Below are 115,343 nucleotides of genomic sequence, written 5' to 3'. Positions count from 1 at the left end.
GGTCGCTCGCGATCGCGATCACATAGTCGCCGAGCCGTCCGTTCCGCTCGAGAACTGCCACGACGTTACCCAGCAGCATGTCGGCGAACTGCATCGACCAGATCGCAGTAGGGCTGTCGTAGCCGAGATCATGCTGGAATGCATCCGGCATCTCGATCTCCGTCAGCACGAGATCCGGCGGCCGGTCGGAGCCGAGCAGAGCCACTACGGCGCGATTAAGAAACTGATCGAGTGCGAGGCCGGCCAGCAGGTGCGGCACGCCGTCATCAACTGCCTTTCTGAACCAATCCATTTCGGTCAGGCCGGCGCGCGCGAGCCGATCTTCGGGATCGTGGATAGTGCGCGAGGCCGCCAATGCTTCGGGAGTGGTCATCTTGCCGAAGCGATGACCGGTCACGAAACTGCGCAGCCACCAGGGCGGAATATAGATGGAAGTGTCGTCCAGAGCGATCAACGCATGGCCGATCGCCGCGACATCCAGGCCGGCGGCCTTGGCATGGGTGGCAAGTGTCGGTGCCCGCAAATCCTCAGCCAGCGGCGCCATGAAGATGTCACCGCGGAAGATATGATTGCCGTAGACACCGTGTACTTCAGGTCCGACGCCCGTCAACATCGTTGCGCGGCCGGGGACGGAGGTGGCTGGCACGGCCGATTTCAGCCGGCGAACGCGCAGGCCGCAAGCCGCAAGCCGGCTCATGTTCGGCAGGTGGTGCGCATAGGCCTCGAATGTGTCGGCGCTGACGCCGTCGACGAGCATGGAGATCAGCTTTCTTTGCATGAAGGCTCCGTCATTTTAGGGTTGGGTCGAGCTGATCGCGCAACCAGTCGCCGAGGACGCTCACCGCGACGGCGGTCAGCACGATGACGAGGCTGGGAGCTAGCAGCATCCATGGGGCGCGGGTGATATACTCGCGGCCGGCGGCGACCATCACGCCCAGGCTGCTCATGGGCGGCTGGACGCCAAGGCCGAGAAAGGACAACCCGCTTTCGACCAGAACGATTTCGGGAAATGTCACTGTTGCCGCGACCAGAAGCGTTGCCGCACTGTTGGGCAGGATATGCCGAACATAGACGCGCAACGGATGGGCGCCGAGCTGGCGGGTTGCACTCGCATAGCCTTGCGCACCGGCGGCCATCGCCAGGCCCCGCGCCAGCCGCGCATTCCGCTCCCAGCCGTACAGCCCCATCAGGGCGACGAACAGCGACAGCGAATTGCCCAAAAAGGCAAGCATCGCCAGCGCCACGATTAGAAATGGTAATGAAGCCTGAACGTCGATCATTAGGAGCAGAACGTGCTCGACCAGCCGGCGGAAATAAGCGGCGATGAAGCCGATCGCCGTACCGACGAACACGCTGATCGCGGTCGCGCCGAAGGCGACCAGCAAACTGGTGCGGATCGAGTAGATAAGGCGCGAGGCAACGTCACGGCCGAGGTCGTCAGTTCCAAGGAGATGCAGCATCGTCCCGCCGAACCCCACAGGCGGCGCCAGACGATGGCGCAGGTCGATGGCGGTAACCTCGTAGGGGGCAATGTGCGCTGCCACGAGTGCCGCCACAACCATGAGCAGAACCCAGCCCGCTGCGAGGCGTATCGGCAAGTCCATCCGGTATGTCGTCTGAGGGCTGGGCAGCATGACCGGCGTTTCTTAATGCGATCCAGCGCTCGAGGCCCGCAAGCGCGGATCGAACACGCCATAAAGCAGGTCCATCAGCAGGTTGGCCGATGTCATTGTGAGCGTCACAAGCAGAAGGATGACCTGAACCACGGCGAGGTCGCGGTTAGCGACCGAGACCACCAGCAACTGGCCGATGCCGGGCCAGCCGAATACATTCTCCACCAGGACGGCGCCTGCAACTTGTCCGCCGAGCATCAAGCCGAACAGCGTCAGCACAGGAATGATCGCGTTCGGGAGGGCATGATGGTGAACCACCTCCCGCCAGGTCACGCCCTTGGCGCTGGCCGCGACGACGTATAGCTGTGAAAGAACTTCGATCATGGCACTGCGCGTGAAACGCGCGATGATGGCCGCCCCGCCAATGCCGAGCGTCAGAACCGGCAGTACGAAGCCGGCAGCCCGGTCAGCGCCGCCTGACGGGAGCAGGCCGAGAGTGACCGAAAAGACCAGTATCAGGAGCAGCCCGAGCACGAAGCTCGGTACGGTGAAGCCGAGAACGGTCAGCATCATAACCGATCGGTCGACCCAGCTGTCGCGATGCATGGCGGCATAGGCGCCGACGGGTATCCCGATCAGCATTGTGAGCATCAGCGAGGGGATCATCAGCGCCAATGTCAACGGCACTCGCTCGAGCACAGCATCCAAGGCCGGCTTTCCGCCTAGCATGGAATTGCCGAAGTCGCCATGAAACGCCGCCCGGATGTAGCGCAGATATTGTAAAGAAAGCGGCTGATCGAGACCCCAATGCCGGCGAAAGGCGTCAAGGTCGGCGGCACGAGCGCTGGGACCGAGAATTTGCAAGGCTGGGTCCCCGGACGCGCGTAACACCAGGAAGGTAAGGGTCACCACAACAAGGATCGAAAGTGCGGCACGAAAGACTTTGGGGCCAATGAAACGAAGGATTGTTACGGTCATCGATCCCTCACACGATGGCAGGCGACCTCCCGTTCCGATCCCAATGGCAGGAGTTCGGGCAGGCTTTGTCGGCAGATGTCCTGCGCCAGAGGGCAGCGCGAATGGAACGGACACCCGGAAGGCCGATCGGTGGCGCTCGGCGGCTCGCCCGAGAGCGGCACATACTGATCGAAGCCGCCTGGCAGTCTCGGCATGGCCGATACGAGCGCCTGCGTATAGGGATGTGCAGGGTGGTCGATGATGACGTCGGCGCGCCCCTGCTCGACGACGCGGCCTAGATACATAACGGCGATGCGATCGCTGACATGACGCACGATCCGCAAGTCATGGCTGATGAACAATATGCCAAGCCCAAGCTCCTGCTGAAGATCCACCAGCAGGTTGACGATTTGTGCCTGTACAGAGACGTCGAGCGCTGAGACCGGTTCGTCGCAAACCAGAAGCGACGGTTTCGGTGCTAGCGCACGCGCCAGTACGATGCGCTGGCGCTGGCCGCCGGAAAGCTGATGCGGGTAGAGCATGTGGTGGTCTTCGCCAAGTCCCACGGCGTGGAGCAGCTCCCTTACCCGCTGCCGCCGACTTGCGGCATCGCCAACTCTGTGAATCTCCAGCGGCTCGGCGATCAGGGCGCCAACTGTCATGCGGCGGTCGAGCGCCCCCAGCGTGTCCTGGAAGACCAGCTGCATCTGCCGCCGCTGTGAGCGCCACTCCTTGGTGCCGATCCGCGGCAGCAAGGAATTTTGAAACAGCACCCGGCCGCTGTCTGGCGAGTCCAAGCCGAGCGCGATCCGGCCGGTGGTGGATTTGCCGCAACCGGATTCCCCAACAATGCCGGTCGTTTGCCCCGCCTCGACGTTCAGCGACACACCATCGACGGCAGCGAGATATTTCAGCGACCTGAGAATCGCCGAGCCGACTGGGAAGCTCCGGGAAATGCCTTCGAGACGCAGCAAGGTCATCGCTCGGCTGCAGCTTTCAGGCAATGCACGGAATGCCCGGCAGAAACCTGCCGCACTTGCGGTCGGACCATGCGGCATGCGGCGACAGCGTCCCTGCAGCGCGGCACGTACGCACAACCGGGTGGCAGGTTTCGCTGCGGTGGCGCACCCGCTATGGCGGTCAACCGTATGCGCGGTCCAAACGATGGCGGAATGGCACCGATGAGGTCGCGCGTGTAGGGGTGCTCCGGCGCGGTCAAAAGCGTGTGTGTCGATCCGGCCTCGACGATCCGTCCGGCATACATGACGCAAACCCGATCACAGATGGCCGCTACTGCCGCTAGATCGTGGCTTATCATCACCAAGGCCATGCCGGAGTCGTGCTGGATCTTCTTGAGCAGCAACAGGATCTGTGCCTGCACAGTGGCATCGAGCGCAGTCGTCGGCTCATCGGCAACCAGCAGTTCAGGCCGGCCTGCAAGCGCAATGGCGATCATTACGCGTTGGTTCTGGCCGCCCGACAACTCGTGCGGATAGGCATTGAGCCTATTTGCAGCATCAGCGATGCCGACTTGGTCGAGCAGCCGACGGGTCTCAGCCCGAGCGGCGGGACCGGTCAGGCCGCCATGCAGGCGAAGTGCTTCAGCAATCTGCGCCCCTATGCGATGCACCGGATTCAGGGCGCCGGCCGGGTCCTGGAAGATCATGGCAATACGCCGGCCACGTACGCGATCCAAATCTGATGGCCGGGCGCCGACCAGATCGAGGTCGCCAAGCCAGGCTTCGCCCGAAACCTCGGCGGATCGCGGCAATAGATCCAGCACCGCCCGCCAGGTCACGGACTTGCCACAGCCGGATTCGCCTACAATACCAACGGCCTCGCCTTTGCCCACAATGAGATCGACCCCGTGCAGTACAGGCACACCCCCGAAAGCGACCGCCAGGTCAGCAATCTTGATGGCAGGGTTGGCAGAGGATGGCGTGACGCCATGAGCCGGCAACAGCGCGAGCCTCGCGCTGTTCTGGTAAGACTTGTTGAGCATGGAGCTCAGGCCACCGGCTCGGGCGATATCTTCGGGCCAAGATACATTTGCGGCAACGGGCTCGGCTGCCAGCTGACATCTGCCTTCTGCCCATAGAGAAAGGGCATGGAGTGCAGTGGTGTGATACAGGGGTCCTCAATCTCGACAATGTCCTGCATCCGTTTGAAGGCCGCCCGGCGCCTAGCGAGATCGGTCGTCGTTTCAAGCTCATGGCCGAGCCTGTTGAATTCGGCATTGGTCCAGCCGCCGCCCGCCTGCAGGTCATTGGTCGGCCCGATAATCTGCCAAAGCATGGAGACGGGATCGGCGTAGAAGGCACCGCCGGACGTATCCGCGATGCCGCCGAGATTGTCGACCTGCGTCCAGTTCTCGCACATGATCAGCTTGACGTTGAGGCCAACGGCTTTCCACATTTCGACCAGTGCCTGGTTGTCGGCAAGCTGCATCGGATAGTAGGTGCCGACGGAAGGGTAGGGGATTTCCTCGCCTTTGTACGATGACGTGGCGAGAAGTTCCTTCACCAGCGCCGGATCGTAAGACACGCCTTTGCGCCCGGGATCGTTGATTGCGCCGAAAATCGGCAATTGCCAGCCATTGAGCGCCTTCGCCCGACCGTTCCACAGGCCGTCTGCCAATGCATCTCGATCAATGGCGCAAGCAAGCGCGCGACGTAGATTGACATCCTTCAAAACGGGCGTCTTGAGTGGTGAGAACGTGAGGAAGCGGAACCACATCGTTTCGACCCCAGCGACCGAAAGGCCTTTAACGCCTTCGATCTCCGCAATGTGGTCCGGGGTGATGTCGGTGACGATGTCGTAATCGCCCGCCTGCAGCCCGGCGATGCGCGCGGCGATCTCCGGCACCCGCTTGAAACGGATCGAGGCAAATGGCGGTTGGCCGCCCCAATAGTCATCATGCGCGACCAGCGTGATCTCGTCGCCGCTACGCACGTCGCCAATCTTGTAGGGACCGGTGCCGATCGGCTTTGCAGCCCATGCATCGTAATTCTTTGCAGCGTGCCATGCCTTGGCACTGATGATTTGAGTGCCCCATGCTCCAAGCCGGTTGATGAAAACCGGATCCTCTGTCGTGGTGAACAAGCGGACAGTGCGGTCATCGACCTTCTGCACATCGGCAAGCGAGGAGAGGAAATTGGCAAGCACAGCCGCACCAGGTGCCTTTTCGCCGCGCAGCCGATCCGGCCCGAGCGACAAGACAACATCATCCGCGCTCATTGTGGAGCCGTCATGAAACTTCACATTGTCCCGCAAGCCGATCTCATACGTTTTCACGTCGATCTGCTTCAAGGATTTTGCGAGGGCGAAATTGAGACGGAAGTTGTCGTTGTAATCTGTCCGCAGAAGCTGGTCGAAAATGCTGTACTGCACCCGCCACGAAACATTGGCGATGGAAGCGCCATCCACCGGCTCCAGAATGGTGCGCAGATCCTGGACGGCGATCTTGAGGCTCGGCCGCTGGCCGCCTGCGGCCATGATGTTCGGCGGCAACGCCATCGCGCCAGCCGCAAGGGCCGTCATGCCGAGAAATGTGCGACGTGTCGTTTGCATATCAAAACCTCTCCTTTGTCGGGACGGCAAGCCGGCCGAACTCCGCTTCCTTCCCCAGACGGGCTGAGACATAGCGCAGTTATGTGAAGGTTTTATGTGGCTTTAAGACGGATTATGCAGGATTTGTAATTGGGACGTATAGGCATTTCACAAACAGTCGTGAAACAATGGCATCCCTGCGAGGCATATGCCGCAGCAGGTTGAAAAGGCCATTCATGCCGGGTTATGACGGCTTTTGCTGCGGATACAGGACTTGGGCGCCAGCGGCTTCGATCTGCTTCATCACGTCCAGTGCCGGTTTCCCGTCGGTGACGATCGAGGTAATAGCTGAATGGGGCAGAATCCGGTGACGGGCGGACAAGCCGAATTTGGTATGATCGGCGAGAACGACGATTTTTCGCGCTTGTTCGGAAAGTGTGGCGGCGAGATCCTGCCCGACCTGTTCATGGTCGAAGACGCCTAGTGTGGGATGCACGGCGTTGACCCCGATGAAAGCGACATCGATCTGCTGCTCGCGAAGCATACGCAGACCAACGAATCCTGTCACGGTCCGGAAGTCGGGACTAAATTCACCCCCCAGCATGATGACGCGATGCCGACGGCCGTCGGCAGCTGCGATCGCTACATCGACCATGTTGGTGACGATGCGCATCTCCGGCAACGCGGAAATGCGGCGAGCCAATGACAGCACCGTACTGCCGCCGCCCAAGAAGAGGTTCTGCCCGGGCTTGAGAAGACCGAGCGCTATCTCGGCAATAGCGTTCTTTTCCGCACGATGAGAAATCACGCGCGATGAGACGGCCACCAGCTTAGGCTGCTGCGTGGCGACGGCCCCGCCATGGACGCGCACGACCAAGCCGTCCTGCTCGAGCTGTTTGATATCCCGCCGCGCGGTCTCCTCGGAAATGTTGAATTGCACTATCACATCTCGGATACGCACTTCGCCATCCGTTTGGATCATTTCGAGGAGCTTCTTCTGGCGATTGTGACTAAGTGACATTCTTCCCTCTCACGGTATTTGCGCGAAACTAGCGAGCTCGAAGCGCGAACGCCATCTTGGAGAGCAGGTTGGCCTGAGTGGAGGTAACGTCATTTCGCAAGACATAACGCTCGGGCCGCGGATTAAGATGATCCCGCCGCTCTTGGAAAACGTTCATCGAGGCGGTTTGCATGCCGACCGAGAAAGCGCTTCGTGGGGTGCTCCCCAGACTTCTTTCGTAAGGGACAAGGCTATTGTGTAGACGATCGGTAGAATCGCAGAAGTCAGCCCCGCCGCCATAGGCTAAATCACGGTGGGGCGGATTATTGCTCCAGGACTTGCCAACTCACGGAGGTCCGCAACTGGGCGGGATTCACCTTCGTGCCCTGTGCCAGGATGAGAAATCCGCGTCCCCTCGGCGAGGACGCTGGCCGGCGCTCGAAACAGGAACCGAACATGTCCCTCGCAGAAGCCAACCCCTTCGCCATCAGCCACGCATCCAGCCCTGATGGTCAGCATCGTCATCTCCCGCCCCGGCGGTGGCGCCCTCGCGGTGATGCTGGCGGAGGAGTACGACCGGAACGCCTTTTAGATCGTCCATAAAATTGACAAGCCCGCGTGCGGCCTCGCCGACGAACGCTGGGTTCATGATGGCCCTGAGTTCACCGTCGAGCTTCAGCACAACACATCTGGTATTTAGCGAACGATTGATGTATTTTGTTCCAACTGTTCTGTCCGCTGGGGATTTAGAATTACGGCGATGGAAGCATTAAAAATATGCGCCGACTAAGGTGTTGAGTAAGATAAGTTTTCTTGAATTGGCTTATGTATCTGGGTGGGAGGGAAAGCGATGACGGTCGCCGATTCGCAACGACTGCGCAGTATAGCGCAGCAAATTTCCGACGCAAGCGCGCCGGAGGTGCTTGCAAATATAAATCAAATACAGAAGGAGGGTCAGCATACCCAATGGGTGGCTGAGGCAACCAAAGCAATAAACGCGCGCTTTGGCGGTATCTCGCAGACAATGCGCCAACCTGTCGAGGAAGGGGTAGAAGCGGCTGGCGAAGCATTGCCAACCGGCGGACCTCCCGAAGCCGTTGGGCCGTCCGGGCCCGGCGGACCGCCGCCTTTGGGCGCAGGCGGGCCGGCCCAGCCTCCTCCACCGGTTACCAACGACGAGACGATCGTGTTCGCCGTGGGGACGCCGGTTTTCCTGGTCCAGAACAGCGCTATCGATATCAACAGCGCTCGCGCCGAAGCGACCGCCTGGCGACAGATCCTGTCGGCAAAGGCGCCGCTGCTCAATCGCAGCATGGCCTCGATCGGCCGTGTCGACGTGAGCAACTTCGATAATCCGTTCGTCGGGACGGCCTGGGTGATCGACGACGGACTTGTGGTGACGAATCGGCATGTGGCCAATCTTTTTGCGCAAACCAGCGGGGCAGGGTTCACCTTCAAGCTGGGCTTCGACGCGCGCACGCCGATCGGCGCCGATATCGACTTCCTGCAGGAATACGGCAACGCGGCCACCGACCCCGTGACGGTCGAGCGAGTCGTCTGGATTGCGCCAGACGGTCTGCCTGACATCGCTTTCCTCAAGCTCGCGCAAAGCCCATCGGCCGTCGGCCGCGTGACATTGCAGCTCGCCAACGACCCGCCTCCCGCGAAGTTGCCGGTAGCTGTGGTCGGATATCCGGCGAGTGACATCCGGTTCTCGGACCAGCAACTCGCCAACAAGATTTTCGGAGGCATTTACGACAAGAAGCGGGTGGCGGTGGGTAACCTGCTCGGGATTGGCGACGATAACATTACCCATTCTTGCGCCACCTTGGGCGGCAACTCTGGATCACCACTCATCGACATTGGCACCGGACAGGTCGTGGCTCTGCATTACCGCGGAGTTGAATTCGTCGAGAATGACGCAATCCCAATCGAACAGCTAAAACGGTGCCTTGCGCGTGCTCGCGGGTTGCTGGAAAACACTGGAGGAACGACAATGGCCGACAATAGCGGCGGGGGCGGCAATCAAAACTCCGGGCGAAGCGGGATCACGTTCACCGTGCCGCTGAAGATTACCGTCGAAATCGACGGTTCAGCGATGCCGACGTTTACCGCGACGCCGACTGGTGGCCCGGGACCGACTCCTGCCTTCGGGTGGAGCCAGGGCAGCGCGCAGCAGGCGGGTTCCGGCTCAGGCCCCAACACTTCGGCTCCGCCAGCGGGGAGCCCTTCCCCCGACAAGGAAATGACGCTCGCTGCCGTACGCGCCGCCCGCGCGCTTCTTGCAAACCGCGAAGACGTGGTCGCCGTCAAGCCAGGCTACAGGTTCGAAAACGGCGCGATCACCGATCAGCGGGCGGTTGTGATAGCGGTCAAGCGCAAGGTTGACCTCGGCGCGCTCGAGTCGCGAGGCGTCATGCCGCTTCCCTCCTACGTCAATGGGGTACGCACCGACATTACAGTTGCCTCGACCGCTGATCTCATGGGACTTAGTCTCGACGACGAAGCGCCCGCGACCTGGCATACGAATTACAAGAAGCGGCCCGACCTTCCCCTCTCGAGGCGCACCACATCGACGACGTTCACCTTGCACACAGGGCCGGACGCAAGCTGGCCGGTCCTGGGGCCATTTCTTGCAGGGACCACGAAGTCGCTGGTCGTGGCGATGTACGATTTCGGAGCCGTCAACGTCCTTAATGGCGTGTTGGACGCTGTCAAGAATAAAGCCGAAACAATCTCGCTTGTGCTGCAGATGGGCGGCAAGGTTCATGCGGGCGATGTTACCGACTACGAAGCGGTCGACAAGATACGTGAGGAGAAGGGAAGCAAGTTCAGCTTTGCGCCGGCGAGCGTGGGTAAGGGCGGCATTTTCAATTCCGACTACCACATCAAGGTTGCCGTTCGCGACCGCTCGGCGATGTGGCTGTCGAGTGGCAATTGGCAAAGTTCGAACCAGCCCGACGTCGCACCCCTTAGCAACCCGGCGGACGCGAACGCGCTCCGGCTATATAACCGCGAGTGGCACGTGGTGCTTGAGGACAAGGATCTGAGCCAACTCTTCGAAGCCCACATTCTACGCGACCTCGAGGAGGCGAAGGCTGCGCCCGAGGCAATCTCTGGAGAGCCACTGGTGTGGGTACCTGTTGACCTGTCGGCCGATGAAGCCGTTGCGAGGCCGCGCTACTTCCAGCCGGTCACAGACACTCGTGCCATAGACGTGCAGCCGGTCCTTACGCCCGACAATTATATCGATACGGTGCTGCCATTCATTCAGTCCGCAAAGAGCACGATCTATTTCCAGAACCAGAGCTTCAACACCAAGACGGTCGGCGACGATTACCGAAAGCTTCTCGATGCCCTCCTGGCGCAGCAGAGGGCCGGCCGTGAAGTTCGAATTATCTTCCGTTCGTTCGGGCCGGATGACCGCGATACGATCAGCAATGCCAAAGACTACGGTTTCGATACCGCGAAGATCCGCAAACAAAACAACTGCCATACCAAAGGCATCATTATCGACGGCGAAGCGGTGTTAATTGGAAGCCACAACTGGACTACCGCGGGAACGGGCTTTAATCGAGACGCCAGCCTGATCTTCTACGACCGTGACATAGCGAAGTTCTATCAGGACATCTTCCTGTACGACTGGGACCGGATCGGCCCGACGAAGATTGACGAGTCGCTGCCAATGCCAATCATCGTGTCCGCCGCCAACGACACGACACCGCATCCCGGCTACGTCGCGGTTCCGCTTTCTCAAATCCTGGGACGTTGATTAGGGAGGCGGGTATGCGATCGCTGGCGGCTTTGGCAATGCTAGTCGCGGCCATTCTTGCTGGAGCACTATGGATCTGGCACGAAAATTCTGGCGTCCGATATACGCGCGACCGAATCAAGCTCGAGTGGCAGGCAGCCAAACTCGCAGAACGTGTTCTGACCGTGGGCGCCGTTCCGGACAAATGGGCAGCAGGCTTCTTTCTATCGAATAAATCCTTGTCTGCGCTCACAAGCGGCTTGAAGGGCACCAAGGTCTCCTCCCAGAAGGACGACATCACGATCACCTTCGACGATCTGACGATTCAATCGCAATCGACCTTCGTGGAGGTTGCCGTTGCGTTGTCGGCGTCATCGCCGAGCCGTAATGTTACGTTGAAAGCCCAGGCCGTTGCTGAACTCGTTTATGCAGGGACAAAGCAGGCTGATCCGCAGACCGCTTCACTTCAATTCCGGCTTGTTCCAGTTGAGATCGTGCCGGAGATCGGCTGGTACCGACTAGACTGGAGAGGTGGCAGGTTCGCTTCCGACCTTATCTCCAGCAACCTGCTTGCAGGCATGATCGATAGCACACTGATAATGCTGCCCATCCAGAATGGTATGTCAGTCGATCTTGGCGAAGAGCGTACCGGGACGATGCCTATCAACAAGGATCTTGGATCCAAGCTCACCTATGCGCTCACTATTCCGAACATCAAACTAGCTGGCTCGCTCCCAGCGATGTTGCCTCTATTCCTCAAGAACGGGTTGTGGCTCCTGACCTCCGATACCCCAGTCGAAGGTAGCGATGCGCCGCCGGATCCGGACGGCATTCCAGCAGAAGATTTGGTGCGTCAGACGAACGAAATTCGGGCAAGGATCGACACTGTTTCAACCCCCGAGAGTGATGCGGCTGTGTGGGTCAGTTCACAGCTCTTACTGTCCGCGCTTGGTCGCATCACCGCGCTGCCGCCAGCCGAGCGCCGCCTGTCCTTCAGATCAACGAAGATCGACGGAAAGATCGCAAACAAGGATTGGAGCGATGACATTCTTGGAAAGGGTGGCGTGTTCGCCGAGTTTGTCGACGACAATTCGCTGACAGGTGGGGCTTTCTTAGCCGGGCTTGTACCGATTTGGGAGCCAGGAAAGGGCATTCACGTCGAGACGAGCATCGACGTCGAGGCCGACGCGAAGGTACATGTCCACGTTGACCCGTTAATTGGAGGGGGTGTCGGTACCACAATGGCTTCGGCGAATCTGAGTGCTGGCCTCACTTTTACCGTCGACAACGTTGATAACACGCACGTGCTGGTCGCGCGACCTGTGGGGAGCTGCGGATCGGTAAAGATTGACCTGAGGACCGATGGCACTGCCAAGACGGATTTCGGCTGGACAAAGGTTCCGAGCGTCGGAATTGTCCGCGAGCAGCCCGTCGATCTAGGCATCATAGCGCCCGTCCCGATCTTCGACGACTTGCCGCGCACCATCGATAGTCACGACAAGGATGGCAAGCCTTTAACCGTTGCCACGAAGGATCGAGTGCTTACGGTCGAACCCGCCTGGCGCTACCTGAACGCCACTATCGAAGTCACCAAGGCAGACGCTACCACCGCAGGCTGGTTACTGACCGCCAATTCGTCCCTTGCCCAAGCTAGCGAGCCGATGGACACGGTCGACCTGGCAAAACAGCGATCGAAAATCAAGGATGCCGTCTCAAAACCTGGGAAGAGCACTTGCACGGATGAGGGATCAACCGCGGTGACCCTGGGCAATCTCGAGTTTGGCCCCAACAACGAGCTTGTGAAATTCTTTGTTTCGATCGGCAAATTTACCCAACAGATGGCTGATCGGATCGGCCGCGAGGTAAACACGCAAAAGCTGAAGGAGTGGGTCGATGACCCCGCCGGGTCGTTTGCGCGCAGCGATCCGGGTAAAATCACCAAGCCGGTTGAGGATTTCTGCGCTCACAATCCCTGCCCGAAAATCGAGTTGCCGAAAATCTCACCGCCAAAGATTAGCTTGCCTAAGTTCTAGCACTCTGACACCAGCACCGGGATCAGCGGGTCAACTTCTGGCGGAGAGGGGCGCGGACCTGATCCCGGGGAGGGCTGGCTGCGTTGAATGTCGATATCTGATTCCCGAGAGCCCACCCTTCGTTTTCAGATGGATTGTCTTGGGCCTATCGGAGCGAAAACAGGTCGGCCTCGAAGTAGCGTCCTTGGTGAAGCCGGCTCTTGGCTGGGCTGTCGTAGACGACAAGCAGCCGTGGCTCTGTCTGGTCGGAAGCACGAAACAGGGCAATACCTTCGGCATGGTCGGTGCGATAGCCCCACGGGATATCGAAGAGAACTTCCAAAGTGTTCCCGTCCACACGCTGATCGCTTGTCAGCTTCAGCGCGTTGCGCCAACGGAACAACCGGATCGGTCCGTCCAGATCCATGGTTGGTCCGGCAAGCACCAGCAAATCATCATTCAAGACGCAAAGGTCGCGGACGCCGAGCCCATCCAGATTGATCAGATGGCGCAGGTAGCGACGACCTTTCTGGGTTAGTGGTTGCGGCTCGAGCACTCCCTTCTGCGTCTGCTCGACGCTGAGCTGCAGGACGATCGCCCAACCGCGCAGAACCGGTCCGCGCAGGCCAAGAAAGACCATGTCGCCATCGACCGCCAGGCCCTCGATATCCAGCCCATTTTCCTTGGCGGGAATTGCGAGGAACGGGCCGATAAGCAGATCGTTGGCCAGCATCTCACCAAGCCGGCTTCTGTCCGCGTCGAAGGGCAACGCTCGGCCGCTGCCCGGCACCAGTTCGACGATGCTATTCGCATTGACATTGAACCCTACGCTACCAAGGAGAAATCGGTTGGGTTGCCGGTTGATGGTGCGAAGCGCGTGCGCGGCCTCGCGCCCATCCTCGCCGATTTTCGGCACTTTGCGCCGCAGGCTGTTCGAGCCGTTGAACCAGAGGCGTTTTCCAACTCGGTCCACGCCCAGTCCTTCAAGGTCCACCTCGCCGTCCGATCCGCCCGGCAGGTTGAAGAATTCGCTCAATGCATAGGCAGTATGATGGTCGTAATTCGTGTTGTCGGTAGTGGACAGCCGATCGAGATACGAACCCTCATCCGCGCCTAACCACAACGTCGTGCCGATCTGCTCAACCGCCGAAAGGTTGCGTGGACCCTTGGCGTGGCTGTCCTCGTCGAAGTGAAGTCGCAGATGTCCCGCCGGTTGGGCTGTAGCTCCATCCTGTGGCAAAGCTGCCTCCCTTCAAGTCAAACTCTGTTTGGCTCAGGCAACCTTGATCCAGCCGCGCCGAGCGCCTGCGGATGCCGGGTAGGTGGCGCCGTCAACCTTGAGACCCTGGCCATCGAGCAGCGTCAAACTCCCGCCGCCCTTGCGGAAAAAGCTGGCAGGCACCTGTACGTCCAGCGTCGCACCGATCGCCAGACCGCCGTCCAGTGCCACCTTGTCCTGCTTGGACGTGGCGACTGACCACTTGGAAAGGTCGACAACTTCACTGCTGGTATTGAGCAGCATCACGGCCGTGCCTTGCCCGCCGCCTTGCTTCAACCGCACGGCAACGATCTCGGCTTCTGCCGCAGCTTGCTGTTGATCGGGCAAGCGGCGATGTTGGTCGTCAAACTGGTTGGCCTCGGCTCCGGTGCTGCCCGCAATTGGCATTCCGTTCCTGTCATCCGTGTGCCAGGACTGACTCTGGAAAGCGAGGAAGATCGCCACCCAGCGGTCCGAACTGGGAAACCACATCAGAACGCCGCCGTCTTGCCACACACCATTGTCGCCGGCGTGGCCGCCAGCAACCGGATTGCCCTGGTTCATGTGAATGTCGTGCACCCCTTGGTTGGGCTTGAACTTGAACGTCTTGTCAGGCTTATTCTCAGGACCCCAGGGCTGGCCAAAGGAAAAGATCACGGCGTCCTGCTCCGACTTCGCGCGCTGAACATGAGAGTCCAGGACGGTGTTCAGGTCATTGCCATCCGATGAATCCGGGGGCAGCAGGCGCATGTCGGACGGGTCGAACAGGTTGCCGCGAATGTAGTCGAGCGCCCCGCCGTCGGGACCGGCCGGAAGGGCTGTGAAACCGTCCGCGAACTTCTTCACCGTCTCGAGCGCGGGGTGTCGAAAGTCCTCATCAATCTTGTAAAGGACGATCGACTTGTCAGCTCCGCCAGAAGTATCCGTGGATTGGATATTGACCGCGATCCGCCAAGGGGTGCCGTTCGCCATTATCATGACCTGGTAGTGCGGCGATGATTGGTCGTGCTCTTCGGCGGTGGCGACTACCTTTCCTCGCAAGACGCCGTATTTGCGCTTCGCCATCTACTTGTCTCCCCCACGAATTTATTGCTGCTGGAAATATGTGACAATAGAATGAACCACCCAGACCTTGCGAGTCTTGTTTCGTTGTCGACGATATCGAAGTGATCACGTTACTGCGAGGGGTTGTGTTCGCTCTCCGTGTCCAAACGCGCTCGGGTTCTCGCAAAGCCAATTGGTGAAGTCGACAATGCCGGAAGCGCTCCGTGGGAACCCGATACGGCTTGTCGGTCGGTGGCCCTGATTCATATGGCAAACAGAACGAGACCAGCGATCAAGCAGGTTGATCGCTTCTCGAAGCGTCTGAAGTCTCGAAGCAGGTTGATCCGGCGCCCAATATCGGGTGTGCGTGAACCGCCGCGATAGCCGATCGCTCTTTGAAATATCGACATCGAGAATGGCGGTTCCGAGCTTACCGGCAACTTGACCACCGATCATGTCGCCCTGCGCCACCCCGTGCGCGGGGTCATAGACATTGGTCCAGCGCACAGCGGCGAACGGCGCTGCAAAATGAAGCGCCCATGTTTCGGGCGTTTCGCGGAGCTGATACGAGACCAGCCGGGTTTCGCCTGCCGGCAACAATCCCGAAACTTTCGCCGCGGATATTAAGGACAGATCGAGCTCGTCCCGAAATGGCGGGCACGTCGGCAGTTCGCGCGCGCGGCAGCGCGCTTCCAGATCGTCGAGGCCGTCGGCCAGAAGGAATCCGGCGTGCGCGAGTGGACTGCCAAGCGTGACGAGATCGCTGATGAGGCAGCGCGCCGTGGTCTCCGCGGCGCATGATTCCTGCCGCAGGATGCGCCCTAGCTGGCCCTGTGCAAGCCGAAAAGCCGCGACTTTGTCGGCTGAGGCATCCTGATTGAGAGCGGCAGCCGCTGCTTCCAGAACCACGACCGCTTTGCCCTTCTCCGATGCGGGTGCGAATGCTTGCGCGCCCAGTTGCTCAGCCCAGAAATAGCTGAGCAGGTCATGGGCCAGCATGCTCCCCAGACTATGACCGACAACGACGACCCGGTCATATGAGCTTCGGTACCTGGGCTGCCATGAAGTTCACGCAAAAGCTTGAGACCGCGCTCGCGCACTGCCTTTCGGGCGGCAATGTTGTCTGGATCGGAACGCGTATATTTGACCACGCGTCCAAAACTCGCTGTGGCCTGGTGATGCATGACCGCCAGAAGCGCCGCTGCGATCGCGGCAACAACCTTCTGCGATAACCAGGCTGGGGCATGCGCCGCCCACAAGGCCTCTGGGATCAGCACGATTAAACCCAGGCCGGTGACAATCATCGCGCTTGCCCAGAGACAGAGCCAGGCCCCCCGAACATCCACCGGCACCTTCGACCACGGTCGAAATAGCAGGTATCGCACCCACGCAGTGAACTGATCCCATGTCGAACCGGAGATAAGGTCCGCCCAGTACAGTTCGTAGAAGTCAGTCCGCACGCCCTCGGGAAAGCAATCGCTGGCGCGGCTCTTGCGTGTCGTGATCCGTCGCAGCTCAAGCGAGCCGGTGCGATTGTCAGGCCGGCTCCACATCTGCCCGGCGTGTGGCATGCCGTGCACCTGCACGTCGCGATCGAGCGACCAGATGGTCTGGGCAAATCCCTTGACGGTATCCATGGGCCGCTGCTCTCCCATTCCGTGGATCAGCACATATGCCTGTCGTGCAATTTCTGCTCCGGCCCCGCGTTTTGCCGTTGCAACTCCCTCACTATCCGCCACCATTTATCCCTCCCTCAGGCCCTAGGTGTCGTTAGGCGGCGCGGCGCGGCCAAACGAGCAGCGACCCAACTCTGTCTAACGCTCCTCGAGAAACATCTTTGCGGTCTGGAACAGTAACGAGCCACTTGTGGCAACCACGTGGCCACCAGTTCTGGGGAGCGGGGGAAGTAGAAGGACGCCAAATTGCATCGACCTGCTTCCGAAGGCGCTCTTCTTCGGCGGAGGGGCTGGCGACATCCCATCCCATTTGCCACCAATCCTGGTGCTTCTCTGTTGCCCTGGCGAGGAACATTGGAAAAAGCTTCCCTGCCAGCCTCGATCTTCCGACAAGCAAGGCAAGCAGCATCATGGGGAGTTGGAAGTCGCCGGGCGCTCCGCCGGTTCCTTCGAACCTTGCCAGATCACCGCTCGCAAGCGATGCCTTGAGCAGCCGGTAGATGTCCGTAAAGCGTTTCGCGCTCCGCGGCGTCGGCAGCAGTGTGTAGAGACTCTCAGCAAACTTGGTCTCGGCCGGCGAGATCCTCAAGACTTCGGCCAGCGCAGCGACGTCGTGCGCGGTGGGCTCGGCGATAGGGATTTCGGCGTGCGGCTCTTGCGAGCTAGTGAAGCGCGCTGCGCACCTCCTCGCGATCGAAGACCGTAAGGACGCGAGCAAACGGTCGAGATTGGCGTGGAACTGCGACACTCACCAACGATCAGCTGTGCTATCCTGGTGAGCCCGAGCTGATCGAGGATGAACGGCCGCGCCGCCATCGCCATGACGGGGTTGCAAGAGCAAATAATGCGTCGTAGGTAAGCGTCATGCCCTCGGCCGAACGCTCCAGTTGAGCGACCACGTCTTCGGCGAGCGATGGCAGGGAGACGACACGCAGGATCCGAAGGACATGCCATGCGAGCTCGAAGCTGTGGGAGTTGAGTGCCGATCGGAATGCTTGGAGGGTAAGGTCATTGCCGGGATCAGCAACGATCGCGGCCAGGCCTGACACTTCACGAGCGGGATCGTCCTTGGCCAGGTTGATCGCGGTGTTGACGTAGGGAAGTTCGGCCGCGATTGTTCCAGCCAGCGCCCAAAATCGCACGGCTCGGTCTGGTTCGGAACTGGACTGCACATGCTCAAGGATCAATTCCGAGCTAGCAGAACTGCGTGGCTCGACCCAGATAAGGGCGCTGAGCATCCATGATCGCGTCGAGGCGAGCCGTTTGGGGTCCCTTACGGCGATCGCGAACTAGTTCTCCTTCGCCGGTGAGAAATCCTCCTTGATGCTGAAACGCAGCCGGCGGGCAAGCCTCGCTGGATTTGCGATCTCGCCGCGCTGCAACCGGGTCAGTAGAGCGAACCGGTCGGTGTCACCGCCGTCGACAAGAGTTTTGATGACCTCGTCATAGCGCAGCCCCTCCGGGGCCCGGATGCATCACGCTCCTTGTCCAGCGTCCCTTCCAAGACGTTCATAAGCAGCGGGAAATCGGCGGCGTCCGGGAGGATGAGATCAAACAGCCGACCCCGTTCGAATATTCCCTCAGCCCCTTGCAATGCAGACGCCGGCGGCTGTCCGACCAACGCCGCAACAACGGATTTCCCCAGGCCTTCGGCGCGCAAAGCGATATCTTGCTGCCTCGCCCCCCCAGCCATATCTGCCGAGTAGCACGACAACGACGCCGGCAGCCTCCAGTATTTCCAGCTCATTTGTTGGGGCTTGGTGGGATTCCAGATTTTCTGCCTGACTGGTTGATACCTCGCTTGCCGTCGAGAATCTGGATCTGAATAGATAGACGGAAAAACCACGCGCCTCAGCTAAACTTTCCAGCCTCTCTTCTTCTTCATTGCCCAGCAAGAAGATGTCAACTTCCCGCTCATTGGCAGCCATATATCCCCCAACAGCATCGTCATGCCTGCTACTCTTCATAACACGTTCAAGGCGCGTTGCGAGCCGGATTGAGGACTTGGAATCGATCCGGCTGAACATCCAGCACTCGAGGGCGACGCCGACCTTCGGTGAGCACCATGCCGGCATTGTGGAGCAAGTGCCACAAACCGGCGGCTCGTCGCTGACCGTGCAGCCGAGAGAGCACACTGCCGGCATTTCCAGACTGCAGATGCACGTCAGAAAGGCACCTTCGAGCGGCATTTCGAGGAAGATTTTGCTGTCCGATGTATTTTGATCGTTTCGAAAGCCGAAGTATTAGCGAATTTAGCTTATTATAATATTGCCAGGAGACGTATTTCCTATATCCTCAAAGGGCACTGCCGAGGCGCTTCTGGGTTCGGAGGGTTCGAAATGCTTGGTCGTTCTCTCTGGGACCGGGTTCCTGGCAATCTGCGGCTCGGATTGGTGCCCGTTCTCACCACCGCGCTGCTGGTCCAGTCTGGCGCCCAGACGGCGACCGTCCTTTCTTGCCTCTCGCACGGGGCCTTGTTTTGCAAGAGGCCCAATGACGATCTCTCTGTCCCCGACATCCAGGGCGTTTTGATCTTGGTAAACTTCGCGGTTGTTTTCTGGTTTGCATACCGCGCTTTGGGGGAGACCGTGGCCAAGGCAGGCCAGATCAGCCTAGACGTCAAGGTCATCGGCCTGGGAACCGCGTTCCTGAGCAGCTTCGAAATCTACGGATATGTCCTCAAAAACGCAGTCCCCGAGCGGCTTGTTTTTGTGCTCCCGATTGTCTTCTTCATCTTCATTGTGCCGTTCGTGCTGCTCCGCAAGGCGGGGTCTGACGAACCTTCTGACGACGACCGTGATGTGACCAGGCAGGCCTACTCAGCGCTGAGGGTGGTCGTTGCGGCGCTCGTCGTGTGTGTTGCAGTGACGCTCGCGGGATCGATCTATTACGTGCTGCTGAATGAGGGGCTGCATTTCGGGACGGCTGTCATCTTCAAGCCGCTGGTGATGCGCGATGATGGGTCTTCAACCCGGCGATACTTGGATTGGGCTGGCTGGCAGCGCTTTGCATCAGCCTCAGATCGGACGGCTCCAGGACGGACGTGATGCCACTTGCGGCGACGCCCGCAGGCTTGACGACATTGTTGATCGTTCCGTTGCTGATCAATGCCGCGATTGCGGTTGTTATGATCAACGACAGCAGCATCGTAAGCCTGACCGCGCCGACATCTCAGGCTTGGCAGTTGAGCCTCGCAAAGGCAGGTCTTGGATTGGTTCTAACGCTGGTATTCATGATCGCATTCTTCACAAGCAGGTGGGCCGGTTTCGGGACGGTAAGGGGAATGCTGGCCGGAGCAGTCTTCTTCTCGGTTGCCGGCACCCTTAGCGGTCTGGCAACTGCCAGTGTCCGAGCCGCCTTTGGCAATACCAGTGCTGTTGGCGTTTCGGTCGTAATGCATACCGGAGGGTTCGTGATTGCCTACTTCGTCGGTCTTTTGGCATGGCGGTCTGTACGGAGATCCTTCCCCGACCTGACCGTAGACCACGCGATCGAGTTTCGGCCTTCGACCCTGACGGAGAGCTGCATGAATTCAATCCAGACTGGCTTGCTTGGCATTGTTATCGCCGTCACCTTCACCGGCGGTCCGGTCGCCGCGCAGGAATGTGACGCCTTCGTTGGTCGCCTCGTATCGAGCGCCATCGCTCCGGAAATAGAGAAGCTGAAATGCGAGGGTATCAGCAAGGCCGGTCTGGACAAGCCGGCACACCACCTGAACAGCGTCTGTTACACTTCAAACGGCCCAACATCCGAGCTTGAGATTATTGCTGACCTGACCTGCAAGACCAGCGACAAGGCGGTGTTCAAAAGTCAAATATCGGAAACCGTTAAAGCGAAAGCCCAGGTGAATGGCGTCGACTGCAAGATAACCAACTTCAAGATCGAGACGAGCGGCGCCCTGGCGCAACTGCTGCTTGGAGCATTCAAGGCAGATGCAATTGGCCGCACAAAGCTCCAGGAGGCGCTTGATAAGGTCTGTAAGTAGCCATGTGGACGGCACTAAATCCGCGACTGAAAGGAACTGTTTCATCCAAGCCTGATCCCCCGCGATTCGCAAATAGCTCAAGAAGAAAAGGCTTTGGACAAATAGCTAGAGCCAGTAATCAAACATTCATCAAGCCGAATTAGTGAAAAACACGCCCCCCACCAAGAAATGAATTTTTTACACTTTTCCACCGTTTCATTGCCTGCGACGCTGATATGATTGCTTTCGTCCTGGCGTTACTGCAGAGAACCTTAGTGGCGGTGCCGCTGTTGCGACCCAAGCGGCGCGAAGTGTACGGCGAGCGATATTCTACGAGCGGGCCGGACTTTTTCTTTTCAGCACTCTGCTTCTTTGCTCACGCGTCAACCGGCTTTCTACTGACCCTCGGCAGGTGGCGCGCTGTCTTCCCGTCTCCAAAGGCGCTCAGCGAAAGTCTTAGGCTGGTCCTCTGGCCGTCGATAGCGTTCCTCTTGGACGGAAATTCCGAGGTGGCGATGGAAAAGGGCGATATAGTCAAGGCTATTTAAGAGATCGTCGGGCAGTCGGCCGAGCCGCTTTCCAACTTCCAGAGTTGCTCCGCCGGTGGAAATGACAGGTACCATCCGCGCCTTTGGGTGCATGTCCCGGATTAGCTCGAACTCGTCAACGATGCCCCTCATTCCACCTATGAAAACGGCCGCCGACAAATTGTAGTCCGAGAACATTCGTCTTCGCATGGCAAGAAGGCTTCGGTCACGGTGGTTGTCTACGATTTCCGTATATGTGACATTCTGAAATCGTTTGTTATCCTCAGGAAACTCATCCTCGAAATACCTGCTCTGATACAGCTTTACCCATGCTCCGTATTCGAGACCGAGGCTGTCCGATATCTCCCATATCATTGGGGTGATTGCGGGATGTCCGCCCCAAACGAGCAATCTCCTCCCGAGTGTAACATGGATCAGAGAAGACACCGCTGCAGTGATGGCCACGGTGTCGGCGGTCTTTGCATATTCAGGTCCGCGCCTCGGGTCGGGAATGCTTGCTGACAGGAAGATGGCGTTGTTGTCGCTCAAGGCCTTGCCTCCCAGGCCGCGAAGGTCCAACCCGCTTCGACAACTTTTATAGCGCGTACGCTACTGATATTCTCGTCTAGCCACTTCAAGTGGGCCATCCAGATGTCCCGAATACCCACATGGTCATAGACAAGGACTGGCATCCCGCCATGCTCGTATCGGCGAGCTTTGTCTGCCACATCGTTCAATAGCTCTGCGGTCGGTATCCCAACAATAGGGTAAGCCCACAGTTTGGTGTCATCGGGCAATCGCACCGCAACAGCGCGATGGGCGCCAACGCCTTCAATGCTACCGCCGATCTTGGTCACTTCAGCCCAAAGCTTGCCGGTAATGGACATGTAACGAGAAGCTATGCTCCTACTCCGCAGCGCCTCAACCGCGAGCGCAATCTGGTTAGCAACGCCTTCAATGATGGGCCCATCGCCGCCACTCAACTCCGCCCTATCCAAATAGATTGTTTCGGCGAAGTCCATTTGTTTGTCCGGCGTATGTTCCGGCCATACGACCCGGAGCACGTGTATCTCCTTCGCCCGGGCTCGTCCCAACTCCTGACGCGTCCATTTGCTTTCAAAGTATGTGGGCGTATCCAGCATGACCAACACATCTGAATCGCACAAGCGATGCCATAATACGTCCTGGAATGGTTCGCCCGGACGGATGTCGTGAGTGTCTAGGAAAACGTCAAAACCTCTTTCGCTGAGCAAATCGTGAAGTTGGACTGCCGCGCTTCGAGCTTCGATACGCCGGTAGCTCACGAAAACTCTACGTTGCCGCCGTAGCAATCCAATGCATTCAAGCAAAGCGACGGCCAACTCGTCCATATGACGATCATCGTTTCTACGGCGCAATCCATTAGCGCCCCTTAAGAATTCGGGGACGAGCGTTGCGAAATCGCCTTTCGCCGGAATGGTAGGAATGATGGGCACATTATCCGCGATTGCGCGGCGGACGACATCTTGTCCGACCAGGTCCGGATTTCCAAAGTATGCCGCTGCGCTAGCCGCGTTACGTTCCCGCTCATCAAAGCCGCTGCCCAAGCGTACGGCAACACCTCGGCCAACGCTTAAGCCGAAATCACCAATGAGTGCCGTTATGGTATCGACGAGAGATTTATATTCGCCCTCGGAAATGTCGCCCAACAAGCCTATTTCGTACAGGTTTGGGGCCGATACGGTCGTTGGCAAAGTGTCCGCCATCAGTTGTTTGCTCGAACCCGAATAGCTTCCTCAATCCACTCCTCGATATTGTCCGCGATGGACGCATAGACCGCTTTGCTGTCCGCTCCCGAGGGCGTTTTCAGCGGAGCGATTCCCGCTAACGTTTTCTGAGAACCCGCAAAGTTTACTTTCTCGAATGGACTCTCGCCGGCAAGCGACGAGTTGCCGTCCACGTCAAGCAGGCGGTTGATGCGGATGCCTAAAACGCCACGCTTGTCATTCCACGCCTTCGCTATTTCATGGATGACCCACGGGCGTTTGTAAGTTTCCGCACCAATCAAAACTATAGCGCATGTCTTTCCATGCATCTGATCGGCAATCCATTTCTCAATGGCTGCGTCACCCTTTCGCTTTACGGCCTCCCAATCGTTGGCGGAATATAGCGATTGACCTTGCAGCGCGTTGATATTTCGAACTTGTTGGGTTCTCCAAAAATCATTGTCGAAATGAAAGCTAAAGAAAACGTGGCGTGCCAAATATCCCTCCTAAAAGCAGCGCAAGAAGTCTGAAAGATAGCTCTCCCTTATGTAGATGGTCGAGCTCATTCTGTTGCGATCATTGAATTCGCTGTGGACAGATCGCGGTCATGTTGGAGAGCATACATCGATGCGACAGGCGCGATACGCGAAGGCCGTGTGCCCGTCGCATCTTGAAGAAGGCGGACCGACACCTTGTTAGAAGCAGCGGAAAGAAGACAATGCAGGTGAAGTTCGTTACTCCTTTCACAATCGCCCGCCGGCAAGTTCGTCACTCTCAGGCAATCCAATTCCAGACGTCCGTTCACCGAGCAATTGTTGGCGGCTTCGCATGCGATGGGCTTCTCGGCTAAAAAGCAGCAGCTGATCGGTGACTGCATCGTTACCTCCCCAAAGGGTATCGTTGCGCGGTTACGGAGCGCCTTAACTCCGCTGTTTCGCCGGACGCGGGAGGAAAAGGCCGCCTGTCCAAGGTGAGTCAGCCGGCCTTGCTGGCGTGGAGATGGAGAATGAAGCGGGTTAGGTCACCGAACGCTTCGCCACGCCATCCTTGATGGCCCATATCTACTGTCTGATACGGCTGAAGCTCCAATGGAAGGGATGCGTGGTTCCCTTGTATGACGATTGGTACAATCTGGCAGCCTGTCGCCATGCGTGCCAAGATTTTTTGTTTCTCCTTTCCAACCCAGTCTCGACCGTCGCGCCACTTCTCGATGTAGAGTGGAGTGCATAGGGGAACTACAACGTCGGCTCGCTCAATCTCCAGATTGATTTCGGTTGGAACGTGTCCGCCTTTAAGGCGATCCCTGTCAAACCAGACGTCAAAGCCATGCGCTCTGAGCTGGAGAACGAGTTGCTCAATCCACGGCTTATGTTCGCTTTCAGCGGCATAGGCGATAAAAACGCGAACTGGGCGGTCGGTCTCGGAGAGGTTTGCCCTTGCTATCCCAGAATTTGTCTGGCGAATACGAAGATGCGTATGGGTCGATACATGATATAAGAATGTACCTAGCAAGGCTCGAGCGGAACCCACCTGGAACCGCCGAGGCTGCCAGATTTGAATTCTGGTGTAATAATTCTGATCGGAGCTAAGCCGTTTCGGTATTTCGGGAACCTGGAAGGAAAATGAGAAGTCCTGATATGATCCAGCGACCACATTTTGAACAATCAGCGTGTGGTTTTTATTTATTCGATGTTTCGCATCGCTGTCAAATAAAACCCGATATGGTGAAATTTTGACCTGAGACCCTGAAGCTCCTCCAGTTTTTGGTAGAGTCCGTCCCGACCAAGGAGACGGACGAATGAAGCGTTCACGGTTCACGGAAGAACAGGTCATCGCGATTTTGAAGGAGCAGGAGGCGGGAATGAAGACCGCCGATGTCTGCCGCAAGCACGGGATCTCGGAAGCGACTTTCTACAAATACAAGGCCAAGTTCGGGGGTATGGATGTTTCCGACGCCCGCAAGCTGAAGGCTTTGGAGGAGGAGAACGCCAAGCTGAAGAAACTGCTGGCCGAGCAGATGCTGGACAATGCCATCCTGAAGGATGTCGCTGCAAAAAAATGGTGACGCCCGATGCCAAGCGATGCGCTGTGGCCCACGCCTGCGAGCAGCATGGGGTGAGCCAGCGTCGGGCGTGCAAGGCTCTTTTCGTCGATCGCTCGAGCGTTCGCTACATAAGCATCCGGCCGGATGATGACGTCTCTCGAGCTGCGATGAAGGCGGTGGCAGCCGAACGACGCCGCTTCGGCTACCGGCGCATCCACATCATGCTTGAACGGCAAGGGATCGTGATGAACCAGAAGAAGCTGCGGCGGCTTTACCGGGAGGAGAAGCTCCAGGTCCGCAAGCGTGGCGGCCGCAAGCGGGCCTTGGGAACGAGAAGGCCGATGATCGCGCCGGGCCGGATGAACGAGCGCTGGAGCCTGGACTTCGTTAGCGACGCCTTCACGGATGGCCGGCGGTTCCGGGTTCTGGCTGTCGTCGACGACTTCACGCGGGAATGCCTGGCTCTGGTCGCGGATACGTCGCTGTCGGGCACCCGCGTCGTCCGGGAACTGGACGCCGTCATCGCCCGCCGCGGCAGGCCTTGCACGATCGTTTCGGACAACGGCACCGAACTCACATCGATGGCCATCCTCAAATGGTGCCAGGAGAGCGGCGTCGAATGGCATTACATAGCGCCCGGCAAGCCGATGCAGAACGGATTCGTGGAGAGCTTCAACGGCCGGTTTCGCGACGAATGCTTGAACGAAACGCTGTTCTCCACCCTCACGCAAGCGCGGACAGCAATCGATCTATGGAAGGAGGACTACAACCGGAGCAGACCACATTCAGCCCTGGGCAACATCACGCCCATCGAATTCGCCATGAAAATGGCGCTGGAAAAACAGGCCGCATGAGGCCAGAAATGAAACTCCGGACTCTCCATTGAACTGGAGGGGACAAGGGTCTCAGGTCAATTTCCTTAAAATCATCTAGAGCAAAATCTGATCGGTTTGCAACGGGATCATAGATCTGGAACGTCACGTACACAGATCCTTGCCGAGAGCTCTTGTTTAGGATTCTCCCATTCGCCGAGACGAAGTCACCTACCGAAACTTCGCGCACATTGTAGTCGAAGTCGACAAGTTCGAAACGATAGCGCCAGGCAAGAAGGCTTTGGCGGCTAAGCGTTAACATTCCGATTAGGGGTAGCGGACCACGCGCCCAGCGTCTTATCGACGGAGACCCAAGTTTAAGGACTCTCGGCCTTTCTTGTGCCGACGCAATTGCCGTTTGGTGATATCTGATCTTGCTCATGACGATTTTTGCATTCTCACTCTCAACATCTGTTCCTAGTCTGGTACTGAGTAAGGCTGTCTGACCGTCAAGCTGCCTTCGTTGATATTTCGAGGCCCGCCGTGACCGGAATGGCACTGAATAGGCTTTGCAAGCATCATTGCCAATACATCTGGCTGATCCTCTGATCAAAGCCTCGATATCCGTCATCTATTACAAACAGATGTCACCAAGGGGGCCGTCTGGGGCGGGCCTTGGAGTGCGCTGGCCACCTTACACCAGCGTCGGTCTGCAGGAGCGTTTTGACTTCCTCGTGCGCGTTGAGCATTCCGAGTTCCTCCGCGATCGCAGCGCTCGGTAGGTCGCCTACCAGAAGCGCAGTCGAAGTTAAGCAGGGGCGACTGTAAGTTCGGTTTAAGCAATGCTAGTCTCTAACTGCCGAGAACGCGAAGCCGCCCAAATCCAGACTGGCCGCGATATGCCACGAATGCATTCTTGCTCTTACGATGTGCGCAGCCCTGGCATCTTGTATTGCTGTCGAGCTTAAAGCCTTGCGGAGTGGACACTAACTCAGGCATCTCGACGTTTGATGATAAGACGTACCCGTCATATTCGCCGCAGCAATCCCATACGGCGCTTCTCGCCGGGGGCCGTCGGTCCCGCGTCCCGCCTTTGGCGGCGCTATGCTGACATGGGGTAATTGCGGCGATGCTAGATTCTTCGCCGTCAGTGATTCTCATGGAGGCCAACATGGACCAATTTGTTGGGTTAGACGTCTCGCAGGAGATGACCCACCTGTGCGTTATCGGCAGCGACAGTAAGCTTGTCTGGCAAGGAAAGTGCCTATCGACGCCAGAAGACATAGCCGGAAACATCAGATCCAAAGCACCCGATGTTCTACGCATTGGGCTCGAAAGCGGTCCCCTGTCCACCTGGCACTGGCACGCGTTGAAGGCGATGGGGCTACCGGTGCTGTGTCTTGATTCCCGCCATGCGCAGGCGACCATGAGTGGCCAGATAAACAAGACCGACAAGAATGATGCATATGGATTGGCCCAGATCGTCAAGGCGGGCTGGTATCGGGAGGTCGGGGTAAAGAGTCTCGACGGCCACGCGGTCCGCTCGATGCTTGGAGCGCGAGCTCAACTTGTAGGAATGCGGGTAGAGGTCACCAACCAGATCAGGGGCATCCTCAAAACTTTTGGCGTCGTTCTGTCAAGACGAACGGGCGAGCCGTTCGAACGGCTCGTGGATGAGGCGTGCGACAATAGCGACCCCATGCTCAATCAAACCGTGCGGTCGATGCTGTGCGTCCATTCCGGCCTGAAGGAGCAGATTCGGCAGCTTGACCGCCAACTGATGAGCCGTGCTCGAGGGAGTGCTGTGTGCCGGCAGCTTATGGCCATTCCTGGCGTGGGCGTCCTCACGGCCCTTGCGTTCGTGACAGCGGTCGATGATCCGTCCAAGTTTGCGAAATCCAGAAGCGTTGGCGCGTACTTCGGCCTGACACCGCGGTGTTATCAGTCGGGTGAAATCGATCGCAACAGGGCATCTCAAAATGCGGAGACGGTCTTGTCCGTACCTATTTATTTGAGGCCGCCGGCACACTCCTGACAAGGGTCGAGAAGTGGTCGGCGCTCAAAGCCTGGGGCCTCCGGATCGCCAAGCGGAGCGGCTTGAAGAAGGCAAAGATCGCCGTGGCACGAAAGCTAGCAGTAGTCATGCACCGCATGTGGGTGGATGGCGTATCCTTCCGATGGTCGGCCGCTGGTCGGAGGCGGTCGCATGAAGATGGAGGTGAACCCGAAGAAATCCGTCGCTCGACGGTAATCTTGTCCCTTGATGCGTCCGAGTGCCAATGGGCTGCCTGAACGGGCAAGATTCATCAGCTCCAATCTGCCGTTCATCCGGACATGGGCAGTCATGCAAATGGAGAACATCGGCTTCGCCCGCATGAATTGGAGGACGCTCTTCTACGACAGTTCGGAGGGCTTCGATGTTGTCGGCCGTTCCATCGACCTTGTGAGAAGCCGCGGCATCGACGCCTGGCTCTATAATTTCCCGCTGTGCACCGTCCCGGAGCCATACCGCCATCTGGCACCGGCCACGATCTCTGACTGGAAGCGTGCCTACCGGGACGAGTGCTACGGATGCTCGTTGAGAACTCGGTGCGGGGGATTTTTCGAGTGGCATCCAGCGAACCACGGATACGGGAATTTGGGGGCTATCCAATGAAGAAGCGACTTTTTGCCATACCGTCGCTGCTGGCGGCGGGATTCTTACCAGCCAATGCACAGGCGCTGCCGGCCAAACCAACGTTGGACTGCGATCTCGGCAAGACGAAATCTCTCTTCGATATCTTCAAGCTCGATCATTTGTATACGCTGGCTGGGCATCGGAGCCACAGCAGCCATAGTTCTCACTCGAGCCATAGGTCAGCGACAGGCGGCTATTCCTATATCCCACCAGCACCGAGCGAACCCGCTCCACTGTATAGCGCGCCCTCCACGTCCGCGCCGACCTACCAGGCGCCCGCTGTGGCGCCGGCTCCGGCACCGCTGAAGACACTTCCAGGCAACGCCTACAAATTTAGGGAGATCGTCCAGGAGGTTCAGTTTGCCTTGCTCGCGTTCGGTTATTACAGCGGCGATATAGACGGCGAGATGAATCCTGAGCTGAGAGCCGGGCTACTGCGCATGCAGGCTGACTACTCTCTGAAGGTAACCGGGACGATCACTCCCGAGACGCTAACGGCGCTGAGGATTGAAGCCAGATAGGGGCTCCTATCGCGTAGGGGCAAAGCACGACTGTGCAGGAGCGTTGCTTGGTGCCTCGGCCGCCCGGCCGAAGCATCGCCCATTCGGCCTTGCCGTATGCTACCCCGACTTGAGTCGAGTAGGAGTAGAGGGTATCGGACACTCAAAAGTGGCCGATCTTGTCGCTAACAGACTGCAGTAAAAGCAAATCTGACGCTTCCCCTAATTTCGCAAATGTCAGCTTTTTGGCGCAACTATCTGGACGGCCGACAAATAGGATGAGCGAGATTGCATACGGTTTTAATGCTGACAGAGGGGTTGTGCTATGTTCTCTTTGTGTTCTTATGTCGCGGCTTGGCGCTGATGAGTCGCCGTTCGGCTGGAGTTGACGCAATGAAGCACGTCGAAGGCCGTTAACTTCCGACGATTACAATGCGCTGCCCATGGAACGTTGTGGATCGAACAGAGCCTGGAGATTTTCTTCGATACAGGTCTGAATGACGACGTTAATGTTGAAGATGCCGACCGCGGGGTCGCGCCGAAGGGAGAATATGACCACTGCTCGCCACATCGTTGCGCTGCTGCGGAGCCATATCGACGGAGATGAAGAACGCTTCCTCTCGGTGGCGACGCAGCTTGCTGCCCATGAGGCGCGGCAGGGGCACGGGAAGCTCGCGCAAGAACTTCGTGAGCTGATCGACGCGGCAAAGGGTAAGGGCGCCAACGTTGCGCGTCGGGGTGCTGGTCCTGTTCCACTCGCGCAGCCCAAGGGCGAACTCAGTAGCCTGCTGGCAGCGCGGTATTCGGATATTCGCCTCTCCAGCATGGTGCTTGGACCAGACCTTCGAGAACGCCTTGCACGAGTCACAACGGAGCAGCGCCAGCAAGAGCGTTTGCGGGCGCGGGGCCTCGCGCCGCGTCGAAAGCTGCTCCTTGTAGGCCCGCCTGGTTCGGGAAAGACCATGACGGCCAGTGCTCTCGCAGGGGAGCTGAAGCTGCCGCTTTTTACGGTCCTGTACGACGGTCTCATCGGCAAGTTGATGGGCGAGACTGCGACGCGGCTACGTCTCGTGTTCGATGCAATCGCGGTCCTGCGAGGCGTGTACTTCTTCGACGAGTTTGATGCGATCGGATCGCAGCGCTCTGGGCCGAATGACGTCGGCGAGATTCGTCGTGTTCTGAACTCGTTTCTGCAGTTCCTCGAAAATGATGACGGTCCGGGCTTGATCATTGCCGCAACCAACCACCCCGAGCTGCTCGACAAGGCGGTGTTCCGGCGTTTCGACGACGTGATCGCGTACGATTTTCCGAGCCCCGACATTGCGCGGGGAATTCTTGAGTCTCATCTGACCGGATTTGAGCTCAGGGATTTAGAGTGGGCGCCGATTTCGGATGCGGCATCCGGATTGAGTCAGGCCGAAGTGTCACGCGCTGCCGATGAGGCGGCGAAGGTCGCGGTGCTCGCTGAATCGAATGAGATCAACACATCGACGCTGCTCTCGAGTCTGGCGGAGCGCAGAGCCGCCACAAGTTGAGGTAGTTTCCGCGAAATGGCCCGAGCACCACGCAATAGGCCGCACTTTCATGTCGAGGGCGGCGGCCAGGCAGAACCCTACACGTCACCGCGACTGGTCATTACCGGACTGCCGCCTGCGCGCGTGAGAGCAACGCACGCGCAGAAGCTGGAAAGGGCGATCGGAGCCGCCGTCGGTGACGCCCGCCGCAAGCTTGCAGCGCGTGATGAGGCGATCGCCGAGGGAGAAAAGGGTTTCTACCTGGAATTCGAGATTCCGGCGGCAGAACGAGCGGCCGTTGAAGGGCTTGAGAACCGGCCCGCTGCGATCGAGTTGGTGGCTGTCCGACCGGTTGCCGATGGCGATGAGACGGTTTCGGCGACCGTGTTCGTGCCGGAGCGCTCTGCTGAGTTTTTCTCGCGCAAGATCACGGCGTACCGCGATGAGAACACCAAGACGGGCAAGCCCAAGAACGAAGCGCTCGTCGCCCGCATAGTGGACATCCGGCTTGCGGTGGTCCGTTCGCTTTTTACTGATGACGTCGCGTTGTTTCCTCAAGCCGGTCGCCAAGCCTGGTGGGAGGTGTGGGTTCGCGACGGTCGTCTCGAGACGCTTCGGCGTGTAGCCCAGCGGCTCGACATCGCTTTGAAGGCTCACGCGATCAGCTTCCCGGAGCGCGATGTCGTCCTGGCGCTCGCGACCGAGGAAATGATGGCACGTCTGGTGGAGAATTCAGACGCCGTCGCGGAGCTTCGCTTGGCGATGGATACGCCCACGCTGTTCCTGGAAATGCGACCTGTCGAGCAGGCGGATTGGGCAGGCGAACTCGTCGACCGCGTCGACGGTCCCGATGCGCTGGCGCCGGCCGTTTGTCTTCTCGACAGTGGCGCAACCCGGGCTCATCCATTGATCGAGCCCGGCTTGGACGCTGCCGATCAACACGCGTATGAGGACGCGTGGGGCGTGGGTGATAGCGCATTCTGGAATGGGCACGGCACGGCGATGGCTGGCGTCGCGCTATACGGCGATTTGGAGGCAGCGCTTAGCCGCGGCGATGAGATCGATCTGCGGCATCGGCTCGAAACTGTGAAGATCCTGCCGCCTGTGGGTCAGAATGATCCCGAGCTTTACGGCGCAATCACTGGAGTTGGTATCGGAAAAGCTGAGGCGAGGGCTCCGCGGCGGCGGCGTGTCTTTTGTCTTGCCGTAACGAGCGAAGTGGGCCTTGGGCGCGGTCGGCCGTCGTCGTGGTCGTCGGCCATCGATCAGCTCTGCTACGGCGGTGGTGATCGCCGACGGCTGATGGTGCTTGCAACTGGAAATCTACGCGGGGACATCGTTCCCGAGGCCTATCTTGATCGGAACGATCTGGAAGAGGTCGAGAGCCCTGCGCAAGCTTGGAACCCGTTGGTCGTGGGGGCCTACACCGACAAGATCGCGATAACGCATCCCGACTATAGCGGGTGGGAGGCGGTCGCTCCCGCGGGAGACTTATCGCCGGCCAGCCGCACGTCGGGTATTTGGGAGCGGCAGTGGCCGATCAGGCCAGACGTTGTCTTCGAGGGCGGCAACTTTGCCCATGATGGCGCAAATCCGGCGTCGGCGATCGATGACCTTCAACTGATCACCACGCATTATCGGCCGCAGATGCGTCTGTTCGAGACGTTCGGGGATACGAGCGCTGCGGCGGCGCTCGGCTCTAATCTTGCGGCTGGCGTGCTGGGCGCTCGCCCCGAACTTTGGCCAGAGACGGTGCGCGGGCTCCTCGTTCATTCCGCTGAATGGACGCCAGCAATGCGCGCGCGCTTCGACGCCGCCGCATCTCAAATTCAGAAGATGGCGATGCTGCGCCGCTATGGTTGGGGCGTACCTGATCTCGGTCGCGCATTGTGGAGCGCGACGGACGACGCGACCTTGATGGTCGAGGACGCGTTGCTGCCATTCCGGCGCGACGGCTCCGTCGTCAAAACGCGCAACATGAATTTGCATCAGTTGCCATGGCCTCGCGACGAGTTGCTGGCGCTGGGCGATCAAGACGTCGAGTTGAGGCTGACCCTGTCTTATTTTGTCGAGCCCAATCCTGGCGAAAGAGGTTGGACACGCAGGCATCGATACGCTTCGCACTCGCTGCGATTTGCTGTCAAACGTTCGCTGGAAAGCCTCCAGCAGTTCCGGCAGCGGATCAACAAGGCAGCAGAGGCAGAGGAAGCTGGGCAGGCTGGTGTCGCCGCAGGGGGCGATGATTGGGTTCTCGGGCCGATCCGAGACCGCGGTTCGATTCACTCAGACGTCTGGCGCGGAAGTGCTGCCGAGCTCGCTGATCGCGATGCGATCGGTGTTTTCCCCGTGAGCGGATGGTGGAAGGAAAAGCCGGCGTTGCAACGGTGGGATCGGTCCGCGCGATATTCGCTTTTGGTTTCGGTTCGTGCTCCCGGTGCGAACATCGATATCTACACACCGATCGCCAATCAGCTCGCCATCCCGATTCCCGCCGGATAGCAAAGGCGGTGCTGTGACAACGGCGACAGATTTGCGCGCTAAAATTTCTGGCATTCTTCATCCAATGACTCACGCCCTGCTCGATGTAGAGCCGAAGCGCATTGGAGGGCTGGAGATTCCCCGGGGGGAGGGACTTTCGAAAAATCAGCGGATCGATGCTGCGCTCGACCAGCTCTCCGAAAGGGAGATGGCGCAGTTTGCGCTGAAGCTTGCTGAGGAACGCGGGGACGTCGGCCTGGACGAGGCTGGTCGCAAGGTTCTGGAGACCAGCGAGCGACCGTTGACCCGCATCACGCGTCGTGATGTGGCGCGCGTGTTTGGAGATGATTTGTCTGGCGAGGCCGACCTGCTCGAGTTGGTGGGTCGATACTTCGTTATTGTCGACCCTTGGGAGGAAGCGTTTGGGGGCTCTGGGAAGAGCCTTCGGGACAAAATCGACCGTCACATGGTGAGAAACCCCGGTGACTGGTCGGTAGAACTTCTCTTCGGGGAGATTGGCGCCTTTGACTGCTCTCGGGCACGGTTCGCTGCCCTGCTTCAGGAAGCCGTGCACCCGCTGGCTCGCTCAGGAGAGGAGCAATTAAAAACCGTTGCCGCGCTAAATAAAGTGTTGGCGCGGGACGGCTACGAGCTGGCGGCAGATGGCGAGGAGTCGGGGCACCCGATCTATGCGTTCCGGCCAATCGTCCGTGGCGTAGAGGGACGCCCTAAGAATTTGATCTTTGCGTCGCGCGGGCCGAAGCCGGAACTTGGTTTTGCGGACGCCATCAACAACGACATCGTCATCCTCTCTGGGGAGGAAAGCTGCCTGGTTTACGACCGGCCGATCGGCAACAACGGGGTATTGTGGTCCGACTTGGTGACGTGGTGGTCTGAAAAGCAAGTAGGCAGCGACGCCGTCGGTCTCGGAAAGCGTCTGCAAGAGTCTCTCGCGTCCGCGGCCGAGAAGAAGCTGTTCGCGACTTATTTCAAAGCTTATCGAACCGCTCTAGGCGACGCTCTGCCCGCGCTGCTGCCGCAGGTCTATCTCCACTACGATCCGGCTGTCGTGAAAACGCTACGGCACCGTCTTCCTCTGCCACGCCAGCGCATGGATTTTCTTCTCCTGCTTCCTGGCCGTCAGAGGATCGTGATTGAAGTGGATGGCAAGCACCATTTCTCTGAGGGCGAGATGCCGTCCCTGAAGGTGTACAGCGAGATGGTGTCGGCCGACCGCGAGTTGCGGCTGGCCGGGTACGAGGTTTACCGATTTGGCGCCAATGAATTGGTCGGTGACGGAGCCGAAAAGGTGATCCAGGACTTGTTCGACAAGCTGTTTCGCTTGCATCGAGTGAATGCGGGCTAGGTGGATGGTGATGGTTTCAATGGCGTCCGATTTGCCCGCGTTCTCGCCCGATCCGCTCCGCGGTGACCGGACGAGGGGTGGTCGAATATGGCCTCACGGCATCCTCCTCCTGCAAGGCCATGAACTCAGCAGTCCCGTTGCCGGATTTGCAGCATGGAGGGAGGGATTCGAAGACGCCTTATGCGTCTGCAAGTTGGACCAAGGCGCCCAAATGCTCATCTATTTCTGTGGGGATATCTGTGGGGTAGGCATCTTACAGATTGCCTAACCCATTGTTTTTTCTGGTCGGAGTGGCAGGATTTGAACCTGCGACCCCCTCGTCCCGAACGAGGTGCGCTACCAGACTGCGCTACACTCCGTGACCAGTCGGCGGGCTTATAGCCGCCACACTTCATTCCTGCAAGCGGCAATGGCAGCACTTCTGTCGCATTTCGTCAGCTTTCCTCACGGGTATGGCTGGCATCGCGGCGCACACCCGATCGGACTAACACCGTCTAGGGCTTGTGTGCTAGCAACCGGCCACCACAGCCTTCTGCACGCGAGTCCCCAATGAGCCAGCGCATCGTCAGTTTTGTCATGAGCGGCGGCGTCGGCTCGCGGCTCTGGCCGTTGTCGCGTGAGGACAATCCGAAGCAGTTTCACGATTTTTCGGGCGATGGCTCCATGCTGGCCAAGACCTTGCGCCGCCTGGCGGCAAGGCCCGACGGTCAAACTCCGATCTTCCTGATCGCCTCGGAGCGCCACGCCGAACGCGTCCATGCCGATCTCGCCGGCCTCGATCTTGCCGGCGGCGGTCCGCTGTTCGAGCCCACAGGGCGCAACACCGCCGCTGCAGTGGCCCTTGCAACGCTGCGCACTCTGTCCGAATTCGGCGATAGCCTGGTGCTGGTGGTGCCCTCGGACCACGAAATATCGACGGCAGGGCAATTCTGGCAAAGCGTCGAGGCAGGCGCCGAGGCGGCGCGCGCCGGCCGGCTCGTGGTGTTCGGCATCAAGCCGACACAACCCGAAACCGGCTATGGCTATATCGAGGTCTCCGCCGAGAAGGGCGGGGTATCAGACGTTTCGCGCTTCGTCGAAAAGCCGGACTTGGCGACCGCGCAGGGTTATCTCGAAGCCGGAAACTTCTATTGGAACACTGGCATCTTTCTGTTTCGCGCCGCTGCCATGCGCGACGCTTTCGCTGTGTTCCAGCCGGACATCTGGCAGGCGACAGAAGCGGCCTACAAGGCGGCGACATCGGATCTGTCCGGCCTCTATATGCCGCTTGAGCTCTACGCGGCCATCCCGTCCAATTCGATCGACTATGCCATCATGGAGCGGGCGAGGGACATCGCGATGGTGCCGGCCGGCTTTCGCTGGAACGATCTCGGTTCCTGGCAGTCGCTGCTCGATGTCGGCCCTGCCGATGCCCAGGGTAATGTCATTGTCGGCGATGTCGTCGCCATCGATTGCGAGAACTCCTACATCCGCAGCGACGGCCGCCTGCTGTCGGCGATCGGCATGAAGGACGTCGCCATCGTCTCGACCGCCGATGCCACTTTCGTCGCCCCGGTCAGCCACAGCCAACATGTCAAGAAGGTGGTCGAGCAGCTCGAGAAATCGGGCCGGCTGGAAACCCGGTTCACCCCAGCGCATGACCGCGTCATCGAAAGCGGCGCCTGGCGGCGGCGCGTGCACCACTGGCTGTTCCAGGAAACCTTGCCGCTGTGGTCGACATCGGGCGTCGACGAGCGCCATGGCGGCTTCCATGAAGCGCTTGGCTTCGACGGCGCCCCGCTGATGAAGCCGAAGCGCATGCGCACGCAGGCCCGTCAGGTCTATGCCTTCGCGGTTGCCAAGGAGCGCGGCTGGACTGGCCCGGCCGAGCGGCTGATCGCGCATGGCATCGACTTCATGGCAGGGAAGGGCCGCACCGAACGCGGCGGTTGGGTGCGCACGCTGAATGTCGACGGCGCTGTCGCCGACGCCACCGAAGACGCCTACGATCATTCCTGTGTGCTCTTGGCGCTGGCGCATGCGCATATGTCAGGCAATTCCGATGCCTTGCGGCTCGGCGAGGAAACCTTCGCCTTCCTCGACGCCCATCTCGAGGATCATCGCATGACCGGCTTCCTCGAGACATCGGCCGGAGAGGGTGAGCGGCGCTCAAATCCGCACATGCATTTGCTGGAGGCCTTCCTCGCTTGGTATCAGGCGACCGGCGAGCGCGCCCATCTGCGCCGCGCGGCTCGCATCATCGACCTCTTCCGCAGCCATTTCTTCGACGCCGAGAGCTGGACGCTCGGCGAATATTTCGACGCCGAATGGAAGCCGTCGGCCGGCGAGAAAGGGGGCTGGACCGAGCCCGGCCATCATTTTGAATGGGCGTCGCTCCTGGTCGATTTCGCCGAACGCAGCGGCCAGGCCGAACTGAGCGGCTTCGCCAGGAAACTTTACGCGTCGGCCACCGCCAACGGCCTGAACCGGGCTACCGGCCTTGCCTATGGCGCCGTCTCCAGGCAGGGCCTGCCGCTCGACCTGATATCGCGCAGCTGGCCGCAGGCCGAAGCCATCAAGGCGGCGATCGCGCTGGACGGCTCGGGCGGTCCTGACCTGAAGCCCGAGATCGAAGCCCGTGTCGGCCGGCTGTTCCGCTGGCACATCGATCCCGCGCCGCTCGGCCTGTGGATCGACCGTATCGACGAACGCGGCCGCTCACTGGCGACCGACGTGCCGGCCAGCATCTTTTATCACCTCGTCTGCGCACTGACGCAGTATCTGGATGGGACGGGCAAAGAAGGAGGCTTAAGCTCGGCTCAATAAGGACTCGGCACGTCCCCGGTCTCGACATAGATCGACTTGAGCTGCGAATAGAGTGCCAGTGCCGCCAGCGAATTCTCGCGGCCAATGCCGGACTGCTTGAAGCCGCCGAAGGGGATTTCCACCGGGGTCAGATTATAGGCATTGATCCAGCAGGTGCCGGCCTGCAGTTCGGCGATGACGCGGTGGGCACGCGGCAGGTCACGGGTAAAGACACCGGCGGCGAGGCCGAATTCGGTGTCGTTGGCGCGGTCGATCACCTCGTCCTCGCCGTCGAATTTCAGCACGCTCATGACAGGTCCGAAAATCTCTTCGCGGGCGATGCGCATCGTGTCGGTGACGCCGGTGAACACCGTCGGCTCGACGAAGAAGCCGCCGTCAAAACCTTGCAGCGACGGCACATTGCCACCGCAGGCCAGAACAGCGCCGTCCTGCTTGCCGATCCCGATATAGCCGACCACCTTCTCATGCTGTGCCTTGGAGACCAGTGGCCCCATCTGCGTCTCGGGATCGAGCGGATCGCCGATGCGGATTTTCTTCGTCCGCTCGACAAGCCGCTCGATGAAGCGGTCATGAATGCCGCTCTGCACGAAGACCCGCGTCCCGTTCGAGCAGATCTGGCCGGTGGAGTAAAAATTGCCGAGCATGGCGCCGCCAATGGCGTTCTCGATGTCGGCATCGTCGAAGACGATCAGCGGCGACTTGCCGCCGAGCTCCATCGTCGCGTGCTTCATCTTCGAGCCGGCAAGCGACAGCACCTTGCGCCCGGTCGGCACCGAGCCGGTGATCGAAACTTTTGCGACGACGTCGTGGCCGACGAGGCCCGCGCCAACATCGCCATAGCCCTGCACGACGTTGAACAGGCCGTCGGACAGGCCGGCCTCGCTGTAGATTTCGGCCAGCGCCAGCGCTGACAGCGGCGTGTTTTCCGATGGCTTGAAGACCATGGCGTTGCCCATGGCGAGCGCAGGGGCGGATTTCCAGCCGGCGATCTGGATCGGGTAGTTCCAGGCGCCGATGCCGACGCAGACGCCAAGCGCCTCGCGCCGTGTGTAGGCGAAGGGACCGCCGAGATCGACGGCCTCGCCATTGTAGGCGGCGACCGCGCCGCCGAAATATTCGAGGCAGTCCGCGGCCGATGGTGCGTCCGCCACCAGCGTCTCCTGGATCGCCTTGCCGGTGTCGAGCGTCTCGATGCGGGCGAGGTCGGCGTTGCGGGCGCGCAGAATGTCGGCGGCGCGGCGCAGGATTCGCCCGCGCTCGACCGGCTTCAGCCGCGCCCACGCCGGCTGCGCGGCCCGCGCGGCCTCGATGGCGAGTTCCAGCACATTCGGCGTCGCCGAGCGCAGCATGGCGATGGTCTCGCCGGTTGCCGGATAGATGACCGGCAGCGGCGCCCCTTGCTCATCGTCGATATAGCGTCCGTTGACATAGTGCGATGCCGTGGGCTGGGCGCGCATGGTGGTCTCCGAATGTCTGCGCCCCAAAAATGGGCGGCTCAATCTAGGGACGGCTCAATCTGTCGGGTGGATCATGCTCTATCTGTCCGACGCCTGCCAGCGCGGATTGATCCATGGCTCCTGGTTGGACGGCGCCAGCGGCGTGCGGCCAAGAATGTGGTCGGACGCCTTCTCGCCGGTCATGATCGACGGCGCATTGAGATTGCCGTTGGTGACACGCGGGAAGATCGAGGAATCGGCGACCCGCAGCCCGTCGACGCCGATGACACGGCATTCCGGATCGACAACGCTCGTCACATCATCGGCGCGGCCCATCTTGCAAGTGCCACAGGGGTGGTAGGCGCTTTCGGCATGGTCGCGGATGAAGACGTCGAGATCATCATCCGACTGCACATGGCTGCCCGGCGAGATTTCCTGGCCGCGAAAAGCTTCGAAGGCCGACTGGCCGAAGATTTCGCGGGTCAGCCGGATGCAGTGGCGGAACTCAGTCCAGTCGTCCGGATGCGACATGTAGTTGAAGCGGATCACGGGCTTTGCTTTCGGGTCCGGCGAACGCAGCGTCACCGAGCCGCGCGACTTTGATCGCATCGGCCCGACATGTGCCTGGAAGCCGTGCGACTTCGCTGCCGCCTTGCCGTCATAGCGCACAGCCGCCGGGATGAAATGGTACTGAATGTCTGGATAATCGACACCGGCGCGCGAGCGCACGAAGGCGGCGGCCTCGAAATGGTTGGTGGCGCCGAGGCCGGACTTGAAGAACAGCCACTGTGCGCCGATCAGCGCTTTCGAGAATGGATTGAGCACCGAATTCAGCGTGATCGGCTTGGTCGATTCCTGCTGGATATAAAGCTCCATATGATCCTGCAGATTGCGGCCGACGCCGGGCCGGTCGGCCGCCACGGCGATGCCGTTTTCGCGCAAATGCTCCGCCGGGCCGATGCCGGACAGCATCAGGATCTTCGGCGAATTGATCGACGAGGCGGCGACAATCACCTCACGTCGGGCCTTAACGACCTGAATCTGTTTGTGAGCCTCGATTTCGACGCCGATGGCGCGTTGATTCTCGATGATCACCCGACGGGCAAAGCCCTTGACCAGACTCACGTTTTTCCGCTTGAGCGCCGGCTTCAGATAGGCTGACGCAGCCGACCAGCGGCGGCCACCGCGGATGGTCTGTTCCATCGACCCGAAACCTTCCTGCTTGGAGCCGTTGTAGTCGTCGGTCAGCTCGAACCCGGCCTGGCGGCCAGCTTCGACGAAGGCGCCGTAGAGCGGATTTTTGCGCGAGCCACGCTGCACATGCAGCGGCCCGCCATGTCCGCGCCAGCCGTCCTCGCCGCCGTCATTGTCCTCCATGCGCTTGAAATAGGGGAGCACGTCGGCGAAGCCCCAGCCGGTCGCGCCCTCTTCGGCCCAGTGGTCGAAGTCGCGGGCATGGCCGCGCACATAGACCATGCCGTTGATCGAGGACGAACCGCCGATCACCTTGCCGCGCGGCGTCGCCAGCACACGGCCGCCGAGATGCGGCTCCGGCTCGCTGGCGAAACCCCAGTCGTAGAGGCTCATATTGAGCGGGATCGACAACGCCGACGGCATCTGGATCAGCGGCCCGATATCGCTGCCGCCGAATTCGATGACGATGACCGAATGCTTGCCGTCTTCCGACAGGCGATAGGCCATGGCCGAGCCGGCCGAGCCGGAGCCGATGATAACGAAATCCGCTTCAAGCATGGTTCATATGCGCCATAAAATCGGCGAGCGAGACATTGCCGCCGGTAGCCACAACAAGGACAGTTTTACCCGCCACATCCACCTTGCCGCCGAGTAGCGCCGCCAGCGACGCAGCCCCGGACGGCTCCAGCACCAGCTTCATCCGCTCGAAGGCGATCCGCATGGCACGTCGCACCGATTGATCGTCGACAGTGATGCCGCGAACACCGGCGGTCTTGACCGCCGCGAACGGCGCGTCACCGGGCCGTCGCGACATCAGCCCGTCGCAAATCGATTTCGGCCCGATCGGCATGGACTCGATGCTGCCATGCGCCAGCGACGAGCCCATGCCATTAAAACCTTCCGGCTCGACGCCGATGATCTCTGTCGCCGGCGACAGATAGTGGAAGGCGAGCGAAACGCCGCCGATCAGCCCACCGCCGCCGACCGAGCAGAACAACAGGTCGGCACTGGCGTCCTTGGCCTCAAGCTGGTCGAGCGCTTCGAGACCAGCGCCAGCCTGGCCAGCGACGATCTCCGGATCGTCGAACGGATGCAGCAGGGCCAGACCTTCCGTCTCGGAGATCTCGCGCGCCTTGGCGGCGGCGACCTCTTCTCGCGCGCGCTCGCCGTGGTCTGTCAGCACCACACGCGCGCCATAGCCCGCCGTCGCGTCACGCTTGGCGGCCGGCGCATCGATCGGCATGACGATGGTGACGGGAATGCCGAGCGCCTGGCCGGCGGCCGCCAGCCCTTGCGCGAAATTGCCGGAGGAATAGGCGACGACGCCTTTCCTCCCCTCGTCGGCCGAAAGCCGCTTCAGCCGCCAATAGGCGCCGCGTATCTTGAAGGATCCGGCCCATTGCAGCGATTCCGGCTTGATGAACACGCGGGCAGCACCGGTCTCCCTGGCGAGTGCTGTCGACTCCAGCAGCGGCGTGATCTGCGTCGCCCTGGAGGTGACGGCATAGGCCTGCTTGAGATGGGCCAGCGAAGGGACGAGAAGGTCTGCCATCATTCACCTCGCGGAAAGCGTTTCTGCTCTTCGAGCACGTTGAGATCCATGTGGTTGCGCATGTAGCGTTCCGAGGCCTTTTGCAGCGGCTGGAACTCCCAGGGGTAGTGCGTGCCGTTGCGCAGCGCCGGATAGACCACCCAGCGCCGGGCCTGGCTGGCGCGCACGGCGGCATCGAAGGCCGCCATGTCCCAGCGTGCGCGCACCTTTTCCAGGAAAGCCGCCACCCGATCCGCATGCGCCGGATCTGTGGCGAGATTGCTCAGTTCATGTGGGTCGGCTTCGATATCATAGAGTTGCGGCGGATCGATCTCGCAGTGGACGAACTTGTAGCGGCCTTCGCGGATCGCCACCAACGGTGCGTTGGAGCCCTCGGCCGCATATTCCATCAGCACCGGCGCGGTGCGTGACCTCCCATCGAGCAGCGGCAGCAGCGACTGGCCGTCGGTCCATGGCGCGATCGCGCTCATGTCGATGTCGGCGAGGTCGCACAGCGTCGGCGTCACGTCGAGATTGGACACCGGCGCTTCGACAAGCCCGGCGGGAATGTCCTTGCCGGCGATCATCAGCGGCACCCGCGCCGAGCCCTCGAAGAAGCACATCTTGAACCACAGGCCGCGCTCGCCAAGCATGTCGCCGTGGTCGGAGCAGAACAGGATGATCGTGTCGTCGAGCATGCGTGTGCGTTCCAGCACCGACAGCAACTCGCCGACCTTGTCGTCGAGATAGGAGATGTTGGCGAAATAGCCGCGCCGCGAGCGGCGGATCTGTTCTGCCGTGATGTCGAAACTGTCGTAGTCGGAAGCCTTGTAGAGCCGTTGCGAATGCGGGTCCTGGCTGTCGTAGGGGATGAAGCCCACTTCAGGTTCGAGCGCTGGGCAATCCTCATAGATATCCCAGTACTGCCGCCGCGCCACGTAGGGATCGTGCGGATGGGTGAAGGAAACCGTCAGGCACCAAGGCCGGTGCGCGGCATCGTCGGAGACGCGGGCGAAGTCGTAGAGCTTCTGCACGGCATGGAAGGCGACCTCGTCGTCATATTCCATCTGGTTTGAGATCTCGGCGACGCCGGCGCCGGTCACCGAGCCCAGATTGTGATACCACCAGTCGATGCGCTCGCCGGGCTTGCGGTAGTCCGGCGTCCAGCCGAAATCGGCGGGATAGATGTCCGTGGTCAGCCGCTCCTCGAAGCCGTGCAACTGGTCTGGCCCGACGAAATGCATCTTGCCCGACAGCACTGTGAGATAGCCGTTGACGCGCAAATGATGGGCAAAGGTCGGGATCGACGAGGCGAATTCGGCGGCATTGTCATAGACCTCGGTGCGCGACGGCAACTGGCCGCTCATGAACGAGGCGCGGCCCGGCGCGCAGAGCGGCGAGGCGGTGTAGTTGTTCCTGAATCGGGCCGAACGCGCCGCGAGTGCCTTCAGATGCGGCGCATGCAGGAAATCCGCAGGCCCATCGGGAAAAAAAGTCCCGTTGAGCTGATCGACCATCACGATCAGGAAATTGGGTCGCTTCGCTGTCACCGCTTTTGCCGCTCGCCGAGTTTGGTTTCGAGATAGTCCTCGACCAGCGCGATCGCGGTCGCGGCGTTGGGCACGCCGTCCTTCAGCGCACGCCTGATGTAGAGCCCGTCAATCATCGCCGCTGTCGCTTCGGCGGCGCGGTCGGCCTCGGCCCTGGGCAGGATGCCGGTCAGCCCGCTCATCAGGTTGGAATGCAGCCGCCGCGCATAGACCTTGAGCAGCCGGCGCAGGGCCGATGATTTCTGCGCCTCGACATAGAAGGCGAGCCAGGCGGCGATGGTTTCGGCCTGGAACTGCATGTCGGAGAAGTTGACGGCGACCACGGCGGAGACGCGTTCGCGCGGGGACCTGGTGGACTGCAGGGCTCGGCGCATGTCGGTGGTCAGTTCGGCGAGAATGTGCCGCATCGTCGCGAACAGCAGTTCGTCCTTGGCGCCGAAATAGTGATGGGCAAGGGCGGAGGACACGCCGGCGCGCCCGGCGATCTCGGACATGGTCACGTCAAGCGAGCCACGCTCGCCGATCGCCGAGATCGTCGCGTCGATGAGCGCCTTGCGGCGCAGTGGCTCCATTCCGACTTTCGGCATCTCGCTGGGGTCCTTTGAGACAGGATTATTTTTTATTGACGGGTCAATCAACAAAAAAATCGAGGCTGCTCCGCCTGTACCAAGCGATTGTCTGCTTCCGGCTCTTCCCGGACCGGGTAGGATTGTTTATATTTGAACAATAAGGCGAAGTGCGCCACGAGCCCACATGATAAGCTTGGCGCCAAGGATGGAGACCGCCATGACCGCATGCATCGTCGGCTGGGCGCATTCGCGCTTCGGCAAGCTTGAGGGCGAGACGCTCGAAAACCTGATCGTCAAGGTGGCGACGGATGCGCTCGACCATGCCGGTATCGGCCCGGACGAGGTCGACGAGATCGTGCTCGGCCATTTCAACGCCGGCTTTTCGGCGCAGGATTTCACCGCGAGCCTGGTGCTGCAGGCCGACGACCGGCTGCGCTTCAAGCCGGCAACGCGTGTCGAGAACGCCTGCGCGACGGGATCGGCGGCGGTCCGGCAAGGCATCCGTGCCATCGACGCCAACGCTGCCCGCATCGTGCTGGTGGTCGGCGCCGAGCAGATGACGACGACGCCCGGACCGGAGATCGGCAAGAATCTGCTGAAGGCTTCCTATCTGCCGGAGGATGGCGAGACACCCGCGGGCTTCGCCGGCGTCTTCGGCAAGATCGCGCAGGCCTATTTCCAGCGCTATGGCGACCAGTCGGACGCGCTGGCGATGATCGCCGCCAAGAACCACAAGAACGGCGTCGACAATCCCTATGCGCAGATGCGCAAGGATTTCGGCTACGAATTCTGCCGCCAGGAGAGCGAGAAGAACCCCTTCGTCGCCGGTCCCTTGAAGCGCACGGACTGCTCGCTGGTCTCCGACGGCGCTGCTGCCCTTGTCCTTGCCGACACGGCGACCGCGCTGAAGATGCGCCGCGCCGTCGCCTTCCGCGCCAACGAGCATGTGCAGGATTTCCTGCCCATGTCGAAGCGCGATATTCTCGCGTTTGAAGGCTGTGAGCAAGCTTGGACCCGGGCGCTGAAGAACGCCGGCGTGACGCTCGACGATCTGTCCTTCGTCGAGACGCATGACTGCTTCACCATCGCCGAACTGATCGAATATGAGGCGATGGGCCTGGCCAAGCCCGGCGAGGGCGCGAAGCTGGCGCTGGATGGCACGACGGCCAAGGACGGCCGCCTGCCGGTCAACCCTTCCGGCGGGCTCAAGGCAAAGGGCCATCCGATCGGCGCCACCGGTGTCTCCATGCATGTCTTGACCGCCATGCAGCTTGTCGGTGAAGCCGGCGGCATCCAGGTGCCGGGCGCGAAGCTTGGCGGCATCTTCAACATGGGTGGCGCGGCGGTCGCCAACTACGTTTCCATTCTCGACCGGATCAGGTAAACCGCCCCAGCATTACAGCGCGCGCGCCTTTTGGGGCGCGCAAAGGACGCTGTAGCGCTTTGACTTTGCGCTTGACCTCGAGAACCGATTTCGATTTTCGAGGTGATGCGCTGCGGGAGGTGGCATGGCAAATCCGGTTCTGATCGAGGTTCTGCGCGGCGCGATCGTCGAGAGCGCGCATCGCGGCGCCGTCGCGGTTTTCGACGCCGACGGCAAACCGGTCCTGGAGATCGGCGACACCTCGAAGCCGGTGTTTCCGCGCTCGGCAGTCAAGGCAATCCAGGCGTTGCCGCTGGTCGAAAGCGGCGCTGCCGATGCCTTTGGCTTCGGCAGCCGCGAGCTGGCGCTGGCCTGCGCGTCGCATTCGGGCGAACCGGAGCATGTCGAACTGGCGCGGTCCATGCTGGCCAATGCCGGGCTGGACGGGTCCGCACTTGAATGCGGCGCACATTGGCCCTCGAACCATGCTGCGGAGATCGCACTCGCGAGTGCCGGCGGTTCTCCGAATGCGCTGCACAACAACTGTTCGGGAAAACATTCCGGCTTCCTCTGCACCTGCGTGCATTCCGGCATTGCGCACCGTGGCTACGTCAAGGCGGGGCACGCACTGCAGGAGATGGTACGCGACGCGATGCAGTCGGTCACAGGTGCCGTCCATGGCGCCGATGAGCGGGCCACAGACGGCTGCTCGATCCCGACCTATGCGGCGCCGCTGAGGAGCTTCGCGCTCGGCTTTGCCCGAATGGCCACGACAAATGGTTTCGGCCCCGAACGGGCCAAGGCGGCAAAACGGCTGCTGGCTGCCTGCATGGCGGAGCCCTTCTTTGTCGCCGGCACCGGCCGCGAGGACGTCGCGCTGATGGAAGCAGCACCGGGCCGGATCTTTGCGAAAGGCGGCGCCGAAGGTGTCCACTGCGCCGCAATTCCGGAGCTTGGCCTCGGTATCGCGCTCAAATGCGATGATGGCGCCCACCGCGCCAGCGAAGCCATGGTCGCCACCGTGCTCGCCAAGCTGCTGCGTGCGGACGAGGCCCTGGCGGCGAAGCTCATTGAACTGGCAAACGCGCCGATCCAAAGCCGGATCGGAGCCAAGGTAGGCTCGGTGAGGCCGACTGCCGCCCTCAGCTGACCCGATTGCGCTCGACGGTCAGATGGGCAAAGCCACTGTTGCTTAACTGGGTGAGGTCGGCTGTCACAGGCTCGGCCCATCGCTGCCCGATGACGGCGCCCTTCGAGGTGCCGTCGATGACATTGTCCGAGATGACGGCCGTGCCCGCACCCTCGACCACGCTGACGACGATGCCGGTGCCAGCCTTGCGGATGATGTTGCCGGTGGCGACCACATTGCGCAGATACGGCCCCCAGCCGATCGACATGCCGTAAAGCGGCGCGTTCTCGATGACGTTGTTGGAAGCGATTGTGTCTGCCTCGACGCCAATGCCGACGCCGAAGCCGGGCGAATCGGCGGTGTAGGGTCCGCTGGTCGACAGATTGCGCACGATGTTGCCGGAGCAGACACCCATGCGGCCGCCCTCGTTGAAGTTGACGATCGAGATGCCGTTGGCCGCGCCATCGACGATGTTGTTGCTGATGACCGCACCCTCGAACGAGAATTCGGAATAGACCGCGGTCTCGCCCGAGCGCGAGCAGGTATTGCTGGAAATCTGCAAATTGCTGGAACTGTTGGCGCGGATCGCCGAGAAAGCGCAATCCGAGACGACATTGCCCGAAATGATGACGTTGCCGGCACGGAAGGCGTTGATGCCATTGCCGTTCTGGCCGGTCCCGCCGCTGCGCGCGCCGATGCGTTCGACACGGTTGCCGGTCACCATGGTGCCGTCTTCGGCCGCCTGCCAGCGATGCACCAGGATGCCGCCATTGGCGCAGTCGGAGACCGTGTTGCCTGATATTGCCAGTCCAGCCGCCTCGACCGAATAGATGCCGGCGTCCGCCGCGCCCGATATGTCGGATCGTTCGATGCGGCCTGTCGCATGTTCCAGCGCCAGCCCGTTCTTGCCGCTGCCGGTTATCTGGCAATTGTCGACGACGAGGTGGCCGACCCGGCGCAGGTCGAGCAGCCCTTGCGCATAGTCGCCCATCGAGCGGTTCGAACCGTCGAAGACCAGCCCGCTCAGTTCGATATGGTCGGCCTGTTCGGCCATGAAGAGGTGGCCGTCGCCACCATAGACGATCCGCGTCGCGCCCGGCACGCCGGAAAGACGCACGCGGCTGGGCAGCGAGAGATTGGACACCACATAGGTGCCCGCCGGCAGGAACACCGGCATGTCCCGGCTGTTCGCGTCTCGCAGCAGCTTGGCGAAGGCCTTGCTCTGGTCGTCGAATGTGCCGGGCTGCACGCCGAGTTCGGTGGCATTGATGGAACCGCGCATCGAGGCTTTTTCGATACCGGTCAGGCCGGCTGCCGCCGCTTTGTCGAGCGCAAGGCCCACGACGGCAAAGCCGGCGGTTCCGGTTAGCAGCGTTCGTCTGTTCAACATCGGCACAAAATCCCAGCGTTCACCCCTGATGTCGCAGGAATCGTGCCAAACGTTCCGTTCCTTTTCACAACGACTTGTCGAGCAGTCGCTCGAGGCTTAGGTTCAGGCAATGAGCAGAGCTTTTACGCGCGAAGAAGACAGCGAGAATGCCATTGCCGGCGTCGGCGAGCGGCCGATCAGCCCGCACCGCAATCTGGTGACGGACCGCGGCCTGGCGCAGATCGAGGAGCATCTGGCCGATCTGCGCGACGTTCTGGCGAAAGCCGAGAGGAAGGCAGACCGCGAGCGCATCGCGGTGGTGTCACGCGACTTGCGCTACTGGACGGCCCGGCGCGAAAACGCCGAGCTTTCCGTGCCGGAGCCCGGCAGCGACGTCGTCCGCTTCGGCATGGGCGTCACGCTGGAAGGCGACGACGGCAAGAAGGTGCATTGGAAGATCGTCGGCGAGGACGAGGCCGATCCCACCAAGGGAAGCATTTCGCATGTTTCGCCGATGGCCGTCGCCCTGTTCGGCAAGAAGGTCGGCGACGTGGCCGCGGTCAACGGCAAGGAATGGGAAATCGTCAAGCTCTCGGACAGTTGACGCCAGCTCGCTTCGTCTACTTGGCCAGCCTTTGCAATGCGACCTCATACTTGTCCATGATATCACGAGCAGCGCGCATCTGCCGTTCCACGTCGTCACTCTCCACTGGCCTTAGAAGGGCGCCGTCACCGGTTTCAATAATCTGGAGTTGATCGCCCATTTGCAGCTTCAGGCTGTCGAGCATTTCCCGTGGCAAGATCACGGCGCCTGATCCATCATCGAGCTTGCAGATGATAGTCTTCACGGCTGTTGCCTCTGGTTGCATCCTTCATTGTGGCACAACCTTTTCCGGCGATACAGGAATATTTGCGCTCAGCCCGCCAGCAGCCGATCCATCAGCCGATCCGCCGCTTTCGGAATAACAGTACCCGGCGGGAAGATTTCCGCCGCACCGGCCTGCAGCACCGCGTCGTAGTCCTGCGGCGGGATGACGCCGCCGGCCACGATCAGCATGTCGCCCCGGCCGAGCTTTTTCAGCGCGTCGCGCAATTCGGGGATTAGCGTCAGATGTCCCGCCGCCAGTGATGAGGCGCCGATGACGTGGACGTCATGCTGGACCGCCAGTTTCGCGATCTCTTCCGGCGTCTGGAACATCGCGCCGACAGTGACGTCGAAGCCGAGATCGGCGAAGGCGGTGGCGATCACCTTCTGCCCACGGTCGTGGCCGTCCTGTCCCATCTTGGCAACGAGGATGCGCGGCTTGCCGCCGTTTTTCTTCTCGAAAGCTGCGAGCTTGTCCTGCAGCCCGTCGACCACGGGACTGTCGCCAAGCGCCTTGCGATAGACACCTGAAATGGTCTGCACCGTCGCGACGTGCCGGCCAAAGGCTCTTTCGAGCGCAAACGAGATCTCGCCGACCGTGGCATTGGCGCGCGCGGCGCGGACGGCGAACTCCAGAAGGTTCTCATTGCCTTGCGCGGCGCGGGTCAGCGCATCGAGCGCGCTTTCCACCGCCGCGACATCGCGCGTGCCCTTCAGCCGCTGCAGCTTGGACAATTGCCGGGCTCTGACCTCGGCATTGTCGATCTTCAGCACATCGACCTCGATGTCGTTCTCGGGGCGATGCGCGTTGACGCCGACCAGCATCTGCTCGCCTGAATCGATGCGCGCCTGCGTGCGCGCCGCCGCTTCTTCGATGCGCAGCTTCGGAATGCCTTGTTCGGTCGCGGCGGCCATGCCACCCAGAGCCTCGACCTCCTCGATATGGCTCAGCGCGCGCGCCGCGAGATCATGGGTCAGCCGTTCGAGGTAGGCCGAACCGCCCCACGGATCGATGATGCGCGTGGTGCCGGATTCCTTCTGCAGGACGAGCTGCGTATTGCGGGCGATGCGCGCCGAATGATCGGTCGGCAGCGCCATCGCCTCGTCGAAGGAGTTGGTGTGCAGCGACTGGGTATGCCCTTGTGTCGCCGCCATCGCCTCGATCATGGTGCGGATGATGTTGTTGTAGGGATCCTGCGCGGTCAGCGACCAGCCGGACGTCTGGCAATGGGTGCGCAGCGACAGCGAACGTTCGTCCTTCGGCGCAAAATTCTTCTTCATCAGGGTGGCCCACAGCAGGCGCGCTGCCCTGAGCTTGGCCACTTCCATGAAGAAGTTCATGCCGATCGCCCAGAAGAAGGACAGGCGTGGCGCGAAGCGGTCGATGTCGAGGCCCGCCGCGACGCCGGCGCGGGCATATTCGATGCCATCGGCGATCGTATAAGCGAGCTCCAGGTCAGCCGTCGCACCGGCTTCCTGCATGTGGTAGCCGGAGATCGATATCGAATTGAACTTCGGCATGTTCTTCGACGTGTAGGAGAAGATGTCCGACACGATCCGCATCGAGGGTTTTGGCGGATAGATATAGGTGTTGCGGACCATGAACTCCTTCAGAATGTCGTTCTGAATGGTGCCTGCCAGATCCTTCTGCGCAACGCCCTGTTCTTCCGCCGCGACAATGTAAAGCGCCATGATAGGCAGCACCGCGCCGTTCATCGTCATCGACACGGTCATGTCGCCGAGCGGAATGCCGTCGAACAGCTGCCGCATGTCGAGAATGGAATCGATGGCGACGCCCGCCATGCCGACATCGCCGGCAACACGTGGGTGGTCGCTGTCATAGCCACGATGCGTGGCGAGATCGAAGGCGACCGACAGGCCTTTCTGGCCGGCGGCAAGATTGCGCCGGTAAAAGGCGTTGGATTCCTCGGCCGTGGAGAAGCCGGCATATTGTCGGATCGTCCAGGGCTGCTGGACGTACATGGTCGGGTAGGGGCCGCGCACGAAGGGCGGCAAGCCTGGATAGGTGTCGAGATGCGGCAGGCCCTTGAGGTCGCCCTGATTGTACAGATGCTTGACGACAAGCCCTTCCGGCGTCACCCGCTGGCCCTTGACCTCGACCGGCGCGCGGCGCGGCGGCGCCCAGCCGACCTGACTGAAATCCGGGATCAAGAGGCAGCCTCGATGGATTGGTCGATGCGGGACGGGAACAGCGCTTCGCACAGCACGACGCCTTCGGTGAAGGCAGGCCGCTGTTCCGCATCCAGCGTCTCGACCGGGCGTTCGCCCTTTTGTGGATAGAGTGTGGTGCCGATGATGGCCCGCTCACCGGCCTTGAAGGCTGCGTCGCGCCGGGCGGCGGCAGTGCGAACGCGCTGTTGGATATGTCCGTCCCGAAGGCTCGACAATACGCCACCTTCGGCCTCGATCGCCTGCAACTCCGCCCAGGCGGCTTCGCAAAGGTCCGCCGTCAGTGCTTCGACCGCGCCGGACCCATAGGCGGGATCGGCGACATGATCGACATGGCTTTCATTGGCCATGATCAGCTGCGCGTTGCGCGCGACGCGGCGGGCAAAAGGCGCCGGCAGGCCGTGCGCGATCGTGTGCGGCAGGATGGAGATCGAATCGGCTCCCCCCGCCGCCGCGGCGAAGCAACTGATCGTCGTGCGCAGGATGTTGGTTTCGGGATCCAGCGCCGTCATCATGCGGAATGATGTTTCGGCATGGATGTTGGCGGTGGAGTTGGGGATCGAGCAGGTTTCCTGCACGCGTGCCCACAGCCTGCGCAAGGCCCGCACCTTGGCCATGGAGAGGAACTGGTCCTGGTCGACGCTGAGCGCGAAGCCGATATGCGGCGCGGCATAGACCAACGGCTGCCGCGCCTTCTCGAACATCCTCAGATACGAGACCGCCGAAGCCAGCATAATGCCGAGTTCCTGCGCTTCCGTGGCGCCGGCATTGTGGAAGACGCGACCATCCGCCTCCAGAAGCACGCCGGGAACGCCCATCGAGAAGAAATGCGCCAGCGACTGGGGCATCGATTCCTGCAGCGCCTCGATCGACATGCGCAGCCGGCCGGTGCCGGCAAGGATCGCCGCCGGGTCGATGCCGAAGGACAGGTTGAGTTTTGCCGGATCGGAGCGGCGCTTGCTCAGGAACGCCACCAGCCAGTCGGCCATGGGGCGGCTCCACGGGTGGGTGTCGATGCGGATCTGGACCCGGTTGAGGGGCACGCCCTCCAGCACCGTTTCCAGCGCCTGAGCGGTTCTCGGCAGGCCGTAGCCGAAAGCGTTCGGTGCGCCTTCGAAGACGAGCGACAGTCCTGTCGCGCCCTGCGCGATATCGTCCAGAACCTGGGCCTTGGCGCGATTGACATTGGGGTCGTCGACGCGCTGGCTGACGATCCAGGGCGATCGGGGATTCGCGCGCACGAGTGGTTCGGCCCCGCTCACCCGGTCATAGAGTGGCTCGATGCGGATGGCGTCGTCGGTGTGCGAAACCAGCTTTTCCTCGAAGGATGCGCCAGCCAGTGCCTTTTCCGCCAGGGCCAGCCATCGCTGGCGCTCGGCGCCCGCTGGTTCAACATCCTTGGTCAAGGCTCCGGCGCCCATCCATCTTCCTCGTTCATATGGCCGCACCAGCCGGGCGGTTCAGTCTACGGTTCCCGGTCGGTTATCGCAATGCGCTTCCCGGGTCTGAATTCGATCCATCAGATATAGGTCGGCTTGCATGGACGAACCATGAACGATTGCCAAACACCGGCAAAATCCGCAAGTTCCAAAATCCGATTTCGACGATAGGCCTCATTGGGACGATTGGCCCCTCTGGACGATTGGCATTGTCGCTGTGCGACAGCCTCACTATACCTTCGGGCAAAGGCTGGCTTTTGACACATCAGTTTGCGGAGACCTACATATGGCTGACGATACCAGTATTTTCATCGGCGCCAGCCGCAAGCCCGACGACAGCTATCAGCGCCCGGAGCAATTGCTGCTGCAATATGGAAATCGCCATGGCCTGGTGACGGGTGCCACCGGCACCGGCAAGACCGTCACCTTGCAGATCCTGGCCGAGGGGTTTTCGAATGCCGGCGTGCCGGTGTTCTGCGCCGACATCAAGGGCGACCTGTCTGGCATCGCCATGATGGGCTCGGCGCAGGATTTCCTGGTCAAGCGGGCCGCGCAGGTCAAGCTTGCCCCCTACGACTTCCAGGAATTCCCTGTCATCTTCTGGGACCTGTTCGGCGAGCAGGGCCACCCCATCCGCGCCACCATTTCGGAAATGGGACCGCTGCTCCTGTCGCGGCTGATGAACCTGACCGACGCGCAGGAGGGCATCATGAACATTGCCTTCCGCATTGCCGATGAGGAGGGTCTGCTGCTGCTCGATCTCAAGGATTTGCAGGCGTTGCTTGCCAACCTCGCCGAGCGCGCCGAGGAGATCAGCGCGCGCTACGGCAATGTCACCAAGCCGTCGGTGGGCGCCATCCAGCGCACGCTGCTGGTGCTGGAGCAACAGGGCGCAGCCAACTTCTTCGGCGAGCCAGCTCTGCGCATCTCCGACATCATGCGCACCACGCGTGACGGTCGGGGCGCCGTCAGCGTCCTGGCCGCCGACAAGCTGATGATGAACCCGCGCCTCTACGCGACCTTCCTGCTCTGGCTGATGTCGGAACTGTTCGAGGAACTGCCCGAGGTCGGCGATCCCGACCAGCCGAAGCTGGTGTTCTTCTTCGACGAGGCGCATCTTTTGTTCGACGAGGCGCCAAAGGTGCTGATCGACCGCGTCGAGCAGGTGGTCCGCCTGATCCGCTCGAAAGGCGTCGGCGTCTATTTCGTCACCCAGAACCCCCTGGATATTCCCGAAAAGGTGCTGGCCCAGCTCGGCAATCGCGTCCAGCACGCGCTGCGCGCCTATACGCCGCGTGAGCAGCAGGCGGTTCGGACGGCGGCGGAAACCTTCAGACCCAACCCTGATTTCGACTGTGCCACCGCCATCACCCAGCTCGCCACCGGCGAGGCGCTGGTTTCGACGCTTGAAGCCAAGGGCGTGCCGTCCATGGTGCAGCGCACGCTGATCCGCCCACCATCCTCGCGGCTTGGACCCATAACCCCCGCCGAGCGGCAAAAGCTGATCGCCGAAAGCCCGGTCATCGGCCAGTATGACCAGGTCATCGACCGCGAATCGGCCTTCGAGATCCTGCAGAAAAAGGCCAAGGACGCGCAGGACGCGGAAGCGCAGGCCCAGCAGGCGGGCACAGGCGGTTCGCGCTGGACCATTCCGGGCTTCGGCGATGACGATCCCGCACCGCAGTCCGGTGGCCGTCGCGCGCCAGCGCCGCGCCCTTCCAATCGCCAGACGGTGGCCGAGGCCGCGATCAAGTCCGTGGTGCGCTCGGTCGGCTCGTCGGTCGGACGCGCCATTGTGCGCGGGATCCTGGGGAGCCTGTCAAGAGGCCGCTGAGCCGCCCACTGATCCAATGCAGGCTTGTCGCCGCGCGTTCCCTTGAATGCGGGGGCGCTAAGCATTTGTATAGGTGCTGTCAGATCAGAAGATCGCGTTCGTCACAGCCTTGACCGGGCCGAGCAGCACCGACCCGTCCGGCACGCCGGCGTCGATCGGGATGGCCTTGTGGTCGGCCGTCGCTGCCGCCGCCATCGGCTGGCTGGCGTCGCTGGTCACGATGACGGGGGTTTTCGACGGCACCCGGTCGTAGAGGTCGATGATGTCCTGGTTCATCAGGCGCACGCAGCCCGACGACACCGATTTGCCGATCGATTTCCATTCCGGCGAGCCGTGCAGGCGATAGAGCGTGTCCACATTGCCCTGGAAGAGATAGAGCGCGCGGGCGCCGAGCGGGTTCTTCAGCCCGCCGGGCATGCCGCCATTGTCGGCGCTGTATGGCTTCAATTCCGGCTGTCGGGCGATCATTTCATCCGGCGGCGTCCATTTCGGCCATTTCTGCTTCCACTGCACGACGGCGTCACCCGACCATTCGAAGCCGGCGCGGCCGAGACCGACGCCGTAGCGGATGGCCTGGCCGCCCGGACGAACCAGATAGAGGAAATGGCCCGTCGTATCGACGATGACGGTTCCAGGCTTCTGCCCGGTCGGGTCGGGAACGATCTGGCGCAGGAACTGTGGATCGATCCTGTCGAAGGGGATGGCAGGCAGGTCGAAGCCGCCATCGCTGACGGCCGCATACATCGACGCATAGTCGGCGAGCGGCGGCTCGACATAGGTTGGCGGCGGCGGCGGCTCGACCGAGCCTGGCCCGGTGGTGGCGCATGCGGAAACCGCGATCGATGCGGCGCCCAATGCTGCGGCGTTGAGAAAGCCGCGACGGCTTAGGCGATAGAATTCGATTTCGGCTATGGACATGGCTGCCTTCTTTAGGTCTCAAATCGCAACAAAGCGTCAATACGCCGACGACCGTTGCAGGTGCCTGACAACACCTGGGGCGATAGGCGGTTCCGATTCTGGCCCGAACGTGGACAAACAAAGGCGAAGCTGTGACTGCGCCGCCACTGTGGCGGCAGGGCCACAGCCCTAGTTGCCGGGCACGAGCGCTTCGAGTGTCGGCAGGATCAGGGCCGGCGAAAAGTCCGCGTACTCCTCGGGCTGGTTGGAGCGGTTGATCCACACCGTGCGGAAGCCGAATTTGGTGGCGCCGGCAATGTCCCAGCGATTGGAGGACTGGAAGGACACCGCGCCCGGATAGAGGCGCCAGCCGGTGGCGACCATGTCATAGACCGCCGGATCGGTCTTGAAGCGTCGTACCGTATCGACCGAATAGATATCGTCCAGAACCTGGTCGAGCGCGGCGGACTTGACCGCCGCTTCCAGCATTTCGGGCGAGCCGTTGGAGAGGATCGCCAGCCTGGCCCCAGAGGCCTTGAGCGCCTTCAGCACGGCCGGTACCTCCGGGTAGCAGTCCAGCCGCCAGTAGGCTTCCAACAGCTTCGTCCTGAGGCCGGGATCGGCGGAGGGGACCTTGCGCAAGGCAAAGTCGAGCGCCTGTTCGGTCAACTGCCAGAAATCGGCATAGGCGCCCATCAGTGAGCGTACCCAGGAATATTCGAGCTGCTTGGCGCGCCAGATTTCAGACAGCAACTGGCCATCCGGTCCGATCCGGTCGGCATGGCGGCGCACGGCGGCATGCACGTCGAACAGCGTGCCATAGGCGTCGAAAACATAGGCGGCGTATTGCATGGCGACAGTTTTGGGGCGAGGCGGGGCAAGGTGCAAGCCTTGATTGCATCGCGCCGCCGCTGGCCTCAACAAAACTCCCCAATGCCCGTTGACGGCTGCGGCCAAAGCGTCATCCAATGTTGTCACACAAGATTGATCGGAACGGGACAACACGATGACATTGGCGGCAGCGGCGCAATCCGCGACATGGACTTTCGTCGACGGCGACTGGTACGAGGGCAATGTCGCCATTCTGGGCCCGCGCAGCCACGCCATGTGGCTTGGCACCAGCGTGTTCGATGGCGCACGCTGGTTCGAGGGTGTGGCGCCCGACCTCGACCTGCATGCCAGGCGGGTGAACGCCTCGGCGATCGCGCTCGGCCTCAAGCCGAACATGTCGCCCGAACAGATCGTCGGGCTGACCTGGGACGGATTGAAGAAGTTCGACGGCAAGACGGCGGTCTATGTCAGGCCGATGTACTGGGCCGAGCATGGCGGCTACATGGGCGTGCCGGCCGATCCCGCTTCGACCCGTTTTTGCCTCTGCCTTTATGAATCGCCGATGATCTCGCCGACCGGGTTTTCGGTGACCGTGTCGCCGTTCCGGCGCCCGACGATCGAGACCATGCCGACCAACGCCAAGGCCGGGTGCCTCTATCCCAACAATGGCCGCGCCATCCTCGAAGCCAAGATGCGCGGCTTCGACAATGCGCTGGTGCTGGACATGCTAGGCAACGTCGCCGAGACCGGAAGTTCCAACATCTTCCTGGTCAAGGATGGCCACGTGCTGACGCCGGCGCCGAACGGCACCTTCCTGTCCGGCATCACACGCTCGCGCACGATGACGCTGCTGGGCGAGTACGGATTCAAGACGACGGAAAAGACGCTGTCGGTGCGCGATTTCCTCGAGGCGGACGAAATATTCTCGACCGGCAACCATTCCAAGGTGGTGCCGATCACCCGCATCGAGGATCGCAATCTGCAACCCGGCCCGGTGGCCAAAAAGGCGCGCGAGCTCTACTGGGATTGGGCGCATTCGAAATCGGCCGGCTGACGCGCCGGTTCGGCCTTTTTGGTGCTGCGCGCTTCGCCGCAGGAAAACCGTGTGACAGTTTTCCGGAACCCGCTTAGAAAGGGAACCGGCGCTTCACTTCCGGAGTTGTCCCAGCTCAATCCAGACCTATCTTGATCCGGTATCCACACCGGATTTTTCCACGAGGGAGTACTACCCATGGCTTTTGAATTGCCCGCTCTGCCCTACGACTATGAGGCCTTGCAGCCTTATATGTCGAAAGAGACGCTGGAGTATCACCACGACAAGCATCACAAGGCCTATGTCGACAATGGCAACAAGCTGGCTGCCGAGGCCGGGATGGGTGATCTGTCTGTCGAAGAGGTGGTCAAGCAGTCGTTCGGCAAGAATGCCGGTCTCTTCAACAATGCCGCGCAGCACTACAATCACATCCATTTCTGGAAGTGGATGAAGAAGGGCGGCGGCGGCAACAAGCTGCCGGGCGCGCTGCAGAAGGCTTTCGACAGCGATCTCGGCGGCTACGACAAGTTCAAGGCTGATTTTGTCGCCGCCGGCACGACGCAGTTCGGTTCGGGCTGGGCCTGGGTGTCCGTCAAGGACGGCAAGCTGGCGATCTCGAAGACCCCGAACGGCGAAAACCCGCTCGTTCATGGCGCCTCGCCGATCCTCGGCGTCGACGTCTGGGAGCACTCCTATTACATCGACTACCGCAACGCCCGCCCGAAATATCTCGAGGCCTTCGTCGACAGCCTGATCAACTGGGATCATGTGCTGGAGCTCTACGAAAAGGCGAAGTAATCGATAATCAGAAAGGCCCCGGCAGTCCCGGGGCTTTTCTTTTTCCGTATCGATATCGGTGGCTGCGAAGGTCCGGAAAAAACCATCCGAGGACTGGGAATATTCCGTCCGCCGCATCCGTTAACGTCGTGTCCCAAATACCTTCATCACGGAGCCAAATGAATGAGAAAGCTTGTCATCGCCATCTCAATGCTCGCCTTCGCCGGTTCGGCGGCCTTTGCCGATCCGATCATCGACCGGCAGGCTCTGATGAAGGAACGCGGAAAGATCGTCGGCGGCTTGGCGAAAGTCGCCAAGGGTGAGGACTCCTTTGATGCCGCTGCCGTGCTGACGCAACTGCAGGCGCTGCAGGTGAATGCCGAGAAGTTCGACGTCGATGCCTTGTTCCCGAAAGGCAGCGATGCCGGCGACACCACGGCGGGGCCGAAAATCTGGGAAGACACGGCAGGCTTCAAGGCCGCCGAGGAGAAGTATCTCGCCAACGTCAAGGCCGCGGTCGCGGCGGCTCCCGCCGATGTCGACACGCTGAAAGCGCAAGTCGGCGCCATCGGTTCGGATTGCGGCACCTGCCATCAGGGCTACAGGATCAAGAAGGGCTGATTGCCTGATATGGCATGGCTGAAGAAGCTGGTCGGCGCGGCCCTCATTCTGGGAGGCGTCGGCGCGGCCGGTGGTTGGCTGCTGTCGGCCCCGGTCAAGCTGGACGCGGCGGCCCTGGCGCAACTCGGGCCGGGCGACGCGACTAAAGGCAAGCGCATTTTCTATGCCGGCGGCTGCACCTCCTGCCATGCGAAGCCGGGCTCGCAGGGTGATGCGCGGCTTCAGCTGGTTGGTGGCCTCCAACTCAAGACGCCGTTCGGCACCTTTGTTCCGCCCAACATTTCGCAAGACCCAAAGGACGGCATCGGTGCGTGGTCGGTCGACGATCTCGCCAACGCCATGCTCAAGGGCGTTTCACCGTCCGGCGAGCATTTCTATCCGGCCTTTCCCTACGCGTCCTATACCCGCATGAAGCCATCGGACATTGCCGATCTCTATGCCTTCCTGAAGACGCTGCCCGCTGTCGCCGGCAAGGCGCCGGGCAATTCGCTGGCGTTCCCGTTCAACGTCAGGCGTGGCATCGGCCTGTGGAAGCGCCTCTATCTCAGCGACCAGCCTGTTGTTACCCTGGCCGACGGCGCGCCTGATCGGGTCGTGGCCGGCCGCTATCTGGTCGAGGGGCCGGGCCATTGTGGCGAATGCCACACGCCGCGTGACTTCGCAGGGGGAACGAAGAAAGGCGAATGGCTGGCGGGTGCCGTGGCGGCCGAGGGCAGTGGAATTGTGCCCAACATCACATCGGGCAAGGGCGGCCTCGCCAACTGGTCGGAAGCTGACATAGCCAACTACCTCGAAACCGGCTTCACGCCCAATTTCGATTCCGTCGGCGGCGCGATGGTCGACGTCCAGCGCAACATGGCCGAACTGACAGCAGGGGACCGGGCTGCGATCGCCGCCTATCTCAAAGCTGTGCCGCCGCACCCGAACGGCTATCCCGCCCGCAAGCCGGCAAGCTGATTATCGACTAGAGTAATTCCAGGAAAAGTGTGAAGCGGTTTGCCCGGGAAAGCGCCGTCGCGGTTCCCTTGGGAGTTGCGTCAAAACAATGAGTTAGAGGTGCCGATCGCCGAGGAAATCGAAGCCCGTCTCGAAGAAATGATTGTAGTTGCAGGTCAGTTCCTCGCCGGGCGCGATGTCGCGCAAGGCATAGGTTTCCTCTGGCGAGGAGACATCGCAATTCGGCTCGTCGTCATGGTTCATGTAGCGAGCGTCGTCGGCTTCGAAGACGATATAGGCCGGATCGCGCCGGTCCGGGTAGGAATAGCGGTCGAGATAGTTCTTCACCGGCCCGCTCTCGCCCTCATAGGTCTCGACGTCGATGATCCGGTCGAAGCGGGGGTCGAGCTTCCAGATCAGCGTGCCCATGGGGATGTGGTGCTTGGCAAAGACGCCAATGCCCTGGATCGGCGATTTGTCGAGATAGACGTCGACGAGCAGCATAATGGACCCTTGTGCGAGTGCGGGCTTCATCGCCCGGGAAAGTCGTGCAGGGGTAACGCGCGACGACAGCAATTGCGAGGGAAAATGAGCAATACGGAATTCAAAAAGTCATGATCGCCGAACCCAAAAGTGAACGTGCTGTCTGGAACCTCAGCGTTGCTGCAAGGCCAGGCGCACGCCCAGGGCACAGTAGATGCCGCCGACAACCTTGCCCTGCCATTTCAGCACAGTCGGATTTCGGCGCAGGAAACTGCCGAGGCGACCCGCGCTCACGGCAAAGACGACCGTGCTGAAAAGACCGAGCACGACAAAAACAATTCCCAGTACGGCCAATTGAAGCATCACCGTGCCGTTTTCGGGCCGCACGAACTGAGGCAGGAATGCCAGGAAAAACAGCGCGGTCTTGGGGTTGAGCACTTCGGTCAGGACGGCCTGCCGAAACGCCTTGCCGGCGGAGATCGCGAGCGCGCCGGCAGAGGGATCGGTCGGCGTTTTCTCGATGATGGCGCGAATGCCGAGGTAAACGAGGTAAGCCGCGCCGATATATTTTACGATGCTGAACAGCGTCGCCGACGTGGCGATGATCGCCGAGATGCCGACCATCGCCATGACAGTGTGAAATATATCCCCGGCCGCGATCCCGGCGCCGGTAGCGATCCCGACCTTCGTTCCCGAACTCGTTGCCCGGGCGATCGTCAACAGCGTGGCCGGACCCGGAATAAAGACAAAGCCGAGCACGACGGCGATATAGGCAATCAACGTCGACGGATCGATCATTTGAGCGTCTCCTCGGCAAGCTGGGCCTTTCCCGTCACCTTCAGCGCGAAGGAATAGGTATAGGCGATCTCCTCCAGCCTTGAAAACCGGCCGGAGGCCCCGGCATGGCCGGAATCCATGTTGATCTTGAACAGCACCGGATTGTCGCCGCTCTTGCGATCGCGCAGCCGCGCCACCCATTTGGCCGGTTCCCAGTAGGTGACGCGCGGATCGGTGAGGCCGGCAAGCGCCAGGATGGGCGGATAGTCGAGGGCCGCGACATTGTCGTAGGGCGAATAGGCGGCGATGGTGCGGTAGTCATCTGCGGACGCGATGGGATTGCCCCATTCCGGCCATTCCGGCGGTGTCAGCGGCAAGGTCGCGTCGAGCATGGTGGTGAGCACATCGACGAAGGGAACCTCGGCGACGATGCCGCCAAAACAGTCCGGCGCCATATTGGCGATGGCGCCCATCAGCATCCCGCCGGCCGAGCCGCCTTGCGCGACCATGCGGTCATGCGCGGTATAGCGCTCGGCAACGAGATGGCGCGCACAGGCGATGAAATCCGTAAACGTGTTCATCTTGTGCGCCCGCTTGCCGTCATCGTACCAGCCATAGCCCTTGTCCTTGCCGCCACGCACATGAGCGATGGCGTAGACGAAGCCGCGGTCGACAAGCGACAGGCAATTGGTGTTGAACGCCGCCGGCACTGTGATGCCGTAGGAGCCGTAGCCGTAGAGCAGGCAAGGGGCTGATCCGTCCAGCGGCGTGTCACGGTGGTGCAGAAGCGAGATCGGCACCAACTCGCCATCGGCGGCGGGCGCCATCAACCGCCTGGTGACATAATGGTCCGCATCATGGCCGGATGGCACTTCCTGGGTCTTGAGCAAGACCCGCTCGCGGGTGCGCATATTGTAGTCGAACACCTGCGCCGGCGTCGTCATCGACGAATAGGAAAAGCGCATGATCTCGGTGTCGTATTCATAGGAGCCCGACAGGCCGAGCGAGAAAGCCTCTTCATCGAGAGACAGAAGATGCTCTTCGCCACTGATCCGGTCGCGCACGACGATGCGCGGCAGGCCCTCCTTGCGCTCGAGCCGGACCATATGGTCCTTGAAGCCGATCACCGACAGGATCAGCCGGCCCGGTTCATGCGCTACCAGCTCCTGCCAGTTGGCGCGGACCGGATCGCTTGCCGGCGCCGTCATGATCTTGAAGTCCTTGGCGCCGTCCGCATTGGTCAGGATGAAGAATATGTCGCCGCCTTCCTCCAACTCATATTGAAGGCCGGTCTCGCGCGCTGAAACCAGTCTGGGTTCGGCAAACGGATCGCTGGCGCTCAACAGCCGATATTCCGAGGTCTCGTGATCGTTGATGCCGATCATGATCCATTGGTTGTCGCGGGTGCCGTCGACATTCATGAAGAAGCCGGGATCGGTTTCCTCATAGATCAGGCGGTCGGTTTCAGGGTCTTGTCCAAGCGCGTGGAACAGCACCTTCGAGGGCCGGTGGTTGGGGTCGAGACGCGTATAGAAGAACCCGTCATTGCCCGCGTCCCACACGCCCGAGCCGCCTGTGGCCGGAATCTGGTCCGGCAGTTCCTTGCCATCGGCAAGGTCGCGCACGCGCAGCGTGTAGAACTCGGACCCCTTGTCGTCGAATGCCCACAACAGCTTGCGGTGATCAGCCGAATGGTCGACGCCGCCGAGCCTGAAATAGGCCTTGCCTTCCGCCTCGAGGTCGCCGTCGAGCAGGATCTGCTCGCTGCCGCCCTCGCGCGGCATGCGGAAATAGCGAGGCTGCTCGCCGCCAAGCTTGAAGGAAGACCCATAGGCATAGAGCCCGTCTTTCATAGGAACGGAAGAATCGTCTTCCTTGATGCGGCCCTTCATCTCCTTGAAAAGCCGCTTCCGCAGGTCTGAAGTGTCAGCCATCAGCTTCGACTGGTAGGCATTCTCGGCGTCGAGTTCGGCGCGGATGCCCGCATCGAGCAGGGAGGGGTCCCGAAACATCTCCTGCCAGTTGTCGGCCCGCAGCCAGGCATATTCGTCGGTTCGCGTGATGCCGTGATGCGTGTCGTAAACCGGCCGCTTCGGCGGTGTCGGCGGGCTGACGATCGGAAATCGGGAAGTCTTGGTCATTGCGTCTCGCTTGGGAAAAATTTTGAATGATGAATGATCACGCCGGTCAGGGTGGGTTCAAGGGCCGTAATCTGGAGGTGGTGTCGGCTCCATGAGGTGGGCCGGGAGGAAAGATGATGACTATTCGATCTCGGCTCGCTGCGACTTTCGCCGTTGCTTCGTTGACTCTGGTCTTTGCCGGCCAGTCTCATGCGACCGTATTCGCGGCTTGGCAAGTGGCCAATGGGCCGTTCGGCGATACGCTCAACGTGCGCAAATATCCGCCCGGCACCTCCCAGAGGCAGGCTCGACATCGCCAATCGGCCGCATGGCAGCAACGGCAGCTATCGCTGGTGCGAAGTCTGGCACGACCCTGACAAGAACGGCGCTTTCGCCACCGGCCGGGCCTTGGCAAGTACATCACCCCGTATTCATCGACAGTCGTCGATTGATCGCGATGCGGCCGGCGGGACATACCGCTTGGTTGCCTGCGAAAAAGGTGAGCGGCAACCTATGGTTTTGTGGACAGATATGAACAACCAAGATTGACAGCGCTTTGGCAAAAGCAAACCAGAGCATTGAAAGTTGCTTTGTGAGTTATCGCGAATGTAACGATCAGCTGACGTAACGTCAGGCAATGGCGGTTTGGCGAGCGAAATATCGAAAAATTACATGATGCACGAAAGATTGAAGCTGATTGGCGAATAGTTGATCATATTTCGTAAATATAATGCAGAGGGTGAATTGACTTACTTGCTCTATGGTCGCATTGATGTGCCCGCGACACGAATCGTAGAAACTCTACCTGCTCAAAATTCGTGCGATGCCCTGCCTGTAAAAAAGGGCGCATATCGACGTAACTCTTGTTGGGGCCTGAAGACCATGGATATTGTCGAAACACCTTCCAGAAACAACGATGCGCTGATCGAGCTGACCGCTGATGTGGTGGCCGCCTATGTCAGCAACAACCCCGTGCCGGTCAGCGAATTGCCGAACCTCATATCCGATGTCCATGCCGCTCTCGGGCGTGTGGGCGGAACCGCCGAACAGCCTGCTGCCGACAAGCAGAAGCCGGCTGTCAACCCGAAGCGCTCGGTTCATGACGACTACATTGTCTGTCTTGAAGACGGCAAGAAGTTCAAGTCGCTCAAGCGTCATCTGATGACCCACTATGATCTGACGCCGGACCAGTATCGCGAAAAGTGGAATCTCGACCCGAGCTATCCGATGGTTGCTCCGAACTATGCGGCAGCCCGTTCGCAGCTCGCCAAGAAGATGGGCCTTGGCCGCAAGCGCAAGGCGCGGTAATCGCTGTTCCATCAGGTCGAACCGACATCGACGGCGCCTTCGGGCGCCGTTTGATTTTGGAGAACAGGATTGCCGGCTGGCCGGAGGGCGTCAGGCGGTCTGCTTGAGTGCCATCTCGGCATCGCGCTTGATGCGCTTGACCATCGAGCGAAGGCCATTGGCGCGCTGCGGCGACAGGTGCTCGTCCAGGCCGAGTGCCTTCAGCGTCGCTTCCGCATCGGTTTTCTGGATTTCGCTGGCGGTCCGTCCGGAAAACAGCGCCAGCATGATGGCGACCAGACCGCGCACGATATGGGCGTCCGAATCCCCGGTGAAGGTGATGACCGGATCGCTGCCCGGTCCCCGCTCGGTGGTCAGCCAGACCTGGCTGACGCAACCCTGCACTTTGTTGGCGGCGTTGCGCTCCTCATCGGGAAAGGGAGGCAGCGCCTCGCCGAGCTCGATGACATAGCGATAGCGGTCCTCCCATTCGTCAAGGAAGGAGAAGTCGTCGCGGATCGTCTGCATCATGGTCGTCATGACCCGGATATAGTCACGCGGCGGCCCCGCGTCACGGAAAAAACAAGGACACCGCAGGCGTCGAGAGGGCAGACGGCCCGCGGTGCGCCGTCGAGACGGCTTAATTCTTGACCGGCAGGTTGACGGTCTCGGGCAGGACGATCTCTTCCGCCACGCTGCCCGTCATTGTCGAGGTATCGGGGCCGGTGGACTTGTCGTCCAGCATGGCGGCCGCGATCTTGGCGGTTTCCTTGGCGCGCGCGGTGATGGTGTGCATCGCCGACTTGCCGGTTTCACAGACATCGGGCTTGCGCTCGCAGATGCCGGCAATGTCGCCCACCGCGTCGCGCGCCGCGAACAGGGCCTGGATTGGCCCGACGCTTTCCTGCCCCGGCTCGTCGGAACCGACACCCAGCGGCAGCGCCAAAAGCACCAGTGAAAACCAGAAAGCCATTCTTATCAGGAAGAACATGCCTTGCCTCTCGTCGTGACCGGATCATGCATCATATGGCATGACCTCTTTTATGGGCAGGATGTTGGCACACAGGCACAAAGGACGGCTTGCACGCACAGCGACAATTTTCCTCAAATTTTAGGCAAATTCGAAACGAAGCGTTTTGCCTTGGATTTGTTTCATATCGGGACGATTTTCGTCACCTCTCGATAACCATCTATCCTGTTGTTTCCAATGGGATTATCTGGAATTCGGACGCTTCTCTCCCCGTCCACGATCCGCCAACGGCAGGCGTTCGCAGATAACCCTCCATTTACTATGGCGGCATTTGCCCGCGTTTTCGACCGCCGCGATCCCGATATTTGCCACGGGCCCGGCTTTGGTCGGCCCTGCCTTATCCATTCCTTAAACGCTGGATGAGAGTTTCGGAGCCAATCAAAACAATCTGCAAAAGCAGAGCTGTTTACGACGAGTGCGAGTGCGTTGAGTTGATGCCGATCAAGGCCAGATACGCTGAATTGCCTGGCGCGATTGCCGCCGGTTGCGAACGTATGGTCCATCCCTCCATTCTCGGGCAGAGCGGCCGCGAGCGCCAACGCCGTTTCATCGGCGTCATGCTGGCAGCGCCATTCTTCGCCGCTGGTGCCGCGGTCACGCTGGTGACATCAGGCATGGGCGCCGCGGTGACCATGGCCGCCATTTTCGCCGCCTTCGGTCTGTGCTGGTTCGTCGCTTTGCTGGTGGCGGCTACCGGCAAGATGGCCGCCGCGGCGCCGGTTGCCCTGGCGATGGCGGCCGTTGCGCTTGGCGGTCTGATCGCCGCCGCCGGCGGGTTGAGTTCTCCTGTCGCCGTGCTTGCCGTGGCGCTGCCCTTCGAAGCCTGGTGGATCGGCGCCTCGCGGCGCGCGGCCCTGTGGGGAGCAATCTCTGCCATTGCCGCCATTGCCCTTCAGCCTCTGGCCACGGCCTTCTTGCCCTTCGCGGGCGCGCAGATCGCGGCCTGGCATTGGCTGGTGCCGCTGGCCTGGGCGCTAACGCTGATCCCGCGCCTGTCGGCGTTTGGCGATAGCACCGGTGCGATCGATACGCTCGATACCGGCGACCGGCTAGAAGACATCATCGACGCGGTGATCCTGCGGGTCGCCCGTCATGGCGAGGTGCTCGATGCGTCCGCCAAGGCACGCACGCTTTTGAAATTGCCGCCGGAACTGCTTTCCGGAACCGGCCTCTTCGACCGTGTCCACCTGTCGGACCGTGTCTCCTATCTCAGCGCGCTGGCGGACATGCGCGATGGTGCTGCCTCGCGCCGCCTGGAATTGCGCGTCAGGCTGCCCCAGAACGGCAATGGCCAGAATGACACGCGCTCGATGGCCGACAATTACCGGCCATTCCTGCTCGAACTGCTGCGTGGCGAGGAGCAGAGCGACGTCTTCACGCTGGTGCTGCGCGAGAATGACGAGACTGCCCGGCTGCGTGAGGAACTGGCGCAGGCCAATGAGACGGCGGCAGCCGCGGAAGTGGCCAAGGGGCGGTTCCTGGCGGTGGTCAGTCATGAACTGCGCACGCCGCTGAATGCCATCATCGGCTTCTCGGACATGCTGCTGCACGAAATGTTCGGCGCCTTCAAGGATCCGCGCCAGAAGGAATATGTCACCCTGGTGCGGGATTCGGGCCAGCATCTTCTGGCCGTCGTGACATCCATACTCGACGTATCGAGGATCGAATCGGGCGCCTACACGGCGGACCCGGAGCCGTTCCGGTTCATGGAAGCCGTCGACATGTGCCAGTCGATGATGCGGCTGCAGGCGCAGGCCAAGAACATCGATTTGCAGACGCAGATCGCTCCCGACGCCGGCGACATCAATGCCGATCGCCGCGCCGTGCAGCAGATGCTGATCAATCTCGTCTCCAATGCGATCAAGTTCACGCCCGACGGCGGCGACGTCGTCGTTGGCGCCAAGCGGATCGGTTCGCGCCTGCATTTCTGGGTCAGGGACACTGGAATCGGCATTGCCGAGGAGGATTTCGCCAATCTCGGCAAGCCCTTCACGCAGATCCAGAACGACTATACGCGCCGTTTCGAGGGGACCGGTCTTGGCCTGTCACTGGTGAAGGGGTTGGTGGCGCTGCATGAAGGCACCATGTCGATCGAAAGCATGCCGGGTGAGGGCACCACGGTGACCATCAGCCTGCCGGTCAACGGGCCGAAGGGGCGCCCGGCGAACGAGGCAGGGGTGCTGACGATGCCGGTGACGAGGGCGAAAGGGGACAGAAATGGCTCGCTCCGCAAAACAGCCTAAGGCGGTCAAACGCCGCGGCAACGCCTTCCAGGATGGCGCCATGGCCGTCGGCGGGATGATCTCGCGCAACCCCGTCCTGGTGGGCGGATCGACGGCATTCCTGGTGACGCTGTTCTATGTCTCGGCGAATGCGCTGTGGTATCAGCCTTTCCCGCATGCCGGGGCGTTCTTCGCCACCCGCAATTTCCAGGGTTTTCCGCACACTGCCTTCGACGAGCCGGAGACGACGATCAACATCGTGCGGCCGAATGCGGCCCCCGCACCGATGAAGGGCGATCCGGTGGTCGAGCAGGTGCAAGGCATATTGAAGGACCTCGACTTCTATTCCGGCACGGTCGACGGCATTTCCGGCCCCAACACGCGCAAGGCCATACAGGCCTACCAGCAGAAGGTCGGTCTCAACGCTTCCGGCGAGATCGATGCGCTGTTGCTCGATCAGCTTGGTGCAACGCCGAAGACTGCCTCCGTGCCCAAGCCGCAGCCGCGCCCGGATACGCAGGCCGCCGTTCCGGTGTCCCTGCAGACAAATCCCGGGCAGACAAATTCTGGGCAGACGGATGCCGCCCCGACCCAGGGACCCGATCCCCGCATCGTCAAAATCCAGGCCGGGCTCAAGGCGTTCGGCAATGACGACATGCGGCTGGATGGCGTCGTCGGCGCGCGCACCAAGGCGGCGATCAAGGAATTCCAGTCGCTGTTCGGCCTGCCGCAGACCGGCGAGCCCGACGAGATCGTCTACGTCAAGATGCGCGAGATCGGTCTGACCAATTGAGGTCCGACCAACGAGGCGGAAACGACGTCTCGCCGAGCGTCGGAATTGCCGCTAGATAGCCCGCAGGCTTTCGGAGCTCTCTTATGCGCGTCACATCGGATCTGTGGGTTTCCGCCTTGGTGCGCCGCGTTTTCAGCGCCGGCGGATTTGCCGCCGTGGTCAACCGTGGCGCGACCGAGGCCGGCGCTGTTTTCGTGCTGACGCGAGGCAGGCTGGGTGATGTCGCCCTTTACGGGCCGGCGCCGCAGACAAGCTATGACTCGGCCAAGCCCGACGACCGTTTCTTCAGCCTTCTCGCCGCCGGCGATGATCCGGCCGTGCTCGATGCCCGTCTCGAAAGGGAAAAGAAATTCGATCCCGACATCTGGGTGGTCGAGATCGAGGCCGGCACCGTTCCCGTCGAGGAGCTTATTTCCGTGAAGACGCCCTGAGGGTGGGAGCCGCGGCTTCGTCGCTGTTCGAGGCCATTCGGCTGTCGCTGTTTGCGGGCGAGGCTTCACGAACCATCCTGGAGAGGGCTTCGGCCTTCCACTCCCGGACCCTGTCAAGCGCCACATCGCGATGCAGCAGACGGTAGCGGTCGAGATAGGTGCGGATGGCCTGGGGATGCGGGAACAGGCTGGGGTAGATGGCGACCGTGATCAGGAAGGCCCGGTCCTCGCTGAAGTCGAGTGAGCGCAGCGCCGCAAGCAGTGAGGCGTAGTTCTGGCTGGCAGTCAGCGAGCGCGCGGTCGAGAAATCAATGTCGAGCGCGTCCGCCAGCGCGGTCTGGAAGAAGGCCGCGTTTCCCGTCAGCGCCGTCTCGCGCAGTTTGGCATAGGTTTCCGAGCCGGGAAACGCATCGACCTTCGCCGCCGATGCTTCGTCGCCGGTGCGCATCATGGAGCGCAGCCTGCGTCGCGCATTCTCGGCGGCAATGCCTGGAGATTGCTGCTCCGTCGCGCTGTGTTCGGCCGCCTCCGCAGTAACGACTGCATCGGCTGGTGCCGCGGGGACTTGCACGTCCGGTTCCCGCACCCGCACCAGTGTCGGCCGTTCGAGCGCGCGGATCAGATCGGCAATGGTCGGGTTCAGGTCCTTGCGGCGCGCTATGGCGCGCGCATGCGGCAGGCCGTGCCGGCCAATCAGCGCGATCAGGTCGATATCGCTCACGGCGCGCGAGCGGATCAGCAGCGGCGCGGCAATGTCGACCGGCTCCTCGCACAGGCGGCGCACGAGTGCCGCGGGGGCATATTCGCATTCGGAAAGGGCGGCGGCCACGTAGCGCCGCGATTCGACGGACACATCGTCGAACAAAGGCAGGGTCAGGTCTTCGAGCTGGCCGATCTCGCGGCGCGAGGGGCGGGTCAGCGAACAGAACGCCGACACCGCGGCGCGGAACAGCCTTTCGGCCTTGCCCGATTCCGTCCGTATCGCGATTTGCCTGAAGTCCGAAGATGACACGAAGGATACCCGACACTCGATACACAGCCTTGACCACGCTCAACCGGGACTGTGTCGGTTAAGCGATTGCCCCGGTCAGAACCTGCTGACCTCAAGACAAAGATCAAGTTAGCGGTGATCCGTTAGCGCTCCGTTAACCTAAGCCATTGTTTTCACAAGGGTCAGGAGGTCAGGGCTGTAGAGAAAATATTCCTATGGACCGAGGGATCGCAGAAGGCCATCATGTGGGATCAGCAATGAAGGGGACCGAATGAGCAATCTGCGTCACAACGAACGCGTCAAACTGAACGCAAATTTCTTGAACAGCGTTGCCGTGGTTTGTCTGTCCACCGGCGTAATCGTCCCGACAATATCGTTGAGCATAGCCGGAAAGCCGGCGGAGCTTACGACATTCTTGCCTTTAATTTCGGCGTGATCTTATGTCTGATCGGACTTGTCGGTGCCCGGTACATACTGGCGGGTCTCAAGGAGTAGGGTCGTCAGCCGGTATGGTCTTTTCGTCGGGAAGAATTTCAATCCTGAACGGCAACCGACCGGAACGTGACTTAGCCAACGCCTGCCCGACCATATCATCTCCCGCTGGCCAGAATGCCGAGAACACTTCAGCTATCGTGGTCGTCGGGGTAATCGCAGTCGTCTTGAGAATGTTGGGTTTCGCTTCACCACCTGAAAAGTGAGCGACCGCGATATATACACCAGCCCGATTTCCTCATGCCGAATCATTGAATCCGAAAACCCAATCACGACATGAGTGTCGGGTAAATCGGGGTGTTGAATGAGCCAGCTCACAAGCCTGTGGCATTATCTTAGTTCAGGGCCGAATTTCGTGCCTGCGGTCGTCGGCATCGCTGCGTCATTTGCTGGTGCCTGGGGTGCACAAGTTGCTATTCTCAGGCGTGACCAAAGGCGAGAGCTATTAGCCAGTTTGAGATCGGTAAACGAGGCGCTCGCCCTATCCTTCTCGATCAGCAACAATTTCCTGTCGTTGAAAAATCAGCACGTGATGGGAATGTTAGAGCGATTTCATGAAACCGAAACTAACGTAAAAGCTCACCTTCTACGGTTGTTTCAAGCTGCACCAGGCGATGTCATCGAACCTGTTGACTGCGCAATGGAACTACAAACGTTGCCGATCTCCAAAGTGCCAATAGATCGGTTGGAGACAGTAGTCTTTGAAAAACTCAGCGTTGATTCCAAGACCCTCAATCTGACAATCGAGATTAACAAATCGATCGATGCATTGAATTCATCCTTGTCAGCCCGGAATGACCTCATTCAAAAATGGAAGGATGAAGGTCCTGCGGTGAGCAATAACACAAAAACGATCCGCTACCTTGGACTCCCGACGCAACATGGGGCGGACGAAACGTATAAGCAGACGCTCGTCGCCATTGGAAAATATTGTGACGATTGCATCTATTTCACCATGCTTCTTACAAAAGCACTAAATGAGCACGGCAACCGGGTTCGCAGAAATCGATATCGTCCTTTCAGACTGTCGCCGAAAATCGCGGAAGCTGACTATTCATCTGAACGAGCCAAGCGACTGATGCCTGATCCCAAGGAATATGCGGATTGGGAAAGTGGGTTTGTGTCTCGACCGACGCTCCTGGAGAAACTGAAGAAGCTTGTTAGCCGCGAAGAGAAGAAGCTCACTCCTCCTGGAAATTCTGAAGCGTAGCGTGACGAAAACGGGACTCAAGCCGGTCGCGTCTCATAGGTTCGCAGACTGCGATTAAAGTTTATCGACGGCTAAATACAAAGAAGGGCTCGGCTGATACCTGACCAACTGAGCCTTTCAACGCGTTTTAGGTTTGGGCTAAAAACGTTTAGCCGTTTGGCGCGAAAAAAAGCTGAAAAATCAGCGAATTACTTTAACGCTCCGTTAACCCTCTGCCTGCCTTAATGATATTTGGAGGCGTTGCGTTGTGCTCCGGGAAAACCGAGAGGAATGCGCGAATCATGGGCATGGTACTGTCTTTCGTGCCGCGTGCGGCACCGACCAATCGAGCCAAGCAAACCACCGAAATCCCGGCGGCGGTGATCATCTTTCCCGGCATCCGCTATGAGCGGTCCAGCACCGGCGAAGCGCGGCCAGCCGGGCCCGACAAGCCGGGAACGCCGCGGACGCCGGTGCCGCATCACTGAGCCTTGCTGAAGCCTCCGCCTGGTCCATCAGGCCGTCAGCTCAGGAGCTCTGAGCTAGAAATCCTGCAGCTCGCAGGAACTCTGATCGAGAAAGCGTGACACGATCGGCTTCCAGCTGTCGTCCGGCACGAAGCTGCGGATGACGAAGATGCCCTCGTCGATCGGCGCCTCGACGAAGATCGCTCCCTGCAGGTCCTCGGGCAAGTCCTTGCGCACGTCGATCATCTGCGCCGGTGTCAGCACCACGGCATCAAGCTTGCCGCCAGTCGCCGTATGGTCGTTGAAGGAATAGATGTTGTGGCCGTTGCGGTCATAGACCGACACAGACCAGAAGGGGACATTTCCCGGCGCCTTGATGCGGACCATGCCTTCCTCGAGATCGAACCGGCAGGCCGTGGCATAAAACAGCGGGTCGACCGATTTCACCACCGGCGCGCCGCCCGCCTCGGCATCGAGCCGGTTCATCCGGTAGAGATCGGACGCCATGGACAATCGCGACCAGGCGTCGCGTTCGGAAAACTCCGGCACCAGGAGCAGCACCACGATGTGCACGATGCCGGCGCCGACCAGGCCGAGCAGCACGGCGTGGAAAAGACGGCGCAGCGCGGCCAGGACATTACGCATCGCAGCCGGCCTTCACGATCCTGGGCAGCGAGACATCCGACAGGCCGGTGCTGCTGGCGATCGGCGTGTCGTAGAAGGTCAGGACGAAATACATCCGCCCAGAACCGTCGGTCAGCAGCCAGTTGCCGGGCATGGGGTGATGGCCGACCGATATGGTCACCGAATTATCGGCCCGGCGCAGAACCTCGTAGGACTGAAGTGCTGCAAGCCGCGACTTGCCGGTTTCGACGACGCCGAGCGATTGGTCCGCGGCATAGAGCGTCCAGAAGCGGGCGGTCGGGAATCCGCCCTCTATCCTGTAGCTGCATTCCCGCTTGAGCTGGTCGCCGGCAGCGTCATTTTCCGCGACGAAGGACAGGCCTTCGGCGCGGCCGAGCGCAAGCACGCCCTCGCGCGCCACGCGAGCCTTCGAGTAGGGGTCGGCGGCCGGGGTGCCGATATCGGGGAAGGCGGTCCATTGGCCGATCCTGATCGCGCTGACGCCATCCTGGATCTTCAGCGCATACCAGACGCTGGCGCCGCCGCCGCCAATGGCTATGGCAAGCGAAAGCAGCATCAGGAAGGCGTTCTTGAGCATGAAGGGCCGCGTGCGCGAAGGATTGCCGTTCGGGGATATCGCGGCGTGGGGCCTTGTGGCAAGCGCAGGCTTCCGATTTGGGGGTAAGAGCTGTGGTTAGGACTTTCCCTTCTCCCACAGGGAGAGAAGAAAGAAGTGCTAAAGTCACAGCGCCGAAAGCGTTTCGGGCGAGGCGGCGGCGCCGAGTTTGGGGGCGGACTGGAACAGCTGCGTCATGTCCCTCAGTGTCTGCGTGGTCCGGCTGGACAGAACCGCCGGGCGTTCGGCCGCCGCGTCGGCCGCGGCCTGTTCCTCGCTCTTCTTCTGCGCTTCCGCGGCCTTGGCCGCGATATCTTCGTCGACGAAAGGTTTGTCGATGCCGGGGATCGGCTTCAGGTCGATGTTCTGGTGCGCGTAGACCATCAGGCGCTGCCACACCATCGCCGGCAGCGAGCCACCCGTCATGTTCTTGGTCGGGGTGAAATCATCGTTGCCCAGCCAAACGGCCGCCGTGTAGTTGCCGGTGAAGCCGACGAACCAGGCATCGCGGTAGGATTGCGTCGTGCCGGTCTTGCCGGCGACGACGATGTTGGGAATTTGCGCGCGCCGCGCCGTGCCCATCACCGGCACGGCCGCCAGCATCGTGTTCATGGATTTCAGCGCCTGCTCGGACAGCACCCGGTGCGGCGGCGTCGCGTCCTTGGTCCAGTCATACACCACATCGCCGGTGCGGGTGACGAGCTGGGTGATGCCGTGCCGAGAGCCGACGAAGCCGTTCTGGGCGAACACGCTGTAGCCCGTCGCCTGGTCCATCACTGTCATGCCGGAAGTGCCAAGCACCATGGTCTTGTGCGCCTCGAGCGGCGATTCCACGCCCATCGCCTCGGCCATCGCCTTGATCGGCGCGATGCCGAGATGGTCCTTGGCCAGCCGCACCGGCACGGTGTTGATCGACTTGGCCATCGCCATGATCAGTGTGATGTTGCCAGCCGACTCGCCGCTGTAATTGTGCGGCGACCAGTTGCCCCAGCTGATCGGACCACCTGAAATGATCGAATTGGGCGTAAAGCCGTGTTCCATCGCCGTGGCGTAGACATAGGGCTTGAAGGAGGAACCGGTCTGGCGCAGCGCCTTGGTGGCGCGGTTGAACTGGCTGGCGCCGTAGTCGCGGCCGCCGACGATCGCCCGCACCGCGCCATTGGTCTCGATGACCACCACGGCACCTTCGGTGACGTTGTACTCCTTGCCGAACTGGCGCAGGTGGAACTCGACGGACTCTTCCGCCGCCTTCTGGATATTGGCGTCGAAGGTGGTGTGTGCAACCAGCGAATGCTGGCCGGGCTTGGCGATCTTCTTGACCTCGTCGAAGGCCCAGTCGAGGAAATAGTCGGGGCTTTTCTGTTCGCCGCGGTCGACGACGTCGGCCGGATGCAGCCTTGCCTGCAGCACCTGGCCTTCGGTCATGAAGCCGGAATCGACGAGGTTCGACAGCACCACATTGGCGCGTGCGCGCGCTGCCGGCAGGTTGATATGCGGCGCGTATTTGGTCGGCGCCTTGAACAGCCCGGCCAGCATCGCCGCCTCGGCGAGGTTGAGGTCCTTGACGCTCTTGCCGAAATAGAAGTCCGCCGCCGCCTCGATGCCGAACGTGCCGCCGCCCATATAGGCGCGGTCGAGATAGAGCTGCAGGATTTCCTTCTTCGACAGATTGGCTTCGAGCCACAGTGACAGGAAGGCTTCCTTGATCTTGCGCTCGAAGGTCCGCTCATTGGTCAGGAACAGGTTCTTGGCCAATTGCTGGGTGATGCTCGAGCCGCCCTGGACGACCGAGTTCGCCCGCACATTCTCGAAGATCGCGCGCGACAGGCCGAGCACGTCGATGCCGTAGTGATCGAAGAAGCGCCGGTCCTCGGTGGCCAGTACCGCCTTGATGACATGGTCCGGCATTTCGTCGACCGGCACGGAATCGCGCTGGATGATGCCGCGCTGGCCGATCTCGTTGCCATAGCGGTCGAGGAAGGTGACGGCGAAATCGCCCTGGGCGCGCCAGTCGCCGGCCGTATCCTGGAACGCCGGAATGGCCAGCGCCAGCATCACTACGATGCCTCCGGCGCCGAGCGTAAACCCTTCACTCAAAATCTCGATGATGCCGCGCCGCCAGCCCTTGAGACGGAAGCGCCGCGAGAAGATCGTCGCCGCTTCCCAGAACTGCCGCGCCTTGAAACCGATCTCGTAGAGCGAGGAATCGATCCATGCGTCCAGCGCCAGAAGGCGCGACGCGATCGGACCTCTTCTCTTGCGCGGTTCAGGGCTGACCATTCAAAAACCCGGCTCGGCTGTGGCGTGACCTGAAAACCGCAAGCCGGCAATTTCAGGGCAACGCCCTGTCCTGACTATTCATCCATTTTGGGGATGCTCACAAGGGCGGCGGGGACACAGCTGCAAGGTTTGTTGACGGAAAAGGCAAGGCATCCCGAACATGGTCGCCCGCCTGCCGGAATTCTCGATCCGGCAGGCGAGGGCGTAGGGCTATCAGGCTGCTTCGCGCTTCAAGGCCTGCGCCATGCAGTGGATGCCGCCGCCGGTCTTGGAGATCTCGCTCATGTCGACGGCCGCCACCTCGAAGCCGCGCGCCTTGAGCTGACCGATGAGCGTCTGGCTCGAGGTCGGCGCGATCACCCGGTCCTTGCCGAGCGACATGAAGTTGCAGCCGAGCGCCATCGTATCCTGGAAGGGGACGTCGATGATCTCGTGGCCCTTGCCTTTCAGCCAGTCGACAATGCCGGGTTCGGTGCAGGCGAGGCAGACGGCGGTCAGCTTTTCGGCGATAGGCACCACCATCAGGTCGATATGGACATAATATTCGTCGATGAAGGCGATGCGGGTTTCCCAGCCCTCCTTTTCGAACCAGGACTGGACCTGGCGGGCGCCTTCTTCCTGCGTGCGGGCGCCGCCGCAGCCGATCAGCACCACGCCGTCCTCGATGACGTTGAAGTCGCCGCCTTCGAAGGTGCCGGCCGTGACCATGTCATAGATCGGGATGCCGAGTTTCTCGTAGGTGCGGATCGCGGCATAGTTCTCGCCGCGCCGCCACCAATTGGCCATCGCGGTGATGATCGCGCCATAAGGCGTCATGACGCTGGAATCGCGGGAATAGACCTGCATCGGCAGTTCCGGCGTCGGCTCGTGCCAGTGGATGTTCACACCGAAATGCTCATAGGCGGCGACCAGGTCCTTGTGCTGCGCCTGCGCGATCTGGACGTTGCAGGGTGCCTCGCGCAGGTGCTTGCGCGACAGCGAACTGGTCGACAGATGCCGCAGGAAATTCGGCGATCCCAGCAGCACGTCGGTCAAGACGTCGGTCTCGTTGGCGAAACCCCATGATGTCAGCGGCTTGGTGCCGCCGGCCGGATTGCGGCGCTGCAGCGAAAACGGCTCGGCGACGATGCGATCATGGACGGTCATGCGGTTCTCCTCGTGGGCTTGTTCTCAAGAGTTGGTCGGGTCATGCATGGCTTGGGATCCACCAGTCGCGGCCGCGCTCGGTGGTGATATATTCCGGCCAGCGGAAGTTGATCGGCGGTTCGTAGTCGCAAAGCGGCGCGATCCAGTTCGTGCCGCCAACGCCGCCGCCGGTGCGGGTGACGAACTCGTTCATCGCCGCATCGCGGGCTTCTCCGTCCTCGAGCAGGCGCAATGCCGCCAGCGCGACCGTCTTGGCCGCACAGGTAACCATCGGATCGATCGTCGCGGAAATGCCGCCCAGCGCATTCATCACCCAGGAGGGATAGGCGTGGCCATTCGTCGAGCGTAGCGCCGGGCGGGCGACATAAAAGCGCGCGGTCGGTGCGTGCCAGCTCATATCGGTATAGTCGTCGGAGGTCGAATTCACCTGCGAAGGCGGCAGGTCGCGACGCAGGATCGCTTCGGCCTCCTGCGGGGAAATCAACCGCTCCAGCTCGTCGATGAACGGGTTTTCGGTCGCGGTACCACCGGCATTGACCTGGATTTCGCGCCCGATCGCCCTGGCGGTCTCGTCCCAGCTGGGCGGCCCGACCGTCGACAGCGCTTCAAAGGCAATCCCGGCCATGGCGTGATTGGCCAGCCCGGGCCGTGATTTCGACACCCAGTGGCGCTCATAACGGCAGCCGCTGATCGCGGCCGCCGCCGCCGCATTTCGGTCAAGCACGGCGGTGACCTGCTCGGCCATGCGAAGCGTCGGCACGCGGATCATGTACTGGATCTCGGCCAGCCCCGCCGGCAGATTGTCGGCTGTCGCCTGGCCGGCGGTCAGGATCGCCTCGCTGATCGACCAGCCGCCTTGGTGCGGCAGCATGGAATCGCGCAGCGCCTTGGAGGCCATGTACATCGTCATCAGCGCGTCGTTGGCGCCGGGGGCGCGGACCGCCGAATGCGCCTGCGGGATCGGTGCGCCGTCGCCGGCGCGAACCCAGTTTTCGGGTTCGCCGCACACAAAGCGGTAGATCATGGCGTAGGCGGCACCGCAATGCGTGTCCCAGCGCGCGGTGTTGCAGAGCGGCAGCATGTAGAAGGGGTGGAAGGAGATCATGCCGGCAAGGCCGTCATAATAGCCTTTCGCGGCATGGATCGGCTTTGACCCCCGCACCTTTTCGGCCGGCTCGCCGGTAAAGCGCAGCGTACCTGGAATGCCGTGGTGCTGCATCGCCGCCTTGGTGGCCAGCAGACCGCCAAGGCTTGCCATGCCCAGCCCCGAATGCGGGTCGGTGTGGCCGCCGGCCTCGACGCCAAGGCCGGGCCGTGGCTGCTTCACCGTCACCGCATCCTGGCAGTTGCCGGGCACCGCGTCATATTCGGCATAAAGGCCGATCGTCGGTCCGGTGCCGTTCGTCCAGTGGGCGCAGAACGCCGTCGGCATGCCGCCGGACCCTTCCTCGACGGTAAAGCCTTCCCGCTTCAGTCGCTCCACATACCACGCTGCGGACTGATATTCGCGCCAGGCGGTCTCGCCGAAATCGAAGATGGTGCGCGTCCACGCCGACAGCAGCGGCTGGATGCCGTCGAGGCAGGCAAGGGCGGTCTCTTGCGCCGATGTCGTCACCGGTTTGTCCATGCCTCAAAGAAAGCAGTGAAGCGGCTCGCCAAAAAGTGATATGTTTTCCCGGTTCATGCAAATTCGGTTCACCTCTTGAGAATTCCCTCCACACAGGCGCTGCGCGCCCTCGACAGTTTCGCCAGGCATGGCAGCGTCTGGCGTGCCGCCGACGAACTGCACCTCACCCGCAGCGCGGTGAGCCACCAGTTGCGGTTGTTGGAGCGTGATCTCGGCTTCGATCTGCTGCAGCGCATCGGCAAGGGGGTGGCGCTGACGCCGCGCGGCCAGCGCTACGCTGCCGATGTCAGGAAGGCACTGACCGTGCTTGGCGACGCGGGCACGCAAAACAGCGGCGCCGGCGTCGGTGGTTCCTTCGCCATTTCCTGCCCGCCGGGCTTCGCTTCCATGTTCCTGTGCACCCATATCGGCGAGTTCCAGCAAATGTACCCTGACGTGGCGCTCTCGGTGCTGACGCCGCGCCGGCTCGACGACGTCTCGAATCCGGACGCCGACGCCTTCATCGCTTTCGGCGTCGGCAACTGGCCGAACCGGGCGGTGGAGCTGCTCTGCGAAGTCCACTTCACGCCGCTCTGCAGCCCGACATTGCTCAACAAGGTCGGCGGCTTTTCCAAACCGGCGGACGTGCTGCGCGCCAACCTGCTGCATCTCTCCGACACCGAGGACTGGGCGCGCTGGCTGGCGCTGTCCAAGGTGGAGAACCCGGATACCGAAGGCGGCATCTTCTTTTCCGACATGAACCTCGTCTTCTCGGCGGCGGTCGCCGGCCAGGGAATTGCCATGGGTGACGAGCTGACCGGCCGCCGGGCGCTGAGCGAAGGCAGGCTAGTCAAGCCGTTTGAAGCTTCCGTACCCTCGCCACGCTCCTATTTCCTGGTCTTCGAGCACGCCAAGGCCGGCCATCCCGTACTCAACGCCTTCAGCGACTGGCTCAGGGCAAAGCTGTCGGAGAACAGGCTTTAGGCGTATTGGGCGAGCGCTGCAGGCTGATATGACGGACGACTGCGCGAAGGAGCGCTAACCTTTCCAGTCGTCATCCCTCGGGTCTCCGCGACCGAGCTTCGCTCCTTGCTCCGCCCTACAATGACGACGGCATGAATGCCTTCGCTAATCGCGAACGTTGGTGAGTTTGCCGAACGTCACCGCAAGCAGACGCTCCAGTCGCCCACAAAACCCCACCACCCGTGAATCAAATTTGCCGATCAGGCGAAAACTATTCGGTTGCGGTGAGCCACGACCCTGCCTACCATTTCGCCTAAGACTGAGGGAAAGGGCAGGATGCAGCAACCCGGCCGGGCCGCAGAGATCAAGGCAATTGGAATCGGCAAGAGCTTCGGCTCGTTCCGTGCGTTGGACAATCTGTCGCTCAATATCGGCCGCGGCGAGTTCCTGACGCTGCTCGGCCCCTCCGGCTCGGGCAAGACCACCTTCCTGATGATCCTCGCCGGCTTCGTGCAGCCGACCGAAGGCAAGCTTTTCAGCGACGGCACCGACATCACCGACCGCCCGGCCGAACAGCGCGCCGCCGGCATGGTGTTCCAGGGCTATGCGCTGTTCCCGCATATGAGCGTCGAGGCCAACATCGCTTTCCCGCTTAAGGTGCGCAAGAAATCGGCCGCCGACATCAAGAAGCGCGTCGGCGAGATGATCGAGCGCGTCGGCCTGGTCGGCCATGAGAAGAAACTGCCCTCGCAGCTTTCCGGCGGCCAGCAGCAGCGCGTCGCGCTGGCCCGTGCACTGGTGTTCGAGCCGGGCGTGCTTCTGCTCGACGAGCCGTTCTCGGCGCTGGACAAGAGCCTGCGCGGCCAGATGCAGGCCGAGATGAAGCGCCTGCACCAGGAAACCGGCACCACCTTCGTCTTCGTCACCCACGATCAGAGCGAGGCGCTGGCGCTGTCCTCGCGCGTCGCCATCTTCAACCACGGCAAATTGCTGCAGGTCGGCGCGCCGGACGAAGTCTACGACCGGCCGGACAACCGCTTCGTCGCCGAATTCCTCGGCGAGATCAACATGCTGCCACTGAAGGGGGTGAAGCCCGCCGACAATGGCTCGACGGGCCTTTGCGAAGACCGCGCGGTCAATATGCACTGCAAGGCCGAGAAGGTCCGTGGTGACGCGATCCTCGCGATCCGGCCCGAGCACATGTCGATCGCGCGCGAAGCGGCCGTCGGCGAAAACGGCATCGCCGCGACCGCCATCGCCTCCACCTATCTGGGGGCGGCGACCAAGCTCGACCTCACCACACGCCAAGGCGCCAAGGTGACCGTCTCTGTGCCGAACGAGGTCGCTGCCGCGGCACTTAGCAAAGGCAATTCCGTCTGGCTGACCTGGCCGGCCGAAAAGGGTTTCCTCCTTCCGGACGGAGGACAATGAGCGCCGGCGCGGCCTGACCCGCCGCACCGGCTTCCGGACTGAAATCAACGAAAACAAAGGGGAACTGACATGAACGACACCAAGAAACACGCCATCGACACGCTGTCCGAAAGGACCAGACGCGGCGAGATTTCGCGCCGCCAGTTCACGCAACTGGCAGCCCTCGTGCTCGCCGGCACGCCGATGCTGCTGCGCTCGACGAGCGCCTTTGCCGCGGCCAAGGAACTGGTGCTGGTCAATTGGGGTGGCGACGCCATCACCGCCTATGATGCGGCCTACGGCCAGGCTTTCACCAAGGACACCGGCATCACCGTCAAGATGGACGGCTCGGGCCCGACCGAAGGCGCCATTGCGGCGCAGTTCAAGAGCGGCGCGCCGACCTGGGACCTGGTCGACGTCGACCCGTTCTCGGCCATCACGCTCGGCGCCCAGGGCGCGCTCGAGCCGATCGACTACAAGATCGTCGACAAGACGAAGATGCGCCCCGGCTTCGGTTGGGAATATGCCGCCTCGACCTATTTCTTCTCCTATGTCATCGCCTACGATTCCGAGAAGTACGGCAGCAACGCCCCGACCGGCATGGCCGACTTCTTCGACGTGAAGAAGTTCCCCGGCAAGCGCTCGCTCTACAAATGGGGCGTGTCGAGCTGGGAAGCGGCGCTTTTGGCCGACGGCATCGCGCCGGCTTCGCTCTATCCGCTCGACCTCAAGCGGGCGCATGACAAGATCGCCGCCTTCAAGGAAAACGTCGTCGCCTACTGGGGCGGTGGTGCCGAGAGCCAGAGCGTGCTGCTCAATGGCGAAGCCTCGATGGCCATCGTCTGGTCGACCCGTGCCTCGCTGATCGAGCAGGATTCCGGCGGCAAGATCAAGTTCATCTGGGACCAGGGCCTGATCTCGCCCGGCGCCCTGGCCGTGCTCAAGAACAATCCCGGCGGCAAGGACGCGGCGATGAAGTTCATCGCCAGCGCCCAGGATCCGCAAAAGCAGCTCGTCATGTTCGACAAGCTCGGCCAGGGCCCGGCGAACCCGGCGGCCGATGCGCTCATCCCGGCCGACAAGAAGCGCATCAACCCGGTCGATCCCGAGAACATGAAGAAGCAGATCGCGCTCGACATGGATTGGTACGCCAAGAACTACGGCGCGGCGCTCGACGAATACACCAAGATCATCTCCGCCTGATCGGCCGCGACGATCTGACATGAGAGGCGTTCTCTCCGACAGGATGGGCGCGGCGCTGTTGATGGCGCCGCTGCTCCTGTTCCTCGTCCTGGCCTATGCCTGGCCGTTCCTCGGCGTGGTGAAGTGGAGTTTTACTCTGCCGACGCCGGGGCTTGGCCAATACGATGCCTTGCTCACCGACGATCTGGTACAGTCGGTGTTCATCCGCACGTTGCGCATCGCGGCGATCGTCACTGTCGTGTCCGTCGCCGCCGCCTACGCCATCACGGTCGTCTGGGTGCGCGGCAGCCCGGCGCAGCGCCTCATCGCCGAATTCTGCATCCTGGTGCCATTCTGGATCTCGGTGCTGACGCGCGCCTTCGGCTGGGTGGCGCTCTTGTCCAATCGCGGCCTGATCAACACCTGGCTGCAATCGATCGGTTTCATCTCCGAACCGCTGACCCTGGTGCGCAACGAATTCGGCGTCGTCGTCGGCATGACGCATTTCCTCATTCCCTTCGCGGTCTTTCCGCTGGCGTCCGCCATGCGCAGTCTCGACGACCGCGTGCTGCTGGCAGCGCGCGGGCTTGGCTCCAGCCGCATGCGCACCTTCTGGACGGTGTTCGTGCCGATGACACGCTCCGGCATCATCGGCTCGGCGCTGATCGTCTTCGTCTTCTCGCTCGGCTTTTTCGTCACGCCGGCGATCCTCGGCGGCGGCCGCAGCGTCATGATTGCTGAACTGATCTATCTCAGGATTTTCCAGAGCCCGGACTGGGGGCTGGGGGCTGCGATCAGCGTCGTGCTGGTGCTGTTTGTCGGCGCGCTGATGGCGCTGCTATTCCGCTATGTCAGACCGAAGCAGTTGATCTGATGCCGACCTATCGCCCCGGACCCGTCTCGCTGATCCTCGCCGCCCTTGTGGCGCTGTTCCTGTTGATGCCGCTGCTCGCCGTCATCCCGGTGTCGCTGACGCCGAGCCGCATGCTGGCGATGCCATCGGGCGAACTGTCGCTGCGCCACTATCGCTCGCTGATCGAGGATCCGCGCTGGCTCCAGTCGATCCTGCTGTCGATCCGCATCGGCATCGTCAGCAGCGCGATTTCCACGGTGCTGGCGCTCTGCTTCAGCCTTGGCGTGTGGATGTTCCAGCCCCGCTTCACTGCAGCCCTGGTCGGTTTCGTGCTGTTGCCGATGGTGGTGCCGCCGGTGGTCTCGGCAATCACGCTCTACTTCCTGCTGACCTCGCTCTCCGGCTTCAGTTCGTTCTTCGGCTATGACACATGGCTCGGCGTCGCCATGGCGCATTCGGTGATGACGGTGCCTTTCGCCACCGTGCTGATCTTGGTCTCGCTCAGCCAGCTCGACCGCCGCATCGACCTCGCCGCAAGGGGGCTCGGCGCCACTGTCTGGGAGCGCGCCACCCGCATCATCATGCCCAACATCAAGTTCGGCATCATCACCGCGGCACTTTTGTCCTTCGTACTGTCCTGGGAAGAAATCGGCGTCACCCTGTTCATCACCTCGGTCAACGCCATCACGCTGCCCCGCCTGATGTGGATGGGCCTGCGCGACAACATCGACCCGGCGATCGCAGCGCTTTCGGTGATCCTGATCATCATCACGGTGCTGGTTCTGGCGGTGCGCAGTGTAATGACCTGGCAGCGTGCCGGGCACTAGACGAACCGCACCGAGGTGCGGCCGAGCCTGGCCCGTCTCCTCGACTTCATTCACGCTCGGGCAACATGCCGGCTGAGCAGACCGGCTCTCCAAGGTTGCTTGGCATGGCAATCTCTTCATCACAGGGGTCGTATTTTCGAGATGATCGGCGATCATGATCGCGACGAGACGAATCATGCGATATGGCGCAGACTTGACGAGCCGGGTACGCTGCGCGCGAATTTGCCAGTATGACGAACCGCTTGCGCAAGGCATGACAGGCGAGGGGGACGACAAATGACCGCGCCCGGCGATTTGCTGCAGGCACTTTTTCTGAGGCTCAAAAGCGATAAGTCGCTGTCTGCGCTGCTTGGCGGCGCCGGGCTGCTCGAGCGGGCGACGGAAAATGCCGCTTTTCCCTACGTGACTTTTGGTCAGACCAGCGCCTTTGACTGGGACACCGGCGCCGAGAACGACAATGATCAGTTGATTACGCTGCATGTCTGGTCGAAAGCCCATGGTGAAGAGGAAACCCTTGCCATCATGGCCGCCATCAAGGCCCGCCTTGCCAACGCCGCACTGGTGGTCGGCCGGCGCGGCAAGACGCGGCTGTCGCTTGAATTCACCGAGGCCCGTTACGATGAGGAACTCCTCGTGCATCACGGGCTGCTGCGGTTTCGCGCGCTGACGCAGGAAAATGCCTGACACGCTTTCAATCTGACCGAAACGGAGTCTAGACTGGCGTCCGCGGGAATTTCGTCGGTCGGGGCGTCGAAATCACCGTCGGTCGTCTCGCGTTTTCTGGGGTGTAGCGGACATGGTTTTCGCATCGATCACCGTTCATTTCACGTTCAGCACCGATGCGTTACAACCCCGACCATGAAAACGCTTCGCTCCCACTTTCGAACCGCGACCCTGGCGCTCTGTGCCGCCGGGCTGTTGGCGTCGCAGGCGACGGCGATGCCGCTGAGCGCGCCCGACCAGTCCAGCCCGATCGTCCTGGCCGCATCCGACTGCTACGCGATCGGCCAGCAGGTGGCCGAACAGAATGGCGGGACGCTGGCCAAGGCCTCGCAGTCGACACGCGGTGGCCAGCCGGTCTGCGTCATCGTCGTGCTGGTGCCTGGCAAGGACGGTCAGCGTCCGCGCCGTTCCGAGATCGTCGTGCCGCAGAACTGACCCAATCTTTCATCTTACAGGCCTCCGTTTCCCAGGCCGCCGGAATCGGCCTATATCTGAACAAGTCCTTCAAAAGGTATCGATCTCCGCATGCGCGTACTCGTCGTCGAGGATGACAAGGATCTCAACCGGCAGATAGCGGACGCGTTGGTCGACGCTGGCTATGTCGTCGACCGTGCTTTCGACGGCGAGGAAGGCCATTTCCTCGGTGACACCGAACCCTATGACGCCGTCGTGCTCGATATCGGCCTGCCGCAGATGGACGGCATCAGCGTGGTCGAGCGCTGGCGCCGTGGCGGCCGCAAGATGCCGGTGCTGATCCTGACCGCGCGCGACCGCTGGAGCGACAAGGTCTCCGGCATCGATGCCGGCGCGGACGACTATGTCACCAAGCCGTTCCACATCGAGGAGGTGCTGGCGCGGCTCAGGGCGCTGATCCGCCGTGCCGCCGGCCATGCCTCGTCGGAGCTTACCTGCGGGCCGCTGCGCCTCGACACCAAGGCCTCGAAGGCCGATGTCGGCGGTGTGCCGTTGAAGCTGACCTCGCACGAATTCCGCCTGCTTGCCTATCTGATGCACCATATGGGCGAGGTGGTCTCGCGCACCGAACTGGTCGAGCATCTCTACGACCAGGATTTCGACCGCGATTCCAACACCATCGAGGTGTTTGTCGGGCGGCTGCGCAAGAAGATGGGCATCGACATGATCGAAACCCTGCGTGGCATGGGCTACCGCATGCGCGAGCCGGAGGCGTAACTCGGAACCGCTCAAACCAACCGCAAGGGCGCCGCTTTCGCTGCGTTTGTGGCCGCGTTCGCTGACGTTCCGCGTGATCGCCTTTTCCACTGTGTGGGCGATCCTGACCCTCGTCGTCATCTTCACCCTGATCACCACGCTCTACCGCCAAGCCAGCGAGCGCGGCTTCGACAGCCTGCTTTCGGCGCATCTGTTCAACCTGATCGGCTCCATCGGCATTTCCGACACGGGTGCGCTCACCGGCGCCCCCGACCTTGGCGACCTCCGCTTCTCCGAGCCGAAATCCGGTTGGTACTGGTCGGTCGAGCCTGCCTCGGAGGGCGTGCATGGTGACCTTCATTCGTCGTCGATGACGAGCAAAATTCCGTCGCCAAGCGTCGCCGAGGTGCCCTTCAATGCCAGCTTCCAGCGCAGCTATTCGGCCGAAGGCATAGATGGCGAGCAACTCGAAGTGTTCGAGAGCGAATTCGTGCTCGATGCCAAGAACCGCGCCGCGCGTTTTCGCGTGGTGGGAAACCAGAGCGAACTCGAACAGGAGATCGCCACCTTCCAGCGCCGCCTGCTGACCTATCTCAGCCTGTTCGGCGTCGGCATGATCGCCATCAACGCCATCGCCATCCTGCTCGGCCTGCAGCCGCTGCGCCGGGTGCGCAACGCCCTTGCCATGGTGCGCGAAGGCACCGCGCAGCGGCTCGATGGCCGCTTCCCGGCCGAGATCGAGCCGTTAGCCAACGAAACCAACGCCTTGATCGAAAATAACAAACGCATCGTGGAGCGCTCGCGGACCCAGGTCGGCAATCTCGCCCATTCGCTGAAGACGCCGCTGGCGGTGCTGCTCAATGAGGGCCGGGCGCTTGGCGGCGCCAAGGGACAATTGATCGCCGAGCAGGCCGCCTCGATGCAGAAGCAGGTGGACCATTATTTGCAGCGCGCCCGCGTCGCGGCGCAGCGCGACAGCGTCGTCTACCGCACGCCGGTGGCGCCGCTGGTGCAGCGCATGGCGCGGGTCCTGCAGAAGCTCAACCCGCAGACCAGCCTGTCGCTGTCCCTGCCGGCCACCGAGATCGTCTTTGCCGGTGAGCGCGAGGACCTCGAGGAACTGCTCGGCAACCTTCTCGAAAATGCGATGAAATGGGCAAAAAGCGCGGTGTCGGTCACGGTGGCGCCCTTGGCCGGCAAGGACGACAATCTTTTCGAGATCAGCATCGACGATGACGGCCCTGGCATTCCCGAGGACAAGGCGCGCGACGCGCTGAAGCGTGGAAGGCGCCTGGACGAGACAAAACCGGGAACAGGTCTGGGACTTGCCATTGTCGCCGACCTCGTCAACGAGTATGGAGGCGTTCTCGCGCTCGAACGATCCGACCTGGGTGGATTGAAGGCAGTGGTGCGCTTGCGAAGCCTTCAGTGACGCTTTCCCGGGCCAATCGACAGGGGTGGAAGGCGTATGGTATGGCGGCATATCGATTGATCCTGGAGCAATGCCGATTGCTCCCGAACTGGCAGGCAGCGGCCAAATTTCCGACAAATATCAATACTATGGCCACGCCTACTTCTCCGATGACGCGGCCCCCGGCGCATCCATGGCAGGCTCCAATTCAAGAAAACCGGTTGTTGGCATGAAGATTCGCGTCGCGCTTGTTTCCGCACTGCTGGCCGTGTCTGGCTGCACCACCTTGAGCGGCAAAGGCCCCACGGTGACGCCGACACCGGCCTCGACGCCTCCGACAAGCGGCAAGGTCACCAAGTCGATCATTTCGGCGATGGACGGCGGCCTCATCGGCGGCTCGATCGGCAATGGCCTCAGCGACGCCGAGAAGCGCAGCGCGCTCGAGGCCGAATACAAGGCGCTCGAATATACGACGAGCGGTCAGAAGGTGGCGTGGAAGGGCGATCAGGCTTCGCACTATGGCGAGGTGGTTCCGGCCCAGCCCTATCGTGTCGGTTCGCAGGACTGCCGCCAGTACACGCAGACGGTGTTCACCGGCGGTGCCGGGGTGACGGCGCGCGGAACCGCTTGCCGCAATGCCGATGGCAGCTGGACGCCGCTGACCTGACAGCTCGCATGTCGCCCAAAAGTGCGCCGCGGTTTTAGGACAGCGACATGCACAAAACAAAGATCAGGCCGGCTCCGGTTGGAATCCGGCCGGTTGATGTCGATCAAGGACGTCAGGCGCGCTGACCGTCAAAGCGTCGCAGGATGCCTGTGTTGGCAGGGCAGGGCTCTGTCGTTATTGGAAGAACCATGCTGTTCTGGGTCATAGCCGCGATACTGACGCTCGGCGCGAGCCTGGCGGTGCTGCTGCCGCTGGCCGCGGGAGCCAAGGGCGCGTCGTCGAGCGGCGATCATGATCTGGAAGTCTATCGCGACCAGTTGTCTGAACTTGACCGCGACGCCGGGCGCGGCTTGATCCAACCGGCGGAAGCGGCCGAGGCGCGCGCAGAAATTGCGCGCCGCATCCTTCGCCTCGACAATGCCGATGCGGCCGGCAAGGCATCGACCCGGCAGGCCTCGGTCACGGCGCGGCTTGTCGCGACCGTCGCCGTGCTGGCGGTGCCGCTGGTCAGCTGGGGAGTCTACAGCCAGATCGGCTCGCCTGACCTGCCGGCGCAACCGCTCAGCGAAAGGCTGGCCAAGAACCCGGCCGACAGTTCGGTCGACGAATTGGTGGCGCGGGCCGAGGCCCACCTTGCCGCCAACCCGTCCGAGGGCAGGGGGTGGGATGTGCTCGCCCCGGTCTATCTGCGCATGCAGCGCTTTTCCGATGCCGCCGCCGCGTACCGCAACGCCATCCGCCTCGACGGTGCCAGCGCTGTTCGCCAGGCCGGCCTCGGCGAGGCGATCGCCGGTGCGGCCGGCGGCATCGTTTCCGCCGATGCCCAGGACGCCTTCGAGGCGGCGCTGAAGCTGGATCCCGCCAATCCGAAAGCCAGCTTCTATCTGGCCATGGCCCTGGCGCAGGAGGGACGCAGCAAGGAAGCGACCACGGCCTGGCAGGCGATGCTGGGCACTTTGCCGCCGGATTCGCCATGGCGCAGTGCCGTTGAACAGGCGCTGGCCAAATCCGCCAGCCCCGAAGTCGCATCCGGCGCTACCGCTAAGGGGCCAGACGCTGCCGATGTCGACGCTGCATCCTCAATGTCGCCGCAGGATCGCGAAGCCATGATCAACACCATGGTCGCCGGCCTCGACGAAAAACTGCGGCAAAATCCGCGTGACCCGGAAGGATGGATGCGGCTCGTTCGTTCCTATGTCGTGCTGGGCAAGGCCGATCAGGCGCGCGAGGCGCTGGGTCGCGCTATCGCCGTCTTTGGCGCCGACAGCGACGAAGCCAAGAAATTCACCGCCTTTGCCGCCTCGCTCGGCCTGACGGCGATGGAGTAGACCTTGATATGACGCGCAAGCAGAAACGATTGTCGGTCATTGTCGGCGGATTGGCTTTCCTTGGCGCCGCCACCGGGCTGACCTTCTACGCGCTGGGGCAGAAGGCTTCCTATTTCTACATGCCGGCCGACCTCACCACGGCGAGTGTCCAGCCCGGCCAGCGCATCAGGCTCGGCGGTTTGGTCGAAAAAGGCACCATCCAGCGCGGGCAGGGCGCGACGGTCGCCTTTTCAGTCACCGACACGCACGAATCGGTCAAGGTCACCTATACCGGCATCCTGCCCGACCTCTTTCGCGAGGAGCAGGGCGTCATCACCGAGGGCAGTTTCGGCCCGGACGGCGTTTTTGTTGCCGACAGCGTGCTGGCCAAGCATGATGAGCGCTACATGCCCAAGGAAGTGGCCGACGGGCTGAAGGCCAAGGGCGTCTGGCAGGAGAGCAAGAGTGAGTAGGTCTGGCAGAAGGGCAGGGGTCAATCATGGGCACAGCCATGGTTGAGACCGGACATTTCGCCTTGGTCCTGGCGTTCGCGCTTTCGCTGGTGCAGACGATCGTGCCGCTGTTTGGCGCGCGCCTCAACAACCAGCGTCTGATGGCTGTCGGCGGTCCTGTCGCGGTGACCGGCTTCGCGCTGACCGCACTGTCCTTCGTCGCACTGGCGAGCGCCTATGCGAACTCCGATTTCTCCGTGGCGAGCGTCTGGGAGAACTCGCATTCGCTGCAGCCGATGATCTACAAGATCACCGGAACCTGGGGCAATCACGAAGGCTCGATGCTGCTCTGGGTGCTGATCCTGACCTTCTTCGGTGCTCTCGTTGCGGCTTTCGGCTCCAATTTGCCGGCGACGCTGCGCGCCAATGTGCTGGCCGTCCAGGGCGCCATTGGCGCTGCCTTCTTCCTATTCATCCTGGCGACGTCCAACCCTTTCATCCGCCTCAATCCGGCGCCGATCGAAGGGCGCGACCTCAACCCGGTCCTGCAGGATCTCGGCCTCGCCATTCATCCGCCACTGCTCTATCTCGGCTATGTCGGCTTCTCGATCTGCTTTTCCTTCTCGGTCGCCGCCTTGATCGAGGGCCGCATCGACGCCTCCTGGGCGCGCTGGGTGCGGCCATGGACGCTGGTCGCCTGGATGTTCCTGACCGGCGGTATCGCCATGGGATCCTATTGGGCCTATTACGAGCTTGGCTGGGGCGGCTTCTGGTTCTGGGATCCGGTCGAGAACGCCTCGTTCATGCCGTGGCTGGCGGGCACCGCGCTGCTGCATTCGGCCATCGTCATGGAAAAGCGCTCGGCGCTGAAGATCTGGACGCTGCTGCTCGCCATCCTCACCTTTTCGCTGTCCCTGCTCGGTACCTTCCTGGTGCGCTCGGGCGTGCTCACCTCGGTGCATGCCTTTGCCACCGATCCGGCGCGCGGCGTCTTCATCCTGTGCATCCTGACGCTGTTCATCGGTGGCTCGCTGGCGCTGTTTGCGCTGCGCGCCTCAAGGTTGACGGCCGGCGGCCTGTTCCATCCGATCTCGCGTGAAGGCGCGCTCGTCCTCAACAATCTGTTCCTGACCACGGCGACCGCCACGGTGCTCGTCGGCACGCTCTATCCACTGGCGCTGGAGGCGCTCACCGGCGACAAGATCTCGGTCGGGGCGCCGTTCTTCGACCTGACCTTCGGCCCATTGATGCTGCCGCTTCTGGTCCTCGTGCCGTTCGGCCCGCTGCTCGCCTGGAAGCGCGGCGACATCATCGCGGCGTCGCAGCGCCTGATGGCGGCCTTCGCCACGGCGCTGGCGGCAATGCTCGTTACCGGCCTGTTTATCGACGGCGCCTCGGTGTTCGCCGCCCTCGGTATCGGCCTTGCCGTCTGGCTGGTCGCCGGTGCGCTCACCGATCTTGCCGTCAAGTCCGGCGTCGGATCGGTTGCGCCGGCCGTCATGCTCAGGCGCTTTGCCGGCCTGCCGCGCTCGGTCTTCGGCACGGCATTGGCCCATCTCGGCCTCGGCCTGACCTTGCTCGGCATCGTCGCCACGCTCTCCTTCGGCACCGAGAAGATCCTCTCCATGCGCGCCGGCGAGACTGTGGAATTGTCCGGCCATACGCTGCGTTTCGTCGGGCTTTACCCGGCGCAGGGGCCAAACTACAGCGAGGACCGTGGCCGCTTCGAGCTGATCGGTGCCAGCGGCAGTCCTGTCGGCGAAATCAGTTCCGCCAAGCGTTTCTATCCGGTGCGGCAGACGACGACGACGGAGTCCGGCATCATGACCCTCGGTCTTTCCCAACTCTACATCTCGCTTGGCGACGAAGCCAAGGACGGCTCGGTCGTGGTGCGCCTGTGGTGGAAACCGCTGGTGACGCTGATCTGGGGTGGCGGCCTGGTGATGATGGCGGGCGCGGCCATGTCGCTGATGGACAGGCGTCTGCGAGTCGGCGCGCCCTCGCGCCGGCGCAAGCAGGCGAGCGCCGTGACGCCCGCGGTCCAGCCATGAAGGCAAGGTTCTGCGCCGCGCTGCTCGTCCTGATGCTGGCGCTCGGCTTTGCCGGCACCGCGCTGGCCGTGAAGCCTGACGAGATGCTGGCCGATCCGGCGCTCGAAGCGCGGGCGCGGGCACTGTCGGAAGGTCTGCGCTGCATGGTCTGCCAAAACCAGTCGATCGACGAATCCGATGCCGACCTCGCCCGCGACCTGCGCATCCTGGTGCGCCAGCGCCTCGTTGCTGGCGATTCGGACCAGCAGGTGATGGACTATGTCGTTTCGCGCTACGGCGAGTTCGTGCTGCTGAAGCCGCGCTTCGACCTGCGCAATGCGCTGCTTTGGGGCACGCCGGTGCTGTTGCTGCTGGTCGGAGGCGTATTCATTGTGCTGACCGCGCGGTCGCGCCGGGCACTGGCGACAAAGAGCCTGTCTGCCGATGAACAGGCGGCATTGGACGCTATCCTGCACCGCGACTGACGGCTGCTGTCGCCCGCTAACATTACCAAAGTTTCATGCGTCGGAAATGGCGCTGTAATGTGCGCCGCTCTAATTCTCATTCCCTGAGGATGCCGATCAAGGCGCGTCCCTATGAAAGAGGATACGAGACCCCATGAATATTGCCCCCAATTCATTTTGCCGCACTCGCAAGCGTCTTCTGGCCGCCGCCGCTTCCGTCGCCGTTGCCGGCGTGATCGGCGTCGGCGCGCTGACCAGCGGAACCAGCCCCGTTCTGGCCGATGCCGTACGCGTCGAGGCGCCGCAGGTGCAAGGCTTCGCAGATGTCGTCGAACGCGTTTCGCCCGCCGTGGTCAGCGTCAAGGTGAAGGCCAAGATCCAGCCGACCGCCGATGATGGCTCCGATGGCCAGGATGGCTTCGACAATCTTCCCAACAATCCGCAGCTGCGCCGCTTCTTCAAGGAATTCCGCGGCTTTGGCGATCAGGGCGGCCAGAATGATGAAGGCCACCGCCGCTTCGGTCACCGCGACCGCGGCAATGACGAGCCGCGCCCGGTGGCGCAGGGCTCCGGCTTCTTCATCTCCGAGGACGGCTACCTCGTCACCAACAACCACGTCGTTGAAGAAGGCACCGCCTTCACCGTGGTGACCAATGACGGGAAGGAACTCGACGCCAAGCTGGTCGGCACCGATCCGCGCACTGATCTCGCCGTGCTCAAGGTCGAAGGCGGCGGCAAGTTCACCTATGTCGATTTCGCCGACGATTCCAAGGTTCGCGTCGGCGACTGGGTCGTGGCTGTCGGCAATCCGTTCGGCCTCGGCGGCACCGTCACCGCCGGCATCGTGTCGGCGCGCGGCCGTGATATCGGCGCCGGCCCCTATGACGATTTCCTCCAGATCGACGCCTCGGTCAACCGCGGCAATTCGGGCGGCCCGACCTTCAACCTCAACGGTCAGGTGGTCGGCATCAACACGGCGATCTTCTCGCCCTCGGGCGGCAGTGTCGGCATCGCCTTCGACATTCCTGCCTCGACCGCCAAGCAGGTTGTCGAGGACCTGATGAAGAGCGGCGCGGTGCAGCGCGGCTGGCTGGGCGTCGAAATCCAGCCGGTTACGTCGGATATCGCCGAATCGCTCGGTCTGAAGTCCAACAATGGTGCATTGGTGTCCAGCGCCCAGGACGACGGTCCCGGCAAGAAGGCCGGCATCACGGCTGGCGATGTCATCACCCAGGTCGAGGGCAAGGATGTCGCCTCGCCGAAGGAACTCGCCCGCCTGATCGGCGCCTATTCGCCCGGCAAGTCGGTCGACGTCACCGTCTGGCGCGACGGCAAGAGCCAGACGATCAAGGTCGATCTCGGCAAACTGCCGGCCAGCGACAAGCAGGCCTCCAACGACCAGCAGCAGCAGCCTGCCGCTCCTGCGAAGCCTGATACGCTGGCCGATCTCGGCCTCACCGTCACCAAGTCCGAAAACGGCAAGGGTCTTGTCGTGACCGATGTCGATCCCGACAGCGCTGCGGCCGACCGCGGCATCCAGCCGGGAGACATCATCACCGCGGTCAATTCGAACGAAGTGAATGGCACCGAGGATGTCACCAAGGCGATGACCGACGCGGTGAAGTCCGGCCGCAAGGCGGTGCTGATGCAGATCACCCGCGACAACAACAACCGTTTCGTCGCGCTGCCCGTCGCCAAGGGCTGACAACGATTTTCCGGTGCGGTGGTATCAAACACCCCCCGAGCCGCCGCATGGGAAAGCATGGAGCCGGGTACGTTAGTCAGTCATCGTGCTCTCCTCCAGCGGCAGCGGGCCTCCCATCGCCCGCTGCCGCACATTTTGTAAGCCGCCCAGAAACGCTGCCTCGGGCCTGAGCCGAGAGGATGTGATGATTTGCCGGATGATGCCCCGAAGCGGGCATGTTCGGCATGAAGACAACCAGAGAACAAGATTTTATCGCGTGCGGCCTCGATCATCTTGATCGAGGCGCGCTTTGGCAAAGGCTAAAATGCAGATGCCGGCTACTCAACCTTCCAGCGAAATCGCGTATAACGGCCCTATGAAGATTCTCGTCATAGAAGACGATCGCGAGGCTGCCGATTATCTGCAGAAAGCCTTCACCGAGGCAGGTCATACCGCCCATGTCGCCGGTGACGGCGAGACCGGTTTTGCGCTTGCGGATGCCGGCGACTATGACGTCATGGTCATCGACCGGATGATGCCGCGCCGCGACGGTCTGTCGGTCATTGCCGGTCTTCGCTCACGGGGCAACACCACGCCGGTGCTGATCCTGTCGGCGCTGGGCGAGGTCGATGATCGGGTCACCGGCCTGCGCGCCGGCGGCGACGATTATCTGACCAAGCCCTATGCGTTCTCCGAGCTCCTGGCCCGTGTCGAGGTATTGAACCGGCGCGCCAGCGCCAAGGAGGCTGAAACCGTCTACCGGGTTGGCGATCTTGAACTCGACAGGCTGTCGCATTCGGTGCGCCGGGCGGCGCGCGAGATCACCCTGCAGCCGCGCGAGTTCCGCCTGCTCGAATATCTGATGCGCCATGCCGGCCAGGTGGTGACGCGCACCATGCTGCTCGAAAATGTCTGGGATTATCATTTCGACCCGCAGACCAATGTCATCGACGTCCACGTGTCGCGGCTGCGCGGCAAGATCGAAAAGGGCTTCGACAAGCCGATCCTGCACACGGTTCGCGGCGCCGGCTACATGTTGAAGGGCGGCTAGGCGACAGCATGGCGCTTTCCGTGCCGGCCATCATGAGGACGACGGCAGCGCGGCTTTCGGCGCTCTACCTTCTACTCTTCGCGCTCTGCGCCGTGCTGCTCGTCTTCTACATGACCTCGCTTTCGGCGCGCATGCTGACGGCGCAGACGCAGGAGACCATCAACGACGAAGTGCTGGGCCTCGCCCGCGCCTATCAACGCGGTGGCCTGCCCGTGCTGGTGCGCGTCGTCGAAAACCGTTCCCGCCAGCCCGGTGCCAACCTCTATCTCATCGCCGATGCCAATGGCCAGATCCTGACCGGCAACGTGCAGAGCCTGGAACCGGGGGTAATCGACACCGAGGGCTGGACCACCGAGCCGTTCTCCTACAAGCGCTTCGGAGAAGGCGAGCTTGACCGCCTGCGCAGCGGAACGTCCGACCAGACGACAGCTCCTGCAACTGGCGACAGCGCGGCGCAGCAAGCCGAAGGCGAGCAGGGCCATAACGCCATTGCACTGGTGCTGCGGCTGCCTAACCAGATGATCATGCTGGTCGGCCGCGATCTTGGCGAACCGGAGCGCTTTCGCGCCGTCATCCGCCGGGCGCTGACGCTGGCGCTCGGCATGATGGGGCTCGGCGGACTGCTAATCTGGTTCTTTGTCGGCCGTGCCGCGCTGAAGCGCATCGACAGCGTGTCGGAGGCCAGTCGTCGTATCATGGGCGGTGATCTCTCGGGCCGGCTGCCGGTGACCGGCGCCGGCGATGAATTCGACCGGCTTTCGGAAAATCTCAATTCCATGCTTGCCAGGATCGCCACGCTCAACGAAGGCCTGAAGCAGGTTTCCGACAATATCGCGCATGATCTGAAGACGCCGTTGACCCGGTTGCGCAACCGGGCCGAAGCGACGCTTTCCGGCAAGCACAAGCCCGCCGACTACCGCCAGGCGCTGGAGGGCACCATCGCCGAATCCGACCAGCTGATAAAGACCTTCAACGCCATCCTGATGATCTCCCGGCTCGAGGCGGGATATTCATCAGAGCACACCAACCGCGTCGATCTGGCGGCGGCCGTGCGTGATGTCGCCGAGCTCTACGAGCCGGTGGCGGAAGAGGCCGGCGTTTCGCTCGAAGCCGAAGTAAGTGGGGCCTTTCTTGTCGACGGCAACCGCGAGCTGATCGGCCAGGCGCTGTCCAACATCGTCGACAATGCAATCAAATATTCGACGGACTCCACGTCCAAGCCGGCGGTTCGCGTGACGCTCGAGCGGACACATGGCGAGATCAGGCTTTGTGTCGCCGACAACGGCCAGGGCATTCCGGACGATGCCGATCGAGCCCGGGCGACCGAACGCTTCGTGCGGCTGGAGAAGAGCCGCTCTCAGCCGGGCTCCGGCCTTGGCCTCAGCCTCGCCAAGGCGGTCATGAGTTTCCATCATGGGCGGCTTGATCTCTTGCCTGGCAATCCGGGACTATCCGTGGTCATGAGTTTCCCGGCATGGGAGGATCACTGATGGCTGCGGTTGCGAAGCGGACGCGCACGGACTGGCTGCTGAAGCCAGTCGTTGGGCTTGTCCCTCTCGGCGAAGGCCGGGCGCGGCAGGAACTGGCCGAGATCGCCACCGCGGCACGTGAAGAAGGGTTGGCGCGGCTGGCCAAATTCCTGGCCGGCAAGGGGGAAGGCCAGGATTTCCTGGCCGCCGTCTTCGACCTCTCGCCATTTTTGCGCGACACCGCGCGGCGCCGGCCTCGTATCCTGGATGCCCTTTTCGACCAGCCGGTCGAGGCGCGCCTGAAGGCGATCACCGCCGCGATCGAACAGGCGTCGTTGGCCGAGACGGTCTCCGAATCCAGCCTGATGATGGAGTTGCGGCAGTGCAAGGCCGAGGCGCATTTCCTGATCGCGCTGGCTGATCTTGCCGGTGAGGCGGAGACGTCGCTGACGGTACGGCGGCTGAGCGATCTTGCCGACGCCTGCACGCGTGCGGCCGTCGACTTCCTGCTGCGCGACGCGCATGGCCAGGGCAAGCTCAAGCTGCCCCTCGACAACCCGTCGCTGCAATCGGGCTGGATCTTGCTCGGCATGGGCAAGCTTGGGGCGCATGAGCTGAATTTCTCCTCCGACATCGATCTGGTCGTCTTCTTCGATCCGGAAGCGCCCGCCGTGGTCGACCCCCTCGACGCCACCGAGCTGTTTTCGCGGCTGACGCGCCGCTTGGTGCGAATCCTGCAAGACCGGACCGAGCACGGCTATGTCTTCCGCACCGATCTCAGGCTGCGCCCAGATCCCGGTTCGACGCCGCTGGCGATCCCCGTCGAAGCGGCACTGCGCTACTACGAAGCGCGCGGCCAGAACTGGGAACGTGCGGCGATGATCAAGGCGCGCCCGGTGGCCGGCGATCTTGCTGCGGGCGCTGCCTTCCTTAGGGAACTCCAGCCCTATATCTGGCGCAAATACATGGACTACGCGGCGATTGCCGACGTTCATTCGATCAAGCGCCAGATCCACGCCCACAAGGGCCACGGCGAGATCGCCGTGAAGGGCCACAACGTCAAGCTCGGCCGTGGCGGCATCCGCGAGATCGAGTTCTTCGTCCAGACCCAGCAGCTCATCGCCGGCGGCCGCTTCCCCGAATTGCGCGGCCGCGAAACCGTGCCGATGCTCGGCCAGCTCGCCGCGCGCGGCTGGATCACCGCCGACGCGCGTGATGCACTCGCCCGCCAATACTGGTTCCTGCGCCGCGTCGAGCATGCCGTCCAGATGGTGGCGGACGAGCAGACGCATACGCTGCCGGAGGACGATGAAGGGCTGGAGCGCATTGCCCGCATGCTGGGCTTTGCCGATGCGGTTGCGTTTTCCGAGGCGTTCCGCGCCTCGTTGCAGCAGGTCGAACGCCATTATGCGGCACTGTTCGAAACGGCCCCGGAGCTTTCGGCGGGCATCGGCAATCTGGTCTTCACCGGCGATGTCGATGACCCCAACACGCTGCAGACCTTGCAGGGTCTCGGCTTCCAGCGGCCGAGCGACATCTGCCGCGTCATCCGCGGCTGGCATTTCGGCCGCTATCGCGTCACCCAGTCGGCGGAAGCGCGCGAGCGGCTGACGGAGTTGACGCCGGCCTTGCTCAAGGCCTTCGGCCAGACGCGCCGGGCGGACGAAGCCTTGATCCGTTTCGACGAATTCCTTGCCGGCCTGCCGGCCGGCATCCAGCTGTTCTCGCTGCTGCAGTCCAACCCGGCGCTGCTCAAGCTGATGGCGACGATCATGGGTGCCGCGCCCCGGTTGGCGGCGATCATCACGCGTCGGCCGCATGTTTTCGACGGCTTGCTCGACCCGGCCTTGCTGACTGAACTCCCCGACCGCGCCTATCTCTCGGCACGCCTTTCGGCCTTCCTCGAAGGCGACAGGGCCTATGAGGAGGTGCTCGACCGGTTGCGCATCTTTGCCTCGGAGCAAAAATTTCTGATCGGCGTGCGGCTGCTTGCCGGTTCTATCGACCCGGCCCGCGCCGGCCGCGCCTTTTCCGATCTCGCCGATCTCACCATCGAGGCTGCGTTGCAGGCGGTGGCCGCCGAATTCGCGGTGCGCCACGGCACGATCGCCGGCGGCGTGGTTTCTCTGCTCGGCATGGGCAAGCTCGGCAGCCGCGAATTGACCGCGGGATCGGATGTCGACCTTATCCTGCTTTACGACCATGACGCGGACGCCGAGGACTCCGACGGCGGCAAGCCGCTGGCGCCTTCGCACTATTACACCCGCATGACGCAGCGGCTGATCTCGGCCGTATCGGCGCCGACGGCGGAAGGAGTGCTCTACGAACTCGACCTGCGGCTGCGGCCGTCCGGCAATAAGGGGCCGGTGGCCACCCATATCGATGCCTTCAAGAAATACCAGCGTCAGGAGGCCTGGACCTGGGAACACATGGCGCTGTCGCGGGCGCGCGCCATTGGCGGCGATGCCGGCCTATGTGCCGAGGTCGAAGCGGAAGTTGCGGCCGTGCTTGGCCAGCCGCGCGACGCGGCAAAGGTGAAGACTGAGGCCGCGGACATGCGCGCCATGATCGAGAAGGAAAAGCCGGCGCGTGACCTCTGGGACATCAAGCTGATCCCCGGCGGGCTTATCGATCTCGAATTCATTGCCCAGGTGGCCGTCATCACCGGGCAGGTCGAGGCCGGGCCGCGTGTCACCGGTACGACCGAGATCCTGTCCCGCCTCGCGCCCGGCTTCGCCGATGCCGGCGCCAGGCAGGAACTAGGTGCCGCCTTCGCACTCTATCTGGCGCTGACGCAGATGACCCGGCTGTGCCTCACCGGCCCGTTCGAACACGACGACGTTCCGCCAGGGCTTTCGGATCTGCTTCTGGCGGTCACCGACCTGCCGGATTTCGGTGTGCTGGAAGCATATCTCAAGGAGACGTCGCAGAAAGTCAGGAAGGACTTTGACCTTTTGCTTCGTGCCGGACGACCATGAAAAAGGTGTTCGCCATGCTCGACAAGAACAATGGCGGCAAGATCGAGAACAGCGAACTGCCGAAGGGCCTCCGCTTTGGGCCATCATCGCCAGTCGGATGATGACGACAGCGTCCAATAGATTGTTTGATCCAGGCCCCGGCGACACGCTCGGAGCCTGCTGCTCAAGCGGCGGCCTTGACGGCCGGCGGCGCCTTCTTCACCGGAATGCGCACCGACACGATCGTGCCGACACCTTCTGTCGAACGGATCTTCAGCGCACCGCCCTGGAGCTCCGCCAGCGAGCGTGAGATGGCGAGGCCGAGACCGGACCCGGCATGGTTCTTGGAGAATTGGTTCTGCACCTGTTCGAAGGGGCGCCCGAGCTTGCCGAGCGCCTCCTTCGGAATGCCGCAGCCATTGTCCTCGATGGTCAGCACCAGCGCACCCGATGTGTTGCGGGCCCTGACCGATATATGGCCGCCCTGGCCGGTGAACTTCACCGCGTTGGACAGGAGGTTGATGACGATCTGTTTGATGGCCCGGCGATCGGCGAACAAACTCAGCGCGTCGGCGATGCGTGTTTCCACGGTGATCGCCTTTTGCGCGGCCTGCAGCGAGACGACGCGAACCGTCTCGCTGATCAGCGGACCGAGGTCGATCTGCTCCTGGTCCAGCGAGAACTGGCCGGCCTCGATCTTGGACATGTCGAGAATATCGTTGATGACGCCGAGCAGATATTTGCCGCTGCTGTTGATATCGGTGGCGTACTCCTCGTAGCGCGCCGATCCCAGCGGACCGAACAGCCCCTGTTCCATCAGCTCGGAGAAACCGATGATGGCGTTCAGCGGCGTACGCAATTCATGCGACATGTTGGCCAGGAATTCGGATTTGGCCCGGTTCGCCGCCTCGGCGCGTTCGGTTTCCTTCATGTATTTGCGGTTGAGGTCGACGAGTTCACGCGACCGTTCCTCTTCGGCCCGCCGCGCGAGGCTGAGATCATGGATCGTCGCCATCAGCCGCCGCTCGCTGTCGACCAGCTTTTCCTGATGCAGCTTGATCTGGGTGATGTCGGAGCCGACCGAGACGATGCCGCCGTCCCGGGTCCTCAGTTCATTGACCTGCAGCCAGCGGCCGTCGGACAGCTGCCGCTCGAAAGTGGCGCCACCTTGCGGACCATTGGTGTTGGCAAGCCGGCGCTCGGACGCAAAGGCAAGCATGCGCCCTTCCAGCGAAGCGCGCGTCACACCCGGCATCACGTCACGATCCGACAGCCCGTTGTCCTGCTGGTATTTGGAGTTGCACATGATCAGCCGCTGCGCCGAATCCCACAGCACGAAGGATTCGTTGATGTTCTCGATCGCGGTCCTGAGGCGAAGGTCGGCCGCTTCGGACCGCAGCGCCAGATGGCGCTGCTCGGTGACGTCGACGGCGATGCCGATCAGCTGGATTTCCGGCGCTTCCGGATCCATAACCTGCGCACGAGCACGCATCCACACCCATTGGCCATCGGCATGCCGCATCCGGAACACCTGGTCGATGTGGTCGATTTCGCGGGCGACAATTCTGTTGGCGAGCTCGAACAGGTCGCCGTCTTCGGGATGGATGATCTCGTCGACCTCGCCGAAGGACAGCATCGTCTCGCAGGGCTCGTAGCCCAGCATGTCGTACATGGAACGCGACCAGTACATCTTGCCGCGCACCATGTCCCAGTCCCACAGGCCGCAGCGGCCGCGCACCAGCGCCATGTCGATGCGCTGATGCGCTTCGAGGTAGATGCGGTCGGCGGCCTGGGCGCGCGCCGCCTGCCCGAAATAGGCGTAGAGGATGATGATCAGCACGCCGGCCGTCAGCACGAACAGGGTGACGTTGAGCGAGACGGTCTTGCGCCAGGTGTCGAAGACCGCCTCCTGCGGCACCAGCGCCGCCGCGGCTCCCTTCCGATCCTTGGCGACGCTGACCGCCGCGTACCAGTCCCGGCCGCCGATGTTGACCTCCATGACGCCGGCGCGGTCGCCGAACATGAACAGTGGCTGTCCGCCCTGGACGAGGCCGTCGAGCGAATGGCCTTGCCACGGCATCGAGCGCGGCGTCACCGCGGTGATCCTGAAGGCGCTGTCGGTGATGACGAGCACATGGCTGCGGCCCATTGCGCCCTGGCGGCTGGTGGTCTCCAGCAGGTCCTGGACAGCGCCAGGTACGGTATCGGAGGTTGTGGCCAGCGAACTGGCCAGCTGACCCGCCGCCAGCGTCAGGATCGCCTTGGCATCGCGCTCGACATCGTCGCGTTCGTTCATCAGCGACAGCACGCGCAGCGCCGCGATGACGAGCAGGAAGATGATGATGAGGGCCGGTATCGATCGGCGCAGCAGCGGTTCGGCGGCCAGAAGCCGCTTGTAGGCCGGTTCGGCAATGAGCCGCGTATTCCCGGCAAGACCGTCGCTGCGCGTCTCGCGACGCGCAAAAACCATCCCACCGGGCGCGCCCCACGCGTCCGCCTTTGCCATAAATGGCACTCCCCGAATTTGCCTATGCTGCTTTGTGATCCGGCAAACGCCGCACTTCCGAATCGTCAGTAAAGAATCAAACGTGATTCGCCTTGTCCAGTGGCCCGGCGAAAAAAGATTAAAAATAGACTAAAATAATGCGCTTCTGGGGGTGCGGCGGCTGGGCTTTCTCCCACACGGGAGAAGGCAAGGGGCACCTAGGCCAGCGTCCGCTCGACAATATCGCGCAGATCCGCCGACAGGTTTTCGGCATTGGCGATCGAAAGCAGCGCTTCCCGGGCCTTGGCCTGCCGGCCCGGTTCGAGCGAACGCCACGACCGCAGTGCCGTCGCCAGCCTTGCCGCCACTTGCGGATTGCGTTTTTCGACATCGAGCACCGTTTGCGCGAAGAACCGATAGCCTTCGCCGTCGGCGCGGTGGAAACCGGTCTGGTTGGCGCTGGAGAATGTGCCGATCAGCGAGCGCACCCGGTTCGGATTGGCCATCGAGAAGGCCGGATGGGTGGTTAGAAACCGCACCGTGTCCACAGCCTGCGGCCCCGGCACGCTGGCCTGGATCTGGAACCATTTGTCCATGACCAGCGGGTCGGACGCATAGGACCTTTCGAACGCCGCCAGCGCCTTGTTTGCCTCCGGCGAAGCATGGTGGCGATACGCGAGCACGGCAAGGGCGGCCGCGCGGTCGGTCATGTTGGTCGCGGACTGGAAATGCCCGGCCGCCAACGCCGCTCCGCCCGGCAGCAGCGAGAGATAATCCAGCAAAATGTTGCGCAGGGCGCGTCGTCCCGCGCTCGCCGCGTCGGGGCTGAAGGCGGTCTTGTCGGCAAGGCTGGGATAGAGTTCGGAAAATGCCTCGCGATTGGCCGTGGCGATCGCCAGCGCAAGCGCCTGCCGGGCTGCATGAATGGCGTCGGGGTCGATGTTCTTGCCGATGTCGCGGGCGATGTCGGCATCGCCCGGCAGTGCCAGCGCAAGCGCCCGGTAGGCGGGCTCCAGCGTCCCGTCGCCGGCGAAGCTGCCGGCAAGCTCCGTCAACCGCGTCGCGAAGACCGGCTGCTTGCCGCCAAGGATTTCACGGAAAGCAGCGATCAGCGCATCGGTGAGCAGCGTGTTGAAGGCTTGCCAGCGCGAGAAGGCATCGCTGTCATGGCGGGCAAGGAAGAACTGGTCGTCGGCCTTCTGCTCGACCGCCAGCGTCACCGGCGCTGAAAAGCCGCAGTTGAGCGACACGGCCGGACGCTCAGTCACACCCGAAAAGCGCACCGTATGGCGGCGCTTGCGCAGATGGATGACGCCGTCCTCGACGCCGGCGCCCTCGACCCCGCTATACGCTACAGGCTTGCCGCCGGCGCCGATCAGCCCAAAGGCGAGCGGGATATGCATCAGCCGCTTGCGGCTTTCGGACGGCGTCGGCGGCACCGACTGCTCGATTTCGAGCGTGAACTCCTGCGCTGCCGCGTTGTGCGTCGAACTGACCGTCAGATTGGGCGTGCCGGCCTGATGATACCAGAGCGCGAACTGCGACAGGTCGCGGCCCGAGGCATCCTCGAACACCTTGATGAAATCCTCGATGGTCGCCGCGTCGCCGTCATGCCGTTCGAAATACAGGTCCATGCCGGCGCGAAAGGCATCTGCCCCCAGGATGGTGCGGATCATGCGCACCACTTCGGAGCCCTTTTCGTAGACCGTCGCCGTGTAGAAATTGTTGATCTCGCGGTAACGGCGCGGCCGCACCGGATGCGCCAGCGGGCCCTGGTCCTCGGGAAACTGGTGGGCACGCAGCGTGCGCACCTCGGCGATGCGCTTGACTGCGCGCGAGCGCTGGTCGGCGGAGAATTCATGGTCGCGGAACACCGTCAGGCCTTCCTTCAGGCAAAGCTGGAACCAGTCGCGACAAGTGATTCTGTTGCCTGTCCAATTGTGGAAATACTCATGCGCTATGATCGCCTCGATATTGGCGAAATCGGCGTCCGTCGCGGTCTCCTCGTCGGCTAGTACGTATTTGTCGTTGAAGATGTTGAGGCCCTTGTTCTCCATCGCGCCCATGTTGAAATCGGACACTGCGACGATGTTGAAGATTTCGAGGTCGTATTCGCGGCCAAACGCCTCCTCGTCCCATCGCATCGACCGCTTCAGCGCGTCCATGGCGTAGCCGGCCAGCTTCTCCTTGCCGCGCTCGACATAGATGCCGAGTTCGACCTTGCGGCCGGACATTGTGACGAAACTGTCGGCGACCTGGCCGAGATTGCCGGCCACCAGCGCGAACAGGTACGATGGCTTGGGGAAGGGGTCATGCCAGACGGCATAGTGCCAGCCGTCCCCGATATCGCCCTTGTCTCCCGGATTGCCATTGGACAGGAGCAGCGGCGCCTCGTCGCGCAACGCCTCGATCCGCACGGTGTAGACGGACAGGATGTCGGGGCGATCGAGGAAATAGGTGATGCGGCGAAAGCCCTCGGCCTCGCATTGCGTGCAATAGACATTGTTCGAGCGATAGAGACCCATCAGGGCCTCGTTGCCCGCCGGGGCCAGTTCGGTCTCGATCAGCAATTGGAAGCGGCGCGCGGGCGGCTTGAGAATGGTGAGCTGGTCAGGTGTCACCAGCAGGTCCGCCGCTTTTGCCTTCTTGCCGTCGATCTCGATGCGCTTGAGCGCCAGCCCGTCGCCGTCGAGCACCAATGGCGCCGCGGCGGCTACGCCCTCGCGGCGTTCGACCGTCAGTGTCGCGGTGACTATGGTGGCCCCGGGCGAAAGGCGGAAGGTGAGGTTGGTCTGCGGAATGAGATAATCGTTGGGGCGATAGTCTTCGAGCTTGAAGACCTGGCCGGTGTCCGTGCGCATTCCGTTGTTTTTCCTGTCGATTGCGTTGGACGCGGAGTTCCCGCTGGTCCAAGAAATTTGAAGTCCGCGCTCTTTACACGAAATGGTCCCTCGACAAAACTCGGCTGATGCCTATTTGAGGCGTTCGTTCTCCACATCCCCGCGAGGCAGCCATGACCGTCGTCACACCGAAATTCGGCATGGGCGCTTCCGTGCTGCGGCGCGAGGATGCCGCCTTCATCCAGGGTCAGGGCCGCTATACCGACGATATCCAGCCGGCCGGCGTCTTGCACGGCTATGTCCTGCGCTCGCCGATCGCCAAGGCGAGCTTCACCATCGGCTCGATCGAGGCGGCGAAGGCGGCACCCGGCGTCCACCTGGTGCTGACCGGTGGGGATCTCACCCATCTGCGCGATCTCAAGTCCGGCGTCATGCAGCCACAGCCGGACGGCACCAAAGCGCCGACGCGCGACATTCCGGTCCTGTGCCGGGACCGCGTCAACTATGTCGGCGATGCGGTTGCCTTTGTCGTCGCCGACAGTCGTGCCTTGGCGCAGGATGCCGCCGAACTGATCGAGGTCGATTATGATGGCGAGGACGCCGCCTCAGGCACGGCGAAGGCGCTTGCTGAGGGCACGCCGCTGGTCTGGCCGGAACTCGGCTCCAACCGCGCCTTCATTTATCATATCGGCGACAAGAAAAAGACGGACGCGGCTTTCGTTGGGGCCGCTCACGTCACGCGGATCGAATTCGTCAACAACCGGCTGGTCTGCAACTACATGGAGCCGCGCTCGGCGATCGGCGAATGGAATGTCGCGGAAAACCGCTTCGTGCTGACCACCGGGTCTCAGGGCGTGCATTCCATGCAGTACATCCTGGCCAGTGTTTTCAAGATCAAGAAGGACCATCTGCGCGTCATCACGCCCGATGTCGGCGGCGGTTTCGGGCCGAAGAGCTTCGTCTACCGCGAATATCCGCTGGTGCTCGAGGCGGCGAAGCGGCTTGGCCGTCCGGTGAAATGGGCCGGCGACCGCACGGAACATTTCCTGACCGACGCTCAGGGCCGCGACAATGCGGTGACGGCCGAGATGGCGCTCGACAAGGATGGCCGGTTTCTCGGCATGAGGGTCGATCTGCTTGCCAATATCGGCGCCTATGTCTCGCAATATGGCCCTTTCATTCCCTATATCGGCGTCACCATGTCGACTGGCGTCTATGATATCAGGGCGCTCGATGTCTCGGTGACCGGCCTCTACACCAACACCTGCCCGGTCGACGCCTATCGCGGCGCCGGGCGTCCCGAGGCGGCGTTCCTGCTGGAAAAACTGGTTGACGCTTGCGCGCATGATCTCGGCCTGCCTGTCGAGGAGATCCGCCGCCGCAACTTCATCCGGCCCGAGCAGTTTCCCTATCGCACGCAGACCGGCCGCCTCTACGACAATGGCGAATTCGAAGGCCATATGGACCGCGCCATCGAACGGTCACAGTGGAAGGCGTTTCCGCAGCGGCTGGAGCAGTCCAAGGCCGACGGCAAGATCCGCGGCATCGGCATGGCCACCTATATCGAGGCCTGCGCCTTTCCGGGCTCCGAACCGGCCTTTGTCGAGCTCAATGGCGACGGCACGGTGACGCTGAAGATCGGCACTCAGACCAACGGCCAGGGGCATGCCACCGCCTATGCGCAGTTTCTGTCGGAAAAACTCAATCTCGACATCGACAAGATCCATGTCCGCCAGGGCGACACCGACGAATTGAAGGCGGGCGGCGGCACAGGCGGCTCGCGCTCCATTCCGCTGGGGGGTGTCTCGGCTTCCCGCGCCGGCGAGGATCTGGCCAACAAGATCAAGCGCATCGCCGCCGACGAGCTTGAGGCTTCAGCCGGCGATATCGAATTGTCCGATGGCGTTGCTCGCATTGTCGGCACCGACCGGAACATCGATTTCTCGAGCATCGCCAAGGCTGCCAAGACGCCGGATGACCTTAAAGGATTCGGCGAGTTCGTGCAGGACGAGTGTACCTATCCGAACGGCACCCATATCTGCGAGGTCGAGATCGATCCCGACACTGGCGCGACCGAGATTGTCCGCTACACCATCGTCGACGATTTCGGCGTCACCGTTAATCCGATCCTGCTTGCCGGCCAGGTGCATGGCGGCGTCGTGCAAGGCATCGGCCAGGCGTTGACCGAGAACACCATCCATGGCGAGGATGGGCAACTCTTGACGGCGAGCTTCATGGACTACGCCATGCCGCGCGCCGACAATTTCCCGTTCTTCCATTTCGAGACCCGCAACGTGCCTTCGACCACCAATGCGCTGGGCATCAAGGGCGCGGGCGAGGCCGGCACGATCGGCTCGACACCGGCGGCGCTCAACGCCGTCACCGATGCGCTATGGCGCGCCTACGGCATCAGGCATATCGAGATGCCCGCGACGCCGGCGCGCATCTGGGCCGCGATCAGGGGCGCATCGCCGACGTGACCTTAGGTGCGGAACCAGCAACGACGGGCGGCCACGGCACGCTGAGGGGTATCGCGCTGAAGATCGTGTCCGTCGCGGTCTTTGTTGGCATGCAAACCTGCATCAAGGCGGCCGGCGACGTGCCGGCCGGGCAGATCGTCTTCTTCCGCTCCTTCTTCGCCATCTTCCCGATTATCGCCTTCCTGGCGTTGAAGGGACAGCTGCCGACGGCATTCGTCACCAAACGTCCCTTCAACCACGTCGCGCGCGGCGTCGTCGGCGTCGGCGCCATGGGGCTGGGCTTCTTCGCACTGACCAGGCTACCGTTGCCGGAGGCGATCACTCTGAACTATGCGCAGCCGCTGCTGGTCGTGGTGTTCTCCTCGGTCTTCCTTGGCGAATCGATCCGCGTCTATCGCTGGAGCGCGGTCGCCGTCGGCCTCATCGGCGTGCTCATCATCTCCTGGCCGGAGCTGACGCTGCTCAATTCGGATGAGGGGCTGGACGACCAGGAGGTCCTGGGCGTCATGGCCGCGCTGGTGGCCGCGGCGATTTCGGCGGTTGCCATGCTGCTCGTGCGCAATCTCGTGCAGACGGAGAAGACGGCGACCATCGTCCTGTGGTTCTCGTCGACCGCGAGCGTGCTCTCGCTGCTGACGCTGCCTTTCGGCTGGCAAGCTCTGGCGCCTGCGCAAGCCGCGTTGCTCGTCATGGCCGGCTTCTGCGGCGGCCTCGGCCAGATCCTGATGACCTCGGCCTATCGCCATGCCGAGGCTTCGGTGGTGGCGCCGTTCGAATACACCTCGATGATCCTTGGCGTCGTCGTCGGCTATTTCATTTTCGGCGACGTCACCTCGCTCAACACGCTGATTGGCGGTGCGATCGTGGTGGCCGCTGGCGTCTTCATCATCTGGCGCGAGCGGCAACTGGGCCTGGAGCGTACGCGAACGCGCAAAGTGACGCTGCCGCAGGGCTGATCAGGATCGTTCGCTGCGCTCTTCCGCCAGCCGTACCAGAACCGCGCGAGTCTGCTCATCGGCGGGGAAGAAAGACTCGATCGCCAGTTCCGACAAGGTCACGTCGAGCGGCGTGCCGAACACGGTGATGGTGCTGATGAACGACAGCACCTGATCGCCATGGGCGAGGCGCAGGGGATGCACGATGGCATTCGGCTCGACGGGTGTTGGCCTACTGCCCTTCAGCCCTGACGGATAGCTGCGCAACTCGCGCTCCAATTCGACCAGCACCGGATCGCCGCTGGCATCGTTCTGGTGCTTGAGACGTTCGAGCAGGTGCGTGCGCCATTCCTGGAGATTGACGATGCGCGGCGCGATGCCGCCGGGATGCAGGGAAAGGCGAAGCACATTGACCGGCGGCGTCAGCAGCGACGCCTCGCTGACATCGGCAAGGAAGGGAGCGATCGCGGCATTCGCCGAAACCAGGTTCCAGTGCCGGTCCACGGCCAGCGCCGGGAACGGCTCATGTCCCTTGAGCACGATCTCGACCGCCGCCATCGCCGGCGCCAGTGTCGTGTCGCTGAGTGGTCGCTCGCTGAAGCTCGGCGCAAAGCCTGCCGCCAGCAGCAACTGATTGCGTTGCCTCAGCGGGATCGAAAGCTGCTCCGCCAGATGCAGCACCATATCGCGCGACGGCGCGGCCTGCCCGCTTTCGACGAAGGAGAGATGCCGCTGCGAAATCTCGGCCTCCATCGCGAGGTCGAGCTGGCTCATGCGGCGGCGCGTGCGCCATTCGCGGATCAGACTGCCGGCGGAGGTTTGGGCTGTAGTCATCGGTCAGGATTAAGGCGGCGGCAGGGGGATTTCAATTACCTCTAAGGTTATCGCTAGGAGAGCGCCCGCAGCTTCGCCTTGACCTCGAGAAAATCCCGCCATGCCAGCTTCTTGTGCGCCGGCGTCCGTAGAAGATAAGCCGGATGCAGCGTCGGCATGGCCGGAATGGCGATGCCGGAGGCGGTGGTGTGGACACGCCAGTTGCCGCGCAGCCGCAAAATGCCTTCTGAGGTGTTGAGCAAGGTCTTGGCTGACGGTCCGCCGAGATTGACCAGCACCTTGGGATTGACCAGTTCGATCTGCCGCTCGATGAACGGCCGGCAGATTTCGGTTTCGTGCGGCGTCGGCGTGCGGTTGCCCGGCGGCCGCCATGGGATGACATTGGCGATGTAGACCGAGGTGCGGTCGAGCCCGATCGCGGCCAGCATGCGGTCGAGCAGCCTGCCCGAGCGGCCGACGAAGGGCAGGCCCTCAATATCCTCGTCGCGGCCCGGCGCTTCGCCCACCAGCATCACCTCGGCCTCCGGATTGCCGTCGGCGAACACCAGGTTCTTGGCGGTTACCTTGAGATTGCAGCCGTCGAAGGCAGCCATATGCTGGCGCAACTCGTCCAGGGTCCTTGCCGTTGTCGCCAACTGGCGCGCAAGCGCCGCCTGAGCTTCGTCCGGCACCGCGGCGACCGATGAACGCGCCGGAGGCGCATCCGGTACCTTGCTTGCATCCAGTCCGGGCGGTGCCGCTGGCCGCTCCGGCGCCTTCCCTTCGCGAGGTGGCGCCATCGGCGCCGGCGCGCGCTCGACAGGTCTCGGCGCCGCCTCGGCGAAGCGATTTACCGGGGCATCTTCCAGTGCCTCGTCGACGCCGGCGCTGGCATAGAAGGCCAGGATGTCGGCAATATCGGTGGGGCTGTTGGGGGAGGCGGCAGTCATGGCGCGCACATTCGTCCGCATGACTGCAATTTGCAAGACCGGCCGGTAGCCCTATCCGGTCGGGATGCGCGGATCCTGAACCAGATAAAAGGTCCATCGCGGTGTGTAATCGGTCATCAGGAACTCGAAACTGGCGGTCTTCAGCGGGTCGACCTTGCCGTTCTTGAACAGCAGCCGGTCATAAGGCTCGAACTCCCGGTCGAAATCGGCGAAATTGCTCGACCAAATATTGTCGGGCGTCTTGTTGCGTTGGTCGAAGGAAAGCCCATCACCAAATACGCTCGGTTGATCCAATATCTCCTGAAGCTCGAACTGGAATTCGATCCAGGCCTGGCCGCTGTTGTTGAGCACGTTTATGCGCATATACATGATGCCATTGGCGAATTCGCCCGCCTTGCCGAATGTCTGGATCGGCTTTGTCGTGCGGATGGTCAGCGTCACGGGTGTCGCCGAATTCAGCTCTTCGGTGATGACCAGCGGATCGTCCTTGGTTCCGATGCCGGAGGCTCCGGTGATGCGGAAGCCGCCGAGCTCGTCGGAGAAGGAGTAGGCGCCTGTCGCCAAGACCTTCACTTCGTCCGCGGCAGCTTGCCCCGGTGCCACCATCAAAAGGGCCAGAAGAATCGCCCGGCAGGCCCGGCCGGGCGGGAAAAGAAAGCGCGTCGAAGAAAAGCCCGCTGGCCCAGGAAAGCGCATGGCGGGAAGTATGGCCGATAAGCAAGCCGCCGAACAATTAAAAAACGCAGGCGTGGCCGGTCTTAACGGGCGCAAATGCCTGCCTTGCCGCAAGATGCGCGACTTTTTGGCCAAAACCGCATTGTCACGTCTGCGCCGGTTTCCTGTCGCCAATTGATGCGCTATGCAGCGCAGGAGCCAGCAAGATACGCAACAGCGGCAAGCCAGTGCGGAGGGGTTGATGAGCGATATCGAACGCGAAAGCATGGAATTCGACGTGGTCATCGTCGGTGCCGGTCCCGCCGGCCTTGCCGCGGCCATCCGCCTCAAGCAGGTCAATCCCGAGCTTTCCGTCGTCGTGCTGGAAAAGGGCGGCGAGGTGGGCGCCCATATCCTCTCCGGCGCCGTGGTCGATCCGATCGGCATCGACCGGCTGCTGCCCGGTTGGCGCGAAGAGGAAGGTCACCCGTTCAAGACCCCGGTCACGGCGGATCATTTCCTGGTGCTCGGCCCTGCCGGCTCGTTTCGCCTGCCCAACATATTGATGCCGCCGCTGATGAACAATCACGGCAACTACATCGTCTCGCTCGGCAATGTCTGCCGCTGGCTGGCCGGGAAGGCCGAGGCGCTCGGCGTTGAGATCTATCCGGGCTTTGCCGCCGCCGGCTTGCTCTACAATGAAGACGGCGCCGTCACCGGCGTCGTCACCGGCGACATGGGCGTCGAGAAGGACGGCACGCATGGGCCGGGCTTCGCGCCGGGCATGGCGCTTATGGGCAAATATGTGCTTATCGGCGAAGGCGCACGCGGCTCGCTCGCCAAGCAGTTGATCGCCAAATACAAACTCTCCGACGGCCGCGAGCCCGGCAAATACGGCATCGGTCTCAAGGAACTCTGGCAGGTCAAGCCGGAGAACCACCGGCCGGGCCTGGTCCAGCATTCCTTCGGCTGGCCGCTTGACATGAAGACCGGCGGTGGCTCCTTCCTCTACCATCTCGAGGACAATCAGGTGGCGGTCGGCTTCGTGCTCCACCTCAATTACAAGAACCCGTATCTGTCGCCCTTCGAGGAATTCCAGCGCTTCAAGACGCATCCGGCAATCAGGGGCACATTCGATGGCGCCAAGCGGCTCGGCTATGGCGCGCGCGCCATCACCGAGGGCGGCTGGCAGTCGGTGCCGAAACTGTCCTTCCCAGGCGGCGCGCTGATGGGTTGCGCTGCCGGCTTCGTCAATGTGCCGCGCATCAAGGGCTCCCACAATGCCGTGCTGTCGGGCATGCTGGCGGCCGATCACGTCGCCGAGGCGATCGGTGCCGGCCGCGCCAATGATGAGCTCACTTCCTACGAGCAAGCCTGGCGCGCGACCGATATCGGCAAGGATTTGAAGAAGGTGCGCAACGTCAAGCCGCTGTGGTCGCGCTTCGGCACCATCGTCGGCGTCGGTCTTGGTGGCCTCGATATGTGGCTGAATACGCTGTTCGGCATCTCGCCATTCGGCACGCTGAAGCACGGCAAGGCCGACTATGCCACGCTCGATCCCGCCGCCCAGCACAAGAAGATCGTCTATCCGAAGCCCGATGGCGTGCTGACCTTCGATCGCCTGTCCTCAGTGTTCTTGTCAAACACCAATCACGAAGAGAACGAGCCGGTCCATCTGCTGGTCGGCGATATGGAACTGCAGAAGCGATCCGAACACGATGTCTTTGCCGGGCCTTCGACCCGCTATTGCCCGGCCGGCGTCTATGAATGGGTCGACAAGGACGGCAACGCCGCCGCCGATCCGGCGGCAAAGGACGTCCGCTTCGTCATCAACGCGCAGAACTGCGTCCACTGCAAGACTTGCGATATCAAGGACCCGAACCAGAACATCAACTGGGTGCCGCCGCAAGGAGGCGAGGGTCCGGTCTACCAGGGTATGTGACCTCGCGCGGCCGGCTGTTTCGGCCTCGGCAGCAAGAAAATGCAGGTAGGGCTGCGCGCGAGGGCATGCAGGCCGGCAGAAACGTTGAAACGGCCACCGGTCTATGGTTCCTTCTCAGGGGATAGGGAGAACGCCGATGCGCCGGACAGTTCTGACATGCCTCGTCGCCATTGGGGCGCTGTATGCGCCAGAGGCCTCGGCCGGCACCAGGGCAGTGGTCCAGACGCGGACTTACGACGTTGCGGGAAGCTCGGGCGCCGCCCTCGTCGACGCGATGGACAGAAAAGGCCCCCGGCACGGCTTCATGACGCATGCCATCGCCACAACCGCCTATACCGTCGACTGGCACCTCGATGCCGGCCAGGGCAACGGCTTCTGCCGGATACGAGGGGTCAATGGCACGCTCAATCTTTCCTACACCTTCCCGCGCCTTGCCTTGCCTGCCCCGCCGGCGCTGGAGAGGCGCTGGAACAAGTTTTTCGCAGGTGTCCGCGCCCATGAGGAAACACATGGGCGCATCGCCAGGGAGATGATGCGCGCCACGGAAAAGTCGATAACCGGCCTGCGGATCGCCAACGATCCGTCCTGCTACAAGGCGCGCCGCGAAGCTCAGCTTCGCATCCGGGCCGTCTATGCCGAATATGAGGCCAAACAAAATGCCTTCGATCGGCGCGAACACAGCAATGGCGGCCATGTCGAACATCTGATCGCTGCCTTGACCGGAAAACCGTGAACGGGTGATCCGCTCAGCGTCGTGGCGCGCGGGCTTCGTTCAGCCGTGCGGCTTGGCTGACAGGTCGCTCGCCGCGAGCGCTGTGGCGTGGTCATTCCCAGGCTGCTTGTCGTCAGGGCGTAGCGTGAACTCGACTAGCACCGGCAGATGGTCGGAGCCGGTGTCCTCGAGCCGCTTTGACGACAGGATCGTCAGCCCGCCCTTGCTGAACACCTGGTCGATCGGCAGGCCTGCATAGCGGCGCAGGATGTCGGGCAGTGTCCGGTGGATCCAGGTCGGCCCGGCCGACGGCATGACGGTCAGTCCGCCGAGAGCCGCGACCCGCCGCACCGCCGCGCTCCACGGCACGGCGTTGCAATCGCCGGCCATGATCGCGGTCTGGCCCAGCCCGCCCAATGGCTGCGCCAGTTCGCCGATCTGCCAGTATTGCTCCTTCGGCCACGGCCAGCTCAAATGGATCGCGGCGACATCGACGTCGATCCCGCCGAAATCGATGGTGGCGGTCGCCATCGCGCCGCGCGGCTCGCAGCGTGGCGCTGTGCCGGCAACGAACGGCCGGCGCGACAGCAGCGCCACCCCGAACATGCCGTTGGGGTAGGGGCACAGGATACGGTAGGGATAGGCGCTGGCGATGTAGCCAAGCTCTGTCGTCCACATCTGCGACACCTCATCCAGGGTGATCACGTCCGGGTTGGTGCGGCCAATCAGGGAGAGCACTTTCTTCGGTGTCGGGTTGTTGAAGCGCAAATTCATCTGCAGCAGGCTGTAGACAGCCTGATCGGCGGGCTTGGCCACCGCCGGCTGTGGCCAAAGCCTCGGCAGTGCGCTTGCCGTCGTGGCCAGGCAGGCGATGGCAAAGAGCAGTCCCGCCGCGGCTTGCAGTCGGAACGGGCTGGCAAGCAGCAGCAGTGCCAGAAGCGCCATGAGCAGGCTGAAGTGCATGCGGAAATGCGAGAAGGAATCGAAAGCTGGATGCAGCGTGCCGAAGAACCCGGCCAACAGCGCGGCCGACAGCGCCGTCATCGCCAGGAATGCCAGCCCAGCTATCATTTTCAAGCGCGCGCCTGTCATCATCGAGGTCGTGTCTGCCGAATGCCGCCTGACGATCCGTTCCATCTGCTTATCGGCAGAATTGCGGCCTGGGCAAGACGACGAAATGCCTCGCCCAGGGGCTGCGGTCGCCTATTGGAACGCTGTCTCCGAAAAACTCCGGAGCTTGCGCGAATGCAGCCGCTCCATCGGCATCTCGGCCAGCTTCTCCATCGCCCTGATGCCGATGGTAAGGTGCTGCGCCACCTGGCGCTTGTAAAACTCCGTCGCCATGCCGGGCAGCTTCAACTCGCCGTGCAGTGGCTTGTCGGAAACGCACAGCAGCGTGCCGTAGGGCACACGGAAGCGGAAACCATTGGCGGCGATCGTCGCCGATTCCATGTCTAGCGCGATGGCGCGCGACTGCGACAGGCGCTGCACCGGTCCGCGCTGGTCGCGCAGTTCCCAGTTGCGATTGTCGATGGTGGCGACCGTGCCGGTGCGCATGATGCGCTTCAGATCGTAGCCGGACAGGCCGGTGACTTCGGCGACCGCCTCCTGTAGCGCCACCTGGATTTCCGCCAGCGGCGGGATCGGCACCCAGACCGGAAGGTCATCGTCCAGCACGTGATCTTCGCGCACATAGGCATGTGCCAGCACGTAGTCACCGAGCGCCTGGGTGTTGCGCAGTCCGGCGCAATGGCCAAGCATCACCCAGGCATGCGGCCTTAGCACGGCGATATGGTCGGTGATCGTCTTGGCATTGGAAGGGCCAACGCCAATGTTGACCATGGTGATGCCGCCATGGTTCGGCTTTTTCAGGTGATAGGCCGGCATCTGCGGCAGGCGCGCCGGTCCAACGCCTTCGCTGGGCGCCTTCTGTCCGGCTTTGGTCACGACATTGCCCGGCTCGACAAATTCCGCGTAACCGCCGCCGCCCTTCTCCATCAGGTCGCGGGCGCGGGCGACGAACTCGTCGATATAGAACTGATAGTTGGTGAACAGCACGAAGTTCTGGAAATGCTGCGGGCTGGTGGCCGTATAATGGGTCATGCGGTGCAGCGAATAGTCGATGCGCTGCGCCGTGAACGGCGCCAGCGGCCTTGGTTCGCCGAACGCCACCTCGAACGTTCCGTTGGCGATCTGGTCGTCGGTGCCGTCGAGATCCGGCACGTCGAACAGGTCGCGGATCGGCCGCTTGATGCGCTCCGCGGCAGCCCCATCGACGTAAGTTCCCTCCAGGAAGGCGAAATGCAGCGGAATGGGCGTGGTCGATTCCGAAACCGTGACCGAGACACCGTGGTTGCGCATGATCAGCCGCAACTGTTCGATCAGATAGCGCTCGAACAACTGCGGCTGCGTGATCGTGGTGGCGAAATGGCCGGGCGTCGGCATGTGGCCGTAGGCTTGGCGCGAGTCGACCTGGGTGAACGAACTCGTGGTGACGCCGATCTCGGGGTAGAAGGCGCGGTAGCGCTTGCTGCTGTCGCCGGCGGCCGACGCCAGGGCCGCGAAGGCGTCGCGCAGGAACTTGGTGTTGCGGTCATAAAGTCGCTGCAGGGCGGCAACGGCTTTTTCGGCGCTGTCGAAGCTTTGCCGGCCAAAAGGCTCGGGCATGACGACGGATTCAATGGCTTGAGGGTAGATTCGCTTTTCCATGGCTCAATATAGAGACTTGGACGGGCGGTTGGGAGGGGGCTCGCCGCCGAAGGCGCCCAGAGCGCCATTTTTCTTTATCCCCGCTGCAGGCTGACCAGCAGCACGAAACCCACGCCGGACTTCTTCAGGGCTGGCGCCTCGATCGTCGAGCCAGTATCGGCGCGCATCATCGGCACCGCCAGGACCGGAGCGGCCAGAAGCACCAGGATAAGCACCGCCCGCGGCAGCAGCCGGAGGGTCTTGAGGGTGTTGGCGGCGGTGCGGGTCATGATCTCTGAGCTTTTCTTTTCGAGGTCCGGTTCTTTGTCTCAGTGGCGAAGATTGGTCGGGCAGGCGAGGCGGCATAGTCTGGTGGCTTCGTCCCAGGCGCGGGGAGAACGGCCCGCTTCGGCGACGAGGATGGCGAAGAACATTCCAAACAGGCTCATCAGCAGGCAGACGATGGTGAAGCGGCGAGCAAGCATTGGGGTCGTGTCTCCTTCAACACGCCGGAGAATGCCCCAACGCCTCTGAACCGGCTCTGATGCCGGCGTTCATCTGCGGTTCAAATTGATTGACGGGATCTGGGCGGGTCGTCGCCGGCCCGTGCCACCGGCAGCGGGGAAAGAGCCCAGGGCTTGACGAGCCGCTGAAACGAAAACGGGGCCTGTCAGGCCCCGTCAGGATGTCACAAGGATAGGTCGATCAGAGCTTGTGCCAGGTCTGGCTCTTGCAGATCAGTCCGCCGAGCACGCAGCCGCTCATCTTGAGCGAGGTGCCCGACAATGTCGCCTTGCCCGAATAGGTCTTGTCG

At 61.9% G+C, this 115,343-nt stretch carries 100 protein-coding genes and 1 tRNA gene (2 of these 101 cut by a window edge); 50 read left to right on the top strand and 51 right to left on the bottom strand.

Annotated features, from left to right (window positions below):
* From ACWGS8_RS26315 to ACWGS8_RS26280, 8 genes are all read right to left on the bottom strand, one after another.
* Positions 1–757, bottom strand: partial view of an alkaline phosphatase family protein gene (locus tag ACWGS8_RS26315; RefSeq protein WP_454583638.1) — the 5' portion only. 470 nt of this gene lie to the left of the window's left edge; 757 of the gene's 1,227 nt are visible here — the first part of the coding sequence; it begins with the start codon at positions 755–757; its stop codon lies beyond the left edge, outside the window.
* A gap of 31 nt (positions 758–788) precedes the next feature.
* Positions 789–1,634 (bottom strand): ABC transporter permease, encoded by an 846-nt coding sequence (locus ACWGS8_RS26310; protein WP_454583637.1) that lies wholly within the window; start codon positions 1,632–1,634, stop codon positions 789–791.
* 12 nt (positions 1,635–1,646) lie between these two features.
* Positions 1,647–2,591 carry an ABC transporter permease gene (locus ACWGS8_RS26305; protein WP_454583654.1) on the bottom strand — a complete coding sequence of 315 codons (945 nt, stop codon included), beginning with the start codon at positions 2,589–2,591 and terminating at the stop codon, positions 1,647–1,649.
* Positions 2,588–3,550: an ABC transporter ATP-binding protein gene (locus ACWGS8_RS26300; protein ID WP_454583636.1), complete on the bottom strand. Its 963-nt coding sequence runs from the start codon at positions 3,548–3,550 to the stop codon at positions 2,588–2,590. Before ACWGS8_RS26300 ends, ACWGS8_RS26305 begins: the two co-directional genes overlap by 4 nt.
* Positions 3,547–4,572, bottom strand: a complete 1,026-nt coding sequence (locus ACWGS8_RS26295) for an ABC transporter ATP-binding protein (protein ID WP_454583635.1) — start codon at positions 4,570–4,572, stop codon at positions 3,547–3,549. Before ACWGS8_RS26295 ends, ACWGS8_RS26300 begins: the two co-directional genes overlap by 4 nt.
* Positions 4,573–4,577: 5 nt before the next feature.
* Entirely contained in the window at positions 4,578–6,140 is a 1,563-nt protein-coding gene (locus ACWGS8_RS26290) for an ABC transporter substrate-binding protein (protein ID WP_454583634.1), read from the bottom strand.
* 223 nt (positions 6,141–6,363) lie between these two features.
* Positions 6,364–7,140, bottom strand: a complete 777-nt coding sequence (locus tag ACWGS8_RS26285; RefSeq protein WP_454583633.1) for a DeoR/GlpR family DNA-binding transcription regulator — start codon at positions 7,138–7,140, stop codon at positions 6,364–6,366.
* A 466-nt stretch (positions 7,141–7,606) separates the two neighbouring features.
* On the bottom strand, positions 7,607–7,801 hold the full coding sequence (locus tag ACWGS8_RS26280; protein WP_454583632.1) for a hypothetical protein: 195 nt from the start codon (positions 7,799–7,801) through the stop codon (positions 7,607–7,609).
* Positions 7,802–7,969: 168 nt separating this feature from the next.
* Here ACWGS8_RS26280 and ACWGS8_RS26275 point away from each other — a divergent pair, with 168 nt between their 5' ends.
* Positions 7,970–10,891 carry a phospholipase D-like domain-containing protein gene (locus ACWGS8_RS26275; RefSeq protein ID WP_454583631.1) on the top strand — a complete coding sequence of 974 codons (2,922 nt, stop codon included), beginning with the start codon at positions 7,970–7,972 and terminating at the stop codon, positions 10,889–10,891.
* Positions 10,892–10,905: 14 nt separating this feature from the next.
* Positions 10,906–12,903, top strand: a complete 1,998-nt coding sequence (locus ACWGS8_RS26270; RefSeq protein WP_454583630.1) for a hypothetical protein — start codon at positions 10,906–10,908, stop codon at positions 12,901–12,903.
* Positions 12,904–13,048: 145 nt separating this feature from the next.
* Here the strand turns inward: ACWGS8_RS26270 and ACWGS8_RS26265 are convergent, their stop codons facing one another.
* From ACWGS8_RS26265 to ACWGS8_RS26245, 5 genes are all read right to left on the bottom strand, one after another.
* On the bottom strand, positions 13,049–14,122 hold the full coding sequence (locus tag ACWGS8_RS26265; protein ID WP_454583629.1) for a DUF3616 domain-containing protein: 1,074 nt from the start codon (positions 14,120–14,122) through the stop codon (positions 13,049–13,051).
* Between the two features lie 33 nt (positions 14,123–14,155).
* Positions 14,156–15,205 (bottom strand): DUF2278 family protein, encoded by a 1,050-nt coding sequence (locus ACWGS8_RS26260; RefSeq protein WP_454583628.1) that lies wholly within the window; start codon positions 15,203–15,205, stop codon positions 14,156–14,158.
* 105 nt (positions 15,206–15,310) lie between these two features.
* The gene (locus ACWGS8_RS26255) at positions 15,311–16,183 is read right to left on the bottom strand and encodes a hypothetical protein (protein ID WP_454583627.1); all 873 of its coding nucleotides are present in this window, start codon (positions 16,181–16,183) and stop codon (positions 15,311–15,313) included.
* Between the two features lie 1,444 nt (positions 16,184–17,627).
* Positions 17,628–18,098: a hypothetical protein gene (locus tag ACWGS8_RS26250; RefSeq protein ID WP_454583626.1), complete on the bottom strand. Its 471-nt coding sequence runs from the start codon at positions 18,096–18,098 to the stop codon at positions 17,628–17,630.
* 342 nt (positions 18,099–18,440) lie between these two features.
* Complete coding sequence (locus ACWGS8_RS26245; protein WP_454583625.1) at positions 18,441–18,788, bottom strand: hypothetical protein; 348 nt, start codon at positions 18,786–18,788, stop codon at positions 18,441–18,443.
* Between the two features lie 76 nt (positions 18,789–18,864).
* Here ACWGS8_RS26245 and ACWGS8_RS26240 point away from each other — a divergent pair, with 76 nt between their 5' ends.
* The 3 genes from ACWGS8_RS26240 (at position 18,865) to ACWGS8_RS26230 (ending at position 20,845) form a co-directional block, all read left to right on the top strand.
* Positions 18,865–19,083 (top strand): hypothetical protein, encoded by a 219-nt coding sequence (locus tag ACWGS8_RS26240; protein ID WP_454583624.1) that lies wholly within the window; start codon positions 18,865–18,867, stop codon positions 19,081–19,083.
* A 116-nt stretch (positions 19,084–19,199) separates the two neighbouring features.
* Positions 19,200–19,907, top strand: coding sequence for a hypothetical protein (locus ACWGS8_RS26235; protein ID WP_454583623.1), 708 nt, complete (start codon positions 19,200–19,202; stop codon positions 19,905–19,907).
* The gene (locus ACWGS8_RS26230) at positions 19,907–20,845 is read left to right on the top strand and encodes a hypothetical protein (RefSeq protein ID WP_454583622.1); all 939 of its coding nucleotides are present in this window, start codon (positions 19,907–19,909) and stop codon (positions 20,843–20,845) included. Before ACWGS8_RS26235 ends, ACWGS8_RS26230 begins: the two co-directional genes overlap by 1 nt.
* A 374-nt stretch (positions 20,846–21,219) precedes the next feature.
* On the opposite strand, the gene ACWGS8_RS26225 is transcribed toward ACWGS8_RS26230, so the two are convergent.
* The 5 genes from ACWGS8_RS26225 to ACWGS8_RS26205 form a co-directional block, all read right to left on the bottom strand.
* Positions 21,220–21,900: an SLOG domain-containing protein gene (locus ACWGS8_RS26225; RefSeq protein ID WP_454583621.1), complete on the bottom strand. Its 681-nt coding sequence runs from the start codon at positions 21,898–21,900 to the stop codon at positions 21,220–21,222.
* On the bottom strand, positions 21,897–23,096 hold the full coding sequence (locus tag ACWGS8_RS26220) for a toll/interleukin-1 receptor domain-containing protein (RefSeq protein WP_454583620.1): 1,200 nt from the start codon (positions 23,094–23,096) through the stop codon (positions 21,897–21,899). The genes ACWGS8_RS26225 and ACWGS8_RS26220 overlap by 4 nt, the downstream gene beginning before the upstream one ends.
* Positions 23,096–23,593 carry a TIR domain-containing protein gene (locus ACWGS8_RS26215; RefSeq protein WP_454583619.1) on the bottom strand — a complete coding sequence of 166 codons (498 nt, stop codon included), beginning with the start codon at positions 23,591–23,593 and terminating at the stop codon, positions 23,096–23,098. The genes ACWGS8_RS26220 and ACWGS8_RS26215 overlap by 1 nt, the downstream gene beginning before the upstream one ends.
* Positions 23,594–23,658: 65 nt before the next feature.
* Positions 23,659–23,973: a hypothetical protein gene (locus tag ACWGS8_RS26210; RefSeq protein WP_454583618.1), complete on the bottom strand. Its 315-nt coding sequence runs from the start codon at positions 23,971–23,973 to the stop codon at positions 23,659–23,661.
* A gap of 98 nt (positions 23,974–24,071) precedes the next feature.
* Entirely contained in the window at positions 24,072–24,914 is an 843-nt protein-coding gene (locus ACWGS8_RS26205; protein ID WP_454583617.1) for a toll/interleukin-1 receptor domain-containing protein, read from the bottom strand.
* On the opposite strand from ACWGS8_RS26205, the gene ACWGS8_RS26200 reads away from it, so the two are divergent.
* The 6 genes from ACWGS8_RS26200 (at position 24,895) to ACWGS8_RS26175 (ending at position 34,487) form a co-directional block, all read left to right on the top strand.
* Positions 24,895–25,994, top strand: a protein-coding gene (locus tag ACWGS8_RS26200) for an IS3 family transposase (protein ID WP_454583616.1) whose coding sequence is annotated in 2 segments (ribosomal slippage) — positions 24,895–25,147 and positions 25,147–25,994 — 1,101 coding nt in all. Because the reading frame shifts where the segments join, the coding sequence is not laid out codon by codon here. The genes ACWGS8_RS26205 and ACWGS8_RS26200 overlap by 20 nt on opposite strands.
* Before the next feature lie 1,129 nt (positions 25,995–27,123).
* A complete protein-coding gene (locus ACWGS8_RS26195; RefSeq protein ID WP_454583615.1) occupies positions 27,124–27,987 on the top strand; it encodes an IS110 family transposase in 864 nt (287 codons plus the stop codon).
* Positions 27,988–28,604: 617 nt separating this feature from the next.
* Complete coding sequence (hxsA, locus tag ACWGS8_RS26190; protein ID WP_454583614.1) at positions 28,605–29,150, top strand: His-Xaa-Ser repeat protein HxsA; 546 nt, start codon at positions 28,605–28,607, stop codon at positions 29,148–29,150.
* A gap of 530 nt (positions 29,151–29,680) precedes the next feature.
* Positions 29,681–30,664 carry an AAA family ATPase gene (locus ACWGS8_RS26185; RefSeq protein ID WP_454583613.1) on the top strand — a complete coding sequence of 328 codons (984 nt, stop codon included), beginning with the start codon at positions 29,681–29,683 and terminating at the stop codon, positions 30,662–30,664.
* A 15-nt stretch (positions 30,665–30,679) separates the two neighbouring features.
* Positions 30,680–33,142: a S8 family peptidase gene (locus tag ACWGS8_RS26180; RefSeq protein WP_454583612.1), complete on the top strand. Its 2,463-nt coding sequence runs from the start codon at positions 30,680–30,682 to the stop codon at positions 33,140–33,142.
* 13 nt (positions 33,143–33,155) lie between these two features.
* The gene (locus ACWGS8_RS26175; protein WP_454583611.1) at positions 33,156–34,487 is read left to right on the top strand and encodes an AbiJ-related protein; all 1,332 of its coding nucleotides are present in this window, start codon (positions 33,156–33,158) and stop codon (positions 34,485–34,487) included.
* A 282-nt stretch (positions 34,488–34,769) separates the two neighbouring features.
* Here the strand turns inward: ACWGS8_RS26175 and ACWGS8_RS26170 are convergent.
* Positions 34,770–34,846: transfer RNA gene (locus ACWGS8_RS26170), tRNA-Pro, on the bottom strand.
* Between the two features lie 190 nt (positions 34,847–35,036).
* Here ACWGS8_RS26170 and ACWGS8_RS26165 point away from each other — a divergent pair.
* A complete protein-coding gene (locus ACWGS8_RS26165; RefSeq protein ID WP_454583610.1) occupies positions 35,037–37,292 on the top strand; it encodes a mannose-1-phosphate guanylyltransferase/mannose-6-phosphate isomerase in 2,256 nt (751 codons plus the stop codon).
* Here ACWGS8_RS26165 and betB read toward each other — a convergent pair.
* From betB to betI, 5 genes are all read right to left on the bottom strand, one after another.
* Positions 37,286–38,749 (bottom strand): betaine-aldehyde dehydrogenase, encoded by a 1,464-nt coding sequence (gene betB / locus ACWGS8_RS26160; RefSeq protein ID WP_454583609.1) that lies wholly within the window; start codon positions 38,747–38,749, stop codon positions 37,286–37,288. The two genes, ACWGS8_RS26165 and betB, sit on opposite strands and share 7 nt — an antisense overlap.
* 78 nt (positions 38,750–38,827) lie before the next feature.
* Positions 38,828–40,480, bottom strand: coding sequence for a choline dehydrogenase (gene betA, locus ACWGS8_RS26155; RefSeq protein WP_454583608.1), 1,653 nt, complete (start codon positions 40,478–40,480; stop codon positions 38,828–38,830).
* Entirely contained in the window at positions 40,473–41,477 is a 1,005-nt protein-coding gene (locus ACWGS8_RS26150) for a threonine/serine dehydratase (protein WP_454583607.1), read from the bottom strand. Before ACWGS8_RS26150 ends, betA begins: the two co-directional genes overlap by 8 nt.
* Complete coding sequence (gene betC, locus ACWGS8_RS26145) at positions 41,474–43,003, bottom strand: choline-sulfatase (protein ID WP_454583606.1); 1,530 nt, start codon at positions 43,001–43,003, stop codon at positions 41,474–41,476. Before betC ends, ACWGS8_RS26150 begins: the two co-directional genes overlap by 4 nt.
* A complete protein-coding gene (gene betI / locus ACWGS8_RS26140) occupies positions 43,000–43,590 on the bottom strand; it encodes a choline-binding transcriptional repressor BetI (RefSeq protein ID WP_454583605.1) in 591 nt (196 codons plus the stop codon). The genes betC and betI overlap by 4 nt, the downstream gene beginning before the upstream one ends.
* A gap of 199 nt (positions 43,591–43,789) precedes the next feature.
* On the opposite strand from betI, the gene ACWGS8_RS26135 reads away from it, so the two are divergent.
* A complete protein-coding gene (locus ACWGS8_RS26135) occupies positions 43,790–44,956 on the top strand; it encodes an acetyl-CoA acetyltransferase (RefSeq protein ID WP_454583604.1) in 1,167 nt (388 codons plus the stop codon).
* A gap of 124 nt (positions 44,957–45,080) precedes the next feature.
* Positions 45,081–46,085, top strand: coding sequence for an asparaginase (locus ACWGS8_RS26130; RefSeq protein ID WP_454583603.1), 1,005 nt, complete (start codon positions 45,081–45,083; stop codon positions 46,083–46,085).
* On the opposite strand, the gene ACWGS8_RS26125 is transcribed toward ACWGS8_RS26130, so the two are convergent.
* On the bottom strand, positions 46,078–47,454 hold the full coding sequence (locus tag ACWGS8_RS26125; protein ID WP_454583602.1) for a TIGR03808 family TAT-translocated repetitive protein: 1,377 nt from the start codon (positions 47,452–47,454) through the stop codon (positions 46,078–46,080). The genes ACWGS8_RS26130 and ACWGS8_RS26125 overlap by 8 nt on opposite strands.
* A 109-nt stretch (positions 47,455–47,563) precedes the next feature.
* On the opposite strand from ACWGS8_RS26125, the gene greA reads away from it, so the two are divergent.
* Positions 47,564–48,037 carry a transcription elongation factor GreA gene (gene greA / locus ACWGS8_RS26120; protein ID WP_454583601.1) on the top strand — a complete coding sequence of 158 codons (474 nt, stop codon included), beginning with the start codon at positions 47,564–47,566 and terminating at the stop codon, positions 48,035–48,037.
* 16 nt (positions 48,038–48,053) lie between these two features.
* Here greA and ACWGS8_RS26115 read toward each other — a convergent pair whose 3' ends face one another.
* From ACWGS8_RS26115 to ACWGS8_RS26105, 3 genes are all read right to left on the bottom strand, one after another.
* A complete protein-coding gene (locus ACWGS8_RS26115; RefSeq protein ID WP_454583600.1) occupies positions 48,054–48,281 on the bottom strand; it encodes an AbrB/MazE/SpoVT family DNA-binding domain-containing protein in 228 nt (75 codons plus the stop codon).
* A gap of 68 nt (positions 48,282–48,349) precedes the next feature.
* Positions 48,350–50,470 (bottom strand): methylmalonyl-CoA mutase, encoded by a 2,121-nt coding sequence (gene scpA, locus ACWGS8_RS26110; RefSeq protein ID WP_454583599.1) that lies wholly within the window; start codon positions 50,468–50,470, stop codon positions 48,350–48,352.
* The gene (locus tag ACWGS8_RS26105; RefSeq protein ID WP_454583598.1) at positions 50,467–51,909 is read right to left on the bottom strand and encodes a methylmalonyl-CoA mutase subunit beta; all 1,443 of its coding nucleotides are present in this window, start codon (positions 51,907–51,909) and stop codon (positions 50,467–50,469) included. Before ACWGS8_RS26105 ends, scpA begins: the two co-directional genes overlap by 4 nt.
* 304 nt (positions 51,910–52,213) lie before the next feature.
* Here ACWGS8_RS26105 and ACWGS8_RS26100 point away from each other — a divergent pair, with 304 nt between their 5' ends.
* Positions 52,214–53,761: a helicase HerA-like C-terminal domain-containing protein gene (locus tag ACWGS8_RS26100; protein WP_454583597.1), complete on the top strand. Its 1,548-nt coding sequence runs from the start codon at positions 52,214–52,216 to the stop codon at positions 53,759–53,761.
* A gap of 84 nt (positions 53,762–53,845) precedes the next feature.
* Here ACWGS8_RS26100 and ACWGS8_RS26095 read toward each other — a convergent pair whose 3' ends face one another.
* Together ACWGS8_RS26095 and ACWGS8_RS26090 are read right to left on the bottom strand one after the other, a co-directional pair.
* On the bottom strand, positions 53,846–54,679 hold the full coding sequence (locus ACWGS8_RS26095; protein ID WP_454583596.1) for a L,D-transpeptidase: 834 nt from the start codon (positions 54,677–54,679) through the stop codon (positions 53,846–53,848).
* Positions 54,680–54,847: 168 nt separating this feature from the next.
* Entirely contained in the window at positions 54,848–55,510 is a 663-nt protein-coding gene (locus ACWGS8_RS26090) for a haloacid dehalogenase type II (RefSeq protein WP_454583595.1), read from the bottom strand.
* A 154-nt stretch (positions 55,511–55,664) separates the two neighbouring features.
* Between ACWGS8_RS26090 and ACWGS8_RS26085 the strand changes: the two genes are divergently transcribed.
* The 4 genes from ACWGS8_RS26085 to ACWGS8_RS26070 all read left to right on the top strand — a co-directional run bounded on the left by ACWGS8_RS26085 (position 55,665) and on the right by ACWGS8_RS26070 (position 58,877).
* Positions 55,665–56,543, top strand: a complete 879-nt coding sequence (locus tag ACWGS8_RS26085) for a branched-chain amino acid aminotransferase (RefSeq protein ID WP_454583594.1) — start codon at positions 55,665–55,667, stop codon at positions 56,541–56,543.
* A gap of 177 nt (positions 56,544–56,720) precedes the next feature.
* Entirely contained in the window at positions 56,721–57,320 is a 600-nt protein-coding gene (locus ACWGS8_RS26080; protein WP_019857106.1) for a superoxide dismutase, read from the top strand.
* 162 nt (positions 57,321–57,482) lie between these two features.
* Positions 57,483–57,920 (top strand): c-type cytochrome, encoded by a 438-nt coding sequence (locus ACWGS8_RS26075; RefSeq protein ID WP_454583593.1) that lies wholly within the window; start codon positions 57,483–57,485, stop codon positions 57,918–57,920.
* Positions 57,921–57,929: 9 nt separating this feature from the next.
* Entirely contained in the window at positions 57,930–58,877 is a 948-nt protein-coding gene (locus ACWGS8_RS26070; RefSeq protein ID WP_454583653.1) for a c-type cytochrome, read from the top strand.
* A gap of 93 nt (positions 58,878–58,970) precedes the next feature.
* Here the strand turns inward: ACWGS8_RS26070 and ACWGS8_RS26065 are convergent, their stop codons facing one another.
* The 3 genes from ACWGS8_RS26065 to ACWGS8_RS26055 all read right to left on the bottom strand — a co-directional run bounded on the left by ACWGS8_RS26065 (position 58,971) and on the right by ACWGS8_RS26055 (position 62,257).
* Positions 58,971–59,360 (bottom strand): SET domain-containing protein, encoded by a 390-nt coding sequence (locus ACWGS8_RS26065; protein WP_454583592.1) that lies wholly within the window; start codon positions 59,358–59,360, stop codon positions 58,971–58,973.
* Positions 59,361–59,510: 150 nt separating this feature from the next.
* Positions 59,511–60,137, bottom strand: coding sequence for a LysE family translocator (locus ACWGS8_RS26060; RefSeq protein WP_454583591.1), 627 nt, complete (start codon positions 60,135–60,137; stop codon positions 59,511–59,513).
* Positions 60,134–62,257, bottom strand: coding sequence for a S9 family peptidase (locus tag ACWGS8_RS26055; RefSeq protein ID WP_454583590.1), 2,124 nt, complete (start codon positions 62,255–62,257; stop codon positions 60,134–60,136). The genes ACWGS8_RS26060 and ACWGS8_RS26055 overlap by 4 nt, the downstream gene beginning before the upstream one ends.
* 861 nt (positions 62,258–63,118) lie before the next feature.
* Here ACWGS8_RS26055 and ACWGS8_RS26050 point away from each other — a divergent pair.
* Positions 63,119–63,544, top strand: coding sequence for a MucR family transcriptional regulator (locus ACWGS8_RS26050; protein ID WP_454583652.1), 426 nt, complete (start codon positions 63,119–63,121; stop codon positions 63,542–63,544).
* A gap of 90 nt (positions 63,545–63,634) precedes the next feature.
* On the opposite strand, the gene ACWGS8_RS26045 is transcribed toward ACWGS8_RS26050, so the two are convergent.
* Together ACWGS8_RS26045 and ACWGS8_RS26040 are read right to left on the bottom strand one after the other, a co-directional pair.
* Entirely contained in the window at positions 63,635–64,063 is a 429-nt protein-coding gene (locus ACWGS8_RS26045; protein WP_454583589.1) for a SufE family protein, read from the bottom strand.
* 100 nt (positions 64,064–64,163) lie between these two features.
* Complete coding sequence (locus ACWGS8_RS26040; protein ID WP_019857116.1) at positions 64,164–64,514, bottom strand: DUF5330 domain-containing protein; 351 nt, start codon at positions 64,512–64,514, stop codon at positions 64,164–64,166.
* A gap of 533 nt (positions 64,515–65,047) precedes the next feature.
* Between ACWGS8_RS26040 and ACWGS8_RS26035 the strand changes: the two genes are divergently transcribed.
* The 3 genes from ACWGS8_RS26035 to ACWGS8_RS26025 all read left to right on the top strand — a co-directional run bounded on the left by ACWGS8_RS26035 (position 65,048) and on the right by ACWGS8_RS26025 (position 67,999).
* Positions 65,048–66,796, top strand: a complete 1,749-nt coding sequence (locus tag ACWGS8_RS26035) for an ATP-binding protein (protein ID WP_454583651.1) — start codon at positions 65,048–65,050, stop codon at positions 66,794–66,796.
* The gene (locus ACWGS8_RS26030) at positions 66,771–67,568 is read left to right on the top strand and encodes a peptidoglycan-binding domain-containing protein (RefSeq protein WP_454583588.1); all 798 of its coding nucleotides are present in this window, start codon (positions 66,771–66,773) and stop codon (positions 67,566–67,568) included. The genes ACWGS8_RS26035 and ACWGS8_RS26030 overlap by 26 nt, the downstream gene beginning before the upstream one ends.
* A gap of 83 nt (positions 67,569–67,651) precedes the next feature.
* The gene (locus ACWGS8_RS26025) at positions 67,652–67,999 is read left to right on the top strand and encodes a DUF1491 family protein (RefSeq protein WP_115145061.1); all 348 of its coding nucleotides are present in this window, start codon (positions 67,652–67,654) and stop codon (positions 67,997–67,999) included.
* On the opposite strand, the gene ACWGS8_RS26020 is transcribed toward ACWGS8_RS26025, so the two are convergent.
* Positions 67,977–69,011 carry a hypothetical protein gene (locus ACWGS8_RS26020; RefSeq protein ID WP_454583587.1) on the bottom strand — a complete coding sequence of 345 codons (1,035 nt, stop codon included), beginning with the start codon at positions 69,009–69,011 and terminating at the stop codon, positions 67,977–67,979. The two genes, ACWGS8_RS26025 and ACWGS8_RS26020, sit on opposite strands and share 23 nt — an antisense overlap.
* A 775-nt stretch (positions 69,012–69,786) precedes the next feature.
* Between ACWGS8_RS26020 and ACWGS8_RS26015 the strand changes: the two genes are divergently transcribed.
* Positions 69,787–70,692, top strand: a complete 906-nt coding sequence (locus ACWGS8_RS26015) for a hypothetical protein (protein ID WP_454583586.1) — start codon at positions 69,787–69,789, stop codon at positions 70,690–70,692.
* 281 nt (positions 70,693–70,973) lie between these two features.
* The gene (locus tag ACWGS8_RS26010; RefSeq protein ID WP_454583585.1) at positions 70,974–71,159 is read left to right on the top strand and encodes a hypothetical protein; all 186 of its coding nucleotides are present in this window, start codon (positions 70,974–70,976) and stop codon (positions 71,157–71,159) included.
* Between the two features lie 54 nt (positions 71,160–71,213).
* Here the strand turns inward: ACWGS8_RS26010 and ACWGS8_RS26005 are convergent, their stop codons facing one another.
* The 5 genes from ACWGS8_RS26005 to ACWGS8_RS25985 all read right to left on the bottom strand — a co-directional run bounded on the left by ACWGS8_RS26005 (position 71,214) and on the right by ACWGS8_RS25985 (position 77,431).
* Positions 71,214–71,783, bottom strand: a complete 570-nt coding sequence (locus ACWGS8_RS26005) for a DUF1254 domain-containing protein (protein WP_027034350.1) — start codon at positions 71,781–71,783, stop codon at positions 71,214–71,216.
* The gene (locus ACWGS8_RS26000) at positions 71,776–72,360 is read right to left on the bottom strand and encodes a DUF1214 domain-containing protein (protein WP_454583584.1); all 585 of its coding nucleotides are present in this window, start codon (positions 72,358–72,360) and stop codon (positions 71,776–71,778) included. The genes ACWGS8_RS26005 and ACWGS8_RS26000 overlap by 8 nt, the downstream gene beginning before the upstream one ends.
* Before the next feature lie 144 nt (positions 72,361–72,504).
* A complete protein-coding gene (locus ACWGS8_RS25995) occupies positions 72,505–74,658 on the bottom strand; it encodes a transglycosylase domain-containing protein (RefSeq protein WP_454583583.1) in 2,154 nt (717 codons plus the stop codon).
* Positions 74,659–74,871: 213 nt separating this feature from the next.
* Positions 74,872–75,804 (bottom strand): dimethylarginine dimethylaminohydrolase family protein, encoded by a 933-nt coding sequence (locus tag ACWGS8_RS25990; RefSeq protein WP_143976729.1) that lies wholly within the window; start codon positions 75,802–75,804, stop codon positions 74,872–74,874.
* 40 nt (positions 75,805–75,844) lie between these two features.
* Entirely contained in the window at positions 75,845–77,431 is a 1,587-nt protein-coding gene (locus ACWGS8_RS25985; RefSeq protein ID WP_454583582.1) for an amidohydrolase, read from the bottom strand.
* Between the two features lie 75 nt (positions 77,432–77,506).
* Between ACWGS8_RS25985 and ACWGS8_RS25980 the strand changes: the two genes are divergently transcribed.
* From ACWGS8_RS25980 to ACWGS8_RS25890, 19 genes are all read left to right on the top strand, one after another.
* Entirely contained in the window at positions 77,507–78,394 is an 888-nt protein-coding gene (locus tag ACWGS8_RS25980) for a LysR substrate-binding domain-containing protein (protein WP_454583581.1), read from the top strand.
* A 315-nt stretch (positions 78,395–78,709) separates the two neighbouring features.
* Positions 78,710–79,804: an ABC transporter ATP-binding protein gene (locus ACWGS8_RS25975; protein WP_454583580.1), complete on the top strand. Its 1,095-nt coding sequence runs from the start codon at positions 78,710–78,712 to the stop codon at positions 79,802–79,804.
* A 69-nt stretch (positions 79,805–79,873) separates the two neighbouring features.
* Positions 79,874–80,986, top strand: coding sequence for an ABC transporter substrate-binding protein (locus ACWGS8_RS25970; RefSeq protein ID WP_454583579.1), 1,113 nt, complete (start codon positions 79,874–79,876; stop codon positions 80,984–80,986).
* Between the two features lie 19 nt (positions 80,987–81,005).
* Positions 81,006–81,839: an ABC transporter permease gene (locus tag ACWGS8_RS25965; protein WP_032929475.1), complete on the top strand. Its 834-nt coding sequence runs from the start codon at positions 81,006–81,008 to the stop codon at positions 81,837–81,839.
* The gene (locus ACWGS8_RS25960; protein WP_454583578.1) at positions 81,839–82,645 is read left to right on the top strand and encodes an ABC transporter permease; all 807 of its coding nucleotides are present in this window, start codon (positions 81,839–81,841) and stop codon (positions 82,643–82,645) included. Before ACWGS8_RS25965 ends, ACWGS8_RS25960 begins: the two co-directional genes overlap by 1 nt.
* A 276-nt stretch (positions 82,646–82,921) precedes the next feature.
* Positions 82,922–83,329: a DUF3168 domain-containing protein gene (locus ACWGS8_RS25955; RefSeq protein ID WP_454583577.1), complete on the top strand. Its 408-nt coding sequence runs from the start codon at positions 82,922–82,924 to the stop codon at positions 83,327–83,329.
* A gap of 174 nt (positions 83,330–83,503) precedes the next feature.
* A complete protein-coding gene (locus ACWGS8_RS25950; protein ID WP_454583576.1) occupies positions 83,504–83,803 on the top strand; it encodes a hypothetical protein in 300 nt (99 codons plus the stop codon).
* A 90-nt stretch (positions 83,804–83,893) separates the two neighbouring features.
* Positions 83,894–84,559 carry a response regulator transcription factor gene (locus ACWGS8_RS25945; protein ID WP_454583575.1) on the top strand — a complete coding sequence of 222 codons (666 nt, stop codon included), beginning with the start codon at positions 83,894–83,896 and terminating at the stop codon, positions 84,557–84,559.
* 40 nt (positions 84,560–84,599) lie between these two features.
* A complete protein-coding gene (locus tag ACWGS8_RS25940; protein ID WP_454583650.1) occupies positions 84,600–85,970 on the top strand; it encodes an ATP-binding protein in 1,371 nt (456 codons plus the stop codon).
* Between the two features lie 208 nt (positions 85,971–86,178).
* Entirely contained in the window at positions 86,179–86,616 is a 438-nt protein-coding gene (locus tag ACWGS8_RS25935; RefSeq protein WP_284277489.1) for a hypothetical protein, read from the top strand.
* A gap of 188 nt (positions 86,617–86,804) precedes the next feature.
* Positions 86,805–87,944 (top strand): c-type cytochrome biogenesis protein CcmI, encoded by a 1,140-nt coding sequence (gene ccmI, locus ACWGS8_RS25930; RefSeq protein WP_454583574.1) that lies wholly within the window; start codon positions 86,805–86,807, stop codon positions 87,942–87,944.
* An 8-nt stretch (positions 87,945–87,952) separates the two neighbouring features.
* Positions 87,953–88,396: a cytochrome c maturation protein CcmE gene (gene ccmE, locus ACWGS8_RS25925; RefSeq protein ID WP_454583573.1), complete on the top strand. Its 444-nt coding sequence runs from the start codon at positions 87,953–87,955 to the stop codon at positions 88,394–88,396.
* Positions 88,397–88,434: 38 nt separating this feature from the next.
* Positions 88,435–90,426, top strand: a complete 1,992-nt coding sequence (locus ACWGS8_RS25920; protein WP_454583649.1) for a heme lyase CcmF/NrfE family subunit — start codon at positions 88,435–88,437, stop codon at positions 90,424–90,426.
* Positions 90,423–90,890 carry a cytochrome c-type biogenesis protein gene (locus tag ACWGS8_RS25915; protein ID WP_454583572.1) on the top strand — a complete coding sequence of 156 codons (468 nt, stop codon included), beginning with the start codon at positions 90,423–90,425 and terminating at the stop codon, positions 90,888–90,890. Before ACWGS8_RS25920 ends, ACWGS8_RS25915 begins: the two co-directional genes overlap by 4 nt.
* A gap of 133 nt (positions 90,891–91,023) precedes the next feature.
* Positions 91,024–92,574 carry a Do family serine endopeptidase gene (locus ACWGS8_RS25910; protein ID WP_454583571.1) on the top strand — a complete coding sequence of 517 codons (1,551 nt, stop codon included), beginning with the start codon at positions 91,024–91,026 and terminating at the stop codon, positions 92,572–92,574.
* A 355-nt stretch (positions 92,575–92,929) separates the two neighbouring features.
* Entirely contained in the window at positions 92,930–93,604 is a 675-nt protein-coding gene (locus tag ACWGS8_RS25905) for a response regulator transcription factor (RefSeq protein ID WP_027046649.1), read from the top strand.
* Positions 93,605–93,612: 8 nt separating this feature from the next.
* On the top strand, positions 93,613–95,094 hold the full coding sequence (locus ACWGS8_RS25900; RefSeq protein ID WP_454583570.1) for an ATP-binding protein: 1,482 nt from the start codon (positions 93,613–93,615) through the stop codon (positions 95,092–95,094).
* Positions 95,094–98,051 carry a bifunctional [glutamine synthetase] adenylyltransferase/[glutamine synthetase]-adenylyl-L-tyrosine phosphorylase gene (locus tag ACWGS8_RS25895; RefSeq protein WP_454583569.1) on the top strand — a complete coding sequence of 986 codons (2,958 nt, stop codon included), beginning with the start codon at positions 95,094–95,096 and terminating at the stop codon, positions 98,049–98,051. The genes ACWGS8_RS25900 and ACWGS8_RS25895 overlap by 1 nt, the downstream gene beginning before the upstream one ends.
* Positions 98,048–98,152 carry an EF-hand domain-containing protein gene (locus ACWGS8_RS25890; protein ID WP_454583568.1) on the top strand — a complete coding sequence of 35 codons (105 nt, stop codon included), beginning with the start codon at positions 98,048–98,050 and terminating at the stop codon, positions 98,150–98,152. The genes ACWGS8_RS25895 and ACWGS8_RS25890 overlap by 4 nt, the downstream gene beginning before the upstream one ends.
* A 62-nt stretch (positions 98,153–98,214) precedes the next feature.
* Here the strand turns inward: ACWGS8_RS25890 and ACWGS8_RS25885 are convergent, their stop codons facing one another.
* Together ACWGS8_RS25885 and pepN are read right to left on the bottom strand one after the other, a co-directional pair.
* On the bottom strand, positions 98,215–100,536 hold the full coding sequence (locus ACWGS8_RS25885; protein WP_454583567.1) for a PAS domain-containing sensor histidine kinase: 2,322 nt from the start codon (positions 100,534–100,536) through the stop codon (positions 98,215–98,217).
* A 197-nt stretch (positions 100,537–100,733) separates the two neighbouring features.
* On the bottom strand, positions 100,734–103,376 hold the full coding sequence (gene pepN, locus ACWGS8_RS25880) for an aminopeptidase N (protein WP_454583566.1): 2,643 nt from the start codon (positions 103,374–103,376) through the stop codon (positions 100,734–100,736).
* A gap of 152 nt (positions 103,377–103,528) precedes the next feature.
* Between pepN and ACWGS8_RS25875 the strand changes: the two genes are divergently transcribed.
* Both ACWGS8_RS25875 and ACWGS8_RS25870 read left to right on the top strand, forming a co-directional pair.
* Positions 103,529–105,835, top strand: a complete 2,307-nt coding sequence (locus ACWGS8_RS25875; RefSeq protein WP_454583565.1) for a xanthine dehydrogenase family protein molybdopterin-binding subunit — start codon at positions 103,529–103,531, stop codon at positions 105,833–105,835.
* Positions 105,748–106,791, top strand: a complete 1,044-nt coding sequence (locus ACWGS8_RS25870) for a DMT family transporter (protein WP_454583564.1) — start codon at positions 105,748–105,750, stop codon at positions 106,789–106,791. The genes ACWGS8_RS25875 and ACWGS8_RS25870 overlap by 88 nt, the downstream gene beginning before the upstream one ends.
* On the opposite strand, the gene ACWGS8_RS25865 is transcribed toward ACWGS8_RS25870, so the two are convergent.
* From ACWGS8_RS25865 to ACWGS8_RS25855, 3 genes are read right to left on the bottom strand one after another with little or no spacing between them, the layout of a single operon-like run.
* Positions 106,792–107,604, bottom strand: a complete 813-nt coding sequence (locus ACWGS8_RS25865; protein WP_454583563.1) for a helix-turn-helix domain-containing protein — start codon at positions 107,602–107,604, stop codon at positions 106,792–106,794. It abuts the gene before it with no gap.
* Positions 107,605–107,657: 53 nt separating this feature from the next.
* Positions 107,658–108,533 (bottom strand): uracil-DNA glycosylase family protein, encoded by an 876-nt coding sequence (locus ACWGS8_RS25860; RefSeq protein ID WP_454583562.1) that lies wholly within the window; start codon positions 108,531–108,533, stop codon positions 107,658–107,660.
* 51 nt (positions 108,534–108,584) lie between these two features.
* Positions 108,585–109,229, bottom strand: a complete 645-nt coding sequence (locus ACWGS8_RS25855; protein WP_454583561.1) for a hypothetical protein — start codon at positions 109,227–109,229, stop codon at positions 108,585–108,587.
* Between ACWGS8_RS25855 and ACWGS8_RS25850 the strand changes: the two genes are divergently transcribed.
* The 3 genes from ACWGS8_RS25850 (at position 109,228) to ACWGS8_RS25840 (ending at position 111,862) form a co-directional block, all read left to right on the top strand.
* Positions 109,228–109,386, top strand: coding sequence for a hypothetical protein (locus ACWGS8_RS25850; RefSeq protein ID WP_454583560.1), 159 nt, complete (start codon positions 109,228–109,230; stop codon positions 109,384–109,386). The genes ACWGS8_RS25855 and ACWGS8_RS25850 overlap by 2 nt on opposite strands.
* 63 nt (positions 109,387–109,449) lie before the next feature.
* Positions 109,450–111,129 carry an electron transfer flavoprotein-ubiquinone oxidoreductase gene (locus ACWGS8_RS25845; protein ID WP_454583559.1) on the top strand — a complete coding sequence of 560 codons (1,680 nt, stop codon included), beginning with the start codon at positions 109,450–109,452 and terminating at the stop codon, positions 111,127–111,129.
* 136 nt (positions 111,130–111,265) lie between these two features.
* On the top strand, positions 111,266–111,862 hold the full coding sequence (locus tag ACWGS8_RS25840; RefSeq protein ID WP_454583558.1) for a DUF922 domain-containing Zn-dependent protease: 597 nt from the start codon (positions 111,266–111,268) through the stop codon (positions 111,860–111,862).
* Positions 111,863–111,901: 39 nt separating this feature from the next.
* Here ACWGS8_RS25840 and ACWGS8_RS25835 read toward each other — a convergent pair whose 3' ends face one another.
* From ACWGS8_RS25835 to ACWGS8_RS25815, 5 genes are all read right to left on the bottom strand, one after another.
* Positions 111,902–112,912: an endonuclease/exonuclease/phosphatase family protein gene (locus ACWGS8_RS25835; RefSeq protein WP_454583648.1), complete on the bottom strand. Its 1,011-nt coding sequence runs from the start codon at positions 112,910–112,912 to the stop codon at positions 111,902–111,904.
* 132 nt (positions 112,913–113,044) lie between these two features.
* The gene (locus tag ACWGS8_RS25830; RefSeq protein WP_454583557.1) at positions 113,045–114,508 is read right to left on the bottom strand and encodes an AMP nucleosidase; all 1,464 of its coding nucleotides are present in this window, start codon (positions 114,506–114,508) and stop codon (positions 113,045–113,047) included.
* Between the two features lie 116 nt (positions 114,509–114,624).
* Positions 114,625–114,819: a hypothetical protein gene (locus ACWGS8_RS25825; protein WP_454583556.1), complete on the bottom strand. Its 195-nt coding sequence runs from the start codon at positions 114,817–114,819 to the stop codon at positions 114,625–114,627.
* 39 nt (positions 114,820–114,858) lie between these two features.
* Positions 114,859–115,014 carry a hypothetical protein gene (locus tag ACWGS8_RS25820; protein ID WP_322418535.1) on the bottom strand — a complete coding sequence of 52 codons (156 nt, stop codon included), beginning with the start codon at positions 115,012–115,014 and terminating at the stop codon, positions 114,859–114,861.
* A 220-nt stretch (positions 115,015–115,234) separates the two neighbouring features.
* Positions 115,235–115,343 carry the 3' portion of a DUF2147 domain-containing protein gene (locus ACWGS8_RS25815; protein ID WP_454583555.1) on the bottom strand. The gene runs 233 nt beyond the window's last position, so only the last 109 of its 342 coding nucleotides appear in the window; its start codon lies beyond the right edge, outside the window; it ends in the stop codon at positions 115,235–115,237.

It is taken from the genome of Mesorhizobium sp. 43Arga, assembly GCF_053714255.1.
Note: the sequence above shows the minus strand (reverse complement) of the source record. Positions and strands in the feature narration are given on the sequence as shown.

Bases quoted from the DNA above. Each gene is read 5' to 3' on its own strand.
- ACWGS8_RS25950 (WP_454583576.1), top strand. From the start codon at position 83,504: ATGAAAACGCTTCGCTCCCACTTTCGAACCGCGACCCTGGCGCTCTGT.
- ACWGS8_RS26060 (WP_454583591.1), bottom strand. From the start codon at position 60,137: ATGATCGATCCGTCGACGTTGATTGCCTATATCGCCGTCGTGCTCGGC.
- ACWGS8_RS26250 (WP_454583626.1), bottom strand. From the start codon at position 18,098: ATGCTCAGCGCCCTTATCTGGGTCGAGCCACGCAGTTCTGCTAGCTCG.
- ACWGS8_RS26195 (WP_454583615.1), top strand. From the start codon at position 27,124: ATGGACCAATTTGTTGGGTTAGACGTCTCGCAGGAGATGACCCACCTG.
- ACWGS8_RS25955 (WP_454583577.1), top strand. From the start codon at position 82,922: ATGACCGCGCCCGGCGATTTGCTGCAGGCACTTTTTCTGAGGCTCAAA.
- ACWGS8_RS26040 (WP_019857116.1), bottom strand. From the start codon at position 64,514: ATGTTCTTCCTGATAAGAATGGCTTTCTGGTTTTCACTGGTGCTTTTG.
- ACWGS8_RS25875 (WP_454583565.1), top strand. From the start codon at position 103,529: ATGACCGTCGTCACACCGAAATTCGGCATGGGCGCTTCCGTGCTGCGG.
- ACWGS8_RS25985 (WP_454583582.1), bottom strand. From the start codon at position 77,431: ATGGACAAACCGGTGACGACATCGGCGCAAGAGACCGCCCTTGCCTGC.
- ACWGS8_RS25855 (WP_454583561.1), bottom strand. From the start codon at position 109,229: ATGCGCTTTCCTGGGCCAGCGGGCTTTTCTTCGACGCGCTTTCTTTTC.
- ACWGS8_RS25820 (WP_322418535.1), bottom strand. From the start codon at position 115,014: ATGCTTGCTCGCCGCTTCACCATCGTCTGCCTGCTGATGAGCCTGTTT.
- ACWGS8_RS26130 (WP_454583603.1), top strand. From the start codon at position 45,081: ATGGCAAATCCGGTTCTGATCGAGGTTCTGCGCGGCGCGATCGTCGAG.
- ACWGS8_RS25860 (WP_454583562.1), bottom strand. From the start codon at position 108,533: ATGACTGCCGCCTCCCCCAACAGCCCCACCGATATTGCCGACATCCTG.
- ACWGS8_RS26300 (WP_454583636.1), bottom strand. From the start codon at position 3,550: ATGACCTTGCTGCGTCTCGAAGGCATTTCCCGGAGCTTCCCAGTCGGC.
- ACWGS8_RS26095 (WP_454583596.1), bottom strand. From the start codon at position 54,679: ATGTCCATAGCCGAAATCGAATTCTATCGCCTAAGCCGTCGCGGCTTT.
- ACWGS8_RS26220 (WP_454583620.1), bottom strand. From the start codon at position 23,096: ATGGCGGACACTTTGCCAACGACCGTATCGGCCCCAAACCTGTACGAA.
- greA (WP_454583601.1), top strand. From the start codon at position 47,564: ATGAGCAGAGCTTTTACGCGCGAAGAAGACAGCGAGAATGCCATTGCC.
- ACWGS8_RS26030 (WP_454583588.1), top strand. From the start codon at position 66,771: ATGGCTCGCTCCGCAAAACAGCCTAAGGCGGTCAAACGCCGCGGCAAC.
- ACWGS8_RS25970 (WP_454583579.1), top strand. From the start codon at position 79,874: ATGAACGACACCAAGAAACACGCCATCGACACGCTGTCCGAAAGGACC.
- pepN (WP_454583566.1), bottom strand. From the start codon at position 103,376: ATGCGCACGGACACCGGCCAGGTCTTCAAGCTCGAAGACTATCGCCCC.
- ACWGS8_RS25965 (WP_032929475.1), top strand. From the start codon at position 81,006: ATGAGAGGCGTTCTCTCCGACAGGATGGGCGCGGCGCTGTTGATGGCG.
- ACWGS8_RS25840 (WP_454583558.1), top strand. From the start codon at position 111,266: ATGCGCCGGACAGTTCTGACATGCCTCGTCGCCATTGGGGCGCTGTAT.
- ACWGS8_RS26230 (WP_454583622.1), top strand. From the start codon at position 19,907: ATGCCACTTGCGGCGACGCCCGCAGGCTTGACGACATTGTTGATCGTT.
- ACWGS8_RS25920 (WP_454583649.1), top strand. From the start codon at position 88,435: ATGGTTGAGACCGGACATTTCGCCTTGGTCCTGGCGTTCGCGCTTTCG.
- betI (WP_454583605.1), bottom strand. From the start codon at position 43,590: ATGCCGAAAGTCGGAATGGAGCCACTGCGCCGCAAGGCGCTCATCGAC.
- ACWGS8_RS26100 (WP_454583597.1), top strand. From the start codon at position 52,214: ATGGCTGACGATACCAGTATTTTCATCGGCGCCAGCCGCAAGCCCGAC.
- ACWGS8_RS26125 (WP_454583602.1), bottom strand. From the start codon at position 47,454: ATGTTGAACAGACGAACGCTGCTAACCGGAACCGCCGGCTTTGCCGTC.
- ACWGS8_RS26275 (WP_454583631.1), top strand. From the start codon at position 7,970: ATGACGGTCGCCGATTCGCAACGACTGCGCAGTATAGCGCAGCAAATT.
- ACWGS8_RS26015 (WP_454583586.1), top strand. From the start codon at position 69,787: ATGAGCCAGCTCACAAGCCTGTGGCATTATCTTAGTTCAGGGCCGAAT.
- ACWGS8_RS25835 (WP_454583648.1), bottom strand. From the start codon at position 112,912: ATGATAGCTGGGCTGGCATTCCTGGCGATGACGGCGCTGTCGGCCGCG.
- ACWGS8_RS26310 (WP_454583637.1), bottom strand. From the start codon at position 1,634: ATGCTGCCCAGCCCTCAGACGACATACCGGATGGACTTGCCGATACGC.
- ACWGS8_RS26255 (WP_454583627.1), bottom strand. From the start codon at position 16,183: ATGCTGGCCCATGACCTGCTCAGCTATTTCTGGGCTGAGCAACTGGGC.
- ACWGS8_RS25885 (WP_454583567.1), bottom strand. From the start codon at position 100,536: ATGGCAAAGGCGGACGCGTGGGGCGCGCCCGGTGGGATGGTTTTTGCG.
- ACWGS8_RS25845 (WP_454583559.1), top strand. From the start codon at position 109,450: ATGAGCGATATCGAACGCGAAAGCATGGAATTCGACGTGGTCATCGTC.
- ACWGS8_RS26270 (WP_454583630.1), top strand. From the start codon at position 10,906: ATGCGATCGCTGGCGGCTTTGGCAATGCTAGTCGCGGCCATTCTTGCT.
- ACWGS8_RS26000 (WP_454583584.1), bottom strand. From the start codon at position 72,360: ATGCTCAAGAACGCCTTCCTGATGCTGCTTTCGCTTGCCATAGCCATT.
- ACWGS8_RS25870 (WP_454583564.1), top strand. From the start codon at position 105,748: ATGGCGCGCCTACGGCATCAGGCATATCGAGATGCCCGCGACGCCGGC.
- ACWGS8_RS25915 (WP_454583572.1), top strand. From the start codon at position 90,423: ATGAAGGCAAGGTTCTGCGCCGCGCTGCTCGTCCTGATGCTGGCGCTC.
- ACWGS8_RS26135 (WP_454583604.1), top strand. From the start codon at position 43,790: ATGACCGCATGCATCGTCGGCTGGGCGCATTCGCGCTTCGGCAAGCTT.
- ACWGS8_RS25910 (WP_454583571.1), top strand. From the start codon at position 91,024: ATGAATATTGCCCCCAATTCATTTTGCCGCACTCGCAAGCGTCTTCTG.
- ACWGS8_RS26180 (WP_454583612.1), top strand. From the start codon at position 30,680: ATGGCCCGAGCACCACGCAATAGGCCGCACTTTCATGTCGAGGGCGGC.
- ACWGS8_RS26055 (WP_454583590.1), bottom strand. From the start codon at position 62,257: ATGACCAAGACTTCCCGATTTCCGATCGTCAGCCCGCCGACACCGCCG.
- ACWGS8_RS25895 (WP_454583569.1), top strand. From the start codon at position 95,094: ATGGCTGCGGTTGCGAAGCGGACGCGCACGGACTGGCTGCTGAAGCCA.
- ACWGS8_RS25825 (WP_454583556.1), bottom strand. From the start codon at position 114,819: ATGACCCGCACCGCCGCCAACACCCTCAAGACCCTCCGGCTGCTGCCG.
- ACWGS8_RS26065 (WP_454583592.1), bottom strand. From the start codon at position 59,360: ATGCTGCTCGTCGACGTCTATCTCGACAAATCGCCGATCCAGGGCATT.
- ACWGS8_RS25975 (WP_454583580.1), top strand. From the start codon at position 78,710: ATGCAGCAACCCGGCCGGGCCGCAGAGATCAAGGCAATTGGAATCGGC.
- ACWGS8_RS26025 (WP_115145061.1), top strand. From the start codon at position 67,652: ATGCGCGTCACATCGGATCTGTGGGTTTCCGCCTTGGTGCGCCGCGTT.
- ACWGS8_RS25990 (WP_143976729.1), bottom strand. From the start codon at position 75,804: ATGACCGTCCATGATCGCATCGTCGCCGAGCCGTTTTCGCTGCAGCGC.
- ACWGS8_RS26075 (WP_454583593.1), top strand. From the start codon at position 57,483: ATGAGAAAGCTTGTCATCGCCATCTCAATGCTCGCCTTCGCCGGTTCG.
- ACWGS8_RS26090 (WP_454583595.1), bottom strand. From the start codon at position 55,510: ATGCAATACGCCGCCTATGTTTTCGACGCCTATGGCACGCTGTTCGAC.
- ACWGS8_RS26295 (WP_454583635.1), bottom strand. From the start codon at position 4,572: ATGCTCAACAAGTCTTACCAGAACAGCGCGAGGCTCGCGCTGTTGCCG.
- ACWGS8_RS26290 (WP_454583634.1), bottom strand. From the start codon at position 6,140: ATGCAAACGACACGTCGCACATTTCTCGGCATGACGGCCCTTGCGGCT.
- ACWGS8_RS26210 (WP_454583618.1), bottom strand. From the start codon at position 23,973: ATGCAGTCACCGATCAGCTGCTGCTTTTTAGCCGAGAAGCCCATCGCA.
- ACWGS8_RS26005 (WP_027034350.1), bottom strand. From the start codon at position 71,783: ATGCGTAATGTCCTGGCCGCGCTGCGCCGTCTTTTCCACGCCGTGCTG.
- ACWGS8_RS25995 (WP_454583583.1), bottom strand. From the start codon at position 74,658: ATGGTCAGCCCTGAACCGCGCAAGAGAAGAGGTCCGATCGCGTCGCGC.
- ACWGS8_RS25830 (WP_454583557.1), bottom strand. From the start codon at position 114,508: ATGCCCGAGCCTTTTGGCCGGCAAAGCTTCGACAGCGCCGAAAAAGCC.
- ACWGS8_RS25905 (WP_027046649.1), top strand. From the start codon at position 92,930: ATGAAGATTCTCGTCATAGAAGACGATCGCGAGGCTGCCGATTATCTG.
- ACWGS8_RS26070 (WP_454583653.1), top strand. From the start codon at position 57,930: ATGGCATGGCTGAAGAAGCTGGTCGGCGCGGCCCTCATTCTGGGAGGC.
- ACWGS8_RS26185 (WP_454583613.1), top strand. From the start codon at position 29,681: ATGACCACTGCTCGCCACATCGTTGCGCTGCTGCGGAGCCATATCGAC.
- betA (WP_454583608.1), bottom strand. From the start codon at position 40,480: ATGCTTGAAGCGGATTTCGTTATCATCGGCTCCGGCTCGGCCGGCTCG.
- ACWGS8_RS25865 (WP_454583563.1), bottom strand. From the start codon at position 107,604: ATGACTACAGCCCAAACCTCCGCCGGCAGTCTGATCCGCGAATGGCGC.
- ACWGS8_RS26245 (WP_454583625.1), bottom strand. From the start codon at position 18,788: ATGGCTGCCAATGAGCGGGAAGTTGACATCTTCTTGCTGGGCAATGAA.
- hxsA (WP_454583614.1), top strand. From the start codon at position 28,605: ATGAAGAAGCGACTTTTTGCCATACCGTCGCTGCTGGCGGCGGGATTC.
- ACWGS8_RS26305 (WP_454583654.1), bottom strand. From the start codon at position 2,591: ATGACCGTAACAATCCTTCGTTTCATTGGCCCCAAAGTCTTTCGTGCC.
- ACWGS8_RS25960 (WP_454583578.1), top strand. From the start codon at position 81,839: ATGCCGACCTATCGCCCCGGACCCGTCTCGCTGATCCTCGCCGCCCTT.
- ACWGS8_RS26035 (WP_454583651.1), top strand. From the start codon at position 65,048: ATGGTCCATCCCTCCATTCTCGGGCAGAGCGGCCGCGAGCGCCAACGC.
- ACWGS8_RS25890 (WP_454583568.1), top strand. From the start codon at position 98,048: ATGAAAAAGGTGTTCGCCATGCTCGACAAGAACAATGGCGGCAAGATC.
- ACWGS8_RS25935 (WP_284277489.1), top strand. From the start codon at position 86,179: ATGAAGATTCGCGTCGCGCTTGTTTCCGCACTGCTGGCCGTGTCTGGC.
- ACWGS8_RS26165 (WP_454583610.1), top strand. From the start codon at position 35,037: ATGAGCCAGCGCATCGTCAGTTTTGTCATGAGCGGCGGCGTCGGCTCG.
- ACWGS8_RS26105 (WP_454583598.1), bottom strand. From the start codon at position 51,909: ATGGGCGCCGGAGCCTTGACCAAGGATGTTGAACCAGCGGGCGCCGAG.
- ACWGS8_RS26260 (WP_454583628.1), bottom strand. From the start codon at position 15,205: ATGGCGAAGCGCAAATACGGCGTCTTGCGAGGAAAGGTAGTCGCCACC.
- ACWGS8_RS26050 (WP_454583652.1), top strand. From the start codon at position 63,119: ATGGATATTGTCGAAACACCTTCCAGAAACAACGATGCGCTGATCGAG.
- ACWGS8_RS26235 (WP_454583623.1), top strand. From the start codon at position 19,200: ATGCTTGGTCGTTCTCTCTGGGACCGGGTTCCTGGCAATCTGCGGCTC.
- ACWGS8_RS26285 (WP_454583633.1), bottom strand. From the start codon at position 7,140: ATGTCACTTAGTCACAATCGCCAGAAGAAGCTCCTCGAAATGATCCAA.
- ACWGS8_RS26010 (WP_454583585.1), top strand. From the start codon at position 70,974: ATGGGCATGGTACTGTCTTTCGTGCCGCGTGCGGCACCGACCAATCGA.
- ACWGS8_RS25945 (WP_454583575.1), top strand. From the start codon at position 83,894: ATGCGCGTACTCGTCGTCGAGGATGACAAGGATCTCAACCGGCAGATA.
- ccmE (WP_454583573.1), top strand. From the start codon at position 87,953: ATGACGCGCAAGCAGAAACGATTGTCGGTCATTGTCGGCGGATTGGCT.
- ACWGS8_RS26045 (WP_454583589.1), bottom strand. From the start codon at position 64,063: ATGACGACCATGATGCAGACGATCCGCGACGACTTCTCCTTCCTTGAC.
- ACWGS8_RS26085 (WP_454583594.1), top strand. From the start codon at position 55,665: ATGACATTGGCGGCAGCGGCGCAATCCGCGACATGGACTTTCGTCGAC.
- ACWGS8_RS25900 (WP_454583570.1), top strand. From the start codon at position 93,613: ATGGCGCTTTCCGTGCCGGCCATCATGAGGACGACGGCAGCGCGGCTT.
- ccmI (WP_454583574.1), top strand. From the start codon at position 86,805: ATGCTGTTCTGGGTCATAGCCGCGATACTGACGCTCGGCGCGAGCCTG.
- ACWGS8_RS26080 (WP_019857106.1), top strand. From the start codon at position 56,721: ATGGCTTTTGAATTGCCCGCTCTGCCCTACGACTATGAGGCCTTGCAG.
- betB (WP_454583609.1), bottom strand. From the start codon at position 38,749: ATGCGCGCCCAGCCCACGGCATCGCACTATGTCAACGGACGCTATATC.
- ACWGS8_RS26150 (WP_454583607.1), bottom strand. From the start codon at position 41,477: ATGATGGCAGACCTTCTCGTCCCTTCGCTGGCCCATCTCAAGCAGGCC.
- ACWGS8_RS25850 (WP_454583560.1), top strand. From the start codon at position 109,228: ATGGCGGGAAGTATGGCCGATAAGCAAGCCGCCGAACAATTAAAAAAC.